Here is a 104,446-nt window from a genome sequence, read left to right on the forward strand (position 1 = left end):
AGTCGGAGGAGCAGCAAGGCGTCCTGTTCCTGCACCATGCCCGCGATCTGATCGTTCGCCAGCGCATCCAGCCCAGCAACATGCTGCGCGGCTTGCTGACCGGGTTTGGCAGCGTGGTCGCACAAGGAGTCGGCAGCGCCGTGAAGTTTGCTAAGGGCGTTCTGGATGGGGAGGTCCCGAACATCTTCTCGGGCACGCGACTGTGACCCAGACTCAAAAGTACGCCAAGTTCGCCAAAAGGGATGTCGCGGACAGGGCGAGGGAGATCATGAATGGAAGCTGAAATCTCAACAGCCCCGAAATTGGCCCCCTGTATGGACCCACTATACACAATCCAAGGCCAAAGAAGCTACTTGCCAACTGACTTCATAGGAGAAAATGGCGATCCCTGAAGGACTCGAACCCTCAACCTGCTGATTAGAAGTCAGCTGCTCTATCCAGTTGAGCTAAGGGACCGCTTGGCGCCAGTTATGACAGGCTGCGGCCGGGGGTCAAGCCGCGGCGCGCAAGTCCAGGCGCATAAAGACCGACCAGGGGTCCTCGGCATAATCCGCAAACGGCGGGCAGGGGACAAAGCCGAAGGATTCATAGAGCCTGCGCGAGGCCAGGAAATCCTCGGTGGAGCCCGTCTCGAGGTAGATCGCGGCGGCCTGTTCGCGGCGGGCAAGGCCGAGCAGGAAGGCCAGCATGGCGCGGCCTGCGCCGCTGCCGCGGGCCTCAGCCAGGGTGTGCATCGACTTCAGCTCGCGGGAGCCTGCGCCGAGGTCCTTGAGCGCGCCCATGGCCAGCGCCTGACCGTCGCGGCGCAGCAGGAAGAATTGCACTTCCGGCCCCTCCAGCCCGCTGATGTCCATGGCGTGGCAGCTTTCCTCGGGCGATTGCGCTGCCATCTGCGACAGGTGGCGGCGGATCAGGGCGGCGGCCTCCGGATCGGAGGGGCGGGCGGCGGTGATGTCGAAGTCTGCGGTTGTCATCGTCGGGGTCCGTTCAAGCTGGCTGCGGTCCGCCGCGGGGCGGCCGCCTTGCCCGGACTTTGGCCCGGCCAGCGGCGGATGGCAATCAATCAGGCGCTGCGCCGCCGCCGGCCGCGCGGTGTCTGCCTGTTTTTTGGGCGGTGATGGTTGGGTTTAACCGTAGATGCCGCGCCAGACGGCCGCCTGGGTGCGGGCCTCATCCGGCGGCAAAGCCAGGAGCAGCAGGGTGCCGCTGTCGGAGGCCGCGAGGATGTGCAGCTGCGGTGTGACCGGCAGCAGCAGGCAGTCCGGTTTCGGCACCGGCATCCGGGCCGAGGCGGGTCGGGCGGATTTGGCGGTAAGAGCCTGGCGCACCGCGTCCAGCCGGTTGCGCAGTTCCGCCGGGCCGTTGCCCTGCGCCTGGCCGCCGTCGCGCGGGCAATGGAGCCAGGCGGCAGCCTGCGGTGCTGCCTGGGCCAGGAAATGATCCAGCCGCCCGCCGCTGCCCGCGGCAGTAAGGGCTTCGGCCAGCCTGCGGGTGGAGCAGCTGCCTGCCCCTTGCGGCGCCGCGCAGGGGTGGCGGCGGAAGCTGACATCCTGGCCCTGGCCATCACCTTCCATCCGCCGCAGGCCGGCGGCAAAATGCTGCGCTGCGGTCTCCGGGTTATCGGCGGCGGCGGTGCCAGCCGCGGCACTGCCCAGGCTGAGGCCGGCAAGCCGCCGCTGCGCCACGGTAAGGACGGCGGCAGGCTGGTCGCCGATGCAGAGGGTGATTTCGCGCGGCAGCACGGTCTCGCTGATCTCGCGCAGCACCGCGGCGCAGAGCGTGTCCGGCTTGCCCTGCGGCGGCGCGCCAGCGGGCTGCGCCAGCTGGAGCAGCGCCTGATGCAGGGCCGAGGGGGCAGAGGTGCCGGGCCGCGGGGACTGATGCGCGGGCTCAGCCATCACTGTCCTCCGTCCAGTTGCGCCAGCAGCTGCCGGGCCGGAGCGGCCAGCCGGGCGGCGGCCTCCGCATCGGTGCAGACGCAGAGTACCGCGTCGCCGGAACCGTCACCGGCGCGCAGGAACAGGCGCGCCTCGCCGGGGGCGAGCAGCAGAACGTCATCGGCCGGCGCGGCCGCCACACCGCCGGCCTGAACCGCCGCATCCAGCGCCAGGAAGCCGCGGCGGGCCTGCTGGCAGAGATCGTCGAGGTATTCCTGCTGGTGGTCGCCTGCGCTGCTGCTGCGCAGCACGATGCTGGCGCCGAGATCGCCGAAGGCGGCCAGGCGGCAGCCGGGCTCAAAATGGCGCAGGGCATCGAGCAGGCGGGCCAGGGTCATTTATGGCCCCCGCGGCGGGCAGGTGCAGTGCATGGCGCGGGTGTTGGCAGCATTTCGGTGTCAGTCTCCGGCAGAAGGGGGTTCGGGGCGCTGGCTGCGCCGGGACGGGGCAGAGACCCGGCGGGGGACAACGCGGGGGCCGTCACTGGCCTCCGCGGCAGCGGCCTCTTGCAGTTGCGGCTTGGGCTGCGCAGTGCTGTCGCGCAGGCCGCCGATGTCCAGCACCTCTGCCCGCAACTGCTGATCGGGCTGCAGCACCTGTGCGGCGGCGGCGGTCGCGGGTTGCGCCGGCGGGCGGGGGCGGCCCGGCTGCGACCAGTTCAGCAGCAGGTCGACCAGGTATTCGATGAAACCATCGGCGCCGCTGGTCTTCCAGGCTTCCATGTCCTCGCCCGCGGCCAGCGCCTGGCTGAGCGACAGCGGGAAAACCGCGTTGAAGCGATCACCGGTTTCCTTCCGCACCCGGCGCAGCACCCGGTCACGGTCGCGCGGGGTCTTGAGCTTGTCGAAATGGGTGATCAGCAAGGTGCTGGGAGCGTCGAGCCGGGCGGAGATCTCCTCCCAAGCGGCGGCCTCGGACTGGCGCCAGGCCTGAGTGGCATGGGTGCACCAGATCACGCTGTCGACCTCCGGCAGCAGGTTCTGCCAGACGCTGGCGGGCATGTTGGGATCGGAAATGCCGGGCATGTCGATGAGATCGCAGAGCTCCAGCGCTTCGGCGGGCAGCGTCAGGCGGATGAGCGCGGTGGTTTCCAGCGGCGCGCCCGCCAGATCCTCCAGCGGCACCGGAACTTCGCTGCCGCCGGTGCCGATCAGGCGGGCGCCCTCGGCGCCATGAGAGATCCAGACCGGCGGCAGGCGGGTGGCGGTGACGCGAGTGGGCAGCGGCTGACGGCCCACCAGAAGGTTGGTGAGGGTGCTTTTGCCGGCGCTGAATTCGCCCATCAGCGCCAGCCGCGGCTTGCGGTCCAGGGCGGCTTCGGGAGGGACGGGGGCGGAGGCCGGGGCGTGCTGGGCAGTCTGATAAGTCATGCTGTGAAACTCCTGAGTGTTTCCAAGGCAGTAGCAGTCTGAGTCTGGCGATGCCGGGCCTCGTCCCCGGCGAACAGCGCCTGCATGTCGCCGCCGCCGCGGCGGCAGTCGGCAATCTCCAGCAGGATGTCGCGCTGGTCGTCAAAGAAGCCCTGCAGCCGGGCGAGGATGGCGGCGCGGGCGTCCGCCGTCTGCACGGTCTTGAGCTGGGTCATGAAATCCTCTGTCTCGCCTGCGATCAGGCTGCGGAACTGCTTGGCAAAGGCCTTGTAGCCGCGGGTGCGGCGCCACCAGGAGGCCCACCAGCTGTCGTTGAAATCCAGCGCGATGGACTGCGCCAGCGCCACCGGCGAGGCGGGCTGGGGCACCTCCGGCACTGCCAGCTGGATGCCCTCCACCGCCGGGCCGAAGCCGTCATAAAGCAGTTCGGCCACATCCTGCACCGCGGCTTCATACCGTTTCTGGGCGGCGGATTGCAGGCGGCTGGTCATCACCGAATAGGCGGAGCGCAACAGCATCCGCAGCCCGGCGGGATCGTACTCCCAATGGCAGTCCTCGCCCCATTTCTCCAGATGGTCGATCAGCGCATGGGTGGCGCGGTCGGTGAAGGTGGCATGCGCCCGGTCGGCGCGGTCCCGGAAAGCGTCGAGCACCAGGCCCGCCTCTGCCTCCAGGGCCTCCAGATGGGTCTGGCAGATGTCCTCGAAGGCGGTGCGGACGTCATGCATATTGGCCCCGCCGCCACTGCCCTCGCCTTGCACCAGCACTGCGTTGGCGGCCTCCTGGCCGGTGGCGGCGGTGGTGGCTGAGGCGGCAATGCGGGCCAGCAGCGGGGTGCCGAGGTCGGCGACGATGCGTTCGGACACGGCGCGGTTCAGGGCCGGGAGGCCCGACAGCTCCCACACCATGTTCTGGGGGGTGGCCTTGGCGTGGGAGGCATTGACCGAGGCCTCGGCCCAGTTCAAGAGCGCGGCGGAGCTGGAGGGGTCCATATCCTCCAGCCCGCCGGTCAGCACCTTGTTGGCCCAATAGGCGCTGCCGAAGATGATCTCTGCCTCCTGCGGCCCGTGATGAGCTTCCAGGGTCTGGTGGATGCTGGCCTCGATCTCGGCAATCTGGTTCGCGGGGTCGACCAGCTCGTCGATGCGGTTGACGAAGATAACCACCTCACGCGATTTGAGGTTGGAGATCATCCGGATCAGCCCCATGTCGACCGAGGTCAGCGCCTGGCCCGCCGACAGCACCACCACGCAGATGCGGCTGTCGCGGATCGCCTGGATGGTGATCTGCTCGCGCATCATGAAGGTATCGTTGACGCCCGGCGTGTCGCGCAGGCAGAGGCGGTGCGGCACCGAGCGGCAATTGAGGTAAAGGTCGGCGGCCCGGGTGATATCGGCAAAGCGGCCCTGTTCGTCCGCCGTGCCCGGGTCCTCGTCGCCGAAATCATCGCCGAGGCAGATGTAGCGCTCGATCAGGTTCTTGTCGAAATACCCGTAGTCGTGCTTCTGCCCCATCAAGAGCTCGAACTTGCGGCCCAGCCGCTGGCGCGAGCGTTCGCGCATTTCCTCGATCTGGGCGCGGATCTTCTGCAGCTCGCTGCCCGCGCCCGCGCGGCCCGCCATTTCGCCGATGCGGCCGCCCTTGGTCAGCAGCCGGTCCCATTCCGCCTCAGTCATGAACTGGAAGCTGGCCTTGTTTTCGGTGCGGGTCTCGCCCGGCTCCAGGTGCAGCGAGGTGACAACCGAGGTCCAGGGATTCACGTCCGACGGCAAGAGGTCGGCCCAGCCTGCCATGGCATTGACCAGCGAGGTCTTGCCGGATTTCACCTGTCCCAGCAGGGTGACGCTGGGTTCAAAACTGCCCAGTTCCTCCTGCAGGCGGGACAGGCTGCGCTGCACCCGCTCCCCCGAGACGCCATGCAGGGTGGTGAGGGCGCCATCAAGCCGCCGCACCTTGCGGGCGAAACCTGCCAGCGGCTCCATCCCGGCGCTGAGGTTGGTGGGGCGGGCGGAGGCGCGGATGTCGGTGGCGCTCTCGATCTGGGTTTCCATCTGCATGGCGGGGCCTGTTTCTGTCCTGCTTTGGCGTTTGTTCTGCTGCCCGGCGGGCGGGTCTTTGGCGCGCGCGGGTTATCCGGGCGGCTCTTCCATCAGTTCCTTCTTCAGCTGGATCAGCAGCGTCACCGCATCGACCGCCGCATCCTCATCCTGTTCCAGCTGGCACAGCATCAGCATTTCCTCGCCGTCCTGGGCCGCCTCGCGGGCGGCCTCCACCGCGGCGCTGGCGGGCATTGCGTCCAGCGACTGCGACAGGTTGCGGATCATCTCCATGCATTGCGCCAGCACCGGGCCGGCCTGGGGGCCGCCGGCGGCTTCGGCCTCGGCCAGCATCATCTCGGCCCCGGTTTGCAGCTGGTCCAGCGCGGCAGCCAGACTGGCGGCCTGCGGCGCGGCAGAGGGTGCCGGTGCAGGCACAGACGCAGCGGGTGCTGTTCCGGGCGGCAGGGTGCCGCCGAACTGGCGGATCAGCATCTCTGCCTGATCAACGTCGGAGGCGCGGCCCTGGTCGACCTGGCGCTGCACGTCCTCGCTCAGCTGCTTGCCGCCGCTGGAGCGCCACAGCCCGTCCTGCGGAGCCTCCGCGGTGCGGGCGGTCAGCCCCTGGATCGCGGCGACCGGGTAGACGCCCAGGAATTCCTCCGCCGCCACCGGCTCCAGCGCCTCGATCAGGCCGGGCAGGGTGCCGCGCATCACCTGGCGGTCGGCCATGGTGAGCACCAGGAAGCTGTGATCCTTGGTGCTGTCGGGCACCGCCGCCCAGAGCGCCTGTTCGGTGGCCGGAAAGCCCTGGCTGCACCACAGGATGATGTCGGCGCTGCCCGCGGCCTGCTGCAGCACGTCCTGCTGCGCGGATTGCGGGCCCGCCAGCAGCAGTTCGCGGTAGCTGTGCCAGTGCAGGCGCGGGTCGGGCAGGGTCTGGCGGACGCGGCGGGCACCCTCAGGCACCTCCAGCTGCGACAGCAGGCCGGGCAGCTGATGGCGCTCGCCTGCGGCGGTCTCGACCTCCACCATTTCCTGCGCGCCGTGGCAGATATCGACCAGCAGGCCGCTGCCGTTGCGGCCAATGACCACCCGGCCCAGCAGCATGTCGATAACGGCGGATTTTCCGCTGCCGGCAGCCCCTGCAACTGCCACCCGCACCGGCTGGCGCAGGCGCTGCAGCAGCTGGCTGCCCCAGCCGGACACGTCGGATGGCAGCCGCCCGGTGCTGAGGGTCTGTTCCAGCTGGCCTGCCAGCGGGCTTATGTCTCTTTGGGGAAGGCTCACGCGGATGCATCCGTCTTGCTGCGGCCCGCACCTGGCGCGTCGCACCAGGTTGCGGAGGCCAGGAAGGTGATGACCCGGCGGCCGGCCCGCTGGCGGGCGGCGGCGGCCGGTTCGGGCGGCTGCGGTTCAGGCATCTGCACCTGCGGCGCGGCGGGCTCTGCCGGGGCCGGCAGCGGCGCCTGCGGGTCGAACGGCTTGATCACGCAGAAGGCGGCGTTGTCCTGCTCGGGCGCGTCCAGCGCCTCCAGCCGCCGCATCAGCGCGGCGCCGATGCGGGCGCTGGGGCTGTGGCATTCGGCGGCCAGCACGGCGGCAATCTCCTCTTCCGCCAGGAACAGGAGCCCATCGCTGGCGGCCAGCACGATATCGCCGTGCTGCAGCCGCACCGGGGCGCTGCGGCAGTCGATCTTGGGAATGCCGCCGCCGGTCAGCACCGAGGTGACGCAATGGCGGTCCGGGTGGGCGGCGGCCTCAGCCGGGTCCATGCGGCCGCGGGCGACCAGCTTCTCCAGCTCCGCCGCCATCGAATGGTCGGCGTTGAGGCGGATCAGGGCGCCGTCGCGGAACAGGTAGAGCGGCGAGTCGCCCACCGAGATCCAGTAGAGCCGGTCGCGGAACAGCACCGGCGCCAGCAGAGTGGCGCCCATGCCCTGCGCCTGCACCTGCGGCTGGCGGCTGGCGTATTCGCCGAGGCAGGCATTGGCGCCGCCGGCAGCGCTGTGCAGCACTTCGCCGATGGCGGGCTCAAGCTGCTCCGGCTCGCCCGCGCGCAGCTTCAGCTCGCTGAACACCTCGGTGACCACGATCCTGGCGGCGACATCTCCGGCCGCATGGCCGCCCATGCCGTCTGCCAGTACCGCAAAGCCGGTGCCGGCGCCGGCCAGGAAATCGGCCGCCACGGCATCCTCCTGACGGTCGCGGCGGCCCTGGCTGATGGCCGTCGCGGCGTCGTATTCGAGCTCAGCTGAATGCAGCATGGGAGGCATCGCCTTGCTGCGGCTGGTCCCAGCCGAAATCGGCGCCGCAGAGTGGCACGAAGCGCAGTGTGGTTTCGCCGATGCGGATCACATCGCCCGCCGCCAGCTCCTCGGTGCTGAGCACCGGGCGGCCGTTGCGGCGCACCAGGTTCGCCTTGCCGCCGTGGCCGATATAGAATGCCTTCTGCTCCGGGTCATAAGCGATGGCGGCGTGGTTGTCGCGCGAGATGCTGTTGTCGCCGAAATCCAGCCGCACGGTCTGATCCTCGCCGCGGCCGATCACGGTGACGCCGCTGAACAGGGTGAAGGCGGCGCCGCGGCCGGGACCCTGCACCACTGCCAGCCAGCCGACCGGGAACTGGGTATAGCCGGGAGCGGCACCCTCAGCGCTGCGCGAGAACGGGTCGCTGCCGGGCGCCTGCGCCGGGCTGAAGCCCAAGAGGCGGGTCTTGACGCGGCCTGCGCGGCTGGCGCCGCGGCCCATTGAGGGCGCGGGCACGTCGATCGGCGCGGCGGATGCCGGCGCTTCCTGTTGGGCCGCGGGTTGCGGGGCGGCGGGGGCCATTTGCGGCGCCGCGGCGGCTGGCATGGGGGCGGGCGTCGTTGCCGGGCGCATCTGCGGTGCAGGCGCGGGCTGCGCCTCTGCCTGCGGCTGCGCCGGCGGGTCCATTCTGTATTGCGGCTCGGGGGCCGGCTCCGGCTGGGGGTCCGGCTGCACCTCCGGTTCCGGCTCCGGCTGGGCAGCTGCAGCGGATTTGCGGTGGAAGATCCGGTAACCCCCGGGCCGCTCCTCTGCAGGCTCCGGCTGCTGCAGGCGGCTGAAGTCCGGCTCCCCGGCAAAGGCGTCCGGGCCGTCCTCCTCTTCTTCTTCGGCTGCATAGGTGTCCGGTTCCGCGTACTCCGCCTCTTCCCAGGCGGCAAAGGGGTCTTCGGCCTCCGGGCCGTCCGGCGCGGCCGGAGCGGGGGCCGGTTCGGGGGCGGCCGCCTGTGCCTGCTCACGGGCAAAGAAGGCGGCGATGGCATCATCTTCCGGCGCGGCGCTGTCCATACTGTCCAGGAAATCCTCCGCGCTGTCCTGCGGGGCGGCAGCGGGTTCAGCATAGGCCTCCGGGGTGTCTTCTTCCGGGTCTTCATCCCGCAGGAAATCCTCCGGCGGGCCATAGTCCTCCCCGGCGCTCTCAGGCTCCGGGTCGAGGCGGAAGCCGCTTTCCAGGCTGAGCGGTGCCCCGGGGTGGCCCGCCGCTGCCTCCGGTTCCGCGGAAAGGCTGTCGAACGGGTCCCGCGCCGGCGGCTGCACCGGTTCTGCCGCGGGCTGGCCCGCGGATTCCGCCCGCACCCGTTCCCGCTTTTCGCCGATGATATCCTTGATGAACTTCATAGCCGTTTCCTTTAGTTCTTAACCGTTGCCGGGGTGCCGTCCTGGAACCCGAAGATCCTGCGCAGGCGGCCTGCGAATGTGGGTTTGCGCGTCTCGGCACCGCTGTCCGCAGCGGCGGGGGGCTGTTCGGCGGCAGGCGCGTTGCGGCTGCGCCGCGCCCGGGCGTCTTCCTCTGCCAGCCAGGCCTCCAGGTCGCTGACCGGCTCGCCGAACAGGTTGACCATCTGGCGGGGCGCGTCTGCGGCCGGGGCGGGCGCCGGTTCCCTGCGGGCCTTGCGCGGCTGGCCCGGGGTGAGGCTGGAGTTGGTGGCCGCCACCAGATCGGCGATTGCTGCGTCCAGCGCGCCGCTGTCGGCGGGCACCGCTTCGGGAAGGAGTGCGGGCTGATCCTGGGCGGCGGCAGCCGCCACCGGATCCGCAGCATCGCAGTCCGCCAGCATCTCCGCCCAGGCGCGGGCGGACTGGAAGCGTTCAGCGGGCAGCACCGACATCGCCTGATCCACCGTCGCCAGCAAGGCTGGATCCACCGCCCAGGGGCCGCCCAGCAGCGGCGGGCAGGGGTCGGGGTTGCCGGCCATCACCGCGGTCAGCCGCTGCTGGCTGCCCGCCGGGGTTTCGCCGGTGATGAGGTAATAGAAGGTGGCGCCAAGCGCGTAGATGTCGCAGGCCGGGCGTTGCGGCAGGTCGGGCTTGTAGAGCTCATGCGCAGAGTAGCCGTCCTTGACCGCCAGCAGGGTGGGCAGTGCGGTGTCATCCAATGGGGTGCTGCCGGCCGCGGCGCCGAAATCGATCAGGGTCAGGGTGCCGTCCTGGCCGAGCAGCAGATTGTCCGGCGAGATGTCGCGGTGCAGGATGCCCAGCCCATGCAGGCAGCCAAGCGCTTCCAGCGCCTGATCCAGGATCTGCCGCAGCAGCGGCGCGGTCAGCCGCTCCGGCTGATCCTCGCGCACCGTCAGCAGGTCGAGTCCGTCGATGAACTCCATCGCGATATAGGCGGTCTGGTTTTCCTTGAAGACCTGATGCACGCCGACGATACCCGGGTGTTCGGCGCGGGCCAGCAGATGCGCCTCGCGCAGGAAGGCGCGCAGCACGTTGCGGCAGGATTTGGCGTGTTCCGGCGCGGCCGGCTCCACCTCCGGGCCGCTGCGGCGGCACAGACCAGCGGGGAAACATTCCTTGATCACCACCCGCCGTTCCAGGCTGTCGCGCGCCAGATAGGTGATACCGAAGCCGCCACTGATCAGCGGGCGCTCAATCTGGTACTGGCCCTGAAGCAGCTTGAAGCCGCAGGGCAGTTCGCAGATGTGCGCCGGATCGGCGGAAGATATGTCGGGCGGCACGGCGTCATTTCCTCCTGGCAGTTCAGTTCCCGGCCGGAAGGGCACGGGCGGACCTTTACGCTGCCGGCGGAATGGGGAATGTTCGCGGCCCCATTCGGGCAATTGAGGCAGATCCGCCAGATTCTTGCCGCAATCCTCTCAGAAGGGCAGCAAACATTGGGTTAACAGCGCGCCGGCTAGTTGCTTTGAAGTTAGTTAAACTGCGATGCTATCCGGCAGCGGATGCGGGGCATGCACCGGGTGAAGGCGGCCGCAGCAAGGGGATGGGCTTTCCTCGCGCCCGCCGTTAGGATTGACGCATGACAATCTGGTATCCCGATCCCGCGACCCTGACCCCGCCGCTGCATGCCAGCTTGGCGCAGGCCCTGGCCAAGGCCATCTCCGACGGCCGCCTGGCCAAAGGCGCGCAGCTGCCGACCCACCGCAAGATGGCACAAGAGCTGGGCCTCAGCGTGCATACCGTCAGCAAGGCCTATGACAGCCTGCGGCGGCAGCGGCTGATTGACGGTCAGGTCGGGCGCGGCAGCTTCGTGACCGGCCTGGAGGCAGGCAGCAGCCCGCCCTACCGGCTGCAATCGGACAGCGGCGGCGGCTATGACCTGTCGATCTCGCGACCGCTGTTCACACAGCTGCATGCGGAGCGGTTCCAGCAGGCGCTGCGGCAGCTGCCCGACGGGCTGGACCCCGCCTGTTACCTGTCCACCCGTCCCAACGCGGGCCACGATGCCCACCGGGCGGCGGGGGCGGAGTGGCTAAGGATCTGCGGGCTGGAGGTGCCGGCGGAGCGGATCCTGATGACCAACGGCGTCAGCCACGGGCTGTCGGCGGCGCTGACCGCGCTGACCCGCCCCGGCGACACGGTGGCGGCGGACAAAATCACCCATCACCTGCTGGTCACGGCCTGTGCCAGCCTGGGGCTGACCCTGTCCGGGCTGGAGACTGACAGCGACGGAATGCTGCCGGATGCGCTGGACGAGTATTGCCGCAAGAACGACCCCAAGCTGTTGTTTCTGCTGCCGTCCCTTGCCAATGCAACCGCCGGGATGATGCCGGAAGAGCGGCGCCGGGCGCTGGTGGAGGTGGCCCGCCGCCATGACCTTCTGATCATCGAAAACGATGCCTTCGGCCCGGTGGCAGAGGACCGTCCGGCACCGGTTGCAGCGCTGGCGCCGGAGCGCACGGTGTATCTCACCACCTTCACCAAATGCACGGTGCCGGGGCTGCGCGCGGGCTATCTGGCGGCGCCGGAGCATCTGCTGCCGGCCCTCACCGGGCGGATCGTGGTGTTCAGCTGGATGGCGACGCCGCTGATGTGCGAGCTGGCCAGCCGCTGGGTGCGCGACGGCACCGCGCTGGAACTGGCCCGCTGGCAGCGCCGCGCCTTGGCAGAGCGCCACGCCATCGCTGCGGAGGTGCTGCAGGGCTGGGACTGGCAGGGCCACCCGGCGGCCTTGCACCTGTGGCTGCCGCTGGAAGGCGGCTGGACCAGCGAGGGCTTTGCGGCCTATGCGCGGCAGCTGAATGTCGCAGTGGCGCCGGATACCCCCTTCCTGGCACCGCGGGTGCCGCCGCAGAACGCGGTGCGGATCTCGCTCGGCAGCGTGCAGGATCCGGCCCGGTTCCGGCAGGCGCTGGAGCTGCTGGCGGGGATGCTGCGCCAGCCGCCGGAGGGTGCGGCGGCGCTGGCCTTCTGATTGTCGCGTGACAATAAAAGAATTGACTCGCAGGACAAGTCTTTCCAAGGCTGGCTCAGGGCGCCCGTCCGGGCCGGAATCACGGGTTCCGGGGCAGGTTGCGGCGGGCCTTTCCTGACACCTGCCTGGCAAGACGAGTCCGATGACAGAGACGATCACCCTTCAGCACAGCTTTCAGGCGCGGGCGCGGATTGCCGGGCGCATCCGCCGGACCGCGCTGATGGATTCGCCCGCGCTCAGCCGCCTCTGCGGCGGTCGGGTGGCACTGAAGCTGGAGAACAGCCAGATCACCGGCAGCTTCAAACTGCGCGGCGCCACCAATGCGGTGCTGTCGCTGACCGCAGAGCAGCGCGCCGCGGGGATTGCGGGCGTGTCCACCGGCAACCACGGGCGCGGGCTGGCCTATGCGGCGGCGCAGGCCGGGGTGCGCTGTGTCATCTGCATGTCGGAGCTAGTGCCGCAGAACAAGGTCGAGGGCATCAAGTCCCACGGTGCCGAGGTGCGCATCATTGGCCGCTCGCAGGATGACGCGCAGCTGGAGGCGGAGCGGCTGGCGGCCGAAGGCATGACCATGCTGCCGCCGTTTGACCACCGTGATATCATTGCCGGGCAAAGCACCGTGGCGCTGGAAATGCTGGAGCAGATGCCGGATCTGCAGACCGTGCTGGTGCCGCTGTCCGGCGGCGGGCTGATTTCCGGTGTGGCGCTGGTGATGAAGGCGGCGAACCCCGCAATCCGGGTGGTGGGCATCAGCATGGAGCGCGGCGCGGCGATGCACGCCAGCTTGCAGTCGGGCAAGCCGGTGCAGGTCGAGGAGCTGCCGACGCTGGCGGATTCGCTCGGCGGCGGGATTGGCTTGGACAATGCCTATACCTTCGCGATGACGCAGGCACTGGTGGATGAGGTGTTGCTGGTCTCAGAGGCGGAGATCGCCGCCGCCATCCGCCATGCCTATTATGAGGAGCGGCAGGTGATCGAAGGCTCCGGCAGTGTCGGCATCGCGGCGCTGCTGGCGGGCAAGATCAGCAATCCGGGGCGCTGCGCGGTGCTGGTCAGCGGCCAGAACATCGCCATGGACCTGCACAAGCGCATCATTGATGGCGAGGATGTGGACGCTGCTGCCGAAAGCAAGGGAGGCGCAGATGCCTGAGATCAAGATCCTGACCGAAGCCGAGCTGCGCGATCTGGTGCCGCTGGACTGTGATGCGGTGGATTGCGTGGAGCAGGGCTTCACCACGCTGGCCGGCGGCGGGGTGGTGATGCCGCCGATCATGACGCTGCCGGTGCCCGACCACAACGGCGAGGTCTGCGTGAAGACCGCCTATGTGCCGGGGATCGAGAGCTTTGCCATGAAAATGAGCCCGGGGTTTTTCGACAACCCTAAGCTCGGCCTGCCGAGCACGACGGGTCTGATGGTGGTGTTCTCCAGCCGGACCGGCCTTCTTGAAACGCTGCTTCTGGACAATGGCTACCTCACCGATGTGCGCACCGCTGCCGCCGGGGCGGTTGCGGCACGCCATCTGGCGCGGGCGGAGGCGTCCCGCGTCTGCATCATCGGCGCGGGCGTGCAGTCGAAAATGCAGCTGAAGGCAATGACCCTGGTGCGCGGGATCAAAAGCGCGGTGATCTGGGCGCGGGACAAAGCCAAGGCTGAAGCTGCCGCCGCCAGCCTGCGCGAGGAGCTGGGGATCGAAATCACCGTCAGCGCAGACATCGCACAGGCGGTTGCATCCGCGGACATCGTGGTCACCACAACCCCCGCCGCTGACCCTGTGATCAAGGCGGAGTGGCTGCAACCGGGGCAGCTGGTTGTCGCCATGGGCTCCGACCAGGAGCACAAATGCGAGCTGGAACCGGCCTGCCTGGCCAAGGCGGACCTCTATGTGCCCGATAGCCAAGCGCAATGCGCCGTCAAGGGCGAGCTGCGCAGTGCCATCGAGGCCGGGCTGATCGCCAAGAATCAAGGCTTCACCGAATTAGGCAGCATCACATCAGGGCAGGCCCCCGGCCGCCGCTCGAACAGCGACCTGATCATTGCCGACCTCACCGGCACCGGCGTGCAGGACACCGCCATCGCCACCCTCGCAGGCACCCGGGCTGAGGCCGCGGGGGCTGGCGCCACCTTCACCAGCTGATCAACCAGGACCAACGCATATGGCAAATCCCACGCTGTACTTCACCCGCGCCGAATACCAGGCCCGTCTGAACAAGACCCGCGCCGAAATGGCCCGCCGCGGGCTTGACCTGCTGATCGTCACAGATCCGTCGAACATGAACTGGCTGACCGGCTATGACGGCTGGTCCTTCTATGTTCATCAATGCGTTGTTGTCAGCATGGAGGGAGAGCCGCTCTGGTACGGCCGCGGCCAGGATGCAAACGGGGCGCTGCGCACCTGCTTCATGGATCCAGCCAGCATCATCGGCTACCCGGACCATTACGTGCAGTCGACCGAGCGGCATCCGATGGATTACCTGTCGGCGCAGCTGGCAGACCGCGGGCTGGATGGCGGCGTGATTGGCGTCGAGATGGACAACTATTACTTCACCGCCGCCGCCTTCATGTCGCTGCAAAAGCACCTGCCGAACGCGCGCTTTGCCGATGCCAACGCGCTGGTGAACTGGCAGCGGGCGGTGAAATCCGAGGCCGAGCTCACCTGTATGCGTCAGGCCGGCCGGATCGTCGGCCGGATGCACCGCCGCATTGTCGAGAAGGTCGAGCCGGGGATGCGCAAATGCGATCTGGTGGCGGAGATCTATGACGCGGGGCTTCGCTATGACGCGGATCTGGGCTTTGGCGGCGACTACCCGGCAATTGTGCCGCTCTTGCCCTCCGGCTCTGACGCCGCCGCGCCGCATCTGACCTGGGACGACCTGCCAATGAAATCCGGCGAGGGCACTTTCTTCGAGATCGCGGGCGTGGTGCACCGCTACCACTGCCCGCTGTCGCGCACTGTGTTCCTGGGCAAGCCGACGCAGACCTTCCTGGACGCCGAAATGGCCGTGTTGGAGGGGATGGAGGCCGGGCTGGAAGTGGCTAAGGCCGGCAACACCTGCGAGGATATCGCCAAGGCGTTTTTCAAGGTGCTGAAGACATACGGCATCGAAAAGGACAACCGCACCGGCTATCCGATCGGCGTTTCCTACCCGCCGGACTGGGGCGAGCGCACCATGTCGCTGCGCCCGGGTGACACCACGGTCCTAGAGGAGAATATGACCTTCCACTTCATGACCGGCCTCTGGATGGAGGATTGGGGATTTGAGATCACCGAAAGCATCCGCATCGGGGCGAAAGGGCCGGAATGCCTGTCCGATGTGCCGCGCAAGATGTTCGTGAAGGACTGAGCCATGAAGCAAAATCCAATTTCCCCCACCATCCCGCTGGACCGGGACGGGGTGCACCACGGTTTCCTAAAACTGCCCTACAGCCGCGATGACAGCGCTTGGGGCTCGGTGATGATCCCGCTGACGGTGATCAAGAACGGCGACGGCCCGACCGCGCTGCTCACCGGGGCCAACCACGGCGATGAGTACGAAGGCCCGATTGCGCTGCACGAGCTGGCCGCAACCACGAAGGCCGAAGACGTGACCGGCAGGCTGATCATCGTGCCTGCTTTCAACTACCCGGCCTTCCGGGCAGGCACCCGTACCTCTCCCATCGACAGGGGAAATATGAACCGGTCGTTCCCGGGCCGCCCCGACGGCACCGTGACTGAGAAGATTGCCGATTACTTCCAGCGCACCCTCTTGCCGATGGCGGATCTGGCGGTGGATTTCCATTCCGGCGGCAAAACGCTGGACTTCGTACCCTTCGCCGCCGCCCATATCCTTGATGACAAATCCACGCAGGAGGCGTGTTTTGCCGCGATGAAGGCGTTCAACGCGCCCTATTCGGTGGAACTGTTGGAGATCGACAGCGGCGGCATGTACGACACCGCGGTTGAGGAAATGGGCAAGATTCTGGTCACAACCGAACTGGGCGGCGGCGGCTCATCCACTACGCGCAGCAATGCGATTGCCAAGAAGGGGCTGCGCAATGTGCTGATCCATGCGGGCATCCTGAAGGGGGAGATGCAGCTGGAGGACACCGTCAATCTGACCATGCCGGACGACGACTGCTTCCTGTTCAGCGAAGGAGACGGCCTGTTTGAGATCATGGCCGACCTCGGCGAAACCGTGGCCAAGGGCGATCTTCTGGCGCGGGTCTGGCCTCTTGACTGCACCGGCCGGCCGCCGGTGGAATACCGCGCCCGCCGCGCCGGCCTCCTGATCAGCCGCCATTTCCCCGGGCTGATCAAGTCCGGCGACTGCGTTGCGGTTGTCGGCGTCACCGCCGGCTGATAGGCGGGAGACATGCAACTGGACCAGCGCGATCTCGACATTCTGCGCGTGCTCTCGACCGAGGGCCGCATCACCAAGGCCGCGCTGGCCGAGCGGATCGGCCTGTCGCCGACGCCCTGCTGGGACCGGCTGAAGAAGCTGGAACAGGCCGGGCTGATCGAGGGCTACGGCGCCCGCATCAACCTGCGCAAGCTGTCGCCGCATGTGACCGTGTTTGTCGCGGCAGAGATCGCCGATCACACCGCCGCCAGCTTCCGCGCCTTTGAGGAGGCGATGCAGCGCTATGACGAGGTCACCGCCTGCTGGGCGCTGGGGGGCGGGTTCGACTACCTGTTGCAGATCGTCACCCGCGACATCGACGCCTACCAGCGGCTGATCGACGAGATGCTGGACGCCCGCATCGGCCTTTCCCGCTATTTCACCTATGTGGTGACCAAGCCGGTGAAGAGCGCGGGCGCGCCGCCACTGGACATTCTGCTGGGGCAGGGGTGATCCCGCTCAAATATCCCTGAGCGGCAGCTGTTTCTTCTGCGCCGCCCCTGAACTTCAGTCACATCCTCTGCCTGTGTCAGGCAAATTCCTCTGCAAGACATGAGGAGAACAGCCATGACAGAGACCGCGCTCTCAGCCCGGACCGGGATTGCCGACAAGGCGCTGGTACGGTCTTTTTCCTACATTAACGGCAAATGGTGCGCCGCCGCCAATGGCGAGACTTTCCCGGTCACCGATCCGGCGGATGGGGTCGAACTGGGCCATGTGGCCAGCCTTTCAGCAGAAGAATCCTCTGCCGCGGTGGATGCGGCACAGGCGGCCTTTCCAGCTTGGGCCGGGCTAATGCCGCAAGCGCGCGCCGCGATCCTGCGCCGCTGGTTTGAGCTGCAGCTGGACCACAAGGAAGACCTCGCCCGCATCATGGTGCTGGAACAGGGCAAGCCGCTATCCGAGGCGCGCGGCGAAATCGACTACGGCGCGGCCTTTGTGGAGTTCTACGCCGAGGAGGCCAAGCGCCCCAATATCGAAGGCGTCACCAGCCATCTGCCCGATGCCGAGGTGGAGCTGTGGCGCGAGCCGGTGGGGGTGGCGGCGCTGATCACGCCCTGGAACTTCCCCTCTGCAATGCTGACGCGCAAGGCGGCGGCGGCACTGGCGGCGGGCTGCACCGTGGTGGCGCATCCCTCGGCCGAAACCCCGTTCAGCGCGCTGGCGCTGGCAGAGCTGGCGGAGCGCGCAGGTCTTCCGCCCGGTGTGTTCAACGTGGTGACCGGCAACGCGCCCACCGTCGTCGAACCCTGGACCCGCGACACCCGCGTGCGGGCGCTGTCCTTCACCGGATCGACCAATATCGGCAAGCTCCTGTACCGGCAGTCCGCGGATACCGTGAAGCATCTGGTCATGGAGCTTGGCGGCCACGCGCCTGTGCTTGTGTTTGCGGACTGCGATCTGGACAAGGCTATCAGAGAGACGATCAAGGCCAAGTTTGCCACCTCCGGCCAGGACTGCCTGGGCGCCAACCGGGTTTTTGTGGAGCGGCCTGTCTATGCCGAGTTCTGCGCGAAGTTCACTGCAGCCGCCAAAGCACTGACCATCGGCCGCGGGATGGAGGATTGCGACATTGGCCCGCTAATGAATGAAAAGGCGGTTCAAAAGCAGGAAGAGCATGTGGCTGATGCACTGGCCAAAGGCGCCAAACTGGCCTGCGGCGGCAAGCGGCATCATCTGGGTCCGCTGTTTTTTGAACCGACGGTGCTGACCTATGTACCCGCTGACGCGCTGATCATGCGCGAGGAAACCTTTGGCCCGGTCGCCCCTATCACCCCCTTCGCAACCGAGGAGGAGGTGATCGCCCGCGCCAATGACAGCGAATACGGGCTGGTGGCCTATGTCCACAGCCAGGACCCGCGCCGCATCTACCGCCTCAGCCGGGCGCTGCAATACGGCATGGTGGCGGTGAACCGCACCAAGGTGACCGGCGCGCCGATCCCGTTCGGCGGCACCAAGCAATCCGGCCTGGGCCGCGAAGGCGCGCGGCTGGGCATGGAGGAATTCACAGAGGTCAAATACGTCTGCCGCGACTGGGCGTGACAGGAAAAACACCTCGAAGATTTTTGCCAAGAGTTTTCGAAAACTCTTGGCCGCAGAACGCAAACGGAAGGAACAATAAATGCTGAAGAACGACCAGCTTGACCAGTGGGACCGCGAAAACTTTTTTCACCCCTCGACCCATCTGGCCCAGCACACCCGCGGCGACAGCCCGAACCGGGTGATCAAGACCGCTTCCGGCGTGTTCATCGAGGACCGCGACGGCAACAAGCTGTTGGACGCCTTTGCCGGGCTTTACTGCGTGAACGCGGGTTATGGCCGCCAGGAGATTGCCGAAGCGATTGCCGATCAGGCGCGCGAGCTGGCCTATTACCATTCCTATGTGGGCCACGGCACCGAGGCTTCGATCACGCTCGCCAAGATGATCCTGGACCGGGCGCCTGCGAATATGTCCAAGGTCTATTTCGGCCTTGGCGGCTCCGACGCCAATGAAACCAACGTCAAGCTGATCTGGTATTACAACAACATCCTGGGGCGTCCGGAGAAGAAGAAGATCATCTCCCGCTGGCGCGGCTATCACGGATCGGGGCTGGTCACCGGCTCTCTGACCGGGCTGGAGCTGTTCCACAGGAAGTTCGATCTGCCGGTGGAGCAGGTGATTCACACCGAAGCGCCCTATTACTACCGCCGCAAGGATCTGGACCAGAGCGAGGAACAGTTCGTGGCCCATTGCGCCGCCGAGCTGGAAGCGCTGATCGAACGCGAGGGTGCGGACACCATCGCTGCCTTTATCGGCGAGCCGGTCTTGGGCACCGGCGGCATCGTACCGCCGCCCGCGGGCTACTGGCAGGCCATTCAGACGGTGCTGAAGAAACACGACATCCTGCTGGTTGCGGATGAGGTCGTCACCGGCTTCGGCCGCCTTGGCACCATGTTCGGCTCGGACCACTACGGGATCGAGGCCGACATTATCACCATCGCCAAGGGGCTTACCTCGGCCTATGCGCCGCTTTCGGGGTCCATCGTCTCGGACAAGGTCTGGAAGGTGCTGGAGCAGGGCACCGACGAGAACGGCCCGATCGGCCACGGCTGGACCTACTCCGCGCACCCGATCGGGGCGGCGGCGGGGGTGGCGAACCTCAAGCTGATTGACGAGCTGAACCTTGTCAGCAATGCAGGCGGCACCGGCGCCTATCTGAACGCCACCATGGCGGAGGCACTGTCCACCCACCCCCATGTGGGCGAGGTGCGCGGCGAGGGGATGCTCTGCGCGGTGGAGTTCGTGCAGGATAAGGACAGCCGCACGTTCTTTGACGCGGCAGACAAGATCGGGCCGCAAATCTCCGCCAAGCTCCTGGAGCAGGACAAGGTGATTGCCCGCGCCATGCCGCAGGGCGACATCCTGGGCTTTGCGCCGCCCTTCTGCCTGACCCGTGCCGAGGTCGATCAGGTGGTGGACGCCACATTGCGCGCGGTCAAGGCGGTGCTGGGCTAGGTTCAGTTGCGGCAGATTTCCAGGCAGGCGCGCAATCCGCGCCTGCCGTCCTCGAAATACAGCCGCCCGCCGTGCTGTTCCGCCACCGTGGCAACAATTGTCAGCCCTAGGCCAAAACCATCAATGGCCCGTGTGTTATCGCCGCGGCGGAACGGGGCAATCACCTCGGTAATCTCCGCCGCCGTCATGCCGGAGCCTTCATCCTCCACCGTGATGATCGCGTGATCGGCGGTGGCGCTGAGGGTGACGGCAGCGCGGCGGCCGTATTTCAGCGCGTTGTCGATCAGGTTCGTGATGGCCCGCTGCAAGGAAACCGGGCGTGCCACCACCAGCATCACCTGGCCTTCCGGCACTGCGCTGCGGCCGGGGGCAGAGGTGAAGACAGACCGCCCGCCCGCCGCCACCTGCGGTTCCGGCGGCAGCAGCTCCACCGGCTTTCCGGTGTCCTGGTAATCGGCAGCCAGCGCCTCCACCAGCGAGCTGAGGGAGAGGCGGCGCGGGGTTTCCGCGCTCATCTCAGCGCGGGTGTAGGTCAGCACGCTTTCGATCATGCCGGTCATGGCGTCCAGATCAGCCTCGAACTTCCCCCGCAGCTCCGCGTCTTGAATGAGCGCCGCGCGCAGCCGCAACCGGGTGGCCGGGGTGCCAAGGTCATGGCTGACGCCGGACAGCACCGCGGCGCGGCTGGCGAGCTGTTCGCGCTCGGTCTCCAGATAGCTGTTCACCGCCGAGACGATTTCCTGCAGCTCGCCGGGGCCTTGCATCGCATAGGCGTCCGGCCCGCCCAGCCGGCGGCGGTGACGCAGGGCGCGGGCGAAGCGGTCGAAATGGGCCGAGGTGTCCATCACCAGCGTCGCCAGCACCGCCAGGGCCAGCAGCGACAGCAGAACCGCCGGCAGGCGCAAGTCGCGCGGCGTGGCGGAACAGCCCCAGACGGCAGTGCCGTCGACCCGCTGCCAGGGGCCGTACCCTGCGCGGGCAAAAATCACCGGTTCGCTGCAATAAGTTGCCAGCAGCCGGGTGACGGCACCCAGCTTTTCTGCCGCGGACTGGCCGCCAGCGGGCGGCAGCTCAGCAACCGGATAACGCAGGCTGCCGGAAGCGATGACCAGCGCCAGCACCTCGCCCGACAAGGGATCGGGGCCGCTGTCGAGGATCGACACATTGGTGAAAAACGCTGGTTTGGGGATGCCCTCCAGCCGCAGGTAATCGCCGCTGGTCAGAAACGCCGCCTGCGCCGGGTCCACCGGGGTGACCGCTACGCCCTCGGGCGGTGCGGCCCCGCGGCGCAGGGAGCCGTCCAGGGTGATGCCTGCGATGGCGGCGCGGGTCAGATGCGCCTGCCAGCTGGCGCCGGAGTGGAACCAGCCCCAAGCGCCGCCCAGCCCGGCGGCAAAGGCCAGCGGCAGCAGGATCAGCCCCTTGGTTCTGAGCCGCAGCGCCACCTGCCTCAGTCCCCGCCGGTTTCGACATCCACCGCCAGGACATAGCCGATGCCGCGTTCGGTACGCAGCAGCTTCGGCTCCTTGGGGCTCTGTTCGATCTTGGAGCGCAGCCGCCCGACCAGCACGTCAATGGCGCGGCCCGAACCTTCGTCGCTGCCGCCCTCGCCGGTCACATCCAGCGCCGCAGCGATTTCTTCGCGCGTCAGCGGAATATGCGGATTGGCCAGAAACACCTTGAGCAAGCCGGTCTCACGCCGTGACAGCGCCACCTGCACGCCCGCGGGCGAAATCACCTCATCCCGCTTGGCGTCATAGGTCCAGCCGCCAAAGCGGAAGGTGGCGACACTGCGCCGGTAAATCAGCGAGGAGGACCGCCGTGCCCGCTGCAGCACGGCGCGGACACGGGCCAGCAGAAGATCGGGGTTGAACGGTTTGGCGATGTAATCATCCGCGCCGGATTCATACCCCGCCATCCGCTGATGGTCTGCCGACAGGGCAGAGACGAGAATGATCGGCACATCCTGTTCGCTGCGCAGCCGGGTGCAGATCTCCACCCCGTTTTCATCGCCCAGCATCACGTCGAGCAGGATCAGGTCGATCCGGCCTGCGCCGATCTGCTCGCGGATCTCCGCCTCGCTGCCGCAGGGCAGGGCGATAAAGCCGTTCTGGCGCAGGTACTGGGTCAGCATCATGCGCGTCTCAACGTCGTCATCCACCACCAGAAGCCGCGGAATCGCCATCTGTTGCTCTCCTCCCCGGAAACTGCCCGATGTGGCTGTTCCGGCTGTTTGTTTGTAACATCATGCAACAAAATCAATTGCTGCGTAACAACAGGTAACAGCTTGGCGGAAAAACTGATTTGGCACCCGCTCGGGGCTGCGCTGAGCGATTGAAATGCGGCCCTGCTGTTTTGCAAGCTTAAGCATGAAGGCTGCGGGGAGCAGCCGTCACATAAGGGAGGAATGAGCGATGAAATACACCGCTTTTGCGGCCGTATCGGCCGTGGCACTGGCCTGTGCGGCACCGGCGGCGGCCGGGCCGGAGGCCGAAGTTCTGCACTGGTGGACATCCGGCGGCGAGGCCAAATCGGCCGCGGTGCTGCAACAGGAATTTGCCGACAACGGCGGCACCTGGACCGACATGCCGGTGGCCGGCGGCGGCGGTGATGCGGCAATGACCGCGCTGCGCGCCCGCGTCCTGTCCGGCAACGCGCCGACCGCGGTGCAGCTTAAAGGCCCCGCCATCCAGGAATGGTACGAGGAAGGCGTGCTGGCCGATATCTCCTCCGTCGCGGAGGCGGAGGGCTGGGGTGACGTGCTGCCCGGCTCGATCGCCGAGCACATGAAATGCGAGGGCAAATGGTGCGCAGCACCGGTGAACGTGCACCGCGTCGACTGGATCTGGGCCAATGCCGCGCTGCTGGAGGCCAACGGCATCGAAATGCCCCTGACCTGGGAGGACTTCAACGCCGCCGCCGACAAGCTGATGGCAGCGGGCATCACCCCGCTGGCGCACGGCGGACAGGCCTGGCAGGACGCCACCGTGTTCGAGGCCGTGGCGCTTGGCATCTTGGGGCCGGAAGACTTCCGCAAGGCCTTTGTCGAACTGGACATGGACACCCTGAAATCGAACAAGATGGCCGCCGTTTTTGACCAGATGCGCAAGATGCGCGGCTATGTGGACGCCAACTTCCCGGGCCGCGACTGGAACCTGGCCACATCTATGGTGATGAACGGCGAGGCGGCGTTCCAGATCATGGGCGACTGGGCCAAGGGCGAATTCCTGGCCGCGGGCAAGGAGCCGGGCAAGGAATTCCTCTGCGCCTCGGTGCCGGGCGACGGGTTCCTTTATAATGTCGACAGCTTCGCCATGTTCGAGGTGGACGGCGAAGACAAGCAGGCCGGGCAGGACCTCCTGGCCAAGCTGATCGTCGCGCCGAAGTTCCAGGAAGTGTTCAACCTCAACAAGGGTTCGATCCCGGCACGGGTGGACGTGAAACTGGATGCCTTCGACACCTGCGCGCATCTGTCGGCAAAGGATATGGGCGAAAGCGCCGAGAACGGCTCGCTGCTGCCGAGCTATGCCCACGGCATGGCCCTGCGCGGCGCGCAAGCCGGTGCCATCACCGACGTGGTGACCGCGCATTTCAACTCCGACATGTCCTCGGCTGAGGCCGTGCAGATGCTGGCCGACGCTGTCGCCAATTCTCTCTGATCTCCCCCGGGCCTCGCGTCCTCCGAGATGCGGGGCCAATTATTCAAGGGCCGTTACCATGACTGAATGGCTTGAACGTCATATTCCGAAGATGGTGCTGGCACCGTCCTTCGCCGCGGTGCTGGTGTTTGTCTACGGCTTCATTGCCTGGACCGCCTGGGTGTCGCTGACCCGCTCCCGCCTGCTGCCGAAATACGAGATCGACGGACTGATCCAGTATGAGCGCCTGTTCAACGCGCCGCGCTGGGACACCGCGATGTCGAACCTGTTTGTGTTCGGCACCCTGTTCATTCTGATCTCCATGGTCCTCGGCCTTATGCTGGCGATCCTGCTGGACCAGAAAATCCGCACAGAGGGCGTCCTGCGCACCATCTACCTCTACCCCATGGCGCTGTCGCTGATCGTGACCGGCACCGCCTGGAAGTGGATCATGAACCCCGGCCTGGGGCTGGAGGCCATGGTGCGCGGCTGGGGGTTCGACAGCTTCACCTTCGACTGGGTGATCAACCCGGACAAGGCGATCTATGCGGTGGTCATCGCCGGTGTCTGGCAGGCCTCCGGCTTTGTGATGGCGCTGTTCCTGGCGGGCTTGCGCGGTGTCGATGGCGAAATCATCAAGGCCGCACAAGTCGATGGCATCCCCACCTGGCGGATCTATACCGCGATCATCATCCCCTCGATGGCGCCGATCTTCCTGTCTGCCTTCATCGTGCTGGCGCATCTGGCGATCAAGAGCTTTGACCTGGTGATTGCGCTTACCGGCGGCGGCCCCGGCTATGCCACCGATCTGCCCGCCACCTATATGTACACGATGGCCTTCTCCCGCGGCGACATCGGCCAGGCGGCCAGTTCCGCCATGGTGATGATGGCCGTGGTGTTCGCGATCATCGTTCCGTATCTCTACTCTGAGCTGAGGGCCAAGCATGACTGATGTGACGCTCGCCCCCGCCGCCGCAGCCAGCAGCCGCAACTGGAGCCACTTTGCCCTGCGCTGGACGCTGTTCACCCTCCTGGGCCTGTTCGCCCTGTTCTATCTGATGCCGCTCTTTGTGATGATCACCACCTCGCTGAAAAGCCTGGAGGAAATCCGCACCGGCGGCCTGATCGCCTTCCCGCGCGAGGTCACCTTCGACGCCTGGCGCACCGCCTGGTCCGAGGCCTGCACCGGCATCCAATGCGAAGGCCTGCGCCCGTTCTTCTGGAACTCCGTGGTGATCGCAGTGCCTGCGGTGGCCATCTCCACCATGCTGGGCGCGGCCAATGGCTATGTGATCGCGCAATGGCGGTTCCGCGGCGCCAACCTGATCTTCTCGCTGATGCTGTTCGGCTGCTTCATCCCGTTCCAGGTGGTGCTCTTGCCGATGGCACGGATGCTGGGGCTGATGGGGCTGGCGGGCAGCATTCCGGGTCTGATCTTTGTCCATGTGATCTATGGCATCGGGTTCACCACGCTGTTCTTCCGCAACTTCTATGTCACCATTCCGCAGGACCTGGTGAAGGCGGCCAAGGTGGACGGTGCGGGCTTCTTCCGGATCTTCTGGTCGATCTTCCTGCCGCTCAGCCTGCCGATCATCGTGGTCACCGTGATCTGGCAGTTCACCCAGATCTGGAACGACTTCCTGTTCGGCGTCTCCTTCAGCCAGGCGGGCACCCAGCCTGTCACGGTGGCGCTCAACAACATCGTCAACTCGACCACCGGCGTAAAGGAATACAACGTCGACATGGCCGCCGCGATCATCGCCGCGCTGCCGACGCTTCTGGTCTATGCCGTTGCCGGCAAATACTTCATCCGCGGCCTGACCGCTGGCTCTGTGAAAGGGTAAACTCATGGCACCCATCCTGGACATCACCAACCTGCGCAAGAACTATGGCGCGACCGAGATCCTGAAGGACATCAACGTCAGCATTGAGCCGGGCGACTTCCTGGTGCTGGTCGGCCCCTCCGGCTGCGGCAAGTCCACGCTGCTCAACTGCATCGCCGGGCTGGAGCCGATCTCCGGCGGCCGGATTGAAATCGGCGGCCGCGACATGACCCATGTCAGCCCCAAGGACCGCGACATCGCCATGGTGTTCCAGTCCTACGCGCTGTACCCGACGATGACGGTTGCCAGGAACATCACCTTCGGCATGAAGGTGCGCGGCGCCGATGCCGCGACGCAGGAGCGCAAGCTGAAGGAAGTCGCAGCGCAGCTGCAGATCGAAGCGCTCTTGGACCGCCGCCCCGGCCAGCTCTCCGGCGGCCAGCGCCAGCGGGTGGCGATGGGCCGGGCGCTGGTGCGCGACCCCAAGCTGTTCCTGTTTGATGAGCCGCTGTCGAACCTTGACGCCAAGCTGCGGGTCGAGATGCGGACCGAAATCAAGAAACTGCACCACAACCTCGGCGCCACCATGGTCTATGTCACTCACGACCAGATCGAGGCGATGACCCTGGCCACCAAGATCGTGGTCATGAAAGGCGGGGTGGTGCAGCAGATCGGCACGCCCGCAGAGATCTACAACAAGCCCGCCAACCTGTTTGTGGCCGACTTCATGGGCAGCCCGGCGATGAACCTGATCCCGGCCCGCGCCGAGGCCAATGGCGATGGCACGCGGATCGAGATGGACTGCGGCGGCAGCGCGCCCATCGTGCTGAAGGACAGCCGCGCCACGGGCCTGCCGCAGGACGTGATCCTTGGCGTGCGCCCAGAAGACATCGCCGAGGCGGGCTTCCGTGCGGGCGAAGGCGTTCAGGAGGCCGCCTGCCTCATCGACATGGTGGAGCCTGCGGGCGCCGATACCTATGTGGTCTCCAATCTCGGCGGCAAACAGGTGACGGCGCGGCTGCACGCCGAAACCCGGGCGCAGCCGGGGCAGATGCTGGACCTGGCCTTTGACCTGTCCAAGGTCTCCTACTTCTCGCCCGCCACCGGCGAGCGTCTGAATTGACCCGGCTGCGGCTGGCCGCTGACGTGGGCGGCACCAACACGCGGCTGGGGCTGGCGCGGGACGGCGTGCTGCTGGCGGACACGGTGCAAAGCTTCCGCAACGAAGCCCACGGCAGCTTTGCCGAGGTAATGGAACTCTACCTGCAAGGTGCCACCACCGGCGGCGTGGCGGAGGTTGCCATTGCAATTGCCGGGCCGGTCACCGGTGCCACCGCACGGCTCACCAACCGGGACTGGCACTTTGACGCAGCTGGGCTGTCGCGGCATCTGGATGGCGCGCAGGTGCATCTGCTCAATGACCTTGTAGCGCTGGGAAAAGCCTGCCCGCATCTGGGGGCAGACTGCCTGGATACAGTGATCGCGCCCGCGGATGATACGGGCGGCGACGGCCAGCGGCTGGTGGTGGGCATCGGCACCGGCTTCAACCTGTCGCCGGTGCTGCAGTCCGGCGGGCAGGTTCACTGCCTCAACGTGGAATACGGCCATGTCAGCCTGCCGCTGGACGTGACCGAACACCTGCGCAGCCAAGTGCCGGAGGCCGAAGCGTTCACCACCGTGGAACATCTCTTCTCCGGCCGCGGGCACGCGGCGGTCCGGGCGCAGTTCCCGGAGGGGGATACCGGCACACAGGACTTTCAGATCATTTATGCAGAGCTGCTGGCGCTGCTGGCGCGCAACCTGATGCTGGCCTTCCTGCCCGCGCGGGGCATGTATTTCGCCGGCGCCGTGGCCCGCAGCCTGCTGGCCTCCCCGGCGCGGCAGGTCTTTGCGGACCTGTTCCGGCGGCCGTTCAAGCTCGACACCCGCATCGCGGCGCCGGTGCACGTCATTCTGGATGATGCCGCCGCCCTCAAAGGCTGTGCATCCAGTAATCTGTCTTATGTTTAGTTTGCGGGGGAGACCAGCCATCCTCATATCGTTCAAGCAGATGGGATCAGGCACGTCACCGCTCTCTTGCCGGCTGAGGAAGCATCCCGCCTGCAGCATACCGGCGCGGCCTGTCCCCAAGGCAGTATTCCAATAGGCTGTCTGCAGATCTGCAGCCCGCAGTCAGGGCTGCAAGCAGCCGGGGCGCAGCGCGCCCCGGCTGGCGGCATTACTCTCCCGGAACGGCCTGCAGCTCCGGTTCATCATGGTGGTGATGCTCTTTCACCGGGCGCATGAAGAGGTTGGCAAAGAAGGCCACCGCCAGCAGCGCCGCCATGCAATACATCGTTGTATTGTAGAGGCTGGGCGTCGGGTCCACGGTGCCCGCCGGTGCGATCTCCATCAGCTTGGCAATGGTCACGGTCTTGGCCGCCACCAGCTGGTCCAGCTGCGCGACCGGCGCGCCGAACTTCGCGGCAAAGGCGGCCGGATCAACCTTGGCAACCAGATCCTGGACCGCGCTGTTCACCGACATCTGCCGCAGCGAGGTAATGGCCAGCGGCCCCAGCACGCCCGCGGTCGACCAGGCGGTCAGCAGGCGGCCGTGGATGCCGCCGACATGCATGGTCCCGAACATGTCGGCAAGATAAGCCGGGATCGTGGCAAATCCGCCGCCGTACATCGAGAAGATCAGCATCGTCGCAAGGTAGAAGCCCATCAGATAGACCAGCGACGGGTTGGCCGCGGCGGCAGAGGCGAAATAGGGGATCGACAGGTAGAGCGCGGTGCCCAGCACGAAGAAGCACATGTAGGTTGCCTTGCGCCCGATGTAGTCCGAGGCAGACGCCCAGAAGAACCGTCCGACCATGTTGAAGACCGAAATCATCAGCACATAGGTCGAGGCGAAAGCAGCGGTTGCCACCAGCGGCATCACCGAGCCGAAGATCTCGGACATCATCGTCTTGGCGACACCGATCACGCCGATGCCTGCGGTCACGTTGAAGCACAGCATCACCCACAGCTGCCAGAACTGCGGCGTCTTCAGCGCCTGGTCGATATGCACGTCGTTCTGCGTCACCAGCCCCGAGGCGGCAGGCTTCGGCTCCCAGCCTTCAGGCTTCCAGTCCTTGGCCGGAACCCGGTACTGGAAGGCGGCCAGGATCATAACGACGAAGTATACGATGCCCAGGGTCATGAATGTCTGCGCTGCGCCGGTATTGCCGGTGCCCACCGCATAGGCGCCGGCCTCGCCGCCGAACTCGGCTGCCTGCGCCGCGCTGGCGATCACCACCTCGATTTTGCCCTGTGCGGTTTCGGCAAAGACCCGGCCGTTTTCGACCACGGTCTGCACCGCATCCCTGGCGCCCAGATAGGTGGGCGCGGTTTCATAGAAATCCAGCAGCCAGCCCTTGACCGGCGCGGCGATCATCGCTCCGCCGCCAAAGCCCATGATGGCCATGCCCGTTGCCATGCCGCGCCGGTCGGGAAACCAGCGGATCAGCGTCGAAACCGGCGAGACATAGCCCAGCCCCAGCCCGCAGCCGCCGAGCACGCCGTAGCCCAGATAGACCAGCCACAGCTGATGGCTGGAAATGCCGAACGAGCCGACAATGAAGCCGCCGCCCCACAGCAGCGCTGCCACAACGCCCACCATGCGCGGGCCGACTTCCTCCAGCCATTTGCCGGCAAATGCGGCGGCCAGCCCGAGGAAGACGATGGCGACCGAAAAGATCCAGACAACAGAGCCGAGGCTCCAGTCATCGGCGCTGGAAGCCACCACCCCCAGCTCGCGTGTGAGCGGCGGGTTGAACACCGACCAGGCATAAACCGAGCCGATGCAGAGGTGGATGGCGATGGATGCCGGCGGAACCCGCCAGCGGTTGAAGCCGGGTTTGGCGGTGATGTGGTCCTTGTGCAGAAAGCTCAGCCCGCCGGATGATGGCGTACTCATGTGGTCTCCTCCCTAGTGCTGTTCCGGCGGCTGCAACCTCCTATTGCGGCCGCCCCGAATGGCCCGCGGCAATGTGCCGTAGCTTGACAAAGGCGGAGAGATGACCCAGCTGTCAAATAAATAATTTAGCAATAACAATATCTTATCATGACTTTCTGTCTGCCCCGCCAGACCTCTGCAGACGGTTGCGGGACATTCTGTCCGCACCGGGGAGCCAGGGCCTGCGATTTCGCGCCAATTTGTCCGGATCAGGCGGCAGCGGGCGAGGGCAGAAAAATTTCGAACCGGCTGCCCTGCCCGGGTTCTGACTGCACGGTGATGCGGCCGCCGGCGCGACTCACCAGCTGATGGCTGATCGACAATCCCAGCCCGGTTCCCTGCGCCTGCTTGGTGGTGAAGAACGGGTCGAAGATGCGGTTCAGCAGGTCCGGCGGGATGCCGGTGCCGGTATCCTCTGCGGTCAGCAGCACCCCATCGGCGGCATCCTCGGCGGTCAGGGTGAGGCGGCCGCCGCCGGGCATCGCCTGCACCGCATTCAGGATGAGATTGACGATCACCTGCTGCAATTCCGTGCGCGACATCCGGACCTGGCCGGTACTGGCCAGATGCGCCTCTGCCTCGATCCCGGTGGCCTCGATCTGATGGCGGGTCAGAACCAGGCAGTCGGCCACCACCTCGGCCGGGGCAATCAGCCCGGAAGCGCCGGAGTATTCCTCGGGCCGGGCGAATTGAAGCAGCTTGGAGACGATCACGCCGATGCGGTAGACCTGATCGTCGATCAGCCGGAATTCCTCCTCGACCGGCTCCGCGTGGCTGCCCAGCACCGTCCGGGCCAGGTCCAGGTTGCCCTGGATCACCGCCACCGGGTTGTTGATCTCATGCGCGACGGAGGCGGTGATTTCGCCGACCGCCGCGAGTTTCTCCGAGACGATCAGCCGTTCGGTGGTCCGCTCCAGCCGCCGGTTTGCCTCGCGCAGATCCGCGGTGCGCTCCTCGACCTTGGCCTCCAGGCTTTCCCCCCAGCCGCGCAGTTGCCGGTCGCGTTCCTGCACCTGGTCCAGCAGGCCGTCCAGATGCGCCGCCACGCGGGCAATCTCGCCGCCGTCCTCCTGCGGCTGGTTGCGGGCAGCCAGATCGCCCTGTTCGACCCGGGCGATGGTCTGGGTCATGCCCTCCAGCGGGCGGAAGATGCGCCCGGCCCACCGCAGGAAGATCGGCACCGACATCGCCGCGATCAGCAGGAAGGCCCCGCCGAGCGTCAGCACCGTGCTGCGCTTGGCCTGGCGGAACGGGGTTTCCAGAAAGCCGACATAGAGCATTCCGGCGCGGTTGCCGCGGCTGTCCAGGATCGGCTCATAGGCGGAGATGTACCAGTCGTTCACAACAAAAGCCCGGTCCAGCCAGACGTCACCGCGCCCCAGCACCTGGCCGCGCACCTCGGCGGAAACCCGGGTACCGAGCGCACGCACGTTTTCGAACAGCCGCACATTGGTGGAGATCCGCACGTCCTCCAGAAACAGCGTGGCGGTGCCCTGGCTGCCCTCCGGCAGGCTTTGCTCGCGGTAGACCAGCGCGTTGATGGTGTCGATGAAGTCCAGGTTGCGGTTCAGCAGCCGCCCGCCCACCAGAACCGCCTTCTGGCCGTCCGGCAGGGCCACCGGGGCCGCGGAGTGGATGATCATGCCGCGGGTCTCGGCGGTGCGGTCCGTGGGCACAGCCGCTTCGGTCTCCACCAGCGGGATGGCCGCACGGACGGCAAGACCGGGGGCCAGCGTGTCAAGCTGGGCGGCGTCCAGAATGTCGACTGCGCTCTGCCACTGCCCCTGCAGCGCGCCGCGGATGACAGGCCAGTCAGCGGGCGTGAAACCGGCCCGGCCATCGGGTCCGGCGAGATAGAGGAAATCGAGGCCGAGCCGGGCCTGTTCCCGGGCCAGGAAATCCGCGGAGCGGCCCGCCGCAAGCGCGCTGCGGAACCGGACCGATTGCGCCACCGCATCCAGCAGCTCGCCCGAGGTGGCGGTCAGCCTGGCCAGATACTGGTCGGCGATGGTCAGGTCACCGTTCACCTTGCTGATCAGAAGGCCGTCGGTCTTTTCCGACCAGCGCCAGGTGGCAATGCCCAGCAGCAGCGGCATCAGCACCAGCATCGGCAGCAGTGCGATCAGCAGCAGCCGGACCCGGACCGACCGCGTGAGCGAACGCAGCCTGCGCACGGCTCAGAGCCCCCAGGACGCGCATTTGCGGTCAATGGTCTTGCGCGAGACACCCAGCCGCCGCGCTGCTTCGCTGCGGTTGCCGCCGGCCGCTTCCAGCGCGTGCAGGATCTCGCGGCGCTCGACCTCCTCCAGCGGCAGGATGTCGGCAGCGGGACGGGCCGGGGCCAGCGTGTCGAGGGAAAAGCTGCCGAAGATCAAGGAGCGTTCAACGAAGTTCCGCAGCTCGCGGATGTTGCCCGGCCAGTCATGGCGAAGCAGGGCGGATTTGACGCTGGCGGACAGCTCCAGCGGCGGCAGCTGCAATTGGGCAGCGATTTCGGCCAGAAACAGCCCGGCAAGCTCGACAATGTCGGTGCCGCGTTCGCGCAACGGCGGCATTGCCACTTCGATCACGTTGATGCGGAACAGCAGATCCTCGCGGAAATGTCCCGCGGCCACCGCCTCGTCCAGCGCGCGGCTGGAGCTCATCACGAAGCGGACATCGAGCTGCACTGTCCGCTCCGTGCCGATCGGACGGATGCGCCCGTCCTCCAGCACCCTCAGCAGCGCGTTCTGCGCCGAGGGGCTGAGCTCACCGATTTCATCGAGGAAAACGGTGCCGCCCTGCGCCGACGCCAGCAGGCCTTCGCGGCCCGCAGGCGCACCCGGGAAGGCGCCGGGAGCATGGCCGAACAGCTCGTATTCGATGACATCCGCCGGAATGGCGCCGCATTGCACCGGCACGAAAGGCGCCCCGGCGCGGCTGGAGCGCGCGTGCAGGTGGCGCGCGGCAACCTCCTTGCCGGTGCCGGAGGCACCGGTGATCAGCACCGGAGTCGAAACCTGTGCCACCCGGTCCAGCAGATCGCGCACCTGGCTGACGGCAGGAGACGCTCCGACCAGCTCGCGGCGGCGCCGGCGCCCTACACCGGTTGCTTCCAGCTCCCGCCGCAACAGCATGTTCTCGCGCTTCAGCCGGGCCGCCTCGATGCAGCGGCGCAGGGCATTGAGGATCTGGTTGGAGCGGAAAGGCTTCAATACGAAATCCGACGCCCCGGCCCGCAGCGCGTCGATCGCCGTTTGCAGATCGGCATAGGCGGTAATCAGGATGGTGTCCGTGAAACCGCCCTCCCGCCGCTGCTCTTCCAGCCAGTCCAGCCCTTTCTGGCCGGGCATGATGTTGTCGAGGATCATCACGTCATATTGCCGGGTATTGAGCAGCGCGGCAGCGGCTTCGGTGTTCTCGGCCTCATCCACCAGCTGGCACAGAGGGCGCAGGGTTTTCACCAGAAAATTCCGCATGCCCGGCTCATCGTCCACGATGAGAATACTTGCTTGCCCGAGCGGGTCGGCCAGCCTTGCCATATCTGTATCTGTCATACCTGCCGCTCTTCTGTGGGGGCGGTATTGGACTATTGTCGCTTTCCGCTGCTTTGTCGAGAGAACAGGGCCTGGCCCGCTACCGGCCGGGCACCAAGGCGTTTTTTTCGCAAGCCCCGGCGCCACGTCCGTCCGGGGACAATGGGAAGCGCGCAGGCACCGGGCTGTGCATCAATGCCCTGCCGAACGTCACGCGTCCCCGAGCAACGCGCTCAGGGTCATGCTCACGGTGTCTGCAGCCAATGGGACTGCCCCCTGATCACCCAGCGCAGCCCGCAGGTAGACGCCATCGATCTGGGCGGATACCGCCCGTTCAACTGCCTCGGGCCGGCCGCTCAGGACGCGCAGCTCATGCATCAGGTTGCTGCGCAGCCTGCTCTGGTAAACCCGCATCAGGTGGGCCGCGTCCTCGTTGCATTGGGACAGCGCATAGAAGCTGAGCCAGGCTGAGGTTTTCCGCCGGTCAAAAACGTGATCCTCGAAGTTCGCGCGGATGATCGCGTCCAGCCGCGCGCGCGGGCCCTCCGCCTCCGCCAGCCCTGCCACAACCCGTTGCGAGAACACTTTCAGAATGTGCCGCATGGCGGCGATCAGCATCTGGTCCTTGCTGCCGAAATAATGGTGCGCCAGGCCGCTGCTCATGCCCGCCCTTTTGGCAATCTTCGACACGGTCACGTCGAGCGAACCGGCTTCGCCGATTTCGTCAATCACGGCGGTGACCAGCGCCGCGCGCCGTTTCGGTTCCATTCCAAGTTTCGGCATAGAAACTCCTTTAACCACTGGCATTCCTAGCCCGCGCTTGACCGGATGATCAATCAACTATCCTGGTGCCCGGCAGGCCAGGCTCCTGCGGGCGCCCGCGCCGGAGCCGTCCTCGAACAATGAAAAACAGATCCCCTGCGTGCGGAAATGGGAGTACGCACGCAGGGGAGCCGCGGGGCTGAGGCGGAGAAACCGCCAGCAGCCCCGGACCGGGCGCCGGCCCGCTCGCGCGGGCTCAGTTGGCAGGTTTGCTTATTCCCCTCTTGGGAAACGGGCGTTTTCCTCGACCACATTCAGGTCCATGTGGTTGCGCATGTAGCGTTCGCTGGCCTTCTGCAGCGGCTGGTAATCCCAGGGGAAATACCCGCCCTGGCGCAGCGCCTCGTAGACCACCCAGCGGCGGGCCTGGCTTTCGCGCACCTCGGCGTCGAACCGCTCCAGATCCCAGCGCCTGGCCGCCATTGCCTTGAGCTCCGCAAGCGTGTCCTGGTGGGCCGGATCTTCGGCCAGGTTGGACAGCTCATGCGGGTCGGCGTCGAGGTCGAACAGCTGGTCCGGGTCCAGATTGCACAGGTTCAGCTTCCACTGCCCCAGCCGCAGCGACACCATCGGCGCATAGGAAGCCTCAGCGGCATATTCCATCGCCACCGGCGTTTCGCGGCTGCCGCCCTGCCCCAGCGGCACCAGGCTCTCGCCGGCGGTCCAGGGCATCACCTCATCCATGCTGACCCCGGCCAGCTCGCACAGCGTCGGGCAGACGTCGATGTTGGACACCGGCGTTTCCACCAGGCCCGGCGTCATCTCCGGCGCGGACACCATCAGCGGCACCCGCGACGACCCTTCGTAGAAGCTCATCTTGAACCACAGCCCGCGCTCCCCCAGCATGTCGCCGTGGTCGGACACGAACAGGATGACCGCCTCCTGCCGGGTGTTCTCCAGAGCCTCCATCACCTCGCCGATCTTGTCATCGAGATAGGAGATATTGGCGAAATAGGCGCGGCGGGACTTGCGGGTGTCCTCTTCGGTGATGTCGAAGCTGCGCCAGTCGTTAGCGTCGAAGATCCGCTTGGCGTGCGGGTCCTGATTGTCATAGCCCAGGTCCGCGACCTCAGGCAGCAGATGCTCGCAATCCTCGTACAGGTCCCAGTATTTCCGGCGTGCCACATAGGGGTCGTGCGGATGGGTGAAGGAAACGGTCAGCGCCCAGGGGCGGCCGTCCTTGCCGCGGGCCAGGTCGTAGACCTTCTGCACCGCATGAAAGGCCACCTCGTCATCGAATTCCATCTGGTTGGAAATCTCGGCAATGCCGGCGCCGGTGACCGACCCCATGTTGTGATACCACCAGTCGATGCGCTCGCCCGGCTTGCGGTAATCCGGGGTCCAGCCGAAATCCGGCGGGTAGATGTCGGTGGTCAGACGCTCCTCGAAGCCGTGCAGCTGGTCGGGGCCGACAAAATGCATCTTGCCTGACAGGCAAGTGTAATACCCGGCCCGGCGCAGATGATGCGCATAGGTGGGAATCGACGACGCGAATTCCGCCGCGTTGTCATAGACCCGGGTCGTCGACGGCAGCTGCCCGGACATGAAGCTGGCCCGGCCCGGGGCGCAAAGCGGCGACGCGGTATAGGCATTGCGGAACCGGGTGGAGCGGGCCGCGAGCTTTTTCAGGTTCGGCGCGTGCAGCCAATCGGCCGGCCCGTCCGGAAACAGCGTTCCATTCAGCTGGTCCACCATGAAAATCAGGATGTTGGGGCGGGTCATTCGTGTCTTCCCAGATAGGCTTTGGTTTCGGTTTCCGGCCGCTGGCCGTAGCGGTGTTTGCAGAAGCTGCGCTGGTTCAGCGGGATATTCCCCGCCGCCTTGCGCTGCCGGCACCTCAGGACAGGCCAAAGCTGCGGCCGGTCCGGAAGTGGCCGCAAATCTGCCTTATATTGATTGACCAGTCAATTTAAAAACGAGGCGATCGCTCGCAATGGGCGGCCCGCGGCCTGCTGCGCACCGCTTGACCGAACATCGCCCAGCCGGTCAGCCGCGCGGCTGACCGGGTTCTCTGATGGTGTTGTGTCCGGAATTTCCGGCTTCGGCAGGCTCAACGATGCCGGAGACCGGCCTCATCGCGGGACCGGTAAGACCAAAGGCTTACCCGCGGCCCTTCACCGGCCGGTGATCAGTTCGCTTGCCTTTTCCCCGATCATGATCGCAGGCGCGTTGGTGTTGCCCGACACGATCTCCGGCATGATCGAGCAGTCCGCCACCCGCAGGCCCTGAATGCCATGCACGCGGAGTTCCGCATCGACCACCGCGTCGCCACCCTGCCCCATCTTGCAGGTGCCAGTGGGGTGATAGATCGACGCGGTGTTGCTGCGTGCCCAGTCCAGCGTCGCCTCGTAATCGTCCATCGGCAGATCCGCACTGGGGCGGAACTCCTCCGAGATCTTCGAGGTCAGCGGCGCGTGGCGGGCAATCTTGCGGGCAATGTTCACCCCGGCCACGATGGTCTGGCAGTCGGTTTCGGCCGACAGGTAGTTCGGTATGATCTTGGGATAGGTGTTCGGATCGGCGGACACGATCCGGATCTCGCCCTTGCTTTCCGGGCGCAGCTGGCAGACCGACATGGTGAACGCCGAGAAGGGATCCGCCCCCTTGCCCGGGTTCTCGGCCGACAGCGGCTGCACGTGGAATTGGATGTCCGGGGTCTCCAGGTCGCCGCGGGTCTTCATGAATCCGGTGGCCAGGCTCGCGGCCATGGTCATCGGACCGGCCCGGAACAGCGCATATTTCAGGCCGATCTTGGCCTGGCCGAACAGGGTGCGGACCTCGTCGTTCAGCGTCGGCTCATTGCATTTGTAAACCAGCCGCGCCTGCAGATGGTCCTGCATGTTCTTGCCGACGCCATAGAGGTCCTTTTTGACTTCGATTCCGTGTTCGGCAAGCTGTGCCGCCTCGCCGATGCCCGACATCATCAGGATCTGGGGCGAGTTGATGGCGCCGCCCGACAGCACGATCTCGCGCCGCGCGGTGATGCGCTGCACCTGCCCCGACCGGTCCTTGTACAGAACCGCCACGGCGCGGCCGTCCTGGATGTCGACCTTCTGCACCATTGCTCGGGTGATGATCTGCAGGTTCTCGCGTTTCTTCACCGGATTCAGAAAGGCCACGGCGGCGCTGCAGCGGCGGCCTTTCTTGGACGTGAGCTGGAAGAAACCGACGCCTTCCTGGGTGGCGCCGTTGTAATCCGGGTTGAACGGATAACCTGCGGCCTGCGCCGCCGCGACCCAGGCATCCGTTATGGGGCGCTGGATACGCATGTTGGAAACCGACAGCGGACCGCCGGTGCCATGGAATTCATCTTCGCCGCGCTCGTTGTTCTCGGAGCGTTTGAACAGCGGCAGGACATCCTCCCAGCCCCAGCCGGCATTGCCCATCTGGCGCCAGCGGTCATAGTCCTGCGGCTGGCCGCGCACGTACAAAAGACCGTTCAGCGAAGACGAGCCGCCCAGAACCTTGCCGCGGGGCCACTCGATCGAACGGCCATTGAGGCCCGGATCCGGTTCGGTCTTGTAGCACCAGTCGACCGAGGGGTTGTGGATCGTTTTGAAGTAGCCGACCGGGATGTGGATCCACGGGTTCAGGTCCCGTCCGCCTGCCTCCAGCAGCACCACCTTGTTCTGTGGATTTGCGCTCAGCCGGTTGGCAATGACGCAGCCCGACGAGCCTGCTCCGATGACAATGAAATCTGCTTCCACGACCTTCTCTCCGCCCTGTGTGGAAAAAACTTCTATACAGATCGCATGAAATAATCTAGGTATTTTTGATACGAAACGTCTCAATAATTGATCTTAGGGAGGAGAATTATGGGGCTTACTAACAAACTGAGCCGTATTTCGCGGCGGGATCTGTTCCGCGTTGCAGGCACTTACGGGATGAGCTCGACACTGCTGGCAGCGGGCGGTTTCGGCGGCGCGATGAGCCTGGCGAATCTCGCTTCGGCGGCGGAATCGACCTATGAGAAGCGCTATGCCAAGCCCGCCAAGCACACGCTGAAGTTCGGCGCCTCGGGCTTCAACGCGCGCAATCTGCTGATCGAGCGGGCCGGCGCGCTGGAGTTCGCCCGTGACCTCGAGGCCCGCACCGACGGCGAGATCCGCATCGAGTTCATCGGCGACAACCAGATCTGCGGCCAGCTGAGCTGCGTCGAGAAAACCCAGCAGGGCATCGTCGACATCTACGCCGCTTCGACCCAGAACTCGGCCGGCGGCGCACCTTACCTGAACGTGCTGGACTATGCCTTCATGTTCCCCGGCCGCGCGTCCCAGTACCACTTCCTCTATCACCCGAAGAGCCAGGAAATCCTGCGCGACCCGCTGGAGAAGCGCCACGGGCTGAAATTCCTGTTCAGCCACTGCGAGCTGCGCGGCATCCAGCTGGGCCTGAAATACAAGGACCAGCCCACCATCACCAAGCTGGAGCAGCTGTTCGGCACCAAGAACCGCGTCACCGGCACCCAGCTGGGCCGGATCGCCATGAACGCGCTGAACCTGAACCCGGTGCCGGTGGCCTGGGAAGAGACCCTCGACGGACTGAAGCAGGGCCTGATCGACGGTGCCGAAACCTGGGCCTCCGCGGTGGCCTATGCCAACATGGCGCCGGTGGTCTCGCAGTCCGTCGACCTCAAGTTCTTCTGCGGCACCGAGCACACCTCGATGTCGGCCAAGGTCTTCGACGGTCTCGAAGGCTATCTGCAGGACGCGGTGATGGAGAGCGCCTATTGGGCACAGGCCCATGTGCAGGCGGCAAACGAGGCCGCGCTGGTCAAGACCGTCGGCTTCTCCGACCCGCAGCTGCCGGGCACGGTGTTTGCGGAACACGGCGTCCGCCCGGCCTTCCTGCCGGACAGCGAAATCCGCATGGCCGAGGAAATGTGCTCGCCCCAGTTCCAGCCGCAGCTGTGGGAGCAGTGGCGCGACCGGCTGAATAAATGGGCCGGCGGCATCGACACCTATCAGGAAATCTACACCATCGCGCGCGAAGTCGGCAAAGACATGAAGCCCGAAAATGTGGAACCGCGCCGCTGGTGGAAGGGCTGACAGAGGCCCAAACACTGAGCATGGGGCCGGCGCCAGACTGCGCCGGCCTTGTTTGCCCGGCATGATCCGGCAGGATCACAGGGGCAATGAGGGGAGGAACAGATGCAGCTTTGGCCGGATATCAGCGCCATTTTCAGCGCTTTCGCATCCCAGGACAGCTGGGAAATCCGCAACGCTTTGGAGAGCAACGCAGCCTGGGTGCTGGGCACCGCTGCCGCTGCTGCTGGCGGCCTTCTGGTGATGCTGGTCTACCGGCTGGTGCCGCTGCTGGACCGGCACCTGGAGCGCACCATCATGGTGTGGAGCTACCTGGCGATTGCCTTCATCATATTCTGGGGGGTGATTGACCGCTTCGTGTTCAAGAACCAGCAGCCCTGGTCCACGACCATCCCGCCGCTGCTGTTCATGGTGATGGCCTGGTTCGGGGCCGCCTTCAACGTGCGGCTGCGGACGCATCTCAGCTTCTCGGAATTCCGCACCGTCATGCCCCGCTGGGCGCAGATGGGCTGCCTGACGTTGGATGCGGTGCTGTGGTTCGGCTTTGCAGTGATCGTCTTTGTCACCACCACCCGGCTGACCGCGCTGTCGGCCTCCAATTTCCAGATCGTGCTGGGCACCGACAGCGTGCTGCAGTGGTGGTTCCTGATCACTGCGCCCCTGTCCTTTGTCCTGATGATCGCCCGGGTGTTTGAAAACCTCGCCGATGACATCCGCAATTACCGCAGCGGCGCGCCGCTGATCAAACAGGCCGTGATCGGAGGAGACGTGTAATGGATACGGGAACCTGGGTCACGCTGATCTCGCTTGGGGTCACCTTCCTGTTCATGCTCGGCGTGCCGGTGCTGCTGGTCATCGGCTACTGGGTGATCGGCTGCTCCTTCGTGCTGGGGCTGACGCTCGACAACATGGGCGCCGAGCTTCTGAACGTCTTCAACAAGGGCTTTGCCTTGCTGGCGATGCCGCTGTTCATCCTGACCGGCGACCTGATCAACCAGTCCGGCATCGCCCGGCGCCTGTCCGATTTCGCCTATGCCTGCCTGGGCTGGATGCGCGGCGGGCTGGCGATGGCCTCGCTCGGCGCCTGCGGGCTCTTTGCCGCGATTTCAGGCTCCAACTCGGCAACCACGGCCACCATCGGCTCGATGCTGCACCCGGAAATGGTCAAGGGCGGCTATGACGAACGCTTCTCCGCCGCCACCGCCGCCGCGGGCGGCACCGTCGGCATCATCATCCCGCCGTCGATCATCTTCATCGTCTACGGGTTCCTGATGAACCTGCCGATTTCCGACCTGTTCGTCGCGGGCATCCTGCCCGGCGCGATGATGGTCATCGGCATGCAGCTGGCCTGCTGGATCATCTGCCGCCGCAACGGCTGGGGCTTTTTGATCCCGCTGCAGCTGAACCGGGTCCTGAAAACCGCCTTCGGCGCCTGGCTCGGATTCTTTGCCATCGGGCTGGTGCTGTGGGGCATCTATACCGGCAAGTTCTCCCCCACCGAAGCGGCGGGCGTGACCGTCGGCTTCTGCGTCATCGCGGGCGTGCTGTCCTGGGTGGTGACCAGGATCACCGGCGCCAGCAGCGGCAAGACATGGGAGGAGAAATCCTATGCGGAAATGCTGGTGGTCGAGGGCTTCACCATCCCGCAGATCCCCGGCATCGTGGTGCGCTCGGCGCAGATCACCGGCATCCTGGCGCCGCTGATCGCGATTTCCGTGGTGATGCAGCAGATCCTTTCCCTCCTCGGAGCGCAGCAGGCGATCGGCGGGTTTGTCACCTCGATGGGCGGCTACCATGCGGTTCTGTTCACCTCGATGGTGATCGTGTTCTTCTCCGGCATGGTGCTGGAAAGCCTGCCGGTGACCATCATCCTGGCGCCGATCCTGGCGCCCATCGCGGCCTCCGTCGGGGTCGATCCGATCCATTTCTCGGTGATCTTCCTGGTCGGCGCCTCCATCGGCTTCATCACCCCGCCCTACGGGTTGAATCTCTATGTCGCATCGGGTGTGACCGGTGTTCCGTATTTCCGCCTGCTCCGCTATACGGTGCCTTACCTTGCAGCCCTGATCGGGGTCTGGGTGCTGGTCTCGCTGGTTCCCGATTTCGCGCTGGTGCTGCTGCCCAACAAGTAGCGATGAGGCGGCGATGGCAGCGGATGCGCCGGACAAGAAAGAGGGGCAGATCCCCACCAACCTGCGCCTGCTGGTGCTGCTGGAGGAGGTCGCCCGCCGCGGCGTCGCGGTGAAGCCGGCCGAGATGATCGAGGCCATGGGCCTGCCCAAGCCCACCGTGCACCGGCTGATGCAGACGGCTGAGGCCGAGGGCTTCCTGCAGCGCGACCTGGACGGGCGGGCCTACGGGCCCGGCCCCCGCCTGCGCAAGCTGGCGCAAAACACCATGTCGTCGGAGCATATGCGCACGGCACGCCTCAGCATCCTCAAGAGCGTCGCCGAAGAGCTGGGCGAGACCTGCAACCTCGCCATTCCCGACCGCGAGGGGATGGTCTACCTGGACCGGGTGGAAACCAAATGGCCGCTGCGCATCCAGCTGCCGATCGGCACCCAGGTGCCGTTCCATTGCACTGCCAGCGGCAAGATGTACCTGTCGACACTGAAAGCCAACACGCTTGAGGCGGTGCTGCGGGCCCGGCCGCTGGAGGCGCTGACAAGCAAAACCTGCACCGATCCGGATGCGCTTGGCAGCCAATTGAGTGATATCGTCAGCCGCGGCTACTCCACTGACGACGAGGAATTTATCGCCGGCATGGTCGCTGTCGCGGTCCCGGTGCGGGACGCGCGCAACAGGCTGATGGCCACGCTTTCAGTCCACGCTCCGGTGCAGCGCCGCAGCCTGCAGGACCTGATCGGTATTCTTCCGGCCCTGCACAAGGCCGCCGGCGACCTGGCGGAGCTGACTTGACCGGCCGTCTCAGGATCCGCGGGGTCCGCAGCTCCCTCCCTAACGGTGATACTGTGCGAACACCTGACCGTCCAACCGGCTGAGTGCCACCGGCGTCTGGTAAAGCGCGCTCAGCCGCTCCGCCGTCGCAGCCTCAGACACCGGGCCCTGAAACGCCACCTGCCCGTCCCGCAGCGCCACCACGTGGTCGGACCAGCTGATCGCATAGTTCAGATCATGCACCACGATCACGATGCCCTTGCCCTGCGTCTCCGCCAGATGCCGCAGCTGCGCCATCAGGTTGCGGGCATGATGCAGGTCGAGGTTGTTCAGCGGCTCATCCAGCAGCAGCCAATCCGTGTCCTGCGCATAGGCCATGGCGATGAAGGCCCGCTGCCGCTGCCCGCCCGACAGCTCATCCAGGAACCGCGCCTGCAGCTCATCCAGATCAAACAGCGCCACCGCCTCGGCTATGGCCGCATGATCCGCCGCGCCCAGCCGCCCCGCGCTGTGCGGCCAGCGGCCAAAGCCGATCAGGTCGCGCACCCGCACCCGGCTGGCGACGCTCAGATGCTGCGCCACCACCGCCATTTTGCGGGCCAGCCCGGCGGGCACCGCCTGCGCCAGATCCATCCCGTCCATGCGGATGCTGCCGCTGCGGACCGTCAGTTGCCGGGCGATCAGCTTCAGCAGCGTTGATTTCCCCGCCCCGTTGGGGCCGATCAGCGCGGTGACGCGGCCTGCCGGAAGTCCGGCATCAATGTCCTGCAGAATGGGGTTTGCAGCGGGGCCATAGCTCAGGCCTGAGATCTCGATCACCGTATTTTTCCTTTCACCAGCAGGAACAGGAACAATAGGCCGCCGCAGAACTCGATGACAACGGCCAGGGTGGATTGCAGATGCAGCAGCCGCTCGAACACGGTCTGCCCCGCCACCAGGATCAGCGCCCCGATCAGCGCCGCGGCGGGCAAGAGCAGCGCGTGGCGGTGGCTCTGCATCAGGCTGTGGGCCAGGCTGGTCACCAGCAGCCCAAGGAAGGCCAGCGGCCCCACCAGCGCGGTCGCGACTGAAACCAGCGCCGCAATCAGGCACAGTACCCTCAACTGCAGCCCGTCGTAGGCCACGCCAAGGCTGCGCGCCGGGGTGCGGCCCAGGGCGGCCACATCCAGCACCCGGTGATTGCGCGCCAGCCACAGGGCGGCCAGCGCCATCAGCCCCAGCCCCGCCATCAGCGCGGAACGGTCGATGCCGCTGAACTGGGCGAACATCCGCGCCTCGACCATGGTGAACTCCGAGGGCTCCATCAGCCGCTGCAAAAAGGCCGTCAGGGTGCGGAACATCACCCCCAGCACCACTCCGGCCAGCACCATCAGCTGGATGTCGTGCCGGGTGCGGCCCAGCAGGCTGGTGAACAGCACCAGCGCCGCGCCCAGCATCACCGCAGTTTCCAACGCAAAGCCCGGCAGACCGGAAATACGGCTGGCGCCCGCGGCCCCCAGCCCCGCCACCAGCCCGGTCTGCAGCAGCAGGAACAGCGCATCGAACCCCATGATCGAGGGCGTCAGGATGCGGTTCTGACTGATGGTCTGGAACAGCACCGTCGCCACCCCGGCAGACGCCCCGACCGCCAGCAAGGCCGTCAGTTTGACCAGCCGCAGCTCCAGGATATAGGCGGTCGGCCCGCGCAGGCCCCAGAACAGGAACAGCGCCGCCGCCGCCGCCAGCAGGCCGCCCAAGGCAATCAGCCGCCGGTCAGCCATCGGACCGCCTTCCCAGCAGCAGGTACAGGAAAACGGCGGCACCAAAGATGCCAAAGACGGTGCCCGCCGGGATCTCATACGGATAGCGCAGCACGCGCCCCAGGATATCACAGATCAAAAGCAGCCCGGCCCCGGCGGCGGCCACCACAGGCAGGCTTTCGCGCAGATTGTCGCCCATCAGCCGCGACACCAGATTGGGCACCACCAGCCCGATGAAGGGCAGCATCCCAACTGTCACGATCACCAGCGACGACACCAGCGACACGGTGACAATGCCGAACCCCAGCACCTGCCCGTAGCGCAGACCCAGGTTCAGGCTCACATCGCGGCCCAGTCCGGCAATGGTGAACTGATCGGCGGCAAAGTAGCTCAGCAGCGCCAGCCCGCCCGCCAGCCACAACAGCTCATACCGGCCCGCGAGGACACCGGAGAACTCACCGCTCATCCAGACGCCAAGGTATTGCAGCAGCCCGCCCTCGATGGCGATGAAGGTGGCCACGGACATCAGAAGCCCGCCATAGACCAGCCCGGACAGGGGGATCAGCAGCACCTGATGCGGCGGAATGCGGCGGGCCAGCAGCATGAACACGCCGGTGCCCGCCAGCGCCGCCCCGGCGGCCGCCAGCATCTTGACCAGAATGGGCGCGCCGGGCGCCAGCAGCGTCACTGCCAAGAGACCCAGCATCGCCGCCTCGCTGGTGCCGGTGGTGCCCGGCTCGACAAACCTGTTGCGCACAAGCAGTTGCATGATCACCCCTGCCACCGCCATCGCCGCACCGGTCAGCAGAACCGCGGCGGTGCGCGGGATGCGGCTGACGGCCAGCACCTGCAGCGACTGCGGATCACTCAGCAGCGTGCGGAGCGGCAGCGGCCCGGCCCCCACCAGCAGGCTGACCAGTGCCAGCGGCACCAGCAACGCCGCCACCAGCAGCAGCCAGCGGCGCGGCGCAGCCGAAGCGGGAGCGGCCAGATCAGCCACCAGCCTTGCCGCCTTTGGAAAACCCGGCTTTGATTTCGTCCAAAGTGGCGCTCATCGACTGGATGCCGCCGCCCGCCACATAGATATTGGCGGCGTTCAGATAGATCACCTGGCCCTGCGCCCAGGCCTTGGTGCCCGCCACCAGCGCATTGTCCAGCGTCACTGCTGCTGCCTGATTGCCCTGCCCCAATGCCACCGCCCGGTCGACCACGATCAGCCAGTCGGGATCGGCGGCAGCGATGAATTCAAATGACACCGCCTCGCCATGGGTCTGCGCATCCAGATCCGGCACCGCCTCCGGCAGGTCCAGCGCCTGGTGCAGCCAGCCGAACCGCGACCCGGCACCGTAGGCAGAGACGCGCGGCCCGTTGGTCATCAGGATCAGCGCATCGCCGCGCCCGTCCACCGCAGCCTTGGCCTCCGCCAGCTTGGCGTTGAACGCCGCCTCCAACTCCGCCGCCTGTGCGTCGAGCCCTGTCATGCGGCCATACTCGCGCAGCCGCATTACCGCCTGCTCTGCAAGATCGGTGCCCCAGATCGTCATGTCGACGGCCGGGGCGATCTCCGAGAGCGGTTCAACTTGGGTCGAAGACCGCCCGCCCGCAACAATCAAATCCGGTGCCAGCATGGCAATCGCCTCAAAATCCGGCTCAAACAGCGTGCCCGCGGGAGCCGCGCCGGCCTGCAAACCGTCCAGATAGCTGACGAACATCTCGGCAGGCAGACCCACGGGCTGCACCCCAAGGGCATCCAGCGTATCGGCTGCGGCTACATCCAGGACCACGATTCTTTCAGGGTTTTCAGGCAGCTCGACGCGGCCCCGCGCGGTCTCCACTGCCACCGTTTGCGCCGATGCCGCAGCCGTCATGGCGAAAAAAACCGGCGCCGCCAGTTGCAAAACCTTCCAATGTGCCATTTCCTGTCCTCTGATGAGATGGAATTCGGCTGGCGGTGAAGGCTTGCTGAAAATCAAGGGGGGCTTACCGGCACATGCGGCAAAAGTCCAGACGCGCCATTTCGCTGCCCCGGCGGCAGCCTGCGGATGCGGCCGCCCGGCGAAGGCGCGCAAATCACCACCCTGCCTGCAGAAAACCTCTTGATGCAGCAGACCCCCGATTGTAAGGAGGCGGCCACCGCACGGTCCTGCACCTGATAAGGCTTCGACCCGAACCGTCAGCTTTGCACCTCCCAGCCCCCTCGAACTCTGGACAGAAAGGCCCCGCGATGCCGCACCGGCTCCCCCTCTCCGATTTCCCGAAACGCCCGGCACAGGCGCAACGCCGATGAGCAGCGGCGCAGAGACTTATGAGGGCCTCTATGGCCTCGACGCCTGGGGCAGCGGCATGCTGGAGGTCACCCCGGACGGCGCCGTGGCGCTGCGGCTGCCGCAGGCCCCGGATGCCAAGCCGACCCCGCTGCCGGAGGTGATTGCGGCGATCGAGGCGCGCGGCATCTCCGCCCCGGTGGTGCTGCGGGTGCATCAGTTCCTGGAACAGTCGCTGACCCAACTGCACGACGCCTTCAACGGCGCAATTGAGGCCGCCGGCTACAAGGGCCAGTACCGCGGCGTGTTCCCGATCAAGGTGAACCAGCAGGCCGAGGTGATCGGCCACCTGATGGCTGCGGGCCAGAAATTCAACTACGGGCTGGAGGCGGGCTCCAAGCCGGAGCTGATGATTGCCCTGTCGCAGCCCCTGCCCGAAGACGCGCTGCTGATCTGCAACGGTTCCAAGGACGAGGCGTTCATCCGGCTGGCGATCCTGTCGCGCAAGCTGGGCCACAACACCGTCATCGTGATCGAAACGCTGGACGAGTTCGACATCGTCCGCCGGGTGGCAGAGGATCTGTGCATCCGGCCGCTGCTGGGCGTGCGGGTCAAGCTGACCGAACGCGTCACCGGCAAATGGCAGGAAAGCTCCGGCGATCGCTCCACTTTTGGCCTTGGCGCCCATGATCTGGTGACGCTGATGGACCGCCTGCGCGACAGCGGCTTCCTCGACTGCCTGGTGCTGCAGCACAGCCACCTGGGTAGCCAGGTGCCCAACATCTTCGACATCCGCCGCGCCGCGGATGAGGCCTGCCGCTTCTTTGTGGAACTGACCCGCATGGGCGCGCCGCTGACCCACATGGACCTCGGCGGCGGCCTGGGCGTCGACTACACCGGCGCCCGCCGGCCGGACGACAACTCGGTCAACTACACCGTCAACGAGTACTGCACCAATATTGTCGAAACCATCCGCTACGCGCTGGATGAGGCGGGCCTGCCCCACCCCACCATCGTCACCGAAAGCGGCCGCTTCGTGGTGGCGCATTCCTCGATCTTCATCTTCGAGGTGCTGGGTGCCACGCTGTACGATGCGCCGCAGAAACCGGAAGTGCAGCCCGACGACCACCACCTGGTCTCGGACCTGATGGCGGTGGAGGCCTACATCGGCGCGCCGCGCTTCCAGGAGGCGCTGAACGACGCGATCTATTACCGGGATGAGCTGCGGGCGCTGTTCCGCCGCGGCCAGATCGGGCTAGCGCAGCTGTCACGCGCCGAACAGGCTTTTCTGTATCTGGCCGGCCTGTTCAAATCCGCCGCGCGCGGGGATGAGAGCCTGACTGAGGCCGCCAGCGCCCTTGGCGCCTTCACCGATCACTACCAGGGCAACTTCTCGCTGTTCCAGTCGCTGCCGGATGTCTGGGCGATCGACCAGCTGCACCCGATGATGCCGCTGCAGCGCCTGAACGAAATGCCCGCCCGCAACGCGATGATCACCGACATCACCTGCGACAGCGACGGCAAGCTGGATCACTTCATCCTCGCCGACGGCACCTCCAACGCACTGCCGGTCCACGACCTGCGCGAGGATGAGCACTACCTGATCGGAGTGTTCTTTGTCGGCGCCTATCAGGAAACGCTCGGCGACTTGCACAACCTGTTTGGCGATGCCAACGTGGTCACCATCTCTCTGGACGGCCAGGGCGGCTTTGATATCGAGCACGAGACCGAGGCCGATACCATCGCCGAGGTGCTGTCCTATGTCGAATACGACCCGCGCCAGTGCCTGGAGACCTTCCGCAAGCGGGTAGAACGCGCCGTGAAATCCGGCAAGGTCAACGCCGCGGAGCGCCGCCAGATGATTGCCGCCTACAAGGACAGCCTTGCCGGCAGCACCTATTTCGACTGAAGCCGCCCCCCGGCTGACCACCCAGGGGCACATCGGAACACCGGGGCCCCGGCCCCATCTGCAAAGGAAAATACACATGGAAAAGGTTCTGGTTGTTGGCGCCGGCGGCGTCGGATCCGTATCGGTCACCAAGATGGCCATGCACCCGGAGATCTTTAAGGAGATCACCCTGGCCAGCCGCACGGTCTCCAAATGCGAAGAGATCGCCGCCAACGTCAAGGAACGCACCGGCGTCACCATCCGCACCGCCCAGCTGGACGCGATGAATGTCGCCGACACCGTGGCGCTGATCAAGGAAACCGGTGCTGAGCTGCTGGTGAACCTCGCGCTGCCCTATCAGGATCTGGTGCTGATGGACGCCTGCCTTGAGGCCGGCATTCACTACCTCGACACCGCCAACTATGAGCCCGAGGACGAAGCCAAGTTCGAATACAAATGGCAGTGGGCCTATCAGGAGCGCTTCAAGGAAGCAGGCCTGACCGCGATCCTGGGCGCCGGTTTCGACCCGGGCGTCACCTCGATCATGGCGACCTGGGTGCGCAAGCACAAGCTGGAGGGCATCCGCCTGATCGACGTGCTGGACTGCAACGGCGGCGACAACAGCAAGCCGTTCGCCACCAACTTCAACCCGGAAATCAACATCCGCGAAGTCACCGCCCCGGCCCGCCACTGGGAAAACGGCGCCTGGATCGAATCCCCGGCGATGACCCACAAGTACGAGTTCGACTTCCCCGCCGTCGGCAAGAAGAACATGTACCTGATGTACCACGAGGAACTGGAGTCGATGTCGACCCACTTCCCGGAGATCGAGCGCGCCCGCTTCTGGATGACCTTCGGCGACGCCTACATCAACCACGTCACCGTGCTGCAGAACATCGGCATGACCAGCATCGAGCCGGTGATCCACAACGGCCAGGAAATCATCCCGCTGCAATTCCTGAAAACCGTGCTGCCGGACCCCTCCGAACTGGGTGAGCTGACCAAGGGCAAGACCTGCATCGGCGACATCATCACCGGCCCGGCCAAGGACGGCGGCGCAGAGAAGACCTATTACATCTACAACATCTGCGACCACGAGGAATGCTATGCCGAGGTCGGCAGCCAGGCGGTGGCCTATACCACCGGCGTGCCGGCGATGATCGGCGCCGCGATGGTGATGAACGGCACCTGGCGCGAGCCGGGCGTGTGGAACACCGAACAGCTGGACCCGGATGCCTTCATGGACATGCTGAACACCGACGGCCTGCCGTGGCAGGTGGTCGAACTGGACGGCCACCCGGAGTTCTAAGCACTCCAAGACACCGGCCGCGGGCATCCACTGCCCGCGGCTGACAAAACGGGCTGGTTTCATCAGAGCACGCCGCGCAAAAGTGGGCACCGGTTTTGCGCTCCCCGGGCGTGCGTCAGCAAACAGAAACCGGCCCTTTCCGTTCCCGCCTTGCCGCAACGAAAGACCCCGCCATGGATATCAAAGCGCTCTCCACCGAAAGCTTTGCCCGCTTCGACCTGCACCGTGTGCCCTCACCCTGTTTCGTGGTGGATGAGGTCGCGGTCGAGCGCAACCTGACGATCCTGAAACAGGTCGCGGATGCTTCCGGCGCCAACGTCCTCCTGGCGCTCAAGGCGTTCTCGATGTTTGCCGTGGCCCCGCTGGTGCGGCGCTACCTGTCCGGCACCTGCGCCTCCGGCCTCTATGAGGCTCGGCTGGCGCGCGAGGAATTCGGCGGCGAGGTCACCACCTATTCCGCGGGCTTCAAGGCAGGCGACCTGCCGGAAATCATCCGCCTGTCGGATCACCTGATCTTCAACTCCCCCGCCCAGCACCGCCGCTTTGCGCCGCTGATCACAGAGGCCCGCGCGGGTGGTGAAAACATCTCGGTCGGCCTGCGCGTGAACCCCGAGCATTCCGAAGGCTGGAACGAGAAATACGACCCCACCGCCCCCTGCTCGCGCCTCGGCACGCCGGTGTCGCAGCTGAGCGATCAGGACTGGGAAGGCGTTGAGGGCCTGCATATGCACACGCTCTGCGAACAGCTGTTCGAACCGCTGCAGCGCACCTTCGCCGCGCTGGAAGAGAAGATGGGCACCCGTCTCAAGCAGCTCAAATGGATCAACCTGGGCGGCGGCCACCACATCACCATGCCGGACTACGACCGCGACGGGCTGATCGCCCTGATCCGCCATATCCGCGAAACCTACGGCGTCGAGGTCTTCATCGAGCCGGGCGAGGCGGTGGCGCTGCACTCCGGCATCCTTGTAGGTGAGATTCTGGACGTTGCCGAAAACGCCATGCCGCTGGCAATCACCGATATTTCCGCCACATGCCACATGCCCGACGTCATCGAGGCCCCCTACCGCCCCGACCTCTTGGGCGAAGTCACGGACGTGCCGCCGCACCGCCTGGGCGGGCCGTCCTGCCTCGCGGGCGACGTGATCGGCGACTACGGCTTTGCAACCCCGCCGCAGCCCGGCGACCGCATCGCCTTCCTCGACCAGTCGCATTACTCGATGGTCAAGACCAACACCTTCAACGGCGTTCCCCTGCCCGCGATTGCGCTGTGGAACTCCGAAAGTGACGCGCTGAAACTCCTGCGCACCCCCTCCTATGACGATTTCAAGGACCGCCTGTCATGACCTACTTCCTCGAAGGCGAACTGAGCGACGCCGAACGCGATCCCGCCACCGCCCGCTTCCGGGTGATCCCGGTGCCGCTGGAGCGCACCGTCTCCTACGGCGGCGGCACCGAAGGCGGCCCGGAGGCCATTCTTGAGGCCAGCGTCGAGCTGGAACGCCTCTACCGCGACAGCGAACCCTGCGCCGCGGGCATCGTGACTGAAGACGCCGTCGACTGCACCGGCCCCCTGCCCCAGGTGATGGAGCGCATCGCCGCCCGCACCGAGGCCGCTGTGGCCGCAGGCGCAGTGCCGGTGACGCTGGGCGGCGAGCACGCGCTCAGCTACGGCGCGGTGCGCGGCGTGGCCCGGGCGCTGGGGCGCCCTGTCGGCATCGTCCAGATCGACGCCCACGCCGACCTGCGCAAGGCCTATCAGGATGAGCGCCACTCCCACGCCTCGGTGATGCAGCTGCTGGCCGAGGAAGACGGGATCCGCATTGCCCAATTCGGCGTCCGCGCCATGAGCCAGGAAGAGGTCGACCGCCGCGCCGCCTGCAACGTGATCTCCATCGACGCCGAGGAGCTGGTCACCGGCAACATCCAGTCCGTCACTCTGCCGGAAGATTTCCCGCAGGATGTCTATGTCAGCTTTGACGTCGACGGTCTGGACCCGGCGATTCTGCCCGCCACCGGCACGCCGGTGCCCGGCGGCCTCGGCTATTATCAGGCGCTGAACATCGTGCGCTCCGCGCTGGCAGGCCGCAACCTCGCGGGCTGCGATGTGGTGGAGCTGGCCCCGACCGAGGACAGCCGGGTGTCGGAATTCACCACCGCCCAGATCACCTATGCGCTGATGTCCTTCGCATCGGCCAAGTAACGCTCCCGCGGCCGGGGGCATCTGCACCCGGCCGCCCCCAAGCGCGGCAAAACTGCAACAGCGCATAACAAACCAATTTACTCAACAATACCCCCTTGCGCCCGGCGCGAACCCTCCCTATCAGGCCCAAGCCTTTGAAAAGGCAAGCCAGGATAACCCCAAGCTAACAGCTCCAAGAACACGGGTTAATCATGGCACGAACTTCCAGCATCCGCCTGTCCGGGCTGCTCTGCAGCACCGCGCTTACGCTCATCACCGCCTCCGCCGCCCTGGCAGAGGAAGACGACGTCCTGTCGCTCGACCCGATCGTGGTCAAACAGCGCGACCCGATCGGCAATGCCGCCGACCGCGCAACCTCGATCTATGTGGCCGACGCCGAAATCGAACGCGCCGCGATGGGCGACCTCAAGGACCTGTTTGCAGGCATCGCCTCGGTCTCCGTCGGCGGCGGCATTCCGATCGCGCAGAAGATCTTCGTCAACGGCGTCGACATGCTGAACCTCGCGGTGCAGGTGGACGGCGTCAGCCAGAACAACCGCACCTTCCACCACGTCAGCGCCAACGCCTTCGACCCCGGCCTGATGAAATCGGTGCGCGTCGATCCCGGCGTTGCCCCCGCCGATGCCGGCCCCCGCGCGCTGGCCGGCCGGGTGGTGATGGAAACCATCGACGCCGAGGACATCATCGAAGACGGCGAAACCTTCGGCGGCCAGTCCCGCCTGTCCTATTCCAGCAACGGCAACACCGCGCAGGGCTCGCTGACCCTGGCAGGCCGCAGCGGCGGCTTTGAAATCCTCGGCTACGCCAAACGCTCCACCGGCGACAATTTCGAGGACGGCGACGGCATCGAGGTCACCGGCTCCGGCGCGAACCTGACCGCGGGCCTGCTGAAATTCGCCTATGAGGGCGACGAGGGCGACCGGATCGAACTGTCCCTCCAGGAGGCGCAGGACAACGAGATCCGCAACTTCCAGCCCAACTTCGGCGCCAGCTCCCGCGGCTTTGCGCCCTATTACACCAAACGCCGCATCGCCTCGCTGCGCTATGAAAGCGGCAATGAGACCGGCCTGTGGGATCCTTCTGCGACCCTCGGGTTCTCGGAAATCAACGTCGACCGCCCCAGCGACCCGTTCGGCGATTCCACCGCGACCAGCTCCAACACCTACTCGCTGACGCTGCAGAACGATTTCCACCTGTCCGACAGCAACACCATCACGGCAGGTGTCGACTATCAGGTCCGCGAAAGCACGGTGAACGCAACCTGGGTCAACGGCCTGACCGGCGAGGAAAGCAAGAACTTCGGCATCTTCGCCCAGGCCCGTCTGGAACCCACCGACCGGCTCAGCGTCTCGGGCGGCCTGCGTTATGACTGGCAGGACTTCACCGGCCAGGATTTCGCCCAGACCGGCGCCGCCTTCACTGGCTCAACCTCCGGCGCAAGCGGCAACCTGTCGCTGGTCTATGACCTGACCGACTCGCTGTCGCTGCGGGCCGGCTACTCCAACGTCTTCGGCGGCTACGACCTGGAGGACAACTTCCTGTTCTACCAGACCTGGGATTATTCGAACCTGCAGTCCTCGCGCGCCAGGAACATCATCGTCGGCGCCGACTGGCAGCGCGGCAACTGGACTCTGGGCGGTGAGCTGTTCAAGACCAATATTGACAACATCCGCGGTGTCTCAGGCAGCAGCGTCATCGCCAATGACTTCGAGAGCAAAGGCTTCAACATCGCCGCCACCTACGGCTGGGACAGCGGCTTTGCCCGCTTCACCATGAACAACAGCGATGTCTCCTTCAATGACGCCCCGGCGGAAAGCTTCTTCCTGGTCGACTCGGGCACCCCGATCGGCAAGGTTCTGGCGTTTGAGCTGCAGCAGGAAATCCCCACCATGAACCTGCTGGTCGGCGGCAGCGTCGAGGCGGCGCTGTCCAACGACAACGGAGTCAGCGAAACCTATACCCAGAAACAGCCGGGCTACGGGGTGCTGAACCTCTTTGCCGAATACAGCCCGCCGTCGCTCGGCAACCTGACCATCCGCGCGGCCATCGACAACGTGTTCGACAAGACCTACGCCGACCGCGCCACCTATGGCACCGAATACACTTCGGACACGATCACTGCCTTCAACGAACCGGGCCGCAACATCTCGGTTGTGGCAACGCTCAAGTTCTGAACGCATCTTTGACGCTCGCGGTATCCGGCGGTTCTCCGCCGGGCACCGCAAATCAAAGTAAAATAGTAAGAAATCCCTTTCCCCGCCCCGCCGCACAGGCTAAGTACGGGGCGTGAAATCACTTTCACAGCCGGCGCCCAGCCCTTTGCCCGCGCCGCTCCGCAGCCAGCTATCCCGCTAGTTCTTGTCGAAATCTGACCCGGCCCTACGGCCCGGCACCGCCGGGGTCCGTGTGTGCCGCGGCACGGCTACGGGAAGACCAAAACCCATGCACCCCGCCCCTGCCCCCTCCCTGACGGGAGGCCTGCGATGAGCCTTCAGCAGACCCTTCATCCTGCCCCCTGCACCGCCACTGCCGCGCAGGCCGCCTCGCTGCAGGCGCTCCTCAATACCTACCTGCGCGAAATGGCCCCCGGCAGCGCCACCCTGGCCGACGGCTGCGGCGCGGTGGAGATCCCGCTCAGCCACATCCCCGCCCGCCTGCGGGTACGGATCGAGTATTTCTCCCGCACCGGACCGCACCGTTTCGGCCCGGCGCAGATCTGTTTTGACGGCTCCAGCACCTGGCAGGCCGCGCCGGTGGTGCAGGTCCTCACCCTGATCGCGCAGGATTGCTTCGTGCGGCTGAACAGCCGCGATGCGGGCCAGCTGCCGGAATTCCTGCGCGGCATCTTCAACAGCAACGCCGAGATTGAGCAGAACCTGCGGCACCATGCCGGTACACCGGACCCGGACAGCTTCCTGACCGCAGAACAGGCACTCGCCTTCGGCCACTGGCTGCATCCCACACCGAAAAGCCGCGACGGCCTGACCGACTGGCAGCAGATGACCTATGCCCCTGAATACGCCGGGCAATTCCGCCTCGACTTCTTTGCCGCGGACAAATCCCTCGTCGCCGAAGGCTCCGCCCATCAGCCCGCCGCGGACATGCTCCGCCAAATCCCCGGCCTCGACGGCGCCTTCCGGCTGCGCCCGGATGAGGTGCTGATCCCCGCTCACCCTCTGCAGGCGCAAATGCTGCGGCTGGACCCGGACGTGCAGGCGCTGCTGGCCACGGGCCGCTTGCGCGACCTCGGCGAAGCAGGCAGCAAATTCACCGCCACCTCCTCCCTGCGCACGCTCTACGCGCCCGACTGCCCCTGGATGCTGAAATTCTCGGTTCCGGTGCGGCTGACCAACTCCCTGCGCGTCACCAAGCACAATGAGCTGGAAACCGGCGTCTCCATGGCCCGGCTGCTGCGCCATCTGAACGCGGACAGCCTCAGCCCGCGCTTCCGCATCCTCAACGACCCGGCCTATCTGACCCTCTCCCTGCCGGGCCGCCGCGAAAGCGGGTTTGAGGTGATCTTCCGCGACAACCCCTTCATGGGCGCCGCGGGCCAGGGCATCTACAACCTCGCCGCCCTCACCGCCGATCCGCTGCCGGGCCGCACCGCGCTGCTCGCCAGCCTCATCCAGCGGCTGGCCGCAGAGCACGGCGAGACACCGGCAGACACCGCCCGCCTCTGGTTCGACGCCTACCTCACCTGCATGCTCGACCCGGTGCTGGACCTCTACGACCGCCACGGCATCGCCTTGGAGGCGCACCAGCAGAACAGCCTTCTGGACCTCAGCACCGGCCTGCCGTCACGCGGCTATTACCGCGACAACCAGGGCTACTTCATCGCTGAGGACGCCCTGCCCCGCCTCTGCGCGCTAGAACCCTCACTGGCGGACCAGCCCGCACTGGTCTACCCGCGCGCCCACATCAATGAGCGGATGGCCTACTACCTGGTGGTCAACCAGATCTTCGCGGTGATCCGCCGTCTGGGCTGTGACGGGCTGGCCCCGGAACCTGCGCTGCTGCTGCAGCTGCGCCGCCACCTGACCGCGGCCGCCAGCCGCCTCAGCGGCGCCGGCGCGGAGTTCGCCCAGTACCTGTTGACCGCCCCCGCGCTCAGCGCCAAGGCCAACCTGCTGACCCGCGCCCGCAACGTGGATGAGCTGGAGACCGCAGGCCAGGAGGGGCTGTTTCTGCAAATGCCGAACCCGATCGCCGCGGTGCAGCCGCAGCTCGTGCCGGAGCGCGCCGATGTCCCTGCATGAGCGCCTGAACCGCGCCACCGCCGCCCCCCGCGTGCTGCGCCAGCTGTGCGAGGCGCTCTTGTGCGAAAGCTGGGCGGCCTCGCTGCACCTGGACCGCAGCCAGACCCTCAGCTGGTCCTTCCGGCGGACCCAATTCCGCGCTCGCGGCCGCCGCGGCGCCTTTGGCCGCTACCGGCTGCAGGAGGGCAGCATCGAGGTCCGCGACGGCCTCACATGGCGTTCCGCCAGCACTGAAGACGTGCTGGCAGCGGTAGCAGAGCCCTCCCTTGCACTGGACATCCTGCGCGCCGATCTTCAGCACACTGAACACCTCAGCGATCTGACCGCGCTGCATATCCCCGCAGCAGCGCGGCGGCACCGACTAGGCATTTCCGCGCTGGAAACCGCCCTGCACGAGGGCCACCCCTATCACCCCTGCTATAAGGCCCGCAGCGGGTTCACGGACGCCGACCACCTCGCCTACGGACCGGAGGGCGGCGAAACCTTCCGCCTGGCCGGCGTGCTGTTGCACCAATCCCTGGTGCAGCAGGTGCTGCCTTCGCCGGATTTCTGGGAGCAGGAGCTGGGCCGTGAAGAATGGCAGCGCATCACCGCGCTGGCAGAGCGGAACGGCGCACCGCTCAACAGTTTCCGCCTGCTGCCCCTGCACCCGTGGCAGCACGCCAAACTGCAATCCGACCCGCTCTACAAACAATGGCGCACATCAGGCCAACTGGCAAAACTCGGCCCCATCGGCGCGCCTTACCGCGCCACCCAGTCGGTCCGCACCCTGATGAACGCCGATGACCCCGCCCGCGCCCATGTGAAAACCGCGATGGCGATGCGCAACACCTCCTCCTTGCGCACCCTCGCGCCGGAATCAGTCGCCGTCGCGCCTGCCATTTCCAAATGGCTCGCACAGGTGCTGGACAGCGACCCGCTGTTCACCAGCCGCTACCCGCTGACTATCCTGCCGGAATACGCCGCCATCACCGCCGGCCGCGGCACCGCGCTCGACGGGCACCTGGCCGCGATCTGGCGGCACAGCCCGGAGTCCCTTGGCCTGGCCGCCGGCAGCATGATGCCCTTCAACGCCCTCGCCCTCACCGATCCCGACGGCACATCCCTGATCGCCCCCTGGATTGAGGCGCATGGCCTCGACGCCTGGCTCGCCCGGCTGATCGAGGTTGCTGTGCTGCCCGTCTGGCACCTGATGACCGCGCACGGCATCGGACTGGAGGCGCATGGCCAGAACCTGATCCTGAACCACGAAAACGGCTGGCCAACCGGCCTCATCGCCCGCGATTTCCACGAAAGCCTGGAATACGTGCCCGAGCTGCTGTCGCATCCCGACCTCTGCCCGGACCTCTCGCGCATAGATCCGGCCTACAGGGACGCGCCGCCGGACAAATTCCACCGCATGTCCGGGCCTGAGGAACTGCGCTGGCTGGTGATGGACACGCTGTTTGTCTTCAACCTCGCCGACCTCTCGGACCTTTTGCAACGCCACTACGGCCTGGCAGAGGCCACCTTCTGGCGCCGCGTCCGCACCCGCCTGGACCGCCACGCGTCCGAACACGGGATGCAGGACCGGCAGGCCGCCTTTGCCCCCTTCACCCCGCAAATCCGCGCCGAAAGCCTGATTTCTCGCAAGTTAGACCCTGACAGGCCGCAGCACGGCCACCTGATCGCCAACGCCCTGGCCACCGGAAAAGGATAACCGGAATGTTAGTTCTGAACGACACAACCATCGACCCCTCGGACCTCGCCGCGCGGCTGGACCGTGTGCTGAGCGACCCTGCAACGCACCGCTACGGCCTGCACATGCAGAACGCCGGCGCCGCGCTCTCGGCCCTGTTGTACCTGCGCGCGCAAGGCGCCGGCGCCTTCCCGGTCCACGCGGGCATCCCGCCGGAAACCGCCCGCGATATGGCGCAGGCCGCGGGCTGCGACGTGATGCTCAGCGACGGGCTGAAACAGACCGCCCTGCCGCAAACCGGCACCACCCCGCGCGGCGGCGTTCTGGTGCAGATGAGCTCCGGCACCACCGGTGCCGCCAAGGTGATCACCCGCACCTGGGCGGAAATCGCGGCAGAGGTCGAAAGCTACGCCGCCTTCTTCACCGCCAGTGCCGCGATGACGCCGGTGATTGCCTGCCCCGTCACCCATTCCTACGGCCTGATTGCCGGCGTTTTCGTGGCGCTGCACCGCGGCCATGTGCCGGTGGTGCTCGACAGCCTGAACCCGAAATACATCCTGCGCCGCCTGCGCGAAACCGATCAGCCGCTGCTCTACACCTCGCCCGCAATGCTGCACACGCTGGCCCGCCTCCTGCCCGCGGACCAAAGGCTTTACGCCGCCAACACCTCCGGCACCGTGCTGCCAGAGGCCTGGTTCCAGCTGATCCGCGCCCGCACCACCTATCTGTTCCAGCAGTACGGCTGTTCGGAGGCCGGCTGCGTCGCGATCAATCAAGACCTGCAAAACCCCTATGACGTCGGCCAGCCGCTGCCGCATGTTGCCCTGACGGCAGGCCGGGACGGCACCCCGGACGCGGTCCGCATCACCATCGCAGGACAGACGATCGACACCGGCGACCTCGGCCACCTCAATGACAGCGGCATGCTGGTCTTCACTGCCCGCGCCGACGACATGATCAACGTCGCAGGCCTCAACGTCTATCCGCAGGACATCGAGAAAGCCGTCATGGCTCTGCCCGGCGTCAGCGACGCCGTCGCCTTCCGCCTGCCCGACCCGCATTCCGGCGCCCGCGCGGGCCTATTGTATGCCGGCACCGCAGCAGAGGACACCATCCGCCAGGCCTGCCGCACAGCCCTTGCCGACTACCAGCAGCCCACCCTGATCCGGCACCTGCCCGCCCTGCCCCGCCAGGCCAACGGCAAGATCAGCCGCCGCGAAGTCTCGGCCCAATACGCACAGGAGGCCGTCCCCGCATGACTTACAACCATATCCTCGAGGCCATCCGCCAGACCCTCACTGGCCCGCTAGCCAATCCGCATATGCAGAATTTTAGCCCCCAGGCGGTGCTGAACGACGACCTGCATATCGACTCGGTGATCCTCATCAACCTGATGCTGCATCTGGAGACAGACCATGGCATCGAGATGCCGGAACGCGAGCTGTCCAAGAATGATTTCGCCACCGTCGACGGCCTGATCCGCATGCTGCTGGGTGAAGACCCCGCGCCGCAGGCAGACACCGCACCCGCCCCCAGCGAAATCACCGTGCATTGCTTCGTCAGCTGCCTCTGCGCCGCGATCCGCCGCCACGAACACCTGAAATTCCGCCCGTTCTACTTCGGCACCTGGGACAGCAGCTTTGCGGTGACCCCCGCCATGCAGCTCGCCTACCACAGCGAGGAGATCACCCAGGACCACTTCGCCGACTGGGTCGAACGGCTCTACAACATCCCGGTACGCGAATGGTACGATCACGGCCAGAGCAAGGAGCAGAACCTGATCCGCTTCGAACAGCTCTTGTCGACCAAATCCGATGACGAGCAGATGGTGGTCTTCCTCGACATGTTCCACCTGCCGGAGCGCGAGAACAAGTACAACCAGAACCCCTTCCCGCATTACGTCATCATTGAACTGACCGAGGATCCGGATCTCTGGCACCTTTACGACCCGGATTACCGCTGGCGCGGCGACCTGCCGCGCGAGACCATCCTGAACGCGATGGCGCAGCCCACCGTGGCGGGCGGCTATATCCTGAACAGTGGCGATGCGCAGGCACCGCAGGCACAGGATCTGGCCGACTACTTCACCGAAACCTTCCGCGCAGACGACAACCTGCTGACCTCCGCCCTGCGGCGAATCTTCAGCTACCACTGCGACCCCGCCCGCCCGCTGGCGCTGGCGGACCTGGGCCGCGCGGTGCGGGAAATGCCGGTGCTCTCCTTGCGCAAATACGCCTATGAGCACGCCTTTGCCTTCTTCTGGCAGGAGCTGGACACGGCGTTTGAGCCCTTCGACGCCGAATGCGACCGGGTGGAGGCACTCTGCGAAGGCTTCCGCAGCCTGCATTTCCTGGCCGCCCGCATCGCGCACACCACCGACCGCAGCATGATCCCCGACCTGTTCGCGGCGCTGGATGCCCTGGACCAGCTCGAATTCACCATCAAAGCGGCGCTCAAGACCCAGTTTGACACTTGGCGCGCCATCAACCTGCCAGCCCAGCCGAGCATTCCGGCCAGCCCTCAACTGGACGACACCCAGCCGCAGGAGGTTCCGGCATGAAAATCTCGCTTTGCACCATTTCCTTCCGCCACCAGCTGATCGGGCTCAAGGACATCGCCTTCTGGGCCCGCGACAACGGCTTTCAGGGGATTGAGCTGTGGGGCGTCCACGCCCGCAACCAATCCCCGTTGGCCATTCACAACGCCCAATGGATGGCCGCACAGGGCCTGTCGGTGCCGATGATCAGTGACTACCTGCCGCTGCATGACCCGGACCTCTTGCGCGACCGCACCCTGGCGCTCTGTGCCCAGGCCCGCACCTGGGGCGCCGCCAAGATGCGCACCTTTGCAGGCCAGCAGGCCAGCGCCGATGCTACAGCTGACGAGCGCCGCCAGACCATCCGCGCCCTGCGCGAGGCCTGCGTCATCGCCGCCGACCACGGGCTGCGCCTGCTGGTCGAAACCCACCCCGGCACCCTGGCCGACACGCTGGCCGCCACCTGCGGCCTGATCGACGCCACGGACCACGACGCGCTCGCCATCAACTTCGACGCGCTGCACGTCTGGGAAGGCGGCGACGACCCGGTGGATGCCCGCCGCATCCTCTTGCCCCGCATCGCCCATTACCACCTGAAAAACGTCTCCGCCCGCGACCGGCTCGGGGTCTTCGCCCCCGGCAACGTCTACAGCGCCGCAGGCAGCCGCGACGGCATGGTGCCGCTGTTCGAAGGCGCCTATGACTACTCCCGGCTGCTGGCCGCAATGGCGCAGGACCCCGCCTGCGAAGCCTCGCTGGAGTGGTTCGGCGACGCGGTTTTCCAGACCCTGAAAAGCGATATGGCCCGGATCCGCGCCCGAACCCGGAAGGAGACGCCCGAGACCGCAGAAGCGGTCTGAACAGCCTCCCCTGTCCCGGAAAGACACCCGGAGCGCCTTCCAGCGCGCCGGGTTTTCCTTTGCCAGCCGCTGCCAGGCAGAATTTGCGCAATATCCGGGAACGGTATATATTGCCGGTATCATTCCGGAGCATACGCCCATGACCACCACCTTCAAACGCAAGACCTCGCTGACCCTGGACGCCGACGCGCTGGCCCAGGCCAAACGCCTCGGGATCAACGTTTCTGCAGTGGCAGAGGCGGCGTTGCTTCAGGCCGTCGCCGACGCAAGGCGCAAGCAATGGCTGACTGAGAACGCCGAAGCCTTTGCCGCGCAATTCAGCTGGCACGAGGCAAACGGCCACCCGCTGGCGGATATCATGACCGCGCCGGGGGCGCCTTCGTGGAAAGACTGACCCGCTTCGACGTCGCGGAATACAACGGCATCTCCATGGTTGTGGCGGAAAGCGAGCTGCTGCCGCCCGGCCCTTCGGTGGTTGTCATCCCGCTGCTGCCAAACTACCCGGCCGTGACTCATCTGAACCCGGAGATCCTGCACAACACCCAGCGCCTGGTGCTGGCAACACGGCTGATCGCGGCGGTGCGCCGCACCAGCCTGCGCCGCACCGGCAATGTTGCGGACCAGGGCGGCCTGATCACCCGCGCGGTGGATGTGCTGATGTCGGGCGTCTAGCCCTCACACCGCCTCCGCCACCCGCTCCGCCGCGCCCGCCTGGCGCTGCCACAGCCCGGCATAGACCCCCTGCTGCGCCAGCAGCGCCGCGTGGCTGCCATCCTCGGCAACCTCCCCCTCCTGCAGCACCACGATCCGGTCCATCTGCGCAATCGTCGACAGCCGGTGGGCAATCGCAATCACCGTCTTGCCCTGCATCACATCCAAGAGCGTCTTCTGGATCGCCGCCTCCACCGCGCTGTCCAGCGCCGAGGTCGCCTCGTCCAGGATCAGGATCGGCGCGTTCTTCAGAACCACCCGCGCAATCGCGATCCGCTGCCGCTGGCCACCCGACAGCGCCACACCGCGCTCGCCCACATGGGCGTCATAACCAGTGCGCCCCGCGTGGTCGCGCAGCCCCATGATGAAGTCATGCGCCTCCGCCCGCTTGGCGGCGGCGATCATCTCCGCCTCGGTCGCGCCGGGGTTGCCATACATAATATTGGCCCGCACCGAGCGGTGGATCAGCGAGGTGTTCTGCGTCACCACCCCGATCCGGCTGCGCAGGCTCTCCTGCGTCACGCCGCGAATGTCCTGCCCGTCGATCAGGATGCGCCCGCCCTCCGGGTCGCGGAACCGCAGCAACAGGTTGATCAGGGTCGATTTCCCCGCCCCCGACGGCCCGGCTATACCCACCCGCTGGCCCGCCGGGATATGCAGATCAATGCCGTTCACTCCACCTGCCGTATTGCCGTAATGGTGCCGCAGCCCCTCGATCCGCACCTCGGCATTGGCCACCTCCAGCGGTTTCGCTCCGGGCGCATCCGTCACCTCATGCTCCGCCGACAGCGACCGCAGCCCCTCGCGGATCACCCCCATGTTCTCAAACAGCCGGATCGTCACCCACAGGATCCAGCCGCTCATCCCATTGAGGCGGATCGTCAGGGCAGAGGCCGCCGCCACCTCGCCGACGCTCACAGCCCCATGCATCCACAGCCAGATCGCAGGCGCCACCACGATCAGTATCAGCACCCCGTTGATCGCGATGCTGCCGAACGCCAGCCGCGTCATCATCCGCAGAAACCGCTGGTACCGCGTCCGCAGCCGCCGCAGCGCCGATAGGGCATAGGCCTGCTCCTGCCCGTCGCGGGCAAACAGCTTCACCGTCTCGATATTGCCATAGGCATCGACAATCCGCCCGGTCGCGGCAGAGCGCGCATCGGACCATTTCTCCGCCGTCGCCGCCACGTTCAGCGCGGTGTGGCGGACGTAAACCGCATAAAGCCCCACCCAGGCCACCAGCGGCACCGCCAGCCGCCAGTCGATCTGCGACAGCACCACCACCGCGCCGATCATGTAGGTGACGGCAAACAGCACCGCCTCGAATAGCATATGCACGCTGTCCTGCACCGCAGGCCCCATCTGCATCACCCGGTTGCTCAGCCGCCCCGCAAAATCATTCTGAAAGAACCCCGCCGACTGCCCCAGCAGGTGCCTGTGCGCCTGCCAGCGCACCTGCTCCTGCAGGTTCGACGACAGTGTCTGCTCCAGCAGCAGGTGATTGAGCCCCACCAGCGACGGCCGCAGGATCAGCACGCAGAACAGCGCCAGCAGCATTTCCCGGCCATGCTGCGCCCAGAACGCCCCGGCGCCGGTTTCCGCCATCAGATCCACCACCCGGCCGGAATAGAAGATCAGCCCGCTCTCCATCAGCGCGGTCAGAACGCCGGTGGCAAACATCAAGGGCAGCCATTTGCGGTAGGGCGCCAGTTGCTGCGCCAGATAGGCCCTTAAGGTCGCCCGCGGCGGCGCCCCATCGGCAGATGCGAATGGATCGACAAGATTTTCAAAAGCCCGGAACATGGGGAGCCTCTCAAGGATTTTCAGGGAACCGCTTGAGATGTGGGTCGCCGTATCCGCCCGGCCCAAAGCCCCAAAAACAGAGACTAACTTGGGCAAGGGCGCGGATCCTGCCTGCACCGCAGCCCGGCTCTTCTACGCAACCCGGCCCCGCTTGTCAGCAGCGAAAATCACCCCGCGATAGCAATAAACGCCGCGGATTTCCGCTTGCGGCAGGCCCGCGGCACGTTATTGTGCTGCAATCCGAGTAAAACACTAAGGATTATACCATGCTCACCGACCAGGGCCGGTTCGAAACCCCGAACGCCTCCAAATACCTGCAGCAACTGTGCAAGCATTTCGCCCACAAGGTTGCCGTGGAACACGACGACACCCGCGGCACCGTGGCGCTGGGAATGGGGCCTGCAACTCTGCACGCCGCCGATGGCGTCCTGACCGCCGAAGTCACCGCGCCGGATGCGGCTGATCTGGCCGAGGCGCGCGACATCATCGACCGCCACCTCGCCCGCTTCGCCTTCCGCGAGGACTTTGAGGCCATGACCTGGCAATCAGAAGCCGCCTGACCCATAATCTTGACAAAACGAGTTGGTTTTCCTACCCGTGACCCCGCGTTTCAACGCGAACGTCCCCAGCAAGGCACTCCCCGCTCCCTCAGGGGCCGCCCAGCCATTCCCGATAAACTGACGCCGCCCCTTGCGGCACCTCTGGCTGGAGACCGGTCCATGACCCTTCGTTTGCCCGCAGCCGCGGCTGCCCTTCTGCTCATGGCCCCCTTTGCCGAGGCTCAGGACACACCGGCCGCCCCTGTCCCTGCCATCACCGCAGACATGCCCGCCGCCATTGATACAGCGCCAGCGCCGTCAGCCCCAGTCACCCCGGCCGCCGCCCTTCCAGCGGACTCGGAAACCCCGGCAGCGGACACCTCCCCTGCTCTGCAGCCCGAGGCTGAACCGCCCGCCGCCCAGCCCGAACTGGCGCAGATAGCCAATGACGCCTCCGCCAAGGCCCTGAAATTCCTGCGCGACGGCGGGCCCTCGATCTGGGCCATTGCCGCGCTCTCGGTCATCACCCTGGCGCTGATCCTGTGGAAGATCTGGCGGCTGGCGCTGATCGGCGCCTGGTCCCGCGGCAAAGCCGCCGATGCCGTCGCCGCCTTTGAACGCGGCGACCGCGCCGCCGCGCTTGCCATCGTGCAGAACCGCATCGGCGTGCGCTCCAAAGTCGTGACCGCCGCCCTCACCGCCACCGCCGCCCTGCCGGAGGACCGCGCCCGCGAAGAAACCGCCCGGGTCGCCAAGCTGCACCTGGCCAGCGCCGCCACCGGCCTCGGCGCGCTGGAGCTGATAGCGACCATCGCCCCCCTGCTGGGCCTCCTCGGCACCGTCCTCGGCATGATCGCCGCCTTCCAGGCGCTGCAGGCCGCAGGCTCCAAGGCCGACCCCGCCCTCCTCGCCGGCGGCATCTGGGAGGCGCTCCTGACCACCGCCGCCGGCATGGCTGTGGCGATCCCCGCCTCCGCCGCGCTGACCTGGTTTGAGGCGGTGATCTCCCGCATCCGCCGCGACCTGGAGGACAGCGCCACCCGCATCTTCGTCGCCTCCCAGCCCGATCAGCTGGCGCTGGCCGCGGAGTAGCCCCATGCAGCTCGCCCCCGCCCCGCGCCCCCGGCGCAAGCCCAGCCTGACGCCGATGATCGACGTGGTGTTCCTGCTGCTGGTGTTCTTCATGCTCGCCTCGCGTTTCGGCATGGACACGGTGCTGCAGCTGCCGCTGGCGGGCCAGGGCGGCAGCTATGACGGCCCGCCCCGGCTGATCGGCGTCGGCCCCGGCAACCTGGATGTGAACGGCGTGCCGGTGGCCGATGCGAACCTTGCGCAAGCGCTGGCGCCGCTGATGAAAACGCCGGCCGACATGCTGATTCTCAGGGGGCGCGACGGCGCCGACCTGCAGCGCATCACCGACATCACCGCGCTGCTGCTGCAGGCGGGCCTCAGCAACGTCGTGCTGGTTGAGTGAGGACGCGCCGATGGACCTGAGCGACCTCCCCCGCCGCCCCCGCGCCGAATCCATCGTGCCGATGATCAACGTGGTGTTTCTGCTGCTGATCTTCTTCCTGATGACCTCGCGCCTGGCCCAGCCCGACCCGTTCGACGTCACCCCGCCTGAGGCCTCCTCCGAGGCCGCACCGGAGGCCCAGCCGGTGCTCTACATCGGCGCGGATGGCCGTATGCACTACGACGGGGCGGAGGGCGAAGCCGCGCTCACCCGGCTGGCAGCAGCCAGCGCGGGCCACCCCAATATCCAGCTGCGCGCCGACGCAAGGCTGGAGGCCAAGACGCTGGCCCGCATCCTGCGCCAGCTGGCTGAGGCGGGCCTCGCCAGCGCCGAACTGGTGGTGCAACGCCGATGAAACGTGCCGCCGAATTCACCGTCTTTGCAGGCCTGGCGGGCCTCATCCACATCGCGCTCTTTGCCAGCGCGCCGGAAACCGGCGCCCAGTCCAGCGGCGCGGGCGGCGAGGCGCTGGTCTCGCTCCAGCCCGCCAGCGCCGAGGTCGCCCGCGTGGCCGAGGCCTGGCAGAGACCACCCGAAACGCCGCAGCCCGCTCCTCCCAGTGCGGAACCGCTGCCGCAGGCCCAGCCCCCTGCCCTGCCGCAGATCGAGCTGGCCCGGGCCCCGCGCGCCGCACTGCTGGCGTCGCTCACCCAGCCCGCCGAGGCCCAGCAGGTACAAGCGGACACCGCACCGCCGCCGCCGCTAATGACGCAAAAACCAGAGTCTAACAAAGCCGTTCCGCCCCGCCCTGCCCCCGAAGCGCAGTCCCAGCAGACGCCGCCGCCCAAGGCCAATTCCAACCGCAACGCGGCCGGACAGGCTGGCCAGCGCGCCGCGGGCGCAGGCGGCGGGGCCGAGGCCGGCCAATCCGGCGGCACCCGGACCGCCACCGCCGATCCGGGCCGCGAAGCCAAACTGCGCAACGTCTGGGGCAACAAGATCCGCGCCCGCATTGAGCGGCGAAAGCGCTACCCTTCCGGCGCCCGCGGCCAGGCCCAGGTGATCCTGCGCCTCACCGTCGCGCGGGACGGCCGCCTGCTGGACCACCGGATTGCAAAATCCTCCGGCATCGCCGCCTTTGATCAGGCCGCCCTTGCCGCCGTCGCCCGCGCCGGAAACTTCCCGCCCGCCCCGAAGAAGCTGCAGGCCAGCCAGATCCGCCTCAGCCTGCCCGTCAGCTTCACCCGGTAGGGCCGCGGGATCAGCCCTCTTCCAGCCTCACTGTCACCGCGGTGTTCATCGAGTTGCTGACGGTGCAGGAGGACTTGGCCTGCGTCACGATCTGCCGGGCCAGCGCCGCGTCTTCGGCAAGCCTGCCGGTCACGGTAACCTCAGCCGTTTCCAGCCGCCCCGGCAGTTCCGGCGCACCGACGCCCGCCACCCGCACCTGAAACGGCGGCAGCGGTTGCAGCTTGTGCCGGCTGGCCGTCCATTCCACCGAGCGCACGATGCAGGCGCCAAGCGCGGCCAGCATCGTCTCCACCGGCGAGCCGGCTGGCGGACAGGGGCCGCTGTCCGCATCCTCGCCGCTGGCATAGCGCAGCTCAGCGCCGCCATCAAAGATCACATACACAGGGCCGTAGCGCTTGGGTTTCACTTTCAGGACCACGCTCGCCTCCCTTTCCCTACAACAGGCCGCACCCGGGCAAACCCGGAAAACAGGCTCTAAACAGGCAAATCCTCGAAGGCGCCGGGAACCAGCTCCTCCCAGAACGCGGCCATTTCCGCCGCCAGCAGGGCCGCCGCCCAGCCGCGGTTGCGGAATTCCTCGCGGTCGATCTCATCTTCCAGGCGGCTCAGGAACAGCCGCTTGTCGGCATCCCTTTGCGTGGGTGAGCGCCCCGCCGCCAGCTCCCGGATCCGCTCCAGCTTCTGCGCGCGCAGGGAGCGCTCCCGCGCCTTGGCCGCATCCTCTGCCGCCGCTGCCCGCGCCGCCTCGGCCTCTGCCGCCTTGCGCGCCTCCGCCGCCGCCAGCACCTCCGGCGAAACCTCCCGGGCAGCCTCGGCAGGCGCGGATTTGTAATCGTCGCGCAGGGCCGCGCTCAGATAGCGCACCGGGCTGTCCACGCCTTTCTGCCCCTTCAGATAGCCGACCTTCTCCGCCACATAGTCCTCGCCATGCTCGGCAATCCACTGCCGCGCCAGCCGGTCGCTCACCCCCAGCTCCATCAGCTGGGTGTAAACAGCCCCCTGCCGCACCCCTGCCCCGTCGTCGATGTCCAGCATCGCCAGCTGCGGGTTCTCCTTGATCCGGAACCGCACCTCCGCCACCTGCCGCCCCATCTTCTTGAACTCCGGCGTCAGCAGGATGTTGGAGGTCTTGTTCACCTCAGCCACCGCCGGCTTGATGATCTTGGCATTCAGATGCTTGAAGCTCTCGTAGTAGGCGCTGCCATCCACTCCCATCAGGCGGCGGAACAGCGCAATGTCCCACCAGCCGGTGGAGCCAGTCCGCACAAAGCGGTAGCAGTTCTCATAGAGCGCCAGCGCGTGGCCGGAGGTGAACCGCCGCTGGATGTTCAGGTTGATCAGGGCAAAGACTTTGGGGTCATGCAGCTTCTCCGCCAGCGCAGGCGAATAGGCATATTCGCATACCCCGCCCGACAGCTTGGCATAAGAGAGCAGCGAACTGACCCCCCACTCCTGCCGCCCCTGCTCATCCAGCATGTCCCATTCCGCCACCGTCTCCGCCAGCGAGCGCAGCGACTGCTTCAGAGTCTCCATGTCGTTGGAGTTGTAGCCCACCATCAGGCACAGCGTCTGCGCGTCGATCTGGTGCTTGGGCTTGGTGACCAGCGCGTCATAAGCATTGAGCAGAAGCACATTCGACAGCTTCCGCTGCAAGAGCGTCAGCTTGCCCGAGACATGGATGGCGGCCACGTTCTTCTTCACCGACCCCCGGCGCAGGGGGCCTGTCAGCTTGTTGTGCGGGAAACTTTCGGTGTCCATCGCCCTGCCCTTCTGCCCCGTTTTTTGGCCTTTGCGACTCTGCGGGGTCTGCTCCCGGACACTATGGCGGAAAAGGCACCCGCGCTCAATCCTGCTTTGGGCACCCATTTACGGGAGACCGCCATCCCGGAAACGGGTACCTTTGGAGGCTGCGCGCTCAGATCCGGGAAAATCAGCCCCCAAAACCCCTCTTTCCCGGCTATTCTGGCCCCCGGAAATGCCCGTTTTGGCCTTCCTGAGTCGCGGGTGCCCGTCCTCCTGCGAATCGGGACCCTTGTTCCCGCAGACGGGTGCCTATGATCCCGGAAACGGGTACCCTTGATACCGGATGCAGGTACTCAATGCGCCGTAAGGGCATGATAAGTAAGGGATTACCTGATCCAAAGACTCTAAACTGAATCAAAGATTCACAACATTTCAACCTGTTTATGCGATAGTAATTTTCGGGGAAAAGACTCATATATTCCGCGGGATACGGACGGCAGCGGAAAACAGATGCGCTGCCAGATAATGATTCACCTTCTGCCCAGGATGTGCGACAAAAACCGGGATAACACGCCAAACAGGCGATCTACCCGAGGCATAAGGCACATGGCAAAGAAACCTGATACCCCCCTGCCCCCCTATTTCAACCTGGATCCTGAGGCAGCGGCGGCCAAGCTCGGCGATCTCGTCGACACCGCCAGATTCGCCAAGGCAGCGGCGTTTGCAGGCCGCGGCCGCGATGATCTGGCCAAGCGCGGCTACGCCCCCGACGGCCGCAAGCGGCTGCGCAAGTTTTCCACCTGGGAAATCACCCGCTACCTGATCCCGGTCGCACCGGCCCACCTGCGCCGGGTCCTGAACAAGAACCCCGACCTGCCCCAGGGTGAGGGCGCCAGCGGCTCCAAATGGTTCACGCTGGAGGAGGTGCTGAAGCTGCGCGACCATTTCGCCTCCGAAGGCATCTCCACCAAGGAATACCGCCCCTACCGTCCCGAGGGCCTGCCCGCCAAGGTCGTCGCTGTCGCCAACTTCAAGGGCGGCGTCGGCAAGACCTCCACCGCGGCGCATCTGGCGATGTCCGCCGCGCTCGACGGCTACAAGGTTCTGGTGGTCGACCTCGACTCCCAGGGCTCCATGACCTCGATCCTCGGCGGCCAGGTGGCGGATGAATGGCAGACCGTCTTCCCCCTGCTCGCCCGCGACTACGCTGAGGCGGTGGAGGACGAGAACAAGGTCCGCGCCGCCTCCGGATTAGACTCTATTCCGCTGGATGAGACCCTGACCGAGGCCAAGGAGGTTTCGCTGCGAAACGTGGTCCAGAACACCCACTGGCCCAACATCGACCTCATCGGCGCCCAGCTGAACCTCTACTGGGCGGAGTTCCAGATCCCGGTCTGGCGCATGGGCCTCAGGAACTGGGCGCTGTGGGACGCGCTGACCAACGCGTTGGACCAAGGCGGCGCGCTCGATGACTACGACATCGTGCTGCTGGATACCCCCCCTGCCCTTGGCTACCTGACGATCAACGCGCTGGCCGCCGCGGACATCCTGATGGTGCCGCTCGGCGCGTCGTTCCTGGAGTTCGACTCGACGGGCCGGTTCTTCGACATGCTCTATTCCACCTTCGCCTCGATCGAGGACGGCGAAAACGCTGCCCGCCGCCGCGCCGGGCTGCCGGAGATGAAGTTCGAATGGGACGTGGTCCGCGCCCTGATCACCCGCTTCGACGCCAGCCAGCAAAGCGACCTGGCCAATGTGATCCAGGCCTATTTCGGCGACATGATGAACGCCTACCGCCAGGACTACACCGCAATGGTCGGCCAGGCCGGCGAAAGTGTGTCCGGCATCTACGAGGCCGACTACCGCAACTTCAACCGCGAGACCTATGTGCGCGGCCGCGAGGTGTTCGACCGCACCTATGCGGAATTCAAGGAGCTTCTGATCGGCAGCTGGTGGCGCGATCAGCAGATGGAGCAGGCAGAACAGACCCAGCAAGAGGACAGAGCAGATGGCACGCCGCAGACAGCTTGAGACCCCCTCGCCCGAGGCGCTGAAGGAAATCGAGGCCGGCATCGACCGCGACCTGGCCCGCGGCCCCGGCGGGCTGCGCCCCCCGATCGCCGATGTGGTGGCGGATGCCGCCCGCCACGCAGACCCCTTGCCCCAGGCCGACCGCGAGGCCGCAGCGCGGGACAAATCGGACGCCGCCCGCCTGCGCGCAGCCGAGGAAAAGGGGCTGGTGGCGGTGGAGCTGCCGCTGGACGAGATCACCGCCGACGCCCTCAACCGCGACCGCATCGTGCTGGACGAGGAGGAGATGCAGGAGCTGATGGCCTCGATCTCCGCCAACGGGCTGCGGCTGCCGATCGAGGTGTTCGAGCCGCTGAACCCGGAGGATGCGGGCAAATACGCGCTGGTCTCCGGCTACCGCCGCCTGACCGCGGTCCGCCGTCTCAATGCGATCAGCGGCGGCGAGCAGTTCCAGACCATCCCGGCCTTCATCCGCGAGCCCGGCAGCATCGCCAATGCGCTGGTCTCGATGATCGAGGAGAACGAGATCCGCTCCGGCCTCAGCCAGTACGAGCGGGGCCGGGCGGCGGCATCGGCGGTGCATGACGGCATCTTCCAGAATGTCGACGATGCAGTGGCGGTGCTGTTCCAGCATGCCTCCAAGGCCAAGCGCTCCAAGATCCGCTCCTTTGCGCTGATCCACGAGGAGCTGGGCGACATGCTGGCCTATGCCACCGGCCTCAACGAGCGCCAGTGCCTGCGGCTGGCGGCAGCGCTGCGGGTGGGGTCGGCGGAGGTGATGCGCGCGGCGCTGGAGCAGGCGGGCGCGCGCTCTGCGGCTGAGGAATGGGACGCGGTGCTGCAGTTCGTCGAACAGGCCGAAGGCGCCCCCCAGGACCCCGCCCGCGGCGGCCGCCCCAAGACCGCGCAGAAGGTCGAGAAGAGCCGCCGGACCCAGGTGGCCAACGGCATCTCGATCGAACGGGAGTTCGGCCCCGGCGGCTATGCGATCCGCTTTCACGGCGCCAATGTCACCTCTGACCTGGTCGATGCGGTGATGAAAAACGTGCGGCATCTGCTGGAGCAGGGCTGAACGGGGCAGGGGCCTCGGAACAGGTTTCGCTGCGAAACCCCGGCTGGCACAGCCGGGGTTTTTTCGTATCCGGACCCGTCCGGTGCAGCCGGAAGGCAGCCCCGGTCCCGGAGGTTTCGCAGCGAAACCTCTGTCCAGACCAGAATACAGGGCCGGGAGAAGAGACGATGCGCTGTCCCCTCAGCGCTGTTCACAGGTCTGCCCTTGGTGCTGGTTCAGGCCCGGTTTCGCAGCGAAACCTCCCGTGCCGGACAGAAGGGATTGTGCGGCAGGGAGACCGCGGCCTTCCGGGCAGCCCGCAGCCGGGCGAAGCCGAGTCCATGCCGGTGCTGATGAGCCAAACAGGCGGCGGCGGGGAATTGCAGGAGCCGCTGCCCTGCCGGTTGCGATCCAGGTTTCGCTGCGAAACCTCCTGCCCGGGGCAGGGGGGACACCTTGGCTGAGAAACTCGTCACCTGCCAGACGGCCCGGGGCCGAGAGCGGATACCGCCGGTCTCCGGGCCGGCGCATCCGGCCTGCACCGGGTCACCGGCGCGGGCTCTGCCCTTCCTCTCCGGCCAGTGGCGGAGAGCGGTCCTGGCAGGAGAGGGTCCGGCAGGCGTGGCGGCCGCTGCACGCCGGCCGTCCTCTGCGGGGCGGGGCAGGGGAGGTCCCGCATCCGGCAGGCGGTGCTGAACGGCGCAGGCTGAACGGGGGCGGGTTTCGCTGCGAAACCTCTGCAGCCAGGGCAGGCGGGGGCGTCAGGCCGGCGTTCCATGGGCCACAGGGGCCGCCGCTTTGCGGTTTTGGTGCCCTCATGGAACTTATGCCTTGCAAGCGGTTGAAAATAAACAATGTTGGATGAAAGTCCGTGCTTTGGCCGTTTTCGCAGGGGGCTGTCTGTGACTGACCTCAGCCCGTAGCGGGTTTCAGCGGTTTTCGCGGGTTTTGCTGCCCGGGCGTGCTGTCTGGGCTGCTGCCCGGCGCTCCTTTTCCAGCCAAAAGATTGGACAGTTTGCCCAAAAAAACGGCGCCGAGGGGGTCCGGCAGCGCGCCAGGCGCTGCGGGCCTTTACAGCCTTTTGCGGCTTGAAACATGCTCTGGCGCATGCCCGATGCCCTGTCCATTGTTGTTGTCGAAACCGACCGCGAACGCGCGTTCATGATTGTGGACGGGCTGCGGGACGCCGGGGAATTCGACATTCAGGTGATCTCGGAACCCTCGGGCCTGGCGCGTCAGATACAGATGCGCGACCCGGATGTGGTGCTGATCGATATCGCCAACCCCTCCCGCGATGTGCTGGAGGAGCTGACGCTGGCCTCCGGCCCCAAGGACCGGCCGGTGGCGATGTTCGTCGACCGCAGCGCGGACGGGCTGTCCGCCGCCGCGGTGGAGGCGGGGGTGTCGGCCTATGTGGTCGACGGGCTGCAGCCCGCCCGGCTGAAACCGGTTCTGGATGCCGCCATCGCCCGGTTCCGGCTGTTCCAGCGGATGCGGACGGAGCTTGCCGAGGCCAAGCGCGCCCTGGAGGAGCGCAAGGTCATCGACCGCGCCAAGGGGATGGTGATGAAGGCCCGGGGCATTGGCGAGGACGAGGCCTATGCGCTGCTGCGCAAGGCCGCGATGGATCAGAACAAGCGCGTTGCCGAGGTGGCGCAGGCGCTGGTCACGGCGGCGGGGCTGCTGGCATGAGCGTGACCCGGATCCCCGCCGGCTATGTCCCGCTGACCGATGCGGCGCCGCTGATTGCGGCGCAGGAAATGGGATTTGCCGCCGAAGAGAAACTGGCGCTGGAGCTGCACCGCGCGCCCTCCTGGTCGTCGCTGCGGGACATGCTGGCCTTTGGCCAGGTGGATGCCGCCCAGATGCTGGCGCCGGTGCCGGTTGCCGCGGCGCTTGGCCTTGGCGGCGCCAGCGCGCCTCTGTCGGTGCTGTCGGTGCTGTCCGTCAACGGCACCGTGATCGGGGTCAGCAGCGGCCTGGCCCGCAGGCTGGCCGGCGCCGGGCACAGCTTCGCCTTTGATGACGCCGTGTCCGCGGGCAAGGCGCTGCTTGCCGCCGCCGAGACGGAGCTGCGGATCGGCGTCCCGTTTCCGTTCTCCATGCATGCCGAACTGCTGACCTACTGGCTGAAAGGGCTGGGGGCGGACACGCCCCGGGACATCTGCATCCGCACGGTGCCGCCGCCGCTGATGGCAGAGGCCATCCGCAGCGGCGAGATCGATGCATTCTGCGTCGGCGAGCCCTGGGGGTCGATGGCGGTGGAGCAGGGGGCCGGGGCGCTGCTGCTGCCGGGGCGGGCGATCTGGTCCTTTGCACCGGAAAAGGTGCTGGCGGTCCGCAGCGCCTGGGCGGACGCGGAACCCGGCCTGGCGGGCCGCCTGATCCGGGCGCTGTGGCGCGCAGGCCGCTGGCTGGCCGATCCGGCCTCGCGCGGGCTGGCGGCGGAAATCCTGTCCGCCCGGCGGTATCTCGACTTACCGGCCGAAATTATTGAGCGCGCGCTGTCGGGAAAATTCACGGTGACGCCGCAGGGGCTGCAGCGCGAAGCCCCCGGATTTATCGGCTTCCATGACGGCGCCGCGGGCTTTCCCTGGCGCAGCCAGGCGCAATGGATTGCCCTGCAGCTGGCCCGTCGGAACGGCCTGGACCGGCAGACGGTGCTGGAAACAGCCGGATCGGTATTCCGCAGCGATCTGTACCGTGCCGCCCTGCGCGGGACCGGTGCGGAACTGCCGGGCGCCTCCTCGAAACTGGAGGGCGCGATCGGCGCCCCGCTGCTGGCCGTCGGAGAATCGGAAGCTGTCAGCCTGCTGCGGAACCGGTTTTTCGACGGCCGCGTTTTTGATCCCCTGACCGCAGACTGATGAAAAAACGGGCAGCTTGCCGCGCCTTTACGCTGCAGTGCAGAATTTCTTGCTGCGGGAGCAAAGAAACCTTTGGTGCAGAGCGGGTCTTGGGGCAGTCTGAGGTCAGACAGGCAACGGAGCCTGACTGAGAATTTTCCCGAAGACCGGGTTTCACTGAGCAAAGCCGCTCGACCCACCGCCACTCCTCCCGGCGGTGCGTGTCAGCGGCTTTTTTCTGTTCCGGCGCCCGCCGCCGGACGCAGCTAGGAAAAGGAACCAACCCGATGAAGACACTCATCATGGCGCTTGCGGCCTCGACTGCACTGACCGGACCGGCCTTGGCCGGCACTCTGGAGCTGGAAAAGGACGTGCTGACCTTCGGCTTCATCAAGCTGACGGACATGGCGCCGCTGGCGGTGGCCTATGAGCAGGGCTTTTTCGATGACGAGGGGCTGTTTGTGACCCTCGAAGCGCAGGCGAACTGGAAGGTTCTGCTGGACGGCGTCATCGGCGGCACCCTGGACGGCGCCCATATGCTGGCAGGCCAGCCGCTGGCTGCGACCATCGGCTATGGCACCGAGGCGCATATCGTCACGCCGTTTTCCATGGATCTGAACGGCAACGGCATCACCCTGTCCAACGAGGTCTGGGAGATGATGAAGCCGAACCTGCCCACGGATGCGGACGGCAAGATCGCGCATCCGATCTCCGCCTCCTACCTGAAGCCGGTAATCGAGGACTTCAACGCCAAGGGCAAGCCCTTCAACATGGGGATGGTGTTCCCGGTCTCCACTCACAACTATGAGTTGCGCTACTGGCTGGCGGCAGGCGGCATCAATCCCGGTTACTACTCGCCCGAGAACGTGACCGGCCAGATCGCCGCCGAGGCGTTCCTGTCGGTGACGCCGCCGCCGCAGATGCCCGCCACGCTGGAGGCCGGCACAATCTCCGGCTACTGCGTGGGCGAACCGTGGAACCAGCAGGCGGTGTTCAAGGGCATCGGCGTGCCGGTGATCACCGATTACGAGCTGTGGAAGAACAACCCGGAAAAGGTGTTCGGCATCACCGCGGAATTCGCCGAGGAAAACCCGAACACCACGCTGGCGGTGGTCAAGGCGCTGATCCGCGCCGCCCAGTGGCTGGATGAAAACGAAAACGCCAACCGCCCGGAAGCGGTGGAGATCCTGTCGCGCCCCGAGTACGTCGGCGCCGATTACGAGGTGATCGCCAATTCGATGACCGGCACCTTCGAATACGAGAAGGGCGACAAGCGGGACGTGCCGGATTTCAACGTGTTCTTCCGCTACAACGCCACTTACCCGTTCTATTCGGACGCGGTCTGGTACCTGACCCAGATGCGCCGCTGGGGGCAGATCGACGAGGCCAAGCCGGACAGCTGGTATGACGAGGTCGCCCGCTCGGTCTATAAGCCTGAGATCTATCTGGAAGCCGCAAAAATGCTTGTGGATGAGGGGCTTGCCAGCCCCGAGGACTTCCCCTGGGACAGCGATGGCTACAAAGCCCCGACCCCGGCGGAAGATATCATCGACGGCATCCCCTTCGATGGCAAAACGCCCAACGCCTATATCGACAGCCTGCCGATCGGACTGAAGTCCGGCCAGACCGTCGTCGGCAGCGCCATTCAGGGCTGATCCCGGACGGGAGGGCAGTGTCCCGGCAAGGGCCGGAGCCGCGCCCCTCTCTCCCCGCAATACCCAGAGGACGACACCATGACGATCGCCGACCCCGACACGCTGAGCACCGCCATTGAACAAAAGGAGGCCCGCCGCGCCCGGCTGTTCACCCGCATCAACAAGATGGACGCCTGGTTCCAGGTCTTTGGCCTGGCCTGGGTGACCCCGGTTCTGAAAGCCGCCGCCGGGGACAATCCCAGGGCGCAGATCAAGGAAATCTGGCGGCTGCTGGCGGTTCCCGTCATCGCCATTGCCGCGTTCCTGATGCTGTGGGCCGTGCTGGCGCCCAAGGTGCAGACTTCGCTCGGCGCCATCCCCGGCCCGGGTGCGGTGTGGACCGAAGCGGTGAACCTGCATCAGGATGCGCAGGCCAAGGCCGCCAAGGAGCGGGCCCATTACGAGAAGGTGGAGGCCCGCAACCAGCGGTTCATCGACCGCGGCCAGCCGGAGCGGGTGAAGGATATCCCCTATACCGGCGCGCCGTCCTATTACCAGCAGATCCGGACCTCGATCCTGACCGTCTTCTTCGGCTTCCTGATCGCCGCCGCCGTGGCGATCCCGCTGGGCATCCTGGCGGGCCTGTCGCCAGCCGCGAATGCGGCCATCAATCCGCTGGTGCAGATCTTCAAGCCGGTGTCGCCGCTGGCCTGGCTGCCGATCGTGACCATGGTGGTCTCGGCGCTTTATGCCACCAACGACGGGCTGTTCTCCAAGTCGTTCCTGGTCTCGGCCATCACCGTCACGCTGTGTTCGCTGTGGCCGGCGCTGATCAATACCGCGCTGGGGGTGGCCTCCATCGACAAGGACCTGGTGAATGTCTCCAAGGTTCTGAAAATGAACACCTGGACCAAGATCACCAAGCTGGTGCTGCCGTCGGCGCTGCCGCTGATCTTTACCGGGCTGCGGCTGTCGCTGGGGGTCGGCTGGATGGTGCTGATCGCGGCTGAGATGCTGGCGCAGAACCCGGGCCTTGGAAAGTTCGTCTGGGACGAATTCCAGAACGGCTCCAGCCAGTCGCTGGCCCGGATCATCGTTGCGGTGCTGACCATCGGCGTCATCGGCTTCCTGCTGGACCGGGTGATGTACGCGCTGCAGTCGCTGTTTACCTTCACGAACAACCGGTGAGCCGTCATGAGCATTCTTGAATTCAGCAATGTCTCCAAGAGCTTTGGCGAGGGCACCAGCCGCACCGACGTTCTGAACAACATCAGCCTGCAGGTTCAGGAGGGCGAGTTCCTGGTGCTCTTGGGCTTTTCCGGCACCGGCAAGACAACCCTGATCAACCTGATGGCCGGGCTGGAGAAACCGGCGGAGGGGTCGGTCACGTACCGGGGCAGGGAGGTCACCGGCCCCGGTCCCGAGCGCGGGGTGATCTTCCAGAGCTATTCGCTGATGCCGTGGCTGACGGTGAACGGCAATGTCGCCCTTGCGGTGGACACCGTCTTTCCCGGCCTGTCCAGGGCGGAGAAACAGGCCAAGGTGGACCATTATGTGAAAATGGTCGGACTCAGCCACGCTGCGCACCGCCGTCCGGCGGAGCTGTCGGGGGGGATGCGCCAGCGGGTCAACGTGGCGCGGGCGCTGGCGATGGATCCGGAGATGCTGCTGCTGGATGAGCCGCTGTCGGCGCTGGACGCGCTGACCCGGGCCAACCTGGCGGATGAGATCGAGGCGATCTGGGGGGCGGACAAGAAGACCTGCGTTCTGATCACCAACGACGTGGATGAGGCCATTCTGCTGGCCGACCGCATCCTCGTCCTGAACCCGGACGGCAGCCTGGGGGAGGAGTTCCCCGTCGCCATTCCCCGACCGCGCGACCGCTCCGCGATGAACACGGACGAGAGCTTCAAGCGCCTGCGGGCAGCGGTCACCTCCTGCCTGATGGACGTGGGCATCAAGGCGCGGGCCGAAGGCACGAAGACCCTGCCGGACGTGACCCCGATCCACGGGCTGCCGGCGGCTGTGGCTGCGGCCGCGAAGTCGATCACCGAAGAGCGGTTTCTGGATTTCTCGCAGCTGCACAAGATCTACCCGACGCCCAAGGGGCCGCTGACCGTGGTCGAGGACTTCAACCTCAAGATCAACAAGGGCGAGTTCATCTCGCTGATCGGCCACTCGGGCTGCGGCAAATCCACGGTGCTGACCATGGCGGCTGGGCTGAACCCGATCTCCAAGGGGGCGATCAAGCTGGACCGCCGCCATGTGGAGGGCGCCGACCCGGAGCGCGCGGTGGTGTTCCAGTCGCCCAACCTGTTCCCCTGGCTGACCGCGCGGGAGAACTGCGCCATCGGCGTCGACAAGGTCTATCCCAAGGCGTCGCAGGCGGAGCGGCAGGACGTGGTGGAATACTACCTGGAGCGCGTCGGCCTGGCGGATGCGATGGACAAGCCCGCAAACGCGATGTCGAACGGCATGCAGCAGCGGGTCGGCATCGCCCGCGCCTTTGCGCTCTCCCCGAAACTCCTGCTGCTGGATGAACCCTTCGGCATGCTCGACAGCCTGACCCGCTGGGAGCTGCAGGAGGTGCTGATGGAGGTCTGGAGCCGCACCAAGGTGACCGCGATCTGCGTCACCCACGACGTCGATGAGGCGATCCTGCTGGCCGACCGGGTGGTGATGATGACCAACGGCCCGCAGGCCACCATTGGCAGGATCACCGAGGTGGACCTGCCGCGTCCGCGCACCCGCAAGGCGCTGCTGGAGCACCCGGATTACTACACCTACCGGCAGGAGGTGCTCGATTTCCTGGAGGAATACGAGCACGGGGCCAAGCCGACCCCCAAACCAGCCGCAGACAAGATTGCAGCGGAGTGAAACCATGACCCAGAAACTCGTCATCATCGGGGCCGGCATGGCCTCTGGCCGGGTGATCGAGCATCTGCTCGACGCGGACCCCGGCGCCTATGACATCACCCTGTTCAACGCCGAGCCGCGCGGCAATTACAACCGCATCATGCTGAGCCCGGTGCTGTCGGGCGAGAAGACCTATGAGGAGATCGTCACCCACTCGGACGATTGGTACGCGGAGCGCGGCATCACCTGCCGGTTCGGCGAGCATGTGGTGAAGATCGACCCCGAGATGAAGGTGGTGGAGGGCGAAAACGGCCATGTGCCGTATGACAAGCTGGTGATCGCCACCGGCTCCGCCCCCTTCATTATCCCGGTGCCGGGGCATGATCTGCCGGGTGTGATTTCCTACCGCGACCTGGATGACACCAACGCGATGATCGAGGCCGCTGCCAAGGGCGGCAAGGCGGTGGTGATCGGCGGCGGCCTGCTGGGGCTGGAAGCGGCCGCGGGGCTCAAGGAACGCGGCATGGATGTGACCGTGCTGCACCTGACGGGCCACCTGATGGAGCGCCAGCTGGACGAAGCCGCGGGGTATCTGCTGCGCAAGGATCTGGAGGCGCGCGGCATCACCGTGAAAACCCAGGCCGCCACCAAGGCGATCCTGGGCGAAGACCGCGCCCGGGCGGTGCTGCTCGAAAGCGGCGAAACGCTGGGGGCCGACCTGGTGGTGATGGCGGTGGGCATCCGCCCGGAAACCCGGCTGGCCACTGACGCGCATCTGGATGTGGCGCGCGGCATCGAAGTGAACGCGCAGATGCAGACCTCGGCCCCGGATGTCTTTGCGGTCGGCGAATGCGTGGAGTTTGATGGCCATCTGTTCGGCCTGGTGGCGCCGCTGTACGATCAGGCGAAGGTGCTGGCGGACAGCCTGCTGGGCCAGCCGAATGCCTTTGTGGTCAAGGAACTGGCGACCAAGCTCAAGGTCACCGGCTGCGACCTGTTCAGCGCGGGCGATTTTGCCGAGGGCGAGACCCGCGAGGATATCGTGTTCCGCGACCCGGCCCGCGGCATCTACAAGCGGCTGGTGATCGAGGAGGACCGGCTGGTCGGCGCAGTGATGTACGGCGATACCGCCGACGGCAGCTGGTTCTTCGGGCTGATCAAGGACGGCACCGATATCGAGGAAATGCGGGAGACGCTGATCTTCGGCCCGGCCTTCCAGGGGGGCGCCTCCGCGGACCCTCTGTCAGCCGTTGCAGCCTTGCCGCCTGAGGCGGAGATCTGCGGCTGCAACGGCGTCTGCAAGGGACAGATCACCAGCGCCATCGAAGGCGGCGCCACCGACCTCGGCGCGATCCGCGCCACGACCAAGGCCAGCGCCTCCTGCGGCACCTGCACCGGGCTGGTGGAACAGCTGCTGGCGGTGACACTGGGCGGTGATTACGCCGCCCCCCAGGCCCAGCCCGTCTGCGGCTGCACCCATCACACCCACGAGGACGTGCGCCGCCTGATCAAGTCGCAGGAACTGAAAAGCCAGGCCGCGGTCTGGCAGGAGCTGGGCTGGACCACCCCCAACGGCTGCCATGTTTGCCGCCCGGCGGTGAACTATTACCTGCTGGCGGACTGGCCGCTGGAATACCAGGACGACCCGCAAAGCCGTTTCGTGAACGAGCGCAAGCACGCCAACATCCAGAAGGACGGGACCTTTTCGGTGGTGCCGCGGATGTGGGGCGGCATCACCACCCCGGATGAGCTGCGCGCCATTGCCGATGCCGCGGACAAATACGACGTGCCGACGGTCAAGGTGACCGGCGGTCAGCGCATCGACCTGCTGGGCGTCCGGGGCGAGGACCTGCCTGCGATGTGGGCGGATTTGAACCGGGCCGGGCTGGTGTCGGGCCATGCCTATTCCAAGGGGCTGCGCACGGTTAAGACCTGCGTCGGCACCGATCACTGCCGTTTCGGCACCCAGGACTCGACCGGGCTGGGGATCAAGCTGGAAAAGCACCTGTGGGGCGCCTGGACGCCGCACAAGCTGAAGCTGGCGGTCTCCGGCTGCCCGCGCAACTGCGCCGAGGCAACCTGCAAGGACATCGGCGTGGTCTGCGTCGACAGCGGCTATGAGATCCACGTCGGCGGCGCTGCGGGCATGGAGATCAAGGGCACCGAGCTGCTGTGCAAGGTGGCGAGTGAGGAGGAGGCGATCGAGGTGATTTCGGCCATGACCCAGATCTACCGCGAGAATGCCCGGTATCTGGACCGGATCTACAAGTGGCTGGCCAGGGTGGGGCTCGACTGGGTCAAGGCTCGAGTCGTCGATGACGACGGAAACCGCAAGGCGCTCGCCGCCCGGTTCGAGCTGTCGCAGTCCGTCTACCGCAAGGACCCCTGGGCGGAACACGCGCAGGACAGCACCACGCGGGCGCAATACGCGCCGCTTGCCAATCTGACACTGGAGGCCGCGGAATGAGCTGGATCGACATCGGACACATCGAAGACATCCCGCTGCATGGCGCGCGGGTGGTGAAAACCCCCTTGGGCTGCGTCGCTCTGTTCCGCACCGGCGCGGCGGAGGTGTTTGCCGCCGACGACCGCTGCCCGCACAAGGGCGGCCCGCTGTCCGAGGGCATCGTGCACGGCCAGAGCGTCACCTGCCCGCTGCACAACTGGGTGTTCGACCTGAACACCGGCCAGGCGCAGGGGGCGGATGAGGGCCAGATCGGCACCTACCCGGTGCGCGTCGAAAGCGGCCGCCTGCTGATTGACGGCGATGCCATCGGCAAGCGGAGCGCCGCGTGATGGCAGGTGCGGCTTGCCAGGAGGTCCGCTCCGCCTGCCCCTATTGCGGCACCGGCTGCGGCGTGCTGCTGCGCCCGGACGGGCAGGGCGGGCTGGCGGTGCGCGGCGACCCGGAGCATCCGGCCAACCGCGGGCGGCTCTGCTCCAAGGGGCTGGCGCTGGGAGAGACGCTGGGGCTGGAGGGCCGCCTGCTGGCGCCGCAGGTGAACGGGCAGGAGACCGATTGGGACAGCGCGCTGGACCTGGTGGCCGCCAGGTTCCGGCAGGCGGTGGAGCAGCACGGGCCGGACAGTGTCGGCTTCTACCTGTCGGGCCAGATGCTGACCGAGGACTATTACGTCGCCAACAAGCTGATGAAGGGCTTTCTCGGCTCCGCCAATATCGACACCAACTCGCGCCTCTGCATGGCCTCCACCGTGGCGGGGCACAAGCGCGCCTTCGGCACCGACACGGTGCCCGGCACCTATGAGGATCTGGAGGAGGCGGATCTGATCGTGCTGGTCGGCTCCAACCTGGCTTGGTGCCACCCGGTTCTGTACCAGCGCATTCTAGCGGCGCGCGAGGCCCGCGGCACCAGGCTGGTGGTGATCGACCCGCGCCGCACTGCCAGCTGCGATCAGGCGGACATGCATCTGAAGCTGCGCGCGGGCAGCGATGCGGCGCTGTTCAACCGGCTGCTGGCGGCGCTTTATGAGGGCGGGGCGCTGGACGCGGAGTATCTGCGCCAAGTGAACGGGCTGGGCGCGGCGCTGGAAGCCGCCTTTGCCGCCGATGCCGCGGTGACCGGGCTGGAGGAGGCTCAAATCGCAGCGTTCTGCGATCTGTGGATGCGCACCGAAAAGGTGGTGACGATTTTCAGCCAGGGGGTGAACCAGTCCACCTCCGGCGCGGACAAGGTGAACGCCATCCTGAATTGCCATCTGGCCGCCGGCCGGATCGGCAAGCCCGGCTGCGGGCCGTTTTCGGTGACCGGCCAGCCCAACGCCATGGGCGGGCGCGAGGTCGGGGGGCTGGCCAATATGCTGGCTTGCCACATGGATCTGGAAAACAGCAGCCACCGGGCCGCGGTGCAGGAGTTCTGGGGCGCCCCGGCGATGCCGGAGCGGGCGGGGCTGAAGGCGGTCGACCTGTTCCGCGCGGCAGGGGAGGGGCGGCTGAAGGCGCTGTGGATCATCCACACCAACCCCGCCGTCACCATGCCGGAGGCCGATGCCGTCTCTGCCGCTATCAAGGCCTGCGACTTCACCGTGGTCAGCGACATCACCGCCGCCACCGACACCGCGCGGCTGGCGGATGTGCTGCTGCCCGCTGCCGCATGGGCGGAAAAGGACGGCACCGTCACCAATTCGGACCGCACCATCAGCCGCCAGCGCGCCGTCCTGCCGCCGCCCGGCCAGGCCCGCGCCGATTGGGACATTCTGGCCGATGCGGGCCGGCGCATGGGCTGGGGCGCGGCGTTTGACTATCAGTCTCCGGCGCAGATCTTCCGCGAGCATGCCGCGCTGTCGGGGATTGCCGGCAGTTTCGGGCTGGACTTCGATATCTCCGGCCTCAGCACCCTGTCCGATACTGACTACGAAGGAATGGCCCCGGTGCGCTGGCCGGTCAGCCGCAGCCGCCAGGGCGGGCGGTTCTTTGCGGACGGGCGGTTCTTTCACCCGGACGGCAAGGCCCGCATGCTGCCGGTCCGCTGGCGCCCGCCGGCTGCTGCGCAGGACCGCCGCTACCCGTTCCGCCTCAACACCGGCCGCATCCGCGACCAGTGGCACACGATGACCCGTACCGCGCGGGCGCCGCGGCTGTCGGGCCACCTGGCGGAACCCTTTGCCGATATCCACCCGGAGGACGCCCGGCGGCTGGGGGTGCAGCCCGCGGAGCTGCTGCGCCTCAGCAGTCCGCAGGGGCAGGCCGTCCTGCGCGTCCGGATCACCACGGATGTGCAGCCCGGCGACCTGTTCGTGCCGATCCACTGGACCGGCGAAACCGCCCCTTCGGCGCGCATTGACACCCTCGTCGCCGCCGCCACCGACCCCGTTTCGGGGCAGCCCGAAAGCAAGGGAGCCGTTGTTGCGGCGGAACGCTGGCAGCCCGCCTGGTACGGGTTTGCCGTCTCCTGCCGCCCGATGGCGCCGCGGACGGAATACTGGGCGGTGGCACGGACCGGCGCCGGGTACCGGGCGGAACTGGCCGGGCTTGCCCCGCTGGCGGACCTTGAGGCGGTTGCGCGGGACCTGTTTGCCCTGCCGGAGGCCGAAGCGCAGGTGATGACGGACCGCCGCAAGGGTATTGCCCGGCTGGCGCTGTTTCAGGACGGCAGGGTTATGGCGGCGCTGTTCACCGCGCCGGAGCCGGTGGCAGTCAGCCGGGATTACCTGGCCGGGCTGCCGGGCAGCTGCGCGGCGGAGGCTCTGACCGGCGTTCCGGCGGCGGGCCGGCCTGACCCCGGCCCGGTGGTCTGCGCCTGTTTCGACGTCGGAGCCAACACCATTCTGCAGGCCATCGAAAGCGGCGGGCTGATGAGCGTTGCAGAGGTCGGCGACGCGTTGCAGGCGGGCACGAATTGCGGCTCCTGCCGTTCCGATATCGCAGCTCTGCTGGCCCGGCACCCGCTGCCGCAGGCCGCGGAATAGAACGGCTTTGCAGGAAGGCGCCGGTTTGACGCCGCCGCGTGCATTTTGATCTAATCAGTTTGACGTCGGCCGACCGGCGCCCCCCCAGAAATGGACGGGGGCCTCCGACAAGGACCTTCTTGAACACGCCCGGACGCGTACCAGGGAAATGCTGGCCCGGCCCGCGCCCGCGCATATCCCTGACGAGGTGGATCAAGCCATTCGCCGGCATTTTCCGATTCACCGGCTTGGAGATGGCCTCCAACCGGTCCCGTAGCAAAGCCGATGGGGTGGATGGCTGCTGGTCCAACCGGCGTCGCAATGCAGTTGTCTATCACCGCGAGGAAAGGAGCCACCCAATGCAGGTTGCAACAGCCGGCATCGATCTGACTAAGAACGTCTTTTCAGGTCCACGGGATTGCCGAGAATGGAGAGGCGGTTTTCAAGCGCAGGATCAGACGCGCGGAGCTTCCGGCCTTCTTTGAAGATCTGCCAGCCTGCCTTGCGGGCATGGAAGCCTGCGGCTCCAGCCGTTACCGGGCGCGCCAGCTTTCTGCCCTCGGGCATGATGTTCGTCTGATCCCGGCCAATTATGTGAAACCCTGCATGAAGCGCGGCAAACCGGATGCGGTTGATGCAGAGGCGATCTGCGCGGCCGTGACACGTCCCGCCATGCGGTTTGCCGCGATCATTCGCCAGCGCATCCAGCCCAGCAACATGCTGCGCGGCTTGCTGACCGGGTTTGGCAGCGTGGTCGCACAAGGAGTCGGCCGCGCCGTGAAGTTTGCTAAGGGCGTTCTGGATGGGGAGGTCCCGAACATCCCCGAGGCTGCCGTTGATGCACTTGCCGATCTCAGCAATCAGCTTGTCGCTCTGCATCTGCATCTGCATCTGCATCTGCATCTGCGGGTGCGGTGGTGCGAGATGCGGATGCGGCTTCCGGCTGAAGGTGATCCCTGCATCCTGCGGCTACGCACGATCCCAGGTGTCGGCCCGGTGACGGCATCGGCCATTGCCGCCACCGCCGGTGATGCCCGGCAATTCAAGAATGGCCGCTAGTTTGCAGCCCGGCTGGGGCTGACACCGCTTAACCGGTCGAGCGGCGGCAAGGAGAAGCCGGGCCGTGTCTCGAAGCTGGGCGGCCGCTACGTCAGGCGCCTGCTGATCTCCGGCATGACCGCGCGATTGCGGCAGATGGAAACCGATCCTGATGGTGTGGATCCGCGGACACTGAACCTGCTCGCGCGCAAGCCGGCCCGCCTTGCAACCGTAGCCATGGCAAACAAAACTGCCCGGATCATCCGGGCTGTCCTGAGTAGGAACGAACACTGCCGGCCGCACACCGCCTGAGCTGAGGAGTAGAGGGACCGGGACAGCAAGACCTTCGAGAAGATGGAGGACAGTCAGCCAGCCAGCCAAGACACCGCGTCGAATGTCAGGGACACATCGTCGTCCGAGAAGCCGTATGGGACTTGGCACGCGGAAACCACCAGGGCCAGCGGCCGCGTGTGCCGTGCAAACAGGCCGGACACACGTCTGCTTGTGACAAACGCACAAATCAGATCAAGAATGTCTTTCTATGCAGGAGCTATCCATACAGGTCATTCAAACTGTAGGTCTGCCGAACTTCTGAAAGCAAGGTATCGACCAATTGAAAGTCTCCAGCGGGCAGTAAAGCCAGCTGTTAAAGCAGCATAGAGCTCGCCTTTTCCCACGACCTTCGCGGAATACTTATTGTTTTGCGGGCGAAGCATTTTAGTGTGTGAAGAAGCTGGCATTTACTTCCGCCTCCAACGCGCTTCACTTTCTGAGGAGGGCGGAGAAAACTGCCGTCAGCCGGTAAATCTCGTCCGGAACGTGAAGCTGTATTCGCCGGGTGCCAGAGCTTTGGGAGCACGCGGCATACGGGCTTTTTTTACCGCGGCTACTGCCGCTTGATCTACCTTAGCGTTGCCGGAGCTTCGGGTAACAGAAACGGCCATCAAACGCCCCCGGGTTGAAACCGTCAGGTGCAGCCGCACTGTCCCCTCCCCGCCGCCGCGGGGTGGGCGTTTCTGCCGCTCGACCCGCGAGATGATTGCTGCGCCCCAGCGGTTCTTGAGACTGGCAGTGCGCTTTGTATCTCCGGTGGCAGCTGCATCCGCGCCACCGTCGCCCTTGGCCTGGTGGCGGCTGCTGCCCGCAGCTTTCTCTTGCACACTTTCGGTTGAAGATGCGGGCGAGGGGGCGGGTGCCGCTGCAGCGGGCGGAGGCGGTGGAGGCGGCGGTGAAACTTGCCGCGCAGGTGCGGTGTCCGCGGCGGCGGCAGCTGCTAGAGCAGGCGAACTGACGGCTGCCGGTGCGGGCGGGGCAGAAGGCGCAGCCCAAGCGGCAGCCAGCACAGGCTGCTGCGGTGGCTCGGCCGGGGGATTGGCAGGAGCTGGCGTGTGGATTTCCGGCGGACGGGTCCAGTCAGAGACCTGCTGCGCCAGCGCCTCAGAGGCGGCGACCAGTGTCACTTGCCCGCTGCCGCCGCTGCCAGAGCCCGCGGCCTTTGTGCCGCCCTCGCGCATCGTCAGGAACGGCACGGCATGCAGCACAGCGGCGGCGGCCAGGCAGGCTGGGAACAAGGCGCGCCGGGTCAAGAGCCTGTGCCTGTCAGGCTGACAGCCTTGATGCCTGCGTCGCGCAGGCGGGTGATCAGCGCCACAACCTCGCGGGCAGGCACCCCGGCATCGGCGCGCAGTGTGAGGACCTCAAGTTCTCCTGCCTGCGCCGCAACGGCGGCCAGGGCGTCCCCGCCTTCAGCCCCGGAGAAATGCAGCTGGGCATCAGCTGCCATGAACAGCACCGCCTCAGGCGTCACAGGTTCACCGCTTTCCAGCTTGGGCGGGGTCACCGCAAAGGGCGCGCGCGGCGCGATCTGCGAGGACAGCAGGAAGAAGATCAGCAGCAGGAGTACCACATTGATCATCGGCAGGATCGGCTCGCCTGCCTGCCGCTGTTTGGGTGACGAGAAATCCATACTGCTTACTCCATCACCACCAGGCCGGTGAAACCCGCCGCTGTCAGCAGGGCTGCCGCATCCATCAACTGCTGCAGCGAAGCCTTGGCGTCCGGTTGCAGGATGATCGCATCCGATTTCTTGCGAGTCAGCGCGGTCAGCCTCTCTGCCAGGGCTTCTTCCTCCACTGGCACTCCATTCAGCCGCAGCCCTTCGGCGGTTACCAAAACCAGGCGGGGCGGCCCCTGATAGGTGCTGCCTGCGCCGCCCGTGGCCAATGGAACCACCCGGTCGCGGCCGAATTGCGAGGCGAGCATGAAAAATACCAAGAGCAGAAACACCACGTCGATCATCGGCGCGAGGCTTAGGCGCCTTTTCGCGCGCAGTGTTCCAAAGGCAAGTGTCATTCTGCGGCGTGCCGCAGTGCCGGGCGGGCGGCTGCCGCGGTGAACACACGGGTGGCGGTGTCCTCCATTGCGGCTTGCTCGCGCTCAACCAGCCCCTCGATCCAGGAGGCAAGAGCGGAGGCCGGGATTGCCACCGCCATGCCGGCCGCCGTGGTCAGCAGCGCCTCCCAGATGCCGCCGGCCAGCACCGAAGGGTCAGCACCGCTGCCGCTTTCCTGCAGGGCCTGGAACGCGCCGATCATTCCCAGAACGGTGCCAAGGAGCCCGACCAGAGGCGCTATGGCGGCAATCAGCTCCAGCGGGCGCAGGCCGCGGCGGAGCGCTGCCAGCTCTGCCTTGGCAATGCGGGTGGTCTCTTTTTCCGCGGTGTCTGGGCTGAACTCAGGTGTCAGAAGCGCCCGCATCGCGGACTGCGTTAGCCGATCCAGCGGCGTGCGGCCTGCGCTGAGGGGTGGGGTGCCCTCCGCACTCCATTTATCGAGCCAGACTTCAGCCCGTGGTTTGCGCCAGACGCCCGCCTGTGCAAGCCCGATCACCTGCCAGAAGAACAGCGCCAGGGTAAGCACCGACAGCGCCGCGATCACCCACAGGGCGGGGCCGCCGCGGGCCAAGAAATCGAGGAGAGGGGCAAGGGACATCGCAGCCTCCGTCAGTGGCCCGGATTTTCCGGGTCGGTTTGCTCAGCACCGCGGTCAAAGCGTTCGGCGTATGCTTCGGTCAACCGGTTCGGTCCGTGCAGCACCCGCCATTGCCGGATGCCATTGCGCCAACCAGCCCGGCCTTCACGGGTCTCCGGTTCAACTGCGTCCCCGGCTGGGGATCCCGTCTTCAACAGCTCCCAGACCGCCTGCTTGCCCTGGCAGTAGGTTTCGGCGCCCCAAGCGCCCAGCAACTCCTGGAAGGCATCAAAGGCGGCACGGTTGAAGACCTTGTCCTCGCCCAGCCGGCCGATCACCGGATTTTCGGGATGCACACCGCAACAGGGCACCCATCCCTCGGGAATCGGAGTGTTGGCGGAATGGGTGCGCTCGGCCTTTAGGAGCTTGGGCAGCACATGGGTGTGGGGGCCTTCGGGGGATTTGCCGCCGGTGTCGGGACCGCCGATCATTTGAAAAACTTCGACCCGGCCAAGGCGGGTCAGCAGCACCCGGTGCGGATGGTGCTTCAGGATTGCCCCCATCGCCGGGTTGCCGTGCCCAAACAGCGACCGGCCAGCGTTTTTGCTCAAAACTTCCAGCAGTTCCGGGTCGGCGGTGCGGATGCAGAAATCCGCCTGGTACTGGCCCAGCCCCATGTCGAACAACAACGCGCCGCGGTCTTCGTCGCGCAGGGCATCTTCGTCGGGGCCAAGCGCGGTCAGCGCACCGCGCTGGTTCATCGCGGCGTCATCATGCGGCAAGCACAGCGACACGGCTTGCGTCCAGCGGTGCGGCTTTGGACTGAGCGTCTCATAGGCGACCGGGCGCACGCCCTCCAAGTTGTCGATGCGCACGCCGCCGCGGGGGGTTACCTGCATAAGCCCGGCATGCTCCTGCGGCGCCGGGTCGCCATAGACATGGTGGAACTCGGCAATGGCGCCAAAAGACCCCATGTTCCAGCCGCAATCTTCTTGCATCAGCGCGTCTTTCAGCACCTGTTGAAGCTCAGGCATGTGCTGCCCTCCTGTTGGTTGTTTTCCATTCCAAGGCGCCGGTGTGGACGGCCTGGTAAACGGCTTTGCCGATGGCTTCGCCGGTGGCAGTGTGCAGCCCGGCATAGGGGTTTGCGCCAGCGGGAGCAGCTAGTGCGACGCAGTCGGTTCCGGTGCCGGTCGCCGTTCCGCTTGGCAAAATGATGCCAGCGTCCATCACTGCCGCGGTGCGGGCCTGGACCGCGATGCTCATCGCTTCGATCAGCCCGGCGTGGGTCAGCCCTTCGGAGAGGCGCAGGGCGACATTGATGGTCCCCCAGTTGCGGCTGGCGTAGTCCATCCGGCTGCCGGCCCGTTCGGCATTGGACAAGCCGACAGTGGCCACCGCATGAGCGCTGATGCCTTCCACAGTGGCTGAGGCTTCGCAATAGCGGCGCACATCCCGCGAGGTCAGGAAGGCCACGGCATCCACGCAGCCCCTCTGCGCCAGTTCACCTGCGAACCACTCGGTGACATCCAGATCACGCGGCAGGTCGCTGTTGCGGACTTCGCGCCACAGGATGCGGCGGGCGGGAACAAGGCCGGGGCGGTTCACAGCCCAGCTCAGCACTTGCATCTCTGCGCCGAGGTCAAACTCGATCCAGGGGCGTTCCAGGGTGACCGCGCCCATTACAGAACCTCCAGCGGCTGGAACACCTGCCCTTGCGCCGTTGTCTCATGCCAGACCGAGATGCCAAAGACGCGCGCCATCAAGTCCGGTGTCAGCACTTCGGCGGGCGGCCCGTCGGCGAGGACGCTGCCTTCGGCCAGCAGGATCAGCCTTGTGCAATGGCGCGCCGCCAGCCCCAGGTCATGCAGCGAGACCAGCGCGGCGCGGCCTTCGGCAGCGAGGCTGGCAAAGACCTCCATGGTGGAGATCTGGTGCGCCGGGTCCAGCCCGGCGGCAGGTTCATCGGCCATCAAGAGCGGCGTGTCCTGTGCCAGGGCGCGGGCAATCAGTATGCGGGCCTGCTCGCCGCCCGACAGGCGCGACGCAGCGCGCTGGCGGAACGGGCCGAGCCCCATGCGCTCAATCGACTGGTCGACCAGCGCCTGATCGCCGGGCGGCAGCCGAAGCCCCTGCGGCAGATGCGGCAGGCGGCCAAGCGCCACCAGCCGCTCCACCGGGATAGGCCAGGCGATTTCGCGCGATTGCGGCATCCAGGCCACCGCGCGGGCCCGGTCGGACGCCGTCATTTCAGCAAAAGAACTACGACCTGTGGCCGGGATCAGGCCCAAGGCGGCGCGCATCAGGCTGCTTTTGCCGGCACCATTCGGCCCCAGCAGGCCGACAAATTCACCTGCTTGGATTTCAAACGACACATCGCGGAGCACCGGGCGGTTCCGCAAGGTGACGGAGAGGTTCCGGACCGAAAGCACGCTCATGCCAGCCCCTTCCGCGTCTTATAGATCAGATGCAGGAACAGCGGTGCGCCGACCAGGGCGGTGACCACTCCCAGCTTGAGATCCCGCGACGGCAGGATGATCCGCACCGCAATGTCAGCCAGTTGCAGCATGATGGCGCCGCCAAGCGCCGAGGCCCACAACAGCCGCGAGGGCTGGCCGCCCACCAAGGGGCGCAGGATATGCGGCACCACCAGGCCGATGAAGCCGATGGCGCCCGCCACCGCGGTGGCGCCGCCGACAATGGCGGCCGTCCCGATAACCAGCAGCAGCCGCAGCCGGTTCAGGTTCATCCCCATGGTCTGCGCGGCATCCTCGCCCAGGGTCAGCGCATCCAGACCCCGCGCCAGTGTCAGCAGGATCGCGCCCCCCGACAGCGCAAAGGGCAGCACCAGCCAGACATGCAGCATCGAGCGGTCCGCCAGCGAGCCCATCATCCAGAACACAATCTCATTGGCGGCAAAGGGGTTGGGCGACAGGTTCAGCACCAGCGACGTGAGTGCCGCTGCCATCGCTGAGATCGCGATCCCCGCCAGGATCAGCGTCTGCGAACCGCCCTGCGGCCCTGCCAGCGCCATCACCAGAAAGACACCCGCCAGAGCACCGGCCAGAGCGGCCAGCGGCAGGCCCAGGGTAAGGCTGGCTGCCAGCCCGGTGTTGATCGCCAGCACCGCCCCCAGAGCCGCAGAGGAGGACACACCGATCAGTCCCGGCTCAGCCAGCGGGTTGCGCAGGTATCCCTGCATGGCCGCCCCCGCCAGCCCCAGCCCGCCGCCGATGATCACCGCAAGCAGCGCCCGCGGCAGCCGGATTTCCCGCATCACTAGGGTGAGCGGCCCGTATCCCTCGTCAAACAGGGCAGCCAGGTTTTCGCCCGCGCCCACATCAGCCGGCCCCACGGTGAGCGACAGCAGGAACAGCGCCAGCACCGCTGCGGCCAGCGACAGCATCAGGCGGGTCATTCGCTGCTCTCCTTCTCCATGAACCGGCGGCGCTCTGCGGCCAGGGTTTCCACCGCGCGCAGCACATGCGGGGTGCCGCAGACCCAATCCGCATCGCGCATCTGCCCGGCGCCGCTGCGGGCGGCCAGCTGCCGCACCACCGGGTGCGCCAGATTGTCCTCGCTGCGCGAGGCGCGCGGATAGGGTGAGGTGCCGATCAGCAGTTCGGGCGCCGTCATCGCCAGCAGTTCCAGCGGCATATGACCGGAGTGCGCATAGCCCAGCTCATCCGCGATATTGCGCAGCCCTGCCGCGCGCAGGATCTGGCCCGCCAGTGTCATGTCGCCGGAGGTGAAGCCGTTGGCAGCATAGAGCGCGGCGCGCGGTGCCTCCGGCCCGGCTTGCTCAAGCGTTGCCAGCCGCTGGTCGTAGTCTGCCAGCAGTGCGCGGGCCGCCTCTTCGCGATCCAGAACCTGACCCATCTGCAGGATACGCGCGCGCACGTCCAGCAGCGAGCTGGCGGGCTGGAACACCACCACCGGCACGCCAAGACGGCGCAGCATATCCGTGGTGGCCGGTGTCGAATAGGCGCCGGCAATCACTAGGTCGGGCTGCAGCAAATAGATCTCTTCGGCCAGCCCGTGGTTGACGGGATAGGCCAGGGCGTTTTCCGCCATGGCCGAGGCGCGTGTATCCCGCGCGATGTAAGAAACCGAGGCCAGCTGCCCGGGCGCCGCAAGCAGCATCGCCAGCTGGTCGGTGCACAGGTTCATCGACACCACGCGTGACGGCCCGGCAAAGGCGCCGGTGGCGGCCCACAAAAGGGCCAGGGCTATACCGGGCAGCTTGCGCATGGGTCAGAACGAGGCCCGTACGCCGATATAAGCGGCGCGGCCGCGCTTGGCGTAGCCCCAGACGTCGGCGTAGTCCTCGTCGAACAGGTTGGTGACACGCCCGGTCAGCACGACGTTGTCCGTCAGCTCATACTGAGCAGCCGCATCAACGGTGGTGTAATCCGGCAGCTCAGCTGTGGCAAAGGAGCCAAAGAACTGGCTGTCCCAATTGCCTGCCACATGCCGGATGTCCGCGGTAACGGAGCCGCGGCCATTGAAAGTATCCAGTGTGGCGCTCAACAGAAGCTCGTGCTCCGGGCGGCGGATCTCAACCGAACCATTGGGGTTCGTGGCGTCCAGATAGGTGTAGGATAGACGCAGATCTAGGTATTCGGTGGCTTCGAGGCTCGCTGCCAGCTCAACGCCTTTGCGATCACTGTCACCGGCTTGGTTGCGGTAGGAGAACGTGGTTGCGTTCACCATGTAGCTCTCGATCTCGCCTGTCAGCGTCTCGTCGAAATAGGTCACATCAACCAGGCCGCGCCCTTGCAGGAACGGCACCTCAACCCCGAAATCGAAGCTGCGGTTTTCCTCCGGCTGCAAGTTCGGATTGCCGAGGTAGGTGGTGGAGCCGAATGTGCTGTTGGCAAACAGCTCAAAGTAAGAGGGATTCACGATACCGGTTCCAGCCGAGCTGTGCAGGCGCACCCCGCTGCCAGAAAAAGTATAGGAGACACTGGCGGTCCAGCTGGTGACGTCTTCGAAAACGCTGTTGTTGTCGTGGCGCACCCCGAGCTGCAGGTCCAGGCCGTTGGCAAAGCTGCCACGGTATTCCAGGGCAATCGAATTGGTTTCGCGCGCAAAGGCCGGGTTGGAGCTGCTGGAGTCCTCTTCCCATTCCAGCATCGCGTTCAGAAGGTGGCCTGCTTGATCCGCCAATTGCCCGTCCAGGCCGAAGCTCAGCAGGTACTTTGCTGCTTCTGTCTTGGTCTCGGTCGGGGTGCCGCCATTGAAGGACCGGTCAAAGTCAGTGCGTTCGATTGACAGGCGGTGTTTCAGGCGGCCGCCCAATGTGTCCAGTTCAGCAAAGACCTGAGCCAGTTGCTCATCCCGGTCACTGAATTGCGTCGGATCATCAACGACATAGCTGGCCGCATCCGTTGCGGTGAAGGAGGTGCGGTCGCTGTCATAGCGTTCATCCGACGTGCGGAAGTTGAAGCCAAGTTTCAGCCGGTCGGTGACCAGGTAGTCGCCTTTCAATTGCAGTGTATTGCGGCGGATGCCGTCCTCTTCGCCGCCATCGCCCGAGGTGTCATAGCCGTCGTCATTGTCATGGGCGAAGCTGAAGGCGATGCCGCCGCGCTCGGTCCGCGACGAAACCCGTGCCGAGGCCCGGTAGCCGTCGGACCCCGCTTCCGCGCTGCCGCCGTAATCCGTGCCGATGCCGCCGGACTTGGTGATGATGTTGATCACACCGGCCGAAGCGTTGGAGCCGTAGAACACCGATTGCGGGCCGCGCAGGACTTCGATTCGCTCGATATTGGCCGTGTCCAGGCCGGACAGAATGTACTCGCTATCTCCGGCGGCGGCCTCAACGCCATCAATCAGGATCAGCGTGTGATTGGCTTCGCCGCCGCGAATGCGGACTTGGGTGAAGCTGTCGCCGGAGCCGCTCACCATCAGGCCGGGCACCGAACGCAGCGCGTCCTGGACGGTGGTGATGCCGCGATCTTCGATCTCCTCGCTGGTCAGGACCGAGACGGAGCGGCCGTACTTCTGGGCCTCGACCGGCGTAAAGCCGCCGGAGACGATGATCTCCCCCAGATCGGTGACCTCGTCATCCTGGGCGGTTGCGATTACAGGGGCGGCGGCCAGGGCCGCGGCCAGGGACAGGCTTGCCTTGCGCATATTCCATTCCTCCCGGCCCGCGCAGCAAGCACAGGCCAAGCGGCTGCCCATGCCGGGCAGCATGTTCAAAATTTTGGTCTTTGGAAGGCATTGCCCCCGCAGACGGTGAAAACTGCCACCACTACGGAAGTCCGTTGTCCTTGGCGCGCCCCGCACCCGGACAGGGTGATCATCCTGGCAGGTCTCCTGACTCGCGGGTCGAGGCTTTGCTGCGCCTTCCCGCCCCTTAGGGCAGTGGCATATCGCAGCATTGCTCTCCGCTCACAGTTGCGGGGGCAGTCACGGATTCGGCGCCTGTTGGCTACACCTCACCGTGTTCCCTTTTAACCGGGTGGTCTCCCAGCCGGACCAGAATGGCCGCGACTTAGGCAAACTGAACTTATTCTGTCAAGCGGGAGAATTCGCCACCTGTGTAGAAATGGTCCAGGGCTGGCATCCATACCGCCAAAGCCGCTTTGCCATGTTTTGTGTGATGACGATTGATAAAGCACTCAACAAGTTGCGAAAGGCAGCGGCCATTGCTTGGTCCTTTGATCGAAACATGCCCGTCTGTTGATCAGCGCAGCGCAGCCGCAGCCAAAATCTTCCACGCCAAACCCGCTGATGTCCTGAATACGATTCTCTTGACTCGGAAATTCCGTTTTGCCATTCAGCCAAGGTGACCGGTTCCGCGAGTGTTTCAATGCGCAGCGGAAGAAATAGGGAACACGGTGCGGCGTACCCAAAAGGGACCAAATCCGTGACTGCCCCCGCAACTGTGAGCGGTGAGTGACGCTGAGAACGCCACTGGGAACATCCCCGGGAAGGCCAGCCGAACCAGGACCCGCGAGTCAGGAGACCTGCCGGACGCGAGGACTGAAGCTCCGCTTGCGGGGGTTCTGCCCTTTTCCACCGGACGCCGGGGTGCGCGTCTGGCGCGTGTGCCGTTCAGGCGTTTCCGTGCCGCTACTCCCCGTTGTTCATTCCTGATTGCAGGTGTGCCTGCGTCGTCGAATGAGGACGAAATGAAACTGAACTATCTGGCCGCAGCCCTGGCCGTTTCCCTGCCGGCCGCCGCGTCGGCGCATTTCCAGCTGAACTACACCGAAAGCGCGCTGATCGAGAAGCCCGGTGACGTGCCGATGGGCCTGGTCTTCTGGCATCCGATGGCCAATGGCCACGCCATGGACATGGGCACGCCGGAAGAATTCTTCATGATCCACAAGGGCGAAAAAACCGACCTGTCGGACCGCCTGGAGCCCGCCACCTTCAAGGGCGCTGAGAACGAAGCTTCGGCCTACAAGGCGTCCGTACCGGTGAAACGCTCCGGCGACTATGTCGTGGTGACCGTGCCCTCGCCCTATTACGAGGAAAGCGAAGACATTTACATCCAGCAGATTTCCAAGGTCGTGCTGAACCGCAACACGCTGCCCACCGACTGGGACCAGCCGGTTGGCCTGGCCACCGAGATCCTGCCGCTGAACAAGCCCTACAACGTGATCGTCGGCTCCACCTTCTCCGGCCAGGTTCTGGCAGACGGCAAGCCGGTTCCCGGTGCTGAAATCGAAGTCGAATTCATGGCGGCTGAACCGGACCTGGAGAAATTCTCCACCACCAGCCCCTCCGTGGGTGAAATGCCGGGCGGCGCGATTGTTGCCATCGCCGACCAGAACGGCGTGTTCTCCTTCGGCATTCCGAAGGCAGGCTACTGGGGCTTTGCGGCCTTGGGTTCCGGTCCGGCGACCGAGCACGAAGGCAAGGAACTCAGCCAGGATGCTGTGCTGTGGATCCGCGCTGAAGAGCTGAAGTGAAAGTAGACCGATGCATATCGTAGACGGCGCACTGTCGAACCCGGTTGTGATCGGCGGCGCGGTTGCCGCCGTCGGCGGTATTGCCATGGGTCTGCGCAGCCTGCCGCTGGAGCGAATTCCGGCGGCGGGGGTTCTGTCGGCCAGTTTTTTTGTGGCCTCGCTGATCCATGTCCCGATCGGCCCCAGTTCGGTTCACCTGATCCTGAACGGGCTGGCGGGGCTTGTCTTGGGCTGGGCCGCGTTTCCGGCCCTGTTTGTCGGCCTGCTGCTGCAAGCGGTGTTCTTTGGCTTTGGCGGACTGACTGTCCTGGGTGTTAACGCCGTCAATATCGCATTGCCTGCAGTTCTCGTTGGGCTGATGTTCCGGCCGCTGGTGGCGCGTGGCTCTCCCCTGCAAGGAGCGATCTGGGGCGGCATCGGCGGCGGCGCAGCGATTGCTGCCACGACCCTCGCTGTCGCGGTTTCGCTGATGCTGTCAGGCGATGAATTCATCCTGGCAGCCAAGCTTGTGTTTTTCTCCCACATCCCGGTGATGGTCATCGAAGCGCTGCTGACCGGCGCCGCCATTTTCCTGGCCCGGCGGGTCAAGCCCGAGCTGTTTGTTGACACGAAAGGAAGCTTGGCATGATCCGCTCCTGCGTTTTGATCCTCGCCTTGCTGGCGCCGCTGCCGGCATTGGCGCACAATGTGATTTCCTCTGTGTTTCCCTCGGGATCGGACATTGAGGGCGAGGTTGGCTTTTCCAATGGTGAAATGGCACCGGACTTGCTGATCGAGGTTTTTGACCAAGCTGGCGGCAAACTGGGCGAAACCAGGACAGACACCGACGGGTTCTTTCTGTTCACCCCGTCTGAACCAGTGACGCATATCTTTCGCGGCGACCTTGGCGCCGGCCATGTCGCCGAGGCAATCATGGACGCCTCAGAGGTCGCACAGATCATGGGGCAAAGCCCGAGCGCAGTGGCGCCTGCAGCGGCCGGCACCGCTGCAATCCCGTCGGCTGCCACGGCTGCAGGCCTGTCCGACCAAGCCCGCGCTGAGCTTGCCACCATGATGCGCAACGAATTGCGCCCGCTCCGGCAGGAGCTGACCGCATTCAAGAACAAGTCGAATTTTCAGTCCGTGCTTGGCGGCATCGGCTATATCTTTGGCCTGTTCGGGCTGGGCTTCTACATCGCCGCACGGCGCAAGATCGGCAGCAGCGTATGACCTATGTTCTGACTGGCGACGAAAAACCGCTGAGCGGCTTAGGCGCCTTCCGGGCCAAAGTTACCACGCTTGATCCTCGGATGCGCATCGTGCTGACCGTGGTCTATGCCGTGGTGGTGGTCTCCCTCAGCAATCTTTGGGTGCTGTCGGCCGCGCTTGGCCTGTCGATGTGGCTGCTGGCCTACTCCGGCCTGCCGCCCCGGAAAACGCTGAAACGGATGGCGATGATGGACAGTTTCATCATCTTCATGCTGGTGCTGCTGCCGTTCACCATACCCGGCACGCCGGTCTTTTCCGTTTGGGGGCTGGAGGCAAGCTGGGAAGGCCTGCGGCGCGCGGCCGAGATTGCCCTGACTGCAAATGCCGTCATCCTGGCAGTCATGACGCTGGTCGGGTCCATGGAACCCGTGACGATGGGGCATGCGCTGTTTGCACTCAAGACGCCGGAACGACTGGTGCATCTGATGATGTTCACCATCCGCTACATCGACGTCCTGCGCGAGGAGTACCAGCGTCTGCGCACGTCGATGAAGCTGCGCGGTTTCCGCCCCGGAACAAACTGGCACACCTACCGCAGCTACGGCTATCTGGTGGGTATGATGCTGGTGCGCGCCATCGAACGGTCGGAACGCATTCTGGCAGCGATGAAGTGCCGGGGGTTCTCCGGCCGCATCATCCTGCTGGAAGACTTCCGCCTGGGCAGGGCTGACCTGCTGTTTGCCGCGGCTCTTACCGCCGCTCTTGCTGCCCTGATCTGGGCCGAGGCCAACTATGCTGCTTCTTGATCTGAACAACATCCACTTTGCCTATCCGGGGCTGGACCCGGTTCTGGAGGGCGTGTCGATGCAGCTAAACGCGGGGGAGCGGCTGTCGATCGTCGGACCGAACGGAGCCGGGAAATCGACGCTCCTGAAAATCATCATGGGGCTGATTGCCCCGGCCAGCGGTACCATCGCGGCTTTTGGAAAACCTTGCAGCAGCGAAGCGGATTTTCATGAGATGCGCCGCCGCGTAGGTTTTGTCTTTCAGGACGCCGATGACCAGCTTTTCTGCCCGACAGTGGCCGAGGATGTGGCCTTCGGCCCGCTGAACCTGGGCAAGTCCAAGCAGGAGGCCCTGGCCATTGTTGACGCTGTGCTGTCCCGCCTGGGGCTGATGCACCTGCGCGACCGGGTCACTCACAAGCTGTCGGGTGGCGAGAAACGGCTGGTGACACTGGCCACGGTGCTGGCCATGGAGCCGGAGGTGCTCATTCTTGATGAGCCGACCAACGCGCTGGACCCAAGCAACTACGCGCGGCTGACAGAAATCCTGAAGGGGTTGGATCAGGCGATCCTGCTGGTCAGCCACGACCCGGAGTTCCGCGCACAGGTTGCCCCTAAAGAGTATCACTTGAAGGACCGGGAACTCGTAAGGGTTTAGGACACACGGGTATCCGGGGCGCTTCGGGGGCCAATAAGCACCGATGCTGCCAATCATGTTTCTGTCATCCAAATGAGCCTGCGAAAATCGCGACCGTTGACAAAAGGCCTGCCGTCAACCTTTTCATGCCCTGAATACGCAGGGCATGACATCAAAGAAGTGAATTGTGCTGGTTTCTCAGCCAATTAATTGAAAAATACGACCATCACTTGACCCTCATACAACCATCTGATCACTTGGTTTGGCGTGCTCCTGCTTGCGCTATGGGGTACCGTATTGGCGGCCGCAACGGTATCGGAACAAGCGGATGCTTAGAAGGCTCAGGTCATGCTTGCATGGCTGGCCGCCGATTGCATCTGCGGCAGCGAGGCGCGGACGCGGGATCAGCGGGCGTGGGCCGCGGTTGCGGCCCTTCTATCGGCCAGGAACCAACCGCGGGCATAGATCCCTTCACTCCGGGCAGCATGACCTCAGAGCCGCGGCAGGGGAAAGGCAGGCTGGAAGCATGTGTCCATCAGGGTTTCTTCAAACGGGAACTCCGACAGAAGTTCGATGCCGGTCTCAGTCACAAGAACCTGCTGCTCCAGTTTGACGCCTTCGTGGCCGCCTTCCTCGCCGATATAGCTTTCGACGCAGATGGTCATGCCCGCCTCGATCACCCCGTCATAGCCCGCATCCGGGAAGTCGCCGCGATGGTAGAGATAGGGAAATTCCCCGGTCATCCCGCAGCCGTGCGAGGATAGGTAGTAGCGGTTGGCATAGTATTTGTCCGGGATGTTCCAGGCCTGATCGGCGTAGTCGCGGAAGGTCATTCCCGCCTTCAGGATGCCCATGTTGTGGTACACCTGCTCCAGCGCGGTCTGATACAGGTTCTTTTGCAGGCCGGTGGGTTTGTCCGGGCCTGCATGGAAAGTGCGGGAAAAATCGCTGTAATAGCCGTGGCAGCCCACCACATCGGTGTCCAGCGCCACCAGTTCGTTCGCGCCGATCAGGTGATGCGCGGTTTCCTGGAACCAGGGGTTTGTACGCTCGCCCGCTGACAGCAGACGGGTTTCGCAATAGTCGCCGTTCTGTTCGATCACCGACTTATGCAGTACCGACCACAGCCCATTCTCGGTCATGCCGGGGCGCAGGGCATCACGCAGTTTGCCGACGCCAACCTCGGTTGCACGCAAGGAGGCCCGGACGCATTTCATCTCCTCCTCTGACTTGATGGCGCGGGCCATTTCGACAGGCTCCTGAGCATCAACGATCTTGAACCCTGCCTCCTGCATGGCGATCGCTGCGCCGGCGTTCATCCGCTCCATTCCGACTGTTGTGCTGTTGCCGGTCAGGCTGGCAATCAGATCGCCAATCTCGCGTGCCCACTCCCGCTCGCGTTCCGCGATATGTGGCCCAGCGGCCACGAAGCTCGCGGTTTTGGCAGGGCGCACCTCGTCGACGGTCTCGTAGCCATCGGCCAGGTGCAGGCAGCCGGTGAATTCGAACAGGATCGAGCGGTCCGCGGTCAGCAGCAGATAGCGCGATGGCGCATTGCGCATCGAGAAAATCTGCATATTGCGGGTGCCGGTGGCATAGCGGATGTTGATCGGGTCCGACAGGATCACCGCGCCGATGCCGCGTTTGGCCATCTCGGCGCGCACCCTGCCCAGACGGTAGAGACGCACCGCCTTCAGATCGATGCCTTCGCTTTCCGGGGAACGGTCCAAAAGGGCAATGCCCGATAGGTCGCTGCGTTCAGCGTGCCAGTCAAAATTTGCCATGAGAGTCTCCATTGGCCGATTGTCTGGTTCAGAATAGAAACTCATGCTCTCCTATGTAAAATTCCTAGTAATCGTGAATTTTCCCAACTTTTGGTCATGAAAAGATATCGCAAATCCCTGCCTCCCCTCGATGGCCTCATCTTTTTCGAAGCTGCGGCGCGTCATCACAGCTTTTCCGCTGCGGCGGAGGAGTTGCTGGTCACCCAGACTGCAGTCAGCAAGCGCATCCGGCAGCTCGAAGATCACCTGGGTGTCGCCTTGTTTTCGCGTTCGGGCCGGGTAATTGAGCTGACTGACGAAGGCCGCAAGCTGGCTGAGCAGAGCGCTATCCTGCTCGACTTTACCGAGGCAGCCTTGGCCAGCGTTGCCTCACGTCCCGATGCCCCGGTGCGCATCGCCGCTAACAGCGCGGTGTCGCTATTCTGGCTTTCGCAGCGGCTGAAAGGCTTTGGCCTGTCCGATCAGGCCTGCCCGGTCGAGCTGGTTTCCTCCGATCTGCCCGCTGCCCTACTAGATGATGCGAATGACATCGCCATTCTGCATGGATCCGGGGAATGGCGGGGCCGGGTGGCAATCCCGCTGCTGCCCGACATCTTGGTGCCGGTGATCTCTCCCCGGCTGGCGGATCAGGCGGATATTAGCTCCGGGCAATTGCTCATGCTCATCGCGTCTGACAAACGCCCGCCTTTGTTGAATTTCCCGAAGGTAACGCCGGATTGGACCAACTGGGACAATTGGGGCAACGCCCGCGAAGTGAAGGATTGGCCGCAAACCCTATGCGGGACCTACGCCCGGTCCATCGGCGCGGCCCTGGACGGTGATGGTATTGCGTTGGCCAGCCCGCATATTCTGTCGGCTGAGCTGGCCAGCGGGCAATTGCTGCAGCTTGCCCCCGTGGCGCAGTCCAGCCAGCACGCGTATTTCCTGACATATTCGGATGCACGGCACCTGCGCCCGGATGCCAAGCGGCTTGTGGACTATCTAGAAGGAAATGCCGGTTGAGCTGCCGCGACCTCCTTCACGGCGGGTGTGCCTTGGAAAAAAGTGATGGGGCCGGTTTCCCGGCTCCACCTTGCTTCTGAGGTGAACAGCTCACCTTCGCAATGTTTCTAAGAAGGCCGGGGTCAGAAAAAACCCAGTTTGTTGGGGTTGTAGCTGACCAGCATGTTCTTGGTTTGCTGGTAGTGGTCCAGCATCATTTTGTGGGTTTCACGCCCGATCCCGGACTGCTTGTAGCCACCGAAAGCTGCGTGTGCCGGATAGGCATGGTAGTTATTCACCCAGACACGCCCTGCTTCGATATTGCGGCCAAAGCGATAGGCGCGGGTGCCGTCGCGGGTCCAGACGCCGGCGCCGAGACTGTACATCGTGTCTTTGGCAATGGCGAGTGCTTCCTCCTCGTCCTTGAAGGTGGTGACAGATACCACCGGACCGAAGATTTCCTCCTGGAAGACCCGCATCTTGTTGTGGCCCTTCAGAATGGTCGGCTGCACGTAAAACCCGTCGGACAGGTCGCCGTTGAAGCGCGCGGCTCCGCCGCCGGTCAGCACCTCGGCGCCTTCCTCGACGCCTATGGTCAGGTAGGACAGGATCTTGTCCTGCTGCTCCTGGCTGGCCTGGGCACCTACCATAGTCGCCATGTCGCGCGGATCGCCCTGTTTGATGGCCTTCACCCGCGCGATGCAGCGTTCGATGAACTCCTCGTAAATGTCTTCCTGGATCAGCGCGCGGGACGGGCATGTGCAGACTTCACCCTGATTGAAGGCAAAGAGGACGAAGCCTTCGACCGCCTTGTCGAGGAAGGCGTCGTCTTGGGCCATCACGTCAGAGAAAAAGATATTGGGGGACTTGCCGCCCAGTTCCAACGTCACCGGGATCAGGTTTTCGGTCGCGGCTTGCATGATGATGCGGCCGGTTTCAGTCGAGCCTGTAAAGGCGATCTTGGCGATGCGCGGCGACTTGGCGAGCGGTCCGCCCACTTCCGGCCCCATGCCATTGACGATGTTGAGCACACCTGCGGGCAGCAGATCGGCGATGACCTCAACCAGTACCATGATTGCAGCCGGGGTCTGTTCGGCGGGTTTCAGCACGATGCAGTTGCCCGCAGCCAGCGCGGGAGCCAGCTTCCAGGCTGCCATCAGAACTGAAAAGTTCCAGGGGATGATCTGGCCGACAACGCCAAGCGGTTCGTGAAAGTGATAGGCGACCGTGTCATGGTCGATCTCGGACACCGAGCCTTCCTGGCCGCGCAGCACGCCGGCGAAATAGCGGAAGTGGTCAACCGACAGCGGAATGTCCGCGGCGGTGGTTTCCCGGATCGGCTTGCCGTTGTCCCAAGTTTCCGCCGTGGCGATCAGCTCCAGATTCTCCTCGATCCGGTCAGCGATCTGCAGCAGCAGGTTGGAGCGCTCGGCGGCAGAGGTCCTGGCCCAGGCGTCCTTGGCGGCGTGGGCCGCCTCCAGTGCCAGCTCCACGTCCTCAGCGGTGGAGCGGGCCACCTCGCAGACCCTGGCGCCGGTGATCGGGGTGATGTTGTCGAAATACTGCCCCTTGACCGGAGCCGTGAATTTGCCGCCGATGAAATTGTCGTAGCGGGTCTTGAACGGAGAGACGTGCTCGCCCGTGATCTGGGTCTGTTCGTTCATGGTATCCTCCTCTGGTCCCGGTCCTCCGCCGGGAATGCCAGAGAAGATGCTGGCGTGTTTTCGCGCTGTCAGCCGAGCCGGACCAGTCCCTTGCCGCAACCTGTCTCAGAAGTGAGACAGGTCAGGTCTGGTTTCCGCCGATCCCGAGCCGCTTCATGCGCCGGTACAGGGTTGCCCGCCCGATCCCGAGGTTGCGCGCGGCCTCGGAGACGTTGCCGTTTGCCCGCGAGAGCGCCCGGTTCACCGCTGCCCGCTCCGCCTTTTCGAAGCCGGTCGGGCCGTCTTCCCGCCCGAAGAGATCCGATGCAGGAAGCGATGTGATAGGGCCTGCGTGGTTCAGTCCAAACGCCTTGCGGGCACAGCGGGTGGCCCCGAGAACAAGTTCGTCCTGATCCACCGCCAGCAGCATGGGTGCCTCGCTGTCATCGGTGTTGGCTACGATGATCCGCGCACCCGGAAAGGCGGCGCGGAAGTTGTCCGTCTCGATCTGCCGGGCGGTCTGGGCCACCATCGCGGCGATGAGCTGGTTAAACACCTCGGTCTGATCGGCGCGGGCGGAGGAGACGTCGAGGGCGCCGATCAGCTCGCCTTGGGGGCCGAAGATCGGCGCGTCCATGCAGCTCATACCGGTGTTGCGGGCGTGGAAATGCTCATTGCGGTGAATGATCACCCGGCGGCCCTCGGCGATGCAGGTGCCGATGCCGTTGGTGCCTTCCGAGGCTTCCGACCAGTCCGATCCCGGCGCCAGCACCCAGTCCTCAAAGGTGGAAACATCGCTTGGGGCCGTCCGCAGGTCCAGTACAACGCCCTCTGCATCGGTCAGCAGCACCCCGCAGCCGGAACTGCCAACCAGCTGGAACAGCGCGTCGAGTTTCGGGGAGGCTGCAAGCATCATCGCTTCGGATTGTCCGCGCCGTTCCGCCAATGCCTGCCTGGTGATACGCTGAACGCCCCTCTTTTGCCCGGGATCCAGCCCGTGATGGTCGAGCGACCGCCGCCACGACGCCGCCAGGCGCGACCGTGCGGCGGCACCTGGATGGCTCGCGATTTCCACCACACGGTCAATGTGCCGTGAATCTGAAGCCAAATCGAAAGTCCTCCCGGTCTCAACACTCGCAGGTTTTTTGCATTCTGCAAAGAACGCCCTCATCTCTGGGCTGATCCTCAGAGAAACGCTGCGGGAGGCGACCGGCAGAGCGGCCCCGCGTTCCGGTCATTCAATTTCCTGAAATGCTGCACCATCCTCGAATTTCAGGGGTGACGGGCTGCACCGCAGCATCCACGGTGCCTGCTGGAAGTCTCCTTCGGGCCGATCGTGCGCCCCAGTAGAAAGGGCGGACTGCAGACTTTCTCTGCAGATGCGTTGTGGCTGATCACCAAGCGGGGAAGCCGATGGGGTGGATGGCTGCTGGTCCAACCGGCGTCGCAATGCAGTTGTCTATCACCGCGAGGAAAGGAGCCACCCAATGCAGGTTGCAACAGCCGGCATCGATCTGACTAAGAACGTCTTTTCAGGTCCACGGGATTGCCGAGAATGGAGAGGCGGTTTTCAAGCGCAGGATCAGACGCGCGGAGCTTCCGGCCTTCTTTGAAGATCTGCCAGCCTTCCTTGCGGGCATGGAAGCCTGCGGCTCCAGCCGTTACCGGGCGCGCCAGCTTTCTGCCCTCGGGCATGATGTTCGTCTGATCCCGGCCAATTATGTGAAACCCTGCATGAAGCGCGGCAAACCGGATGCGGTTGATGCAGAGGCGATCTGCGCGGCCGTGACACGTCCCGCCATGCGGTTTGCCGCGATCA

The 104,446-nt window shown here is 65.7% G+C and carries 87 protein-coding genes, 1 tRNA gene, 3 pseudogenes and 2 riboswitches; of the genes and pseudogenes, 53 read left to right on the plus strand and 38 right to left on the minus strand.

What is annotated here, in order from left to right:
* Positions 1–206: pseudogene (locus AC58NV_RS20695) on the plus strand (IS110 family transposase); the annotation flags it as partial.
* Between the two features lie 173 nt (positions 207–379).
* Here the strand turns inward: AC58NV_RS20695 and AC58NV_RS20700 are convergent.
* The 10 genes from AC58NV_RS20700 to AC58NV_RS20745 form a co-directional block, all read right to left on the minus strand.
* Positions 380–456 (minus strand) — tRNA-Arg (locus tag AC58NV_RS20700).
* 35 nt (positions 457–491) lie between these two features.
* The gene (locus AC58NV_RS20705) at positions 492–974 is read right to left on the minus strand and encodes a GNAT family N-acetyltransferase (protein ID WP_497228822.1); all 483 of its coding nucleotides are present in this window, start codon (positions 972–974) and stop codon (positions 492–494) included.
* Between the two features lie 153 nt (positions 975–1,127).
* Positions 1,128–1,898, minus strand: coding sequence for a hypothetical protein (locus tag AC58NV_RS20710; RefSeq protein WP_497228823.1), 771 nt, complete (start codon positions 1,896–1,898; stop codon positions 1,128–1,130).
* Positions 1,898–2,275 (minus strand): hypothetical protein, encoded by a 378-nt coding sequence (locus tag AC58NV_RS20715; RefSeq protein WP_497228824.1) that lies wholly within the window; start codon positions 2,273–2,275, stop codon positions 1,898–1,900. The genes AC58NV_RS20710 and AC58NV_RS20715 overlap by 1 nt, the downstream gene beginning before the upstream one ends.
* A gap of 60 nt (positions 2,276–2,335) precedes the next feature.
* On the minus strand, positions 2,336–3,307 hold the full coding sequence (locus AC58NV_RS20720) for a dynamin family protein (RefSeq protein WP_497228825.1): 972 nt from the start codon (positions 3,305–3,307) through the stop codon (positions 2,336–2,338).
* Positions 3,304–5,364: a dynamin family protein gene (locus tag AC58NV_RS20725; RefSeq protein WP_497228826.1), complete on the minus strand. Its 2,061-nt coding sequence runs from the start codon at positions 5,362–5,364 to the stop codon at positions 3,304–3,306. Before AC58NV_RS20725 ends, AC58NV_RS20720 begins: the two co-directional genes overlap by 4 nt.
* Before the next feature lie 72 nt (positions 5,365–5,436).
* Entirely contained in the window at positions 5,437–6,633 is a 1,197-nt protein-coding gene (locus tag AC58NV_RS20730; RefSeq protein WP_497228827.1) for a hypothetical protein, read from the minus strand.
* Entirely contained in the window at positions 6,630–7,610 is a 981-nt protein-coding gene (locus AC58NV_RS20735) for a PP2C family protein-serine/threonine phosphatase (protein WP_497228828.1), read from the minus strand. The genes AC58NV_RS20730 and AC58NV_RS20735 overlap by 4 nt, the downstream gene beginning before the upstream one ends.
* The gene (locus AC58NV_RS20740) at positions 7,594–8,988 is read right to left on the minus strand and encodes an FHA domain-containing protein (protein WP_497228829.1); all 1,395 of its coding nucleotides are present in this window, start codon (positions 8,986–8,988) and stop codon (positions 7,594–7,596) included. The genes AC58NV_RS20735 and AC58NV_RS20740 overlap by 17 nt, the downstream gene beginning before the upstream one ends.
* Positions 8,989–8,999: 11 nt before the next feature.
* Positions 9,000–10,328 carry a serine/threonine protein kinase gene (locus tag AC58NV_RS20745; RefSeq protein WP_497228830.1) on the minus strand — a complete coding sequence of 443 codons (1,329 nt, stop codon included), beginning with the start codon at positions 10,326–10,328 and terminating at the stop codon, positions 9,000–9,002.
* Positions 10,329–10,627: 299 nt separating this feature from the next.
* On the opposite strand from AC58NV_RS20745, the gene ehuR reads away from it, so the two are divergent.
* The 8 genes from ehuR to AC58NV_RS20785 all read left to right on the plus strand — a co-directional run bounded on the left by ehuR (position 10,628) and on the right by AC58NV_RS20785 (position 19,895).
* The gene (gene ehuR / locus AC58NV_RS20750; RefSeq protein ID WP_497228831.1) at positions 10,628–12,022 is read left to right on the plus strand and encodes a MocR-like ectoine utilization transcription factor EhuR; all 1,395 of its coding nucleotides are present in this window, start codon (positions 10,628–10,630) and stop codon (positions 12,020–12,022) included.
* Positions 12,023–12,164: 142 nt separating this feature from the next.
* Complete coding sequence (gene eutB / locus AC58NV_RS20755) at positions 12,165–13,172, plus strand: hydroxyectoine utilization dehydratase EutB (RefSeq protein ID WP_497228832.1); 1,008 nt, start codon at positions 12,165–12,167, stop codon at positions 13,170–13,172.
* A complete protein-coding gene (gene eutC / locus AC58NV_RS20760) occupies positions 13,165–14,157 on the plus strand; it encodes an ectoine utilization protein EutC (protein WP_497228833.1) in 993 nt (330 codons plus the stop codon). The genes eutB and eutC overlap by 8 nt, the downstream gene beginning before the upstream one ends.
* A 19-nt stretch (positions 14,158–14,176) precedes the next feature.
* Positions 14,177–15,364: an ectoine hydrolase DoeA gene (doeA, locus tag AC58NV_RS20765; protein WP_497228834.1), complete on the plus strand. Its 1,188-nt coding sequence runs from the start codon at positions 14,177–14,179 to the stop codon at positions 15,362–15,364.
* A gap of 3 nt (positions 15,365–15,367) precedes the next feature.
* Positions 15,368–16,360 (plus strand): N(2)-acetyl-L-2,4-diaminobutanoate deacetylase DoeB, encoded by a 993-nt coding sequence (doeB, locus tag AC58NV_RS20770; protein WP_497228835.1) that lies wholly within the window; start codon positions 15,368–15,370, stop codon positions 16,358–16,360.
* 12 nt (positions 16,361–16,372) lie between these two features.
* The gene (locus AC58NV_RS20775) at positions 16,373–16,852 is read left to right on the plus strand and encodes an Lrp/AsnC family transcriptional regulator (protein WP_497228836.1); all 480 of its coding nucleotides are present in this window, start codon (positions 16,373–16,375) and stop codon (positions 16,850–16,852) included.
* 114 nt (positions 16,853–16,966) lie between these two features.
* The gene (locus AC58NV_RS20780; RefSeq protein WP_497228837.1) at positions 16,967–18,442 is read left to right on the plus strand and encodes an NAD-dependent succinate-semialdehyde dehydrogenase; all 1,476 of its coding nucleotides are present in this window, start codon (positions 16,967–16,969) and stop codon (positions 18,440–18,442) included.
* Positions 18,443–18,521: 79 nt separating this feature from the next.
* Positions 18,522–19,895, plus strand: coding sequence for an aspartate aminotransferase family protein (locus AC58NV_RS20785; RefSeq protein ID WP_497228838.1), 1,374 nt, complete (start codon positions 18,522–18,524; stop codon positions 19,893–19,895).
* A gap of 2 nt (positions 19,896–19,897) precedes the next feature.
* Here the strand turns inward: AC58NV_RS20785 and AC58NV_RS20790 are convergent, their stop codons facing one another.
* Positions 19,898–21,340, minus strand: coding sequence for a sensor histidine kinase (locus AC58NV_RS20790; protein WP_497228839.1), 1,443 nt, complete (start codon positions 21,338–21,340; stop codon positions 19,898–19,900).
* Positions 21,341–21,345: 5 nt separating this feature from the next.
* A complete protein-coding gene (locus AC58NV_RS20795) occupies positions 21,346–22,080 on the minus strand; it encodes a response regulator transcription factor (protein WP_497228840.1) in 735 nt (244 codons plus the stop codon).
* Between the two features lie 229 nt (positions 22,081–22,309).
* On the opposite strand from AC58NV_RS20795, the gene AC58NV_RS20800 reads away from it, so the two are divergent.
* Genes AC58NV_RS20800 through AC58NV_RS20820 form a run of 5 tightly spaced genes read left to right on the plus strand, consistent with a single transcriptional unit; the run spans position 22,310 to position 27,366 of the window.
* Positions 22,310–23,554 carry an ABC transporter substrate-binding protein gene (locus AC58NV_RS20800; RefSeq protein ID WP_497228841.1) on the plus strand — a complete coding sequence of 415 codons (1,245 nt, stop codon included), beginning with the start codon at positions 22,310–22,312 and terminating at the stop codon, positions 23,552–23,554.
* A gap of 58 nt (positions 23,555–23,612) precedes the next feature.
* Positions 23,613–24,485: a carbohydrate ABC transporter permease gene (locus tag AC58NV_RS20805; protein ID WP_497228842.1), complete on the plus strand. Its 873-nt coding sequence runs from the start codon at positions 23,613–23,615 to the stop codon at positions 24,483–24,485.
* Positions 24,478–25,377, plus strand: coding sequence for a carbohydrate ABC transporter permease (locus tag AC58NV_RS20810; RefSeq protein ID WP_497228843.1), 900 nt, complete (start codon positions 24,478–24,480; stop codon positions 25,375–25,377). Before AC58NV_RS20805 ends, AC58NV_RS20810 begins: the two co-directional genes overlap by 8 nt.
* 4 nt (positions 25,378–25,381) lie before the next feature.
* Positions 25,382–26,479 (plus strand): ABC transporter ATP-binding protein, encoded by a 1,098-nt coding sequence (locus AC58NV_RS20815; protein WP_497228844.1) that lies wholly within the window; start codon positions 25,382–25,384, stop codon positions 26,477–26,479.
* A complete protein-coding gene (locus AC58NV_RS20820; RefSeq protein ID WP_497228845.1) occupies positions 26,476–27,366 on the plus strand; it encodes a glucokinase in 891 nt (296 codons plus the stop codon). Before AC58NV_RS20815 ends, AC58NV_RS20820 begins: the two co-directional genes overlap by 4 nt.
* A gap of 208 nt (positions 27,367–27,574) precedes the next feature.
* On the opposite strand, the gene AC58NV_RS20825 is transcribed toward AC58NV_RS20820, so the two are convergent.
* The 6 genes from AC58NV_RS20825 to AC58NV_RS20850 form a co-directional block, all read right to left on the minus strand.
* Positions 27,575–29,296 carry an OFA family MFS transporter gene (locus AC58NV_RS20825; protein WP_497228846.1) on the minus strand — a complete coding sequence of 574 codons (1,722 nt, stop codon included), beginning with the start codon at positions 29,294–29,296 and terminating at the stop codon, positions 27,575–27,577.
* 248 nt (positions 29,297–29,544) lie between these two features.
* Positions 29,545–31,509 (minus strand): sensor histidine kinase, encoded by a 1,965-nt coding sequence (locus AC58NV_RS20830; protein ID WP_497228847.1) that lies wholly within the window; start codon positions 31,507–31,509, stop codon positions 29,545–29,547.
* Positions 31,510–31,512: 3 nt separating this feature from the next.
* The gene (locus tag AC58NV_RS20835; protein WP_497228848.1) at positions 31,513–32,871 is read right to left on the minus strand and encodes a sigma-54-dependent transcriptional regulator; all 1,359 of its coding nucleotides are present in this window, start codon (positions 32,869–32,871) and stop codon (positions 31,513–31,515) included.
* Positions 32,872–33,060: 189 nt separating this feature from the next.
* Positions 33,061–33,633: a choline-binding transcriptional repressor BetI gene (gene betI / locus AC58NV_RS20840; RefSeq protein ID WP_497228849.1), complete on the minus strand. Its 573-nt coding sequence runs from the start codon at positions 33,631–33,633 to the stop codon at positions 33,061–33,063.
* Positions 33,634–33,885: 252 nt separating this feature from the next.
* On the minus strand, positions 33,886–35,394 hold the full coding sequence (gene betC, locus AC58NV_RS20845) for a choline-sulfatase (protein ID WP_497228850.1): 1,509 nt from the start codon (positions 35,392–35,394) through the stop codon (positions 33,886–33,888).
* 392 nt (positions 35,395–35,786) lie between these two features.
* Positions 35,787–37,379, minus strand: a complete 1,593-nt coding sequence (locus AC58NV_RS20850; protein ID WP_497228851.1) for a GMC family oxidoreductase — start codon at positions 37,377–37,379, stop codon at positions 35,787–35,789.
* A gap of 108 nt (positions 37,380–37,487) precedes the next feature.
* Here AC58NV_RS20850 and AC58NV_RS20855 point away from each other — a divergent pair, with 108 nt between their 5' ends.
* From AC58NV_RS20855 to AC58NV_RS20870, 4 genes are all read left to right on the plus strand, one after another.
* A complete protein-coding gene (locus tag AC58NV_RS20855; RefSeq protein ID WP_497228852.1) occupies positions 37,488–38,720 on the plus strand; it encodes a TRAP transporter substrate-binding protein in 1,233 nt (410 codons plus the stop codon).
* Positions 38,721–38,822: 102 nt separating this feature from the next.
* Positions 38,823–39,491, plus strand: a complete 669-nt coding sequence (locus AC58NV_RS20860; RefSeq protein ID WP_497228853.1) for a TRAP transporter small permease — start codon at positions 38,823–38,825, stop codon at positions 39,489–39,491.
* Positions 39,491–40,849 (plus strand): TRAP transporter large permease, encoded by a 1,359-nt coding sequence (locus tag AC58NV_RS20865; protein WP_174145329.1) that lies wholly within the window; start codon positions 39,491–39,493, stop codon positions 40,847–40,849. The genes AC58NV_RS20860 and AC58NV_RS20865 overlap by 1 nt, the downstream gene beginning before the upstream one ends.
* Positions 40,850–40,862: 13 nt before the next feature.
* Positions 40,863–41,636, plus strand: a complete 774-nt coding sequence (locus AC58NV_RS20870; protein WP_497228854.1) for an IclR family transcriptional regulator — start codon at positions 40,863–40,865, stop codon at positions 41,634–41,636.
* Positions 41,637–41,675: 39 nt separating this feature from the next.
* On the opposite strand, the gene AC58NV_RS20875 is transcribed toward AC58NV_RS20870, so the two are convergent.
* The 4 genes from AC58NV_RS20875 to AC58NV_RS20890 are packed head-to-tail and all read right to left on the minus strand — an operon-like array spanning position 41,676 to position 45,270.
* Positions 41,676–42,434 carry an ATP-binding cassette domain-containing protein gene (locus AC58NV_RS20875; protein ID WP_497228855.1) on the minus strand — a complete coding sequence of 253 codons (759 nt, stop codon included), beginning with the start codon at positions 42,432–42,434 and terminating at the stop codon, positions 41,676–41,678.
* Positions 42,431–43,375 (minus strand): iron chelate uptake ABC transporter family permease subunit, encoded by a 945-nt coding sequence (locus AC58NV_RS20880; RefSeq protein ID WP_497228856.1) that lies wholly within the window; start codon positions 43,373–43,375, stop codon positions 42,431–42,433. The genes AC58NV_RS20875 and AC58NV_RS20880 overlap by 4 nt, the downstream gene beginning before the upstream one ends.
* A complete protein-coding gene (locus AC58NV_RS20885) occupies positions 43,368–44,354 on the minus strand; it encodes an ABC transporter permease (RefSeq protein ID WP_497228857.1) in 987 nt (328 codons plus the stop codon). Before AC58NV_RS20885 ends, AC58NV_RS20880 begins: the two co-directional genes overlap by 8 nt.
* Positions 44,347–45,270 carry a siderophore ABC transporter substrate-binding protein gene (locus AC58NV_RS20890; protein ID WP_497228858.1) on the minus strand — a complete coding sequence of 308 codons (924 nt, stop codon included), beginning with the start codon at positions 45,268–45,270 and terminating at the stop codon, positions 44,347–44,349. The genes AC58NV_RS20885 and AC58NV_RS20890 overlap by 8 nt, the downstream gene beginning before the upstream one ends.
* Positions 45,271–45,637: 367 nt before the next feature.
* Here AC58NV_RS20890 and speA point away from each other — a divergent pair, with 367 nt between their 5' ends.
* The 12 genes from speA to AC58NV_RS20950 all read left to right on the plus strand — a co-directional run bounded on the left by speA (position 45,638) and on the right by AC58NV_RS20950 (position 61,023).
* Positions 45,638–47,527, plus strand: coding sequence for a biosynthetic arginine decarboxylase (gene speA, locus AC58NV_RS20895; RefSeq protein WP_497228859.1), 1,890 nt, complete (start codon positions 45,638–45,640; stop codon positions 47,525–47,527).
* A 76-nt stretch (positions 47,528–47,603) separates the two neighbouring features.
* Entirely contained in the window at positions 47,604–48,815 is a 1,212-nt protein-coding gene (locus AC58NV_RS20900; RefSeq protein ID WP_497228860.1) for a saccharopine dehydrogenase family protein, read from the plus strand.
* A 173-nt stretch (positions 48,816–48,988) separates the two neighbouring features.
* Entirely contained in the window at positions 48,989–50,161 is a 1,173-nt protein-coding gene (locus AC58NV_RS20905; protein WP_497228861.1) for a carboxynorspermidine decarboxylase, read from the plus strand.
* Positions 50,158–51,018, plus strand: a complete 861-nt coding sequence (speB, locus tag AC58NV_RS20910) for an agmatinase (protein WP_497228862.1) — start codon at positions 50,158–50,160, stop codon at positions 51,016–51,018. Before AC58NV_RS20905 ends, speB begins: the two co-directional genes overlap by 4 nt.
* 191 nt (positions 51,019–51,209) lie before the next feature.
* Entirely contained in the window at positions 51,210–53,192 is a 1,983-nt protein-coding gene (locus AC58NV_RS20915) for a TonB-dependent receptor plug domain-containing protein (protein WP_497228863.1), read from the plus strand.
* Positions 53,193–53,501: 309 nt separating this feature from the next.
* Positions 53,502–55,277 carry an IucA/IucC family protein gene (locus AC58NV_RS20920; protein WP_497228864.1) on the plus strand — a complete coding sequence of 592 codons (1,776 nt, stop codon included), beginning with the start codon at positions 53,502–53,504 and terminating at the stop codon, positions 55,275–55,277.
* Positions 55,264–56,976, plus strand: a complete 1,713-nt coding sequence (locus tag AC58NV_RS20925) for an IucA/IucC family protein (RefSeq protein WP_497228865.1) — start codon at positions 55,264–55,266, stop codon at positions 56,974–56,976. The genes AC58NV_RS20920 and AC58NV_RS20925 overlap by 14 nt, the downstream gene beginning before the upstream one ends.
* 5 nt (positions 56,977–56,981) lie before the next feature.
* Complete coding sequence (locus AC58NV_RS20930) at positions 56,982–58,214, plus strand: AMP-binding protein (RefSeq protein WP_497228866.1); 1,233 nt, start codon at positions 56,982–56,984, stop codon at positions 58,212–58,214.
* On the plus strand, positions 58,211–59,515 hold the full coding sequence (locus AC58NV_RS20935) for a DUF6005 family protein (RefSeq protein ID WP_497228867.1): 1,305 nt from the start codon (positions 58,211–58,213) through the stop codon (positions 59,513–59,515). Before AC58NV_RS20930 ends, AC58NV_RS20935 begins: the two co-directional genes overlap by 4 nt.
* The gene (locus AC58NV_RS20940; protein ID WP_497228868.1) at positions 59,512–60,351 is read left to right on the plus strand and encodes a sugar phosphate isomerase/epimerase family protein; all 840 of its coding nucleotides are present in this window, start codon (positions 59,512–59,514) and stop codon (positions 60,349–60,351) included. The genes AC58NV_RS20935 and AC58NV_RS20940 overlap by 4 nt, the downstream gene beginning before the upstream one ends.
* A 139-nt stretch (positions 60,352–60,490) precedes the next feature.
* A complete protein-coding gene (locus AC58NV_RS20945) occupies positions 60,491–60,745 on the plus strand; it encodes a type II toxin-antitoxin system CcdA family antitoxin (RefSeq protein ID WP_497228869.1) in 255 nt (84 codons plus the stop codon).
* Positions 60,733–61,023 carry a CcdB family protein gene (locus tag AC58NV_RS20950; RefSeq protein WP_497228870.1) on the plus strand — a complete coding sequence of 97 codons (291 nt, stop codon included), beginning with the start codon at positions 60,733–60,735 and terminating at the stop codon, positions 61,021–61,023. The genes AC58NV_RS20945 and AC58NV_RS20950 overlap by 13 nt, the downstream gene beginning before the upstream one ends.
* A gap of 3 nt (positions 61,024–61,026) precedes the next feature.
* On the opposite strand, the gene AC58NV_RS20955 is transcribed toward AC58NV_RS20950, so the two are convergent.
* Positions 61,027–62,865: an ABC transporter ATP-binding protein gene (locus AC58NV_RS20955; RefSeq protein ID WP_497228871.1), complete on the minus strand. Its 1,839-nt coding sequence runs from the start codon at positions 62,863–62,865 to the stop codon at positions 61,027–61,029.
* Between the two features lie 266 nt (positions 62,866–63,131).
* Between AC58NV_RS20955 and AC58NV_RS20960 the strand changes: the two genes are divergently transcribed.
* The 5 genes from AC58NV_RS20960 (at position 63,132) to AC58NV_RS20980 (ending at position 66,108) form a co-directional block, all read left to right on the plus strand.
* Positions 63,132–63,425: a DUF2218 domain-containing protein gene (locus AC58NV_RS20960; protein ID WP_497228872.1), complete on the plus strand. Its 294-nt coding sequence runs from the start codon at positions 63,132–63,134 to the stop codon at positions 63,423–63,425.
* Between the two features lie 159 nt (positions 63,426–63,584).
* Positions 63,585–64,496, plus strand: coding sequence for a MotA/TolQ/ExbB proton channel family protein (locus tag AC58NV_RS20965; protein ID WP_497228873.1), 912 nt, complete (start codon positions 63,585–63,587; stop codon positions 64,494–64,496).
* Positions 64,497–64,500: 4 nt separating this feature from the next.
* Positions 64,501–64,878, plus strand: a complete 378-nt coding sequence (locus tag AC58NV_RS20970) for an ExbD/TolR family protein (RefSeq protein ID WP_497228874.1) — start codon at positions 64,501–64,503, stop codon at positions 64,876–64,878.
* A 10-nt stretch (positions 64,879–64,888) separates the two neighbouring features.
* The gene (locus tag AC58NV_RS20975; protein ID WP_497228875.1) at positions 64,889–65,272 is read left to right on the plus strand and encodes an ExbD/TolR family protein; all 384 of its coding nucleotides are present in this window, start codon (positions 64,889–64,891) and stop codon (positions 65,270–65,272) included.
* Positions 65,269–66,108: a TonB family protein gene (locus tag AC58NV_RS20980; RefSeq protein ID WP_497228876.1), complete on the plus strand. Its 840-nt coding sequence runs from the start codon at positions 65,269–65,271 to the stop codon at positions 66,106–66,108. The genes AC58NV_RS20975 and AC58NV_RS20980 overlap by 4 nt, the downstream gene beginning before the upstream one ends.
* Before the next feature lie 10 nt (positions 66,109–66,118).
* Here the strand turns inward: AC58NV_RS20980 and AC58NV_RS20985 are convergent, their stop codons facing one another.
* Both AC58NV_RS20985 and AC58NV_RS20990 read right to left on the minus strand, forming a co-directional pair.
* The gene (locus AC58NV_RS20985) at positions 66,119–66,526 is read right to left on the minus strand and encodes an OsmC family protein (RefSeq protein ID WP_497228877.1); all 408 of its coding nucleotides are present in this window, start codon (positions 66,524–66,526) and stop codon (positions 66,119–66,121) included.
* A gap of 56 nt (positions 66,527–66,582) precedes the next feature.
* Entirely contained in the window at positions 66,583–67,866 is a 1,284-nt protein-coding gene (locus tag AC58NV_RS20990; RefSeq protein ID WP_497228878.1) for a replication initiation protein, read from the minus strand.
* Between the two features lie 591 nt (positions 67,867–68,457).
* Between AC58NV_RS20990 and AC58NV_RS20995 the strand changes: the two genes are divergently transcribed.
* The 11 genes and pseudogenes from AC58NV_RS20995 (at position 68,458) to AC58NV_RS21045 (ending at position 85,024) form a co-directional block, all read left to right on the plus strand.
* Positions 68,458–69,882, plus strand: a complete 1,425-nt coding sequence (locus AC58NV_RS20995; RefSeq protein ID WP_497228879.1) for an AAA family ATPase — start codon at positions 68,458–68,460, stop codon at positions 69,880–69,882.
* Positions 69,860–70,954, plus strand: coding sequence for a ParB/RepB/Spo0J family partition protein (locus AC58NV_RS21000; protein ID WP_497228880.1), 1,095 nt, complete (start codon positions 69,860–69,862; stop codon positions 70,952–70,954). Before AC58NV_RS20995 ends, AC58NV_RS21000 begins: the two co-directional genes overlap by 23 nt.
* Positions 70,955–72,040: 1,086 nt before the next feature.
* On the plus strand, positions 72,041–72,625 hold the full coding sequence (locus tag AC58NV_RS21005; RefSeq protein ID WP_497228881.1) for an ANTAR domain-containing response regulator: 585 nt from the start codon (positions 72,041–72,043) through the stop codon (positions 72,623–72,625).
* A complete protein-coding gene (locus AC58NV_RS21010) occupies positions 72,622–73,800 on the plus strand; it encodes a CmpA/NrtA family ABC transporter substrate-binding protein (protein WP_497228882.1) in 1,179 nt (392 codons plus the stop codon). The genes AC58NV_RS21005 and AC58NV_RS21010 overlap by 4 nt, the downstream gene beginning before the upstream one ends.
* 266 nt (positions 73,801–74,066) lie before the next feature.
* Entirely contained in the window at positions 74,067–75,434 is a 1,368-nt protein-coding gene (locus AC58NV_RS21015; protein ID WP_497228883.1) for a CmpA/NrtA family ABC transporter substrate-binding protein, read from the plus strand.
* A gap of 78 nt (positions 75,435–75,512) precedes the next feature.
* Positions 75,513–76,601 (plus strand): ABC transporter permease, encoded by a 1,089-nt coding sequence (locus AC58NV_RS21020; RefSeq protein WP_497228884.1) that lies wholly within the window; start codon positions 75,513–75,515, stop codon positions 76,599–76,601.
* A gap of 6 nt (positions 76,602–76,607) precedes the next feature.
* Complete coding sequence (locus AC58NV_RS21025; protein ID WP_497228885.1) at positions 76,608–78,290, plus strand: ABC transporter ATP-binding protein; 1,683 nt, start codon at positions 76,608–76,610, stop codon at positions 78,288–78,290.
* Positions 78,291–78,294: 4 nt separating this feature from the next.
* Positions 78,295–80,736, plus strand: coding sequence for a nitrite reductase large subunit NirB (gene nirB, locus AC58NV_RS21030; protein ID WP_497228886.1), 2,442 nt, complete (start codon positions 78,295–78,297; stop codon positions 80,734–80,736).
* A complete protein-coding gene (nirD, locus tag AC58NV_RS21035; protein ID WP_497228887.1) occupies positions 80,733–81,065 on the plus strand; it encodes a nitrite reductase small subunit NirD in 333 nt (110 codons plus the stop codon). The genes nirB and nirD overlap by 4 nt, the downstream gene beginning before the upstream one ends.
* On the plus strand, positions 81,065–83,695 hold the full coding sequence (locus AC58NV_RS21040) for a molybdopterin-dependent oxidoreductase (RefSeq protein ID WP_497228888.1): 2,631 nt from the start codon (positions 81,065–81,067) through the stop codon (positions 83,693–83,695). Before nirD ends, AC58NV_RS21040 begins: the two co-directional genes overlap by 1 nt.
* 338 nt (positions 83,696–84,033) lie before the next feature.
* Positions 84,034–85,024: pseudogene (locus AC58NV_RS21045) on the plus strand (IS110 family RNA-guided transposase).
* A 482-nt stretch (positions 85,025–85,506) separates the two neighbouring features.
* Here the strand turns inward: AC58NV_RS21045 and AC58NV_RS21050 are convergent.
* The 10 genes from AC58NV_RS21050 to AC58NV_RS21095 all read right to left on the minus strand — a co-directional run bounded on the left by AC58NV_RS21050 (position 85,507) and on the right by AC58NV_RS21095 (position 93,819).
* The gene (locus tag AC58NV_RS21050; RefSeq protein WP_497228907.1) at positions 85,507–86,226 is read right to left on the minus strand and encodes a TonB family protein; all 720 of its coding nucleotides are present in this window, start codon (positions 86,224–86,226) and stop codon (positions 85,507–85,509) included.
* A 68-nt stretch (positions 86,227–86,294) separates the two neighbouring features.
* Positions 86,295–86,678: a biopolymer transporter ExbD gene (locus AC58NV_RS21055; protein ID WP_497228889.1), complete on the minus strand. Its 384-nt coding sequence runs from the start codon at positions 86,676–86,678 to the stop codon at positions 86,295–86,297.
* 5 nt (positions 86,679–86,683) lie between these two features.
* Entirely contained in the window at positions 86,684–87,064 is a 381-nt protein-coding gene (locus AC58NV_RS21060; RefSeq protein ID WP_497228890.1) for an ExbD/TolR family protein, read from the minus strand.
* Positions 87,061–87,702, minus strand: a complete 642-nt coding sequence (locus AC58NV_RS21065) for a MotA/TolQ/ExbB proton channel family protein (RefSeq protein WP_497228891.1) — start codon at positions 87,700–87,702, stop codon at positions 87,061–87,063. Before AC58NV_RS21065 ends, AC58NV_RS21060 begins: the two co-directional genes overlap by 4 nt.
* An 11-nt stretch (positions 87,703–87,713) precedes the next feature.
* Positions 87,714–88,715, minus strand: a complete 1,002-nt coding sequence (locus tag AC58NV_RS21070; protein WP_497228892.1) for a DUF6925 family protein — start codon at positions 88,713–88,715, stop codon at positions 87,714–87,716.
* Positions 88,708–89,364: an adenosylcobinamide amidohydrolase gene (locus AC58NV_RS21075; protein ID WP_497228893.1), complete on the minus strand. Its 657-nt coding sequence runs from the start codon at positions 89,362–89,364 to the stop codon at positions 88,708–88,710. The genes AC58NV_RS21070 and AC58NV_RS21075 overlap by 8 nt, the downstream gene beginning before the upstream one ends.
* A complete protein-coding gene (locus AC58NV_RS21080) occupies positions 89,364–90,119 on the minus strand; it encodes an ABC transporter ATP-binding protein (RefSeq protein WP_497228894.1) in 756 nt (251 codons plus the stop codon). Before AC58NV_RS21080 ends, AC58NV_RS21075 begins: the two co-directional genes overlap by 1 nt.
* The gene (locus AC58NV_RS21085) at positions 90,116–91,099 is read right to left on the minus strand and encodes a FecCD family ABC transporter permease (protein ID WP_497228895.1); all 984 of its coding nucleotides are present in this window, start codon (positions 91,097–91,099) and stop codon (positions 90,116–90,118) included. Before AC58NV_RS21085 ends, AC58NV_RS21080 begins: the two co-directional genes overlap by 4 nt.
* Positions 91,096–91,932, minus strand: a complete 837-nt coding sequence (locus AC58NV_RS21090) for an ABC transporter substrate-binding protein (RefSeq protein WP_497228896.1) — start codon at positions 91,930–91,932, stop codon at positions 91,096–91,098. Before AC58NV_RS21090 ends, AC58NV_RS21085 begins: the two co-directional genes overlap by 4 nt.
* Before the next feature lie 3 nt (positions 91,933–91,935).
* On the minus strand, positions 91,936–93,819 hold the full coding sequence (locus AC58NV_RS21095) for a TonB-dependent receptor plug domain-containing protein (protein WP_497228897.1): 1,884 nt from the start codon (positions 93,817–93,819) through the stop codon (positions 91,936–91,938).
* A gap of 159 nt (positions 93,820–93,978) precedes the next feature.
* Positions 93,979–94,187, minus strand: a riboswitch (cobalamin riboswitch).
* 278 nt (positions 94,188–94,465) lie between these two features.
* Positions 94,466–94,680: riboswitch (cobalamin riboswitch) on the plus strand.
* A 143-nt stretch (positions 94,681–94,823) separates the two neighbouring features.
* Here AC58NV_RS21095 and AC58NV_RS21100 point away from each other — a divergent pair.
* From AC58NV_RS21100 to AC58NV_RS21120, 5 genes are read left to right on the plus strand one after another with little or no spacing between them, the layout of a single operon-like run.
* Complete coding sequence (locus AC58NV_RS21100) at positions 94,824–95,609, plus strand: DUF4198 domain-containing protein (protein ID WP_497228898.1); 786 nt, start codon at positions 94,824–94,826, stop codon at positions 95,607–95,609.
* Positions 95,610–95,619: 10 nt separating this feature from the next.
* A complete protein-coding gene (cbiM, locus tag AC58NV_RS21105) occupies positions 95,620–96,237 on the plus strand; it encodes a cobalt transporter CbiM (protein WP_497228899.1) in 618 nt (205 codons plus the stop codon).
* Complete coding sequence (locus tag AC58NV_RS21110; protein ID WP_497228900.1) at positions 96,234–96,818, plus strand: NikL family nickel/cobalt ECF transporter subunit; 585 nt, start codon at positions 96,234–96,236, stop codon at positions 96,816–96,818. Before cbiM ends, AC58NV_RS21110 begins: the two co-directional genes overlap by 4 nt.
* Positions 96,815–97,603 carry a cobalt ECF transporter T component CbiQ gene (gene cbiQ, locus AC58NV_RS21115; protein ID WP_497228901.1) on the plus strand — a complete coding sequence of 263 codons (789 nt, stop codon included), beginning with the start codon at positions 96,815–96,817 and terminating at the stop codon, positions 97,601–97,603. The genes AC58NV_RS21110 and cbiQ overlap by 4 nt, the downstream gene beginning before the upstream one ends.
* Complete coding sequence (locus AC58NV_RS21120; RefSeq protein WP_497228902.1) at positions 97,590–98,240, plus strand: energy-coupling factor ABC transporter ATP-binding protein; 651 nt, start codon at positions 97,590–97,592, stop codon at positions 98,238–98,240. The genes cbiQ and AC58NV_RS21120 overlap by 14 nt, the downstream gene beginning before the upstream one ends.
* Before the next feature lie 470 nt (positions 98,241–98,710).
* On the opposite strand, the gene AC58NV_RS21125 is transcribed toward AC58NV_RS21120, so the two are convergent.
* Positions 98,711–100,003, minus strand: coding sequence for a M24 family metallopeptidase (locus AC58NV_RS21125; RefSeq protein ID WP_497228903.1), 1,293 nt, complete (start codon positions 100,001–100,003; stop codon positions 98,711–98,713).
* A gap of 96 nt (positions 100,004–100,099) precedes the next feature.
* On the opposite strand from AC58NV_RS21125, the gene AC58NV_RS21130 reads away from it, so the two are divergent.
* Positions 100,100–101,005, plus strand: a complete 906-nt coding sequence (locus AC58NV_RS21130) for a LysR family transcriptional regulator (RefSeq protein ID WP_497228904.1) — start codon at positions 100,100–100,102, stop codon at positions 101,003–101,005.
* A 122-nt stretch (positions 101,006–101,127) separates the two neighbouring features.
* Here the strand turns inward: AC58NV_RS21130 and exaC are convergent, their stop codons facing one another.
* Together exaC and AC58NV_RS21140 are read right to left on the minus strand one after the other, a co-directional pair.
* Positions 101,128–102,648, minus strand: coding sequence for an acetaldehyde dehydrogenase ExaC (gene exaC, locus AC58NV_RS21135; protein WP_497228905.1), 1,521 nt, complete (start codon positions 102,646–102,648; stop codon positions 101,128–101,130).
* A 121-nt stretch (positions 102,649–102,769) separates the two neighbouring features.
* Positions 102,770–103,735 (minus strand): GAF domain-containing protein, encoded by a 966-nt coding sequence (locus AC58NV_RS21140; protein WP_497228906.1) that lies wholly within the window; start codon positions 103,733–103,735, stop codon positions 102,770–102,772.
* A gap of 379 nt (positions 103,736–104,114) precedes the next feature.
* Between AC58NV_RS21140 and AC58NV_RS21145 the strand changes: the two are divergent.
* A pseudogene (locus AC58NV_RS21145) lies at positions 104,115–104,446 on the plus strand (IS110 family transposase); the annotation flags it as partial.

Source organism: Leisingera sp. ANG49 (genome assembly GCF_059694505.1).

Coding starts and splice junctions, on each gene's coding strand:
- AC58NV_RS20705 (WP_497228822.1), bottom strand. CDS start 974: ATGACAACCGCAGACTTCGACATCACCGCCGCCCGCCCCTCCGATCCG.
- AC58NV_RS20710 (WP_497228823.1), bottom strand. CDS start 1,898: ATGGCTGAGCCCGCGCATCAGTCCCCGCGGCCCGGCACCTCTGCCCCC.
- AC58NV_RS20715 (WP_497228824.1), bottom strand. CDS start 2,275: ATGACCCTGGCCCGCCTGCTCGATGCCCTGCGCCATTTTGAGCCCGGC.
- AC58NV_RS20720 (WP_497228825.1), bottom strand. CDS start 3,307: ATGACTTATCAGACTGCCCAGCACGCCCCGGCCTCCGCCCCCGTCCCT.
- AC58NV_RS20725 (WP_497228826.1), bottom strand. CDS start 5,364: ATGCAGATGGAAACCCAGATCGAGAGCGCCACCGACATCCGCGCCTCC.
- AC58NV_RS20735 (WP_497228828.1), bottom strand. CDS start 7,610: ATGCTGCATTCAGCTGAGCTCGAATACGACGCCGCGACGGCCATCAGC.
- AC58NV_RS20740 (WP_497228829.1), bottom strand. CDS start 8,988: ATGAAGTTCATCAAGGATATCATCGGCGAAAAGCGGGAACGGGTGCGG.
- ehuR (WP_497228831.1), top strand. CDS start 10,628: ATGACAATCTGGTATCCCGATCCCGCGACCCTGACCCCGCCGCTGCAT.
- eutB (WP_497228832.1), top strand. CDS start 12,165: ATGACAGAGACGATCACCCTTCAGCACAGCTTTCAGGCGCGGGCGCGG.
- eutC (WP_497228833.1), top strand. CDS start 13,165: ATGCCTGAGATCAAGATCCTGACCGAAGCCGAGCTGCGCGATCTGGTG.
- doeA (WP_497228834.1), top strand. CDS start 14,177: ATGGCAAATCCCACGCTGTACTTCACCCGCGCCGAATACCAGGCCCGT.
- doeB (WP_497228835.1), top strand. CDS start 15,368: ATGAAGCAAAATCCAATTTCCCCCACCATCCCGCTGGACCGGGACGGG.
- AC58NV_RS20775 (WP_497228836.1), top strand. CDS start 16,373: ATGCAACTGGACCAGCGCGATCTCGACATTCTGCGCGTGCTCTCGACC.
- AC58NV_RS20780 (WP_497228837.1), top strand. CDS start 16,967: ATGACAGAGACCGCGCTCTCAGCCCGGACCGGGATTGCCGACAAGGCG.
- AC58NV_RS20785 (WP_497228838.1), top strand. CDS start 18,522: ATGCTGAAGAACGACCAGCTTGACCAGTGGGACCGCGAAAACTTTTTT.
- AC58NV_RS20795 (WP_497228840.1), bottom strand. CDS start 22,080: ATGGCGATTCCGCGGCTTCTGGTGGTGGATGACGACGTTGAGACGCGC.
- AC58NV_RS20800 (WP_497228841.1), top strand. CDS start 22,310: ATGAAATACACCGCTTTTGCGGCCGTATCGGCCGTGGCACTGGCCTGT.
- AC58NV_RS20805 (WP_497228842.1), top strand. CDS start 23,613: ATGACTGAATGGCTTGAACGTCATATTCCGAAGATGGTGCTGGCACCG.
- AC58NV_RS20810 (WP_497228843.1), top strand. CDS start 24,478: ATGACTGATGTGACGCTCGCCCCCGCCGCCGCAGCCAGCAGCCGCAAC.
- AC58NV_RS20815 (WP_497228844.1), top strand. CDS start 25,382: ATGGCACCCATCCTGGACATCACCAACCTGCGCAAGAACTATGGCGCG.
- AC58NV_RS20825 (WP_497228846.1), bottom strand. CDS start 29,296: ATGAGTACGCCATCATCCGGCGGGCTGAGCTTTCTGCACAAGGACCAC.
- AC58NV_RS20835 (WP_497228848.1), bottom strand. CDS start 32,871: ATGACAGATACAGATATGGCAAGGCTGGCCGACCCGCTCGGGCAAGCA.
- betI (WP_497228849.1), bottom strand. CDS start 33,633: ATGCCGAAACTTGGAATGGAACCGAAACGGCGCGCGGCGCTGGTCACC.
- betC (WP_497228850.1), bottom strand. CDS start 35,394: ATGACCCGCCCCAACATCCTGATTTTCATGGTGGACCAGCTGAATGGA.
- AC58NV_RS20855 (WP_497228852.1), top strand. CDS start 37,488: ATGGGGCTTACTAACAAACTGAGCCGTATTTCGCGGCGGGATCTGTTC.
- AC58NV_RS20860 (WP_497228853.1), top strand. CDS start 38,823: ATGCAGCTTTGGCCGGATATCAGCGCCATTTTCAGCGCTTTCGCATCC.
- AC58NV_RS20865 (WP_174145329.1), top strand. CDS start 39,491: ATGGATACGGGAACCTGGGTCACGCTGATCTCGCTTGGGGTCACCTTC.
- AC58NV_RS20870 (WP_497228854.1), top strand. CDS start 40,863: ATGGCAGCGGATGCGCCGGACAAGAAAGAGGGGCAGATCCCCACCAAC.
- AC58NV_RS20880 (WP_497228856.1), bottom strand. CDS start 43,375: ATGGCTGACCGGCGGCTGATTGCCTTGGGCGGCCTGCTGGCGGCGGCG.
- AC58NV_RS20890 (WP_497228858.1), bottom strand. CDS start 45,270: ATGGCACATTGGAAGGTTTTGCAACTGGCGGCGCCGGTTTTTTTCGCC.
- speA (WP_497228859.1), top strand. CDS start 45,638: ATGAGCAGCGGCGCAGAGACTTATGAGGGCCTCTATGGCCTCGACGCC.
- AC58NV_RS20900 (WP_497228860.1), top strand. CDS start 47,604: ATGGAAAAGGTTCTGGTTGTTGGCGCCGGCGGCGTCGGATCCGTATCG.
- AC58NV_RS20905 (WP_497228861.1), top strand. CDS start 48,989: ATGGATATCAAAGCGCTCTCCACCGAAAGCTTTGCCCGCTTCGACCTG.
- speB (WP_497228862.1), top strand. CDS start 50,158: ATGACCTACTTCCTCGAAGGCGAACTGAGCGACGCCGAACGCGATCCC.
- AC58NV_RS20915 (WP_497228863.1), top strand. CDS start 51,210: ATGGCACGAACTTCCAGCATCCGCCTGTCCGGGCTGCTCTGCAGCACC.
- AC58NV_RS20920 (WP_497228864.1), top strand. CDS start 53,502: ATGAGCCTTCAGCAGACCCTTCATCCTGCCCCCTGCACCGCCACTGCC.
- AC58NV_RS20925 (WP_497228865.1), top strand. CDS start 55,264: ATGTCCCTGCATGAGCGCCTGAACCGCGCCACCGCCGCCCCCCGCGTG.
- AC58NV_RS20930 (WP_497228866.1), top strand. CDS start 56,982: ATGTTAGTTCTGAACGACACAACCATCGACCCCTCGGACCTCGCCGCG.
- AC58NV_RS20935 (WP_497228867.1), top strand. CDS start 58,211: ATGACTTACAACCATATCCTCGAGGCCATCCGCCAGACCCTCACTGGC.
- AC58NV_RS20940 (WP_497228868.1), top strand. CDS start 59,512: ATGAAAATCTCGCTTTGCACCATTTCCTTCCGCCACCAGCTGATCGGG.
- AC58NV_RS20945 (WP_497228869.1), top strand. CDS start 60,491: ATGACCACCACCTTCAAACGCAAGACCTCGCTGACCCTGGACGCCGAC.
- AC58NV_RS20955 (WP_497228871.1), bottom strand. CDS start 62,865: ATGTTCCGGGCTTTTGAAAATCTTGTCGATCCATTCGCATCTGCCGAT.
- AC58NV_RS20960 (WP_497228872.1), top strand. CDS start 63,132: ATGCTCACCGACCAGGGCCGGTTCGAAACCCCGAACGCCTCCAAATAC.
- AC58NV_RS20965 (WP_497228873.1), top strand. CDS start 63,585: ATGACCCTTCGTTTGCCCGCAGCCGCGGCTGCCCTTCTGCTCATGGCC.
- AC58NV_RS20970 (WP_497228874.1), top strand. CDS start 64,501: ATGCAGCTCGCCCCCGCCCCGCGCCCCCGGCGCAAGCCCAGCCTGACG.
- AC58NV_RS20975 (WP_497228875.1), top strand. CDS start 64,889: ATGGACCTGAGCGACCTCCCCCGCCGCCCCCGCGCCGAATCCATCGTG.
- AC58NV_RS20980 (WP_497228876.1), top strand. CDS start 65,269: ATGAAACGTGCCGCCGAATTCACCGTCTTTGCAGGCCTGGCGGGCCTC.
- AC58NV_RS20990 (WP_497228878.1), bottom strand. CDS start 67,866: ATGGACACCGAAAGTTTCCCGCACAACAAGCTGACAGGCCCCCTGCGC.
- AC58NV_RS20995 (WP_497228879.1), top strand. CDS start 68,458: ATGGCAAAGAAACCTGATACCCCCCTGCCCCCCTATTTCAACCTGGAT.
- AC58NV_RS21000 (WP_497228880.1), top strand. CDS start 69,860: ATGGCACGCCGCAGACAGCTTGAGACCCCCTCGCCCGAGGCGCTGAAG.
- AC58NV_RS21005 (WP_497228881.1), top strand. CDS start 72,041: ATGCCCGATGCCCTGTCCATTGTTGTTGTCGAAACCGACCGCGAACGC.
- AC58NV_RS21010 (WP_497228882.1), top strand. CDS start 72,622: ATGAGCGTGACCCGGATCCCCGCCGGCTATGTCCCGCTGACCGATGCG.
- AC58NV_RS21015 (WP_497228883.1), top strand. CDS start 74,067: ATGAAGACACTCATCATGGCGCTTGCGGCCTCGACTGCACTGACCGGA.
- AC58NV_RS21020 (WP_497228884.1), top strand. CDS start 75,513: ATGACGATCGCCGACCCCGACACGCTGAGCACCGCCATTGAACAAAAG.
- AC58NV_RS21025 (WP_497228885.1), top strand. CDS start 76,608: ATGAGCATTCTTGAATTCAGCAATGTCTCCAAGAGCTTTGGCGAGGGC.
- nirB (WP_497228886.1), top strand. CDS start 78,295: ATGACCCAGAAACTCGTCATCATCGGGGCCGGCATGGCCTCTGGCCGG.
- nirD (WP_497228887.1), top strand. CDS start 80,733: ATGAGCTGGATCGACATCGGACACATCGAAGACATCCCGCTGCATGGC.
- AC58NV_RS21040 (WP_497228888.1), top strand. CDS start 81,065: ATGGCAGGTGCGGCTTGCCAGGAGGTCCGCTCCGCCTGCCCCTATTGC.
- AC58NV_RS21050 (WP_497228907.1), bottom strand. CDS start 86,226: ATGCGCGAGGGCGGCACAAAGGCCGCGGGCTCTGGCAGCGGCGGCAGC.
- AC58NV_RS21055 (WP_497228889.1), bottom strand. CDS start 86,678: ATGGATTTCTCGTCACCCAAACAGCGGCAGGCAGGCGAGCCGATCCTG.
- AC58NV_RS21060 (WP_497228890.1), bottom strand. CDS start 87,064: ATGACACTTGCCTTTGGAACACTGCGCGCGAAAAGGCGCCTAAGCCTC.
- AC58NV_RS21065 (WP_497228891.1), bottom strand. CDS start 87,702: ATGTCCCTTGCCCCTCTCCTCGATTTCTTGGCCCGCGGCGGCCCCGCC.
- AC58NV_RS21070 (WP_497228892.1), bottom strand. CDS start 88,715: ATGCCTGAGCTTCAACAGGTGCTGAAAGACGCGCTGATGCAAGAAGAT.
- AC58NV_RS21075 (WP_497228893.1), bottom strand. CDS start 89,364: ATGGGCGCGGTCACCCTGGAACGCCCCTGGATCGAGTTTGACCTCGGC.
- AC58NV_RS21080 (WP_497228894.1), bottom strand. CDS start 90,119: ATGAGCGTGCTTTCGGTCCGGAACCTCTCCGTCACCTTGCGGAACCGC.
- AC58NV_RS21085 (WP_497228895.1), bottom strand. CDS start 91,099: ATGACCCGCCTGATGCTGTCGCTGGCCGCAGCGGTGCTGGCGCTGTTC.
- AC58NV_RS21090 (WP_497228896.1), bottom strand. CDS start 91,932: ATGCGCAAGCTGCCCGGTATAGCCCTGGCCCTTTTGTGGGCCGCCACC.
- AC58NV_RS21095 (WP_497228897.1), bottom strand. CDS start 93,819: ATGCGCAAGGCAAGCCTGTCCCTGGCCGCGGCCCTGGCCGCCGCCCCT.
- AC58NV_RS21100 (WP_497228898.1), top strand. CDS start 94,824: ATGAAACTGAACTATCTGGCCGCAGCCCTGGCCGTTTCCCTGCCGGCC.
- cbiM (WP_497228899.1), top strand. CDS start 95,620: ATGCATATCGTAGACGGCGCACTGTCGAACCCGGTTGTGATCGGCGGC.
- AC58NV_RS21110 (WP_497228900.1), top strand. CDS start 96,234: ATGATCCGCTCCTGCGTTTTGATCCTCGCCTTGCTGGCGCCGCTGCCG.
- cbiQ (WP_497228901.1), top strand. CDS start 96,815: ATGACCTATGTTCTGACTGGCGACGAAAAACCGCTGAGCGGCTTAGGC.
- AC58NV_RS21120 (WP_497228902.1), top strand. CDS start 97,590: ATGCTGCTTCTTGATCTGAACAACATCCACTTTGCCTATCCGGGGCTG.
- AC58NV_RS21125 (WP_497228903.1), bottom strand. CDS start 100,003: ATGGCAAATTTTGACTGGCACGCTGAACGCAGCGACCTATCGGGCATT.
- AC58NV_RS21130 (WP_497228904.1), top strand. CDS start 100,100: ATGAAAAGATATCGCAAATCCCTGCCTCCCCTCGATGGCCTCATCTTT.
- exaC (WP_497228905.1), bottom strand. CDS start 102,648: ATGAACGAACAGACCCAGATCACGGGCGAGCACGTCTCTCCGTTCAAG.